Raw genomic sequence first — 110,927 nt, 5'->3', positions numbered from 1 at the left:
CGTCGAATCTCCAGGTCTGGAGCGTCATCGCGGTGCGCGACCCGCAGCGCAAGGCACGCTTGGCCGCGCTCGCGGGCGACCAGGCCCACATCGTGCAGGCGCCGGTGCTGCTGGTCTGGACGGCCGACTTCGCCCGCCTGCGCCAGCTTGCCGAAGACCGGAGCGCGCCGCTGGAGGGCGCGGACTACCTCGAGTCGAGCTACGTCGGCTTCATCGACGCCGCGCTGGCGGCGCAGAACGCGGTCGTGGCGGCGGAATCGCTCGGACTCGGCACCGTCTACATCGGCGCGCTGCGCAACAAGCCGGAAGAAGTCGCCGCCGAGCTGGGCCTGCCGCCGCAGGTCTTCGCCGTCTTCGGCTTGGTGGTCGGCCACCCCGACCCCGCCGAGGACGCGCGGGTGAAACCGCGTCTTCCGCAGGAAGCCGTTCTGCACCGGGAAACCTACGATCTGGCCGCGCAGCGGGCGCACGTGGCCGAGTACGAGACCCGGATCGCGGAATTCTATGCCGAGCAACAGCTCGCGCATTCCTGGACCGAGCGTGTGCTGGCCCGGCTGGCCTCGGCGGCGGCGCTCAACGGCAGGCACCGGCTGCGCGAATCGCTGACCAACCACGGCTTCCGGTTGCACTGACCCGCCTCACGCCGCGACCTTCTCGGTGAGCAGTTCGAACGATCGGGCACGGTCGTCGATGTCGAAGACCAGCGTGTTGATCATCAGCTCGTCGGCCCGCGTGCGCTCGAGCAGGTCCGCGAGCTGGCCGCGCACCGTCTCCGGCGAGCCGAGCACCTGCCCGGCCCGGCGCTGCCTGATGAACGCGCGCTCGTGCTCCGACGGGCGGAACGCGGCCGCTTCCTCCGGCGTGGCCAGCGCCTGCGGCGTGCCGCGCACCAGGTTCAGGAAAGCCAGGTCGCGCGGACCGGCGAGGGCATCGGCGCGCTCGTCGGTATCCGCGCAGATCGCCGCGACCGCCACCATCGCATACGGGCGCTCCAGCTGCTCCGACGGCCGGAAATGCTCGCGGTAGAGCGCGAGCGCGGGCTCGGTGTTGTCGGGGCTGATGTGGTGCGCGAAGGCGAACGGAAGCCCGAGCACCGCGGCGACCTGGGCGCTGTAGCCGCTGGAACCCAGCAGCCAGATCTCCGGTTCCTCGCCGCGACCCGGCGTCGCGGCGATGCCGCCGGGATCGGCGCCGCGGAAGTAGCCCAGCAATGCGGCCAGTTCCTGAGGGAAGGATTCCGCCGACAGTCCGTCCGCGGTCCGTCGCAGCGCGCGGGCGGTCGCCTGGTCGGTGCCGGGCGCACGTCCGATGCCGAGGTCGATCCGGCCGGGATGCAGCGCGTGCAGCGTGCCGAACTGCTCGGCGACCACGAGCGGCGCGTGATTGGGCAGCATCACCCCGCCGGAGCCGACCCGGATGGTCGAGGTGGCCGCGGCCAGGTGGGCCAGCAGCACGCTCGGCGCCGAGCTGGCGATGCCTGGCATGTTGTGGTGTTCGGCGACCCAGAAGCGGTGATAGCCCAAAGCCTCGGTGCGCCTGGCCAATTCGGTGGTCGCGTCCAGCCCCTCACGGACGGTGCGGCCGGACTGCACCGGCGCCAGATCCAGTACGGACAGCGGGACGTCGATCATGGGTCTCCTCCACAGTGGCGATCTCCACTGCCAACGCCGCCCGTCCCCGGTGTATTTCGCCCGGCCGCCTCAGCCGCGTGCGATCGTACGGAAGACCTCGATGGTCTCCTGCTCGTCCTGGGTGGTGCCGTGGTCGCTGAGCTTGACGATGACGGTGCCGCTGGGCGGGTCCACGTAGACGTACTGGCCGTACACGCCGACGGCGGTGAGGTCGGCGCCGTCCCCGCCGGTCGGGTGCCACCATTGCGCGCTGTAGGGCCAAACGCCCACCTGGTGCGGCGCGGGCGTGCGGATGCGGTCGATCCAGGCAGGCGGCACGATCTGCGCGTCGCCTGCCCGCCCGCCGTCCAGCACCAGCCGGCCGATCTTGGCGAAATCGCGGGCGGTCGCGTTCAGGCAGCAGAACGCTTTCTCCTGGCCCCCGGAGCGATCGAGGTTCCACAGCGCGTCGTCCTCGGCGCCGATCGGCCCCCAGATGTCGCGCTCCAGCAATTCGGCCAGCGGCAGGCCTTCGACCCGCGCCAGCGCCATGCCCAGCAATTGGGTGTCCACGCTGCGGTACTCGCCCGCGCTGCCGGGAGCGAACCGCAGACCGTGGTGGTCGCGGACGAATCCGGCCAGATCCTCGGTGAGGTACATCCGGGCGGTGCCCGTCAGCGGCAGATACTTGTTGTAGTTCTCCGATACGTCCACCCCGGAGGCCATGTCCAGCAGGTCGCGGATGGTGACGCTGTCGTACTCGCCGCCGGTGGTCAGCTCGGGCAGGATCCGCACCAAGCGGTCGTCCTCGGTGAGTTTCCCCGCCGCGACGGCTCGGCCGGTCAGCAGCGACACGATGGACTTCACCACCGACCACGAGGACTGGCGGGTGGTCGCGGTGAAGCCGTCGCGATACCACTCGTGTGTCACAGCGCCGTCGCGCAGGATGAGGAACGAATTGGTGTGCGTGGTGCCGAGGAAATCGGCCATCGAGAGGTGCGAGCCCTTCCAGGGCACCTGCTCGGGCAGCGGCCGCGGTGCTCTCGGGAGGGGACGCGGGGCGGGGGAGGCGGCCACCGTCCGGCTCTCGAACAGCGCGCCCTGCGCCGACGGCGGGTCGGTCAGCAGGCGCAGCAGTGTCGGCGGCGACGGGATGTGCAGGACGGTCGTCGTCGCGAACGCCGCGCCGACCAGGACTGCGACGATCACGAACAGGACGACGACGGCGCGCAGCGCGAAACGGCCGGGTCGCCTGCGCCGGGGCGATACTTCGGTCATGACGAAAGCCCATCGGTAGGGGATCCGATGATGGCACGCCCGACGCCGCTCCGGTAGGTCCGCACGGCCGCGGCGGTCGGCCCGGAGACGACGCGCGCGCCGGCCGGGCGGTAGCGTGACCCCCTGGGCCGGACCGTGCGATGATCCGACATCGTGTTCCGGCGTACCGGCAGGCGACCGGCGCCGCTGCCCAGCGAGGGAAGGACCGCAGTATGACAGCCTCCTCCGACCGTCACCTTCAGGACGCGGGACCTTTGGATCCGGCGGACGGCGGGGACTCGGAAGGCTACGCGCGGGGCCTGAGCCCGCGCACCATTCAGATGATCGCCATCGGCGGCGCGATCGGCACGGGCCTGTTCTACGGCGCGGGCGGTGCGATCGAGCAGGCAGGCCCCGGTCTCATCCTCGCCTATCTGGCGGCGGGCCTGGCGATCTTCGTGATCATGCGGGCGCTCGGCGAATTGCTGACCTACCGGCCGATCTCGGGCAGTTTCGCCGAGTACGCGCACGAATTCCTCGGCCGCTTCGCCGGTTTCGTGACCGGCTGGTCGTACTGGGCGGTGTGGGTGGCCACCTGCATGGCCGAGATCACCGTGGCCGGCAAGTACGTGGAGTACTGGTTCGACATCGCGCCGTGGGTCACCGCACTGGTCGTGCTCGCGGTGATGTTCTGCGCCAACTTGATCTCGGTGCGGCTGTTCGGCGAGGGCGAGTTCTGGTTCTCCACCATCAAGGTGACCGCGATCGTCGGCATGATCCTGCTCGGCATCGGCGTGCTGCTGTTCGGTTTCGGTCACGCGCCCGACCCCACCGTCACCAATCTGTGGGCCGACGGGGGCGTGTTCCCCAACGGTCTCGGCCAGTCGCTGCTGGTGTTGCAGATCGTGCTGTTCGCCTACGTCGGTGTGGAGTTGGTCGGCGTCACCGCGGGGGAGGCGCGCGAGCCCCGCAAGACGCTGCGCAAGGCGATCAACACGCTTCCCTTCCGGATCGGCCTGTTCTACGTCGGCGCGCTCGTGGTGATCATGGCGGTGTCCAGCTGGCGCACCTTCCACGCGGGCAAGAGCCCGTTCGTGGAGGTCTTCGAGCAGATCGGCATCCCCGGCGCGGCGGGCATCGTCAACTTCGTGCTGCTCACCGCGGCATTGTCGTCGTGCAACTCGGGGATCTACTCGACCGGCCGGATGCTGCGCACCCTGTCGCTGCGCGGCGAGGCGCCCGCCGGGCTGAGCAAGCTGAGCGCGAACGCGGTGCCCTACGCCGGGATCATCGCGTCCGCGGCGGCGATGGTGATCGGCGTGGTGGTCAACATCATCTCCCCGGACAAGGCGTTCGCCTACATCACCTCGGTGTCGACCATCGGCATCATCTTCGTCTGGGGCGTCATCCTGGTCTGTCACCTGCTCTACCGGGCCAAGGTGGCCCGCGGTGAGCTGCCCGCGAGCGACTACCGGCTGCCCGCCGCGCCCTACACCACCGTGCTGGCGCTGGCGTTCCTCGGACTGGTGGTCGTGCTGCTGCTGTTCACCGACAGCGGGCGCACCGCGATCGTCGTCGGCGTGGTGTGGGCGGCGCTGGTGTCGGCCGGGTACCTCGCGCTGCGCAAGATCGGTAACTCCAGCGCCGCGACCGACCCCGTGCACACCAGCTGACGGGCGGCCATCGCTAGGCGGCCGCGAAGAGCGCGACAGCGCCTGCCGTCTCCACCACGCCGTAGAACCAGGTCGGGTAGAAGGCCGTCCGCTCATCGAGCACGGCGGACGCCACCCGGCCGACGGCCATGCCCGCCAGCGCCGCGCCGACGGCGACCATGATCCCGCCGCGCAGCGTGCCCAGGCCCGCCGCTGCCACCGCGAGCACGGCCGCCATCGCGAGGCCGAAGCCGCCGTAGACGGCGCGCACTTCGTATCGGGCGCTCGCCTCGGTGAGCCGGACGCCGAACGGCCGGATCAGCGCGGCGGGCGCGGCGAGTGCGTACACGCCCATGCCGAGGAAGAAAACACCGATTACTCCGCACACTGCCTGTGCCACTGCGACCTCCAAATTCCGGTTCGGATGGGATGCCCAGCTTGCACCGCTCGCGGCGGCGAACGCTTCCGAAAACCTGCTCTCTCCGGTCGTGCCGTCCGATGTACCGGGTTCGGCCTCACCTGCCGGGCCCCGGCTACGGCTGCATGGCAACGGCCGATGGCATGAACATCGGTGATCGAGCGGACGGCCGACCGCAGCGACGGCTGACATGGCTGCCGAATCCGGCCTGCCCGGGCAGACGCGAGCACCAACCGGCACGGCTCGCGGGAGACGGCGGGCTGAAGGTCCTCCGGTGGCACATCGCCGGAGCCCACCTGCGTTCCCGAGCACCGAGGCGGACCGCGGGTCAGCCGGTCGCCGACCGCCGCGGCATCATGGCCGAAGCGATGAGCATGACGGCGGCCATCGTCGCGATCGTGACGAAGACCAGATGCACCGCCGAGGCCAGTGCGGCGGGCAGCGGGTGATCGGTGTGGCCGACCCGCGAATTCACGATCGCGCCGAACACCGCGACGCCCACCGCGCTGCCGATCGAGCGCGCGAACATGTTGGCGGAGGTCACCACGCCCCGTTCGGTCCATTCGGCGCTGGTCTGCGCCGCGATCAGGGTCGGAGTCGCGACCAGGCCCATGCCGGTGCCGATGACGAAGCACGACGCGGCGACCTGCCACAGCGCCGAGTGCTGGGTGATCAGCAGCGTGCTCGCGGCGCCGAGCGCCGCCAAGCCGCTGCCGATCAGGGCGGTCGCGCGGAAGCCGATGCGCAGGTACACCTTTCCGGCTTGGGACGCGGCCAGCGGCCAGCCAAGGGTGAGCGCGCCGACCGTCAGGCCCGCGACCAGCGCACCCGTGCCGAGCACACCCTGGGTGAAGGTCGGCACGTAGGAGGTGAGTCCGAGCAGGACGGCGCCGATCAGCACCGACACCAGGCTGGAGGCGATCACCACGCGGCGGGTGAACACCCACAGCGGCAGTATCGGATTGCGCGCCCGGCGTTCGACCAGCCCGAACAGCACGAGCAGGAGCACGCCGCCCGCGAAGATGCCGACGCTCACCGGCGATGACCACGCCCACGCCTGGCCGCCCTCGAGCAGTCCGAGGATCAGCGCGCCCGCGCCCACGGCCAGCAGCGCCGCGCCCGGATAGTCGACGCTCTGCCTGCGCCGCGGCGCGCTCTCGGCGAAACTGCGCACCAGCATCCATCCGGCCAGCGCGCAGAGCGGAAGATTGATCAGGAAGATCCAGCGCCAGCTGACGTAGTCGGCGAACAGGCCGCCCAGCAACGGGCCCGCCACGCTCGACATTGCCCACACGCTGGCCAGGTATCCCTGGACCTTGGCGCGCTCCGACAGCGTGTACAAGTCGCCCGCGATCGTCATCGTCATCGGCTGGATCGCTCCGGCGCCGATGCCCTGGACGGCGCGGAAGACGATCAGCCCGAGCATGCTGGTCGCCACGCCACACAGCAGCGAACCCAGTGCGAACATCGCGATCCCGAACAGGATCACGGGTTTACGCCCCACGGTGTCGGCGAGCTTGCCGTAGATCGGCACCGTCACCGCCTGCGCCAGCAGATAGATGGAGAACAACCAGGGGAACTGCGCGAAGCCGCCGAGGCTGTCGGTGATGGTGAGCACCGCCGTGGCGATGACCGTCGAGTCGAGCGCGACCAGCGCGGTCGCCAGCATCAGCGAGCCGAGGATGGCGCCGCGCTCGGATCGGAGCCCTACGGACGCCGTCACAGTCTCGGTCGCCACCGCGGCCCCTCTCGTTCGCCTGCCTAACCACCTCGAACGACCGTATCCGCCCTCCGGCTATTCCCGCATACGGATTTTTCGTGCTCGGAGCGGCCTGCCCACCGCGGCGGCGGGCCGGCGAGGCACCGGCGCGACCGTAATCGTCGGTGGCCGGCGCCCCGGGTCACCGGTGCGGGTCCGCCCCGGTCGGGGGCGGCTGTGCGTCGAGGACGGCGAGTTCCTCGTCGGTGAGCAGTCGCGAGCGGATCAGAAAGCGCACCCCTTCGGGCGCTTCCAGGGAGAATCCGCTGCCCCGGCCCGGCACCACGTCGACTGTGAGATGGGTGTGCCGCCAATACTCGTACTGGTCGGCGCTCATCCAGAACGGGGTGTCCGCCGCCGGATATCCCAGGAGCACGTCCGACGCGCCGACCCGGAATTCGCCGTGCGGGTAGCACATCGGTGCACTGCCGTCACAGCAGCCGCCGGACTGATGGAACATCACCGGGCCGTGCTGCTCGATCAGTCGGCGCAGCATCGCTCGCGCCGGTCCGGTGAACTCCACGCGGCCGACCGGATCCGGCATCAGAAGAATCCGAGCTTGTCCGGCGAGTAGCTGACCAGCAGGTTCTTGGTCTGCTGGTAGTGGTCGAGCATCATGCGGTGGTTCTCGCGCCCGATGCCGGACTTCTTGTAGCCGCCGAAGGCGGCGTGCGCGGGGTAGGCGTGATAGCAGTTGGTCCACACCCGGCCCGCCTTGATCTGGCGGCCGAGGCGGTAGGCGGCGTTGATGTCGCGGGTCCACACTCCCGCGCCGAGTCCGTAGAGAGTGTCGTTGGCGATCTTCAGCGCCTCGTCGACGGAGTCGAATGTGGTCACCGACACGACCGGTCCGAAGATCTCCTCCTGGAAGATCCGCATGTCGTTGCGCCCGGAGAAGATCGTCGGCTCGACGTAGTAACCGCCGGGGAACTCGTCGACCTTGCGCGGGCCGCCGCCGGTGAGCACCTCGGCGCCCTCTTGGCGGCCGATGTCGATGTAGGACAGGATCTTCTCGAACTGGTCGTTGCTGGCCTGCGCGCCGATCATGGTGGCCTCGTCGAGCGGGTTGCCGCTGCGGATGGCTTTGGTGCGTTCGATGCACCGGGCGATGAACTCGTCGTAGATCGAGGAGTGGATCAGCGCGCGGGACGGGCAGGTGCACACTTCGCCCTGGTTGAGCGCGAACATCACGAAGCCCTCCACCGCTTTGTCGAGGAAGGCGTCGTCGGCGGCCATGATGTCGGGCAGGAAGATGTTGGGACTCTTTCCGCCCAGTTCGAGCGTGACCGGGATGATGTTCTCGCTGGCGTACTGCATGATCAGCCTGCCGGTGGTGGTCTCGCCGGTGAAGGCCACCTTGGCCACTCGTGGGCTCGAGGCGAGCGGTTTGCCCGCTTCGACGCCGAAACCGTTGACCACGTTGAGGACTCCCGGCGGCAGCAGATCGGCGATCAGCTCCACGACCTTCAGGATCGAGGCCGGGGTCTGCTCGGCGGGCTTGAGCACCACGGCGTTGCCCGCGGCGAGGGCCGGCGCGAGCTTCCAGGTGGCCATGAGGATCGGGAAGTTCCAGGGGATGATCTGCCCGACCACGCCGAGAGGTTCGTGGAAGTGGTAGGCGATGGTGTCGGCGTCGATCTCGCTGATGCCGCCTTCCTGAGCGCGGACCGCCCCGGCGAAGTAGCGGAAGTGATCGACCGCCAGAGGCAGGTCGGCGGCCAGCGTTTCCCGGACCGGCTTGCCGTTCTCCCAGGTCTCGGCCACTGCCAGGGCCTCGAGGTTGTCCTCGATCCGGTCGGCGATCTTGTTGAGCAGGTTGGCTCGCTCGGTGGTCGACGTGGCGCCCCACGCGTCGGCCGCCCGGTGCGCGGCATCCAAGGCCAGTTCGATATCGGCGGCCGAGGACCGCGCCACCTCGCAGAAGGTTTGGCCGTCCACCGGCGAGGGATTCTCGAAGTAACGGCCTTCCATCGGGGCGGTCCACGCACCGCCGATGAAATTGTCGTAGCGCTTGGCGAATTCGACGACGCTGCCCTCGGTTCCCGGCTTCGCGTAGCTCATGGCGGGTGACTCCTCGCTGGTTGCGGACGTGATGCACACGGCGCGGCGGCCGTGATGCGGGTCACTATGCCTCGCGAGGGTTGACGAAACGTTGAGGCGCGCGAGCTCAGTCGCGCAGCGCGCCGTGCAGCCGGGCGGCCGCCAGAGCACGACGCCCGTCGCCCGCGGGAAGCAGGCGAAGCGCGTGTTCGTGGATCTCGATGTCGTGCGGTGCGCGCTCGCCGTAACGCAGCGCGTGCTCGACGTTTCCGCTGGACAGTACCGCGGTGCGCACGCCGACCGCCAGGTACTCGCGCCACCGCACGATGCCGGGGGTGTCCGAGTCCGGCAGCAGCGGCCCGCGATACAGCTCGACCGCCGTGGCGGTATCGCCCGCTTCGAGCGCGGCGAGCACATCCACGGCGTCACAGGACAGCGGGCTCACCAGGCGGTAGACCCGGCTGGTGATGTCGCCGCCGGTGGCGCGCCGCAGGTAGGACATCTCGGATTTGAGCGTGCTGGCCCCGACCGGCCGGTCGCCGTACACCGCGAAGTGCAGACGTTCGTGGGTGAACCCGTCGGGTTCGAGTGCCAGCAGGGTCAGGATCTCCAGGTGCCTCGGCCGTAGCCGCACGGGGGCGCCGTCACGGATCAGGCGGGCGCCGCCGAGGCAGGTCAGCCGGACTCCGGGCGTGGCCATGCGATGGTGCAGCTTGGTCTCGATGGCGGTGACCAGGGTACGGGCGGTGGACAAGGCCAGCGGGTGCGCACGATCCCAGGTGGTGGACAGGTCCAGCACGCCGAGCTGGCGACCGTCCGCGGCGCGGATCGGCGCGCAGTAGCAGACCCAGCCGTGCAGGGCGGCCACCAAGTGCTCGGCGGAGAACACGGTGTGCGGCCGCGCGGTGCGCAACGCCAGTGACAACGCGTTCGTGCCCATGTGCGCCTCGTCCCATCGACCGCCCGGCGCGAAGTTGACCTGTTCGGCGCGGCGGCGCATCACCGGACCGCCGTGCGACCACAGGATGGTGCCGGTCTCGTCGGTGATCGCCGCGACGTAGCCCGCGCCTTCGGTGATGTCGCGCAACTGGTCGGTCAGCTCGGATACCGGTGTGCGCAGCGGGGACTCGGCCCAGCGGGCGGCCACATCGGCGTCGGCGTGGGGTGCGTTCTCGCACGCCGGATCGACGGTGCGCAACGATCGCAGCCACGATTGCGCGACCTCGCTGCGCAGCGCGGAATCACCCTGCGGTGTCCCGGCGGGTATCCATCGGGACCACTCTTGTTCCAGTGCAGCGCGTCGCTGCGAGAGGGAACTGCGCTGTGCCATCTCCGCGATCCTGTGTCTTCGCTCCGATCGTCTCCGTGCCCTCCCATCATGCCCCAGCACACGGCCGGGCATTCCGTTTCGGCGCGACGTCCACGGGTCTGGACGAACGACGATCGGGCCGCCGCGTTCCCCTCGGCCGACCAGCGCGAAAGTGCGCGGACACCCAGGCGATCCCGGCGGCGCGACCGGCGATCGGTGTGCGGCCGTCTTCCGGCCGCACACCGATTCGGCCGATTACGGCGTGGAGAAACCGATCAGCGCACCGATGCCCGCCCCGATCGGAACGGTGACCAGCGCGCCGACTCCGCCGAGGAAGAAGCCGATCACGGCGCCGATGCCCGCGCCGATGAGGGCGCCGATACCGGCGTTGTACTGCTTGCGCGCGAGGGTGTCGTCCTCACCGACGAACTGGGTGAGGCGCTCGGTGGTCGCGGGCGCGTCGACCGGCGTCACCGTGAGGGTGCGGCCGGCATCGGTGATCGTGGGCGCCAGCCCGTGCGCCGCGCCGGAGGCCTGGAACGCCAAGGGCATGGTCGCGACGACCTGTCCCGTCCCGTTGCGCAGTTCGACGGCGCCCGCGTCGGCCGTCAACGCGAAGGTGCCCGCGTCGAGGGTGGTGACCACCCCCGTGCCGTCGGCGGCGGGAGCCGAGGTGAAACCGATTCCCTGCTCGACGCCGTGCACGCTGACCTGTGCCGGTGCCGCGGGCTGTGCGTGCGCGACACCCGTCGCTATTCCGGTGGCTCCGACCGCCAGCAGGGCGGTTGCGGCGAATCTGTTGACTCTCATCGTTTTTCCCCACATAGTCGTGTCGGCCACGAGTGCCGACGAATCCCCGAGATGCCGGTTCTCGGCCCCACCCATTCTGGCCGTACGGCTTTCGCGAAGCAATCGTTCTGCGAATTTCACGAAAAATCGGTGACGTGCCCGCACCTGTGGCGCTACTGAATTACGCACGGGCAGCGCTCGTTTCGCTGTCCGATTCGGCCGAATTGCAGATTGTGTGCTGATTCGTCTGGCGCGGTGCGAAATTCGCGCAGCCGACGCTGATTTCTCCGGAAAATTCATACGTGGCAACCGGATCGGTACGTGTTCGTCGGCCGAGCGCTGCCGGGGTGCTGGGTTCATCGAGGGTGAACTTCGCCGCTCGGGCGGCCGCTCGGCGCGAGGCCGCGATTCGAGGCCGCTGTGGGGTTGCGGCACTCGATCCGGAGATCGCGTCGGTACGTATGGCTACCGGACTCGGGGAGCGATTTCGCCGGGTGCCAAATGATTCCGGGGCCGCGCCCATGCGGAGCCCGGCCGCGAACAATGCGCCGAGTCGGCGGCGCGGAGCCGGAATCATCTGGCGTGCTGCGGGAGCGTTCCGCTCAGAACGCGCTACCGGTGCCGGGCAGCATCCAGGCGATGCCGGGCCAGATGCCGAACGGGCTGCCGTAGAAGCCGAACGGGTTGCCCCCGTAGCCGTAACCGCCCCAGCCGCCGTAGCCACCCCAGCCGCCGTAACCGCCCCACCCGCCGTGGTGGCCCCAGCCGCCGTGGCGGTGCCAGCCACCGTGGATCTCCTGCGCCTGGCTCGCCTGCGCGACGGTCGGCTGCTGCGCCATCGCGGGCGCGGCGACCGCGGCGACGGGGGTCAGTGCGAGCGCGGCGACCATCGCCACGCGGACAACCGCTCGCCGGGCGCGTCCGGTCTCGACGTCGTGAATCATCGGTACTCCCTCACTTCGGTACGTCTTCGTCCGGTCGGTGACCGATTCGGAGGTCATCGACCCAATCTAACCAATGCGTATCGTACCGTTGAATAACGGTACATTCAATGTGGTTCGATCGTGCGAGAATTTCCTTCCCACGGAGCGTCGCCGGTCGTGACGGGTGGTCGCGCTGGGTACCGTCGGTGGCAGCGGACCACCCGAGAAGGAGTCGATAGATGGCTACCAGTGCCGATGTGCTCACCGACGCCTACGAGCGGATCAAGGAGGTGGTGCACGAAGCGGTGGACGGGCTGGCGGACGACCACCTCGTCCACCAGGTCGATCCGGGCGCCAACTCGATCGCGTGGCTGATCTGGCATCTCACCCGCGTGCAAGACGACCACCTCGCGGAAGTGGCAGGCACCGAGCAGGTCTGGACCGCGCAGGGCTGGTACGACCGCTTCGACCTGCCCATCGACGCGGGAGCGACCGGCTACGGTGACCGCCCGGCCGACGTGGCGGTCATCCGGGCGTCGGCCGAATCGCTCACGGGCTACTACGACGCGGTGCACGAACAGACGCTGCGTTTCGTCCGGGAATTGACCGACAGCGATCTGGACCGCGTCGTCGACGTCCGGTGGGATCCGCCGGTGACGCTGGGTGTGCGGCTGGTCAGCGTGATCTCCGATGACCTCCAGCATGCGGGCCAGGCGGCGTTTCTGCGCGGTGTGCTGGAACGGACGGAGTAACCGGCACCGGGAAGTCGTCGACCCGTGCGCGGCCCTTGTCGTGACGTAGGTTGATGCCGCGCAAGCCGAATGTTCACAGAGAGTGCCGTCGTGGTCGTGAAGAGTGTTCTGGTCGGTGTCGCCGTGCTCGTTGTCGTGGGCGTCGTCGTGCTCACGGTCGTCGGCGCCCACTGGTATGTCTGGCGGCGGCTCGTGCGGGACACGACCGCGGCGGGGTCCCGCGCCCGGCGCGTCGGCACCGCCATCGTGCTGGCCGGGCCATTGCTGCTGTTGGGCGCGACGGTGGCGGAGCTGGCGTCCGCCCCCTTCGCGGTGGTCCGGATCATCGCCTGGCCCGGCTATCTGTGGGGCGCGTTGTTCGTGTACCTGCTGCTGGCGCTGGCGGTCGGCGAGCCGATCCGGATCCTCGCGCTGCGCCGGTTCGATCGAGGCCGGGCGGGACCGAACCGGGAATCTGCTGCGGAGATCGATTCCGTCCCGAAGTCTTCCGGGGGGAGCGGTTCCGAAGAGGCGTCTGCTGTGGGGGCCGGTTCCGCGCCGGAGTCCCTGCCGGACACGGCCGCTCCCGCTGAGTCCCCGAAGACTCGCCTACCGCGCCGCGTCTTCGTCTCGCGGGTGGTGAGCGGCGCCGCGGTCGCCGCCGCGGCGGCCACCGTCGGCATCGGCGCCTACGGCGTCCTGGACGGACCGAGTGTCAAGCGCGTCGCCGTGCCGCTGGCGAAGTTGCCGCGCCGAGCCGACGGGTTCCGCATCGCGGTGGTCAGCGACGTGCATCTCGGTCCGATCCTGGGGCGCGGCTTCGCCCAGCGAGTGGTGCGCAGTGTCAACGACACCCGGCCCGACCTCATCGCGGTCGTCGGCGACCTGGTGGACGGCAGCGTCGAGCACCTGCGGTCGGCGGTCGAGCCGCTGGCCGGACTGCGTGCCCGCCACGGCGCGTTCTTCGTGACCGGAAACCACGAATACTTCTCCGGCGCCGAGCAATGGGTGGAGCACGTTCAGGAACTCGGCATGCACCTGCTCGCGAACGCCCGCACCGAGCTGCCCGGGTTCGACCTGGCCGGGGTGAACGACGTACAGGGCGAACGCATCGGGCAGGGACCGGATTTCGGCAAGGCGCTGGGCGACCGCGACCGGGCGCGCACCGCGGTGCTGCTGGCGCATCAGCCCGTGCTGATCGAGGACGCGGTGGCGCACGGCGTCGATCTGCAGCTGTCCGGCCATACCCACGGCGGCCAGCTCTGGCCCGGCAATTACCTTGCCGGGCTGGCGAATCCGACCGTCGCCGGGCTGGAGCGATACGGCGACACGCAGCTGTACGTCTCCCGGGGAGCCGGGGCGTGGGGCCCGCCGGTGCGGGTGGGCGCGCCGTCGGACATCACCGTCGTGGAACTCGTATCGCTCCAGGCCTGACCGCGACTCTCGCCGTCAGCCGAACAGGCCGCCCAGCACACCGCCGCTCTGGCCGGCCTCCTGTCCGCCGCCGGTGCCTCCGACGAAGCCGCCCGGCGGCAGCTCCGACGGCTGCACGATGACGAAACCGTGTCCGGAGAACGACAGCGTCATCCCCTCGCCGGTGCTGCGGCCCATCAGCCTGCCCAATCCGAACGAATCGTTGCGTTTGATGCCGGTCTGCAGGCTCGACGACCAGGCCACCGCCGCCTGCGGATCGGCGTAGGTCGGCTGGTCGACGTTGAGTACCACCGGCGTGCCGTGGGTGGTGATGGCGATGCGGCCACGTCCGGTGAAGACGCAGTTGAACAACCCGGCGTTGCTGGCGAATCCGGCGGCGCCCTGCACCATCCGGATGTCGTAGCGCAGGGTGGAATCGAAGGCCAGCACGTTGGCGCCGTTGATGGTGAGCCCGTCGGTGCCGTCCAGGTCGATGGTGTGCACGTCGGCGGCGCCGTTGGCGACGAACAGGTCGCCGCGCCCGGATACCTTCATCAGCGGAACGCCCTCGCCGGTCAGCCGCTGCTGGATCGCCCGGCCGATCCCGCCCGCACCCAGCGCCTGGAATTGCAGATCGCCCTGGTAGGCGACCATCGATCCGGCGCGAGCCATGACCTCGCCGTTGACGGCCACCTTGATCATCTTGCCGCCCTGCTTCTGGATGCCCGCGCCGGTGACTTCGGCGTGGCTGGGGGCGAACAGTTCGCTCTGCATCGGCAGCGCTCCTTGCTGAGGTGAGTGCATCGGTGGTGGCGGCACCGCGGCGGCCGGCGCGGAATAGGCCGGTGGCGGTGGGTAGGAAGGCGGTGGCGCGGGCTGGTACGCCGGTGGCGGTGGTTGATTCGCCGGTGGCGGGGGAGGTCGATAGGCGGGCGGGGGAGCGGGCGCCGGGGTCTGCGGGGCCGGTTCGTCGTCGATGCTCACGCCGAAGGCCGTCGCGATTCCGGCCAGTCCGTTGTCGTAACCCTGACCCACCGCGCGCACCTTCCACGCGCCGCCGCGACGGTAGATCTCCACACACACCACGGCGGTCTCGGTGCTCAGCCCCGTCATGGGGAAGGCGAGCGTGCCAGAGGGGGACGCGATGGTCGCGCGCAGCGACCCCGCGGACGCGAAGGTGGGCGGGCCGTTGCCGTCCAGGCTCGCGGTGACGACGACGCGATCCACGTCGCCGGGCAGCGCGCTGGTCTGGATGTCCACCACGTCGCCCGCGCCCCGGCCGTGCCGGTAGGTGACGCCGGGGGCGACCGGTTGATTGAAGAACACGAAATCGGCGTCGGAGCGCACGCGCCCCGCCGAGTTCAGCAACAGCGCCGAGACGTCGACGGGGGCCGAGCAGGTCACGGTCACCGTCAGCCGGTCGCCGGGCGCGGGGCGGTTCTCACCGCGGGCGAGGTCGGTCACGGCAGGCCGTCCGATCCGCGGCGGCGCCGTCGGGTTGACATGCGATTCACGGGCTCCAGTGTGTCGTGCGGGCGGAAAGCGCGCCACAGGCACACCGGGTCGCGCGTCGACCTGGCGCTTCGAGTCGGTGCGCTGGTCGGTCCATCGCCGTCATCGATCACGGGGCGTTCGCCGATCGGAGGACCGATGCCGGCCGGAGGACGCGAGCCGGGACCGGGGCCATTCCGGCGGCGGAACACCGATGGTTGGGCCCGCCTCGGCCGACGTGCACGCGGTCGGGCACTCAACCGCATCCGGCCTGCGGCGGCGAATCCCCGGAACGCGTGAGAGCCCGGCCGTGTCGGCCGGGCTCTCGTCATGGATTCGGGTCAGAGGACTTCGGCGTACATGGTGCCGTCGAGGATGCCGAATTCGACCTGCCCCGGGAACAGGGGCAGGGCGCCGGTGGCGTGCTGGGTGTGGTTGAGCGCGATGGTCTCGGTGGCCCACCGGTGCAACGGCTCGGGTAGACGCAGGACCCGGTGGTCGGTGCAGCGAACATACGGATAGGTGGTCTCGCCGGGCCGGGCGAGCGGGTTGTGGATGTCGAGGGTGGCGATGTCCAGGACCAGGCCGGTGTGCTTGGCGGAGGCGACGGTCGGTGGCTGCAGTTCGATGTCGTCCATGACCGAAGACGGTAGCTCGAAGGATGCCCGAAGCGGGTGATTCCACGCGAATGTCCCTGCGATTTCATGGGAAGCGGCGGGACGGCGAGGTTCATCTAATGGGGTGAACCCCACCGCTACCACCAGCGATCGCGGCAGGCTTGGGCATACCGATGCCGCGCCGGATGTCCCGGAGCCACCGGGACTGTGCCGAGCCTAAGCGACGCTGAACGTTCGCGGGGCGTTTCCGGGGAATCGGCGGACGTTGCCGCCCGGCCCGGATCCCGTGGCGACCGGTGGGTAACCGGCGTCGGAATGTCCGATTCCCGGTGCTGCGGCTTACTATGCCTGCGGCGTCAAAGAAGCTGTGCGCGTTGAGTATCCGGCACGGCGGTGTGCTATTCGATTTTTCCCTGCAGGAGGTTGGAAGACGTGCTCTATGTAGTCATCGCGGCTATTGTCGTCGCGTTGTTGGCCTTGTCGGCCGTGGCGATGGTGTGGGATCCGCGCCGTCGTACGGAGTCGGACGAGTACGACTACGAGTACGGCATGGACGAGGACGGTATAGCGCCGGGCGAATACGCCCGGTCGGGCAGCGTCGAATGGCCGCGCAAAGAGAGTGTCTGACCGGCGGTCAGGGCCGCCCGGCAGGCGGTGACGTAGCTGATGCCCAGCCGAGCGCGGCTGGGCATCAGTTGTTTTCAGCGAAATCCGCGTCGCTCGGCGACGCCGGTCACTCCACCGTGAAGTCGCGCCACGACGCGTGCAGTCCCTGTCCGCGCAGCGACGTGCTGTGTCCGTCTTCGATCGGATGCAAGGTGATGATGCCGAAACCGATCTGCACGGTCTCGGGCAGCTGCGGCGCGCGGGTGGTGTACACCGGGGCGTCGTCGACGTACCAGCCCGCGGTGCCCGCGGCCCGGTCGATCGTGACGCGGTAGCGGTGGAACTCTCCGGGTTTGATGTCGATCCCCGCCAGCGGCGCGTGCACCACGTGGGTGAACGCTTCTTCCGCGGGGACGACGCCCGGCACGAACAGCCGCTCGTGGATGGCGTAGGCGTGCTTGCTGGTCGCGATCAGGTCGAAGACCTGGGCGCTGCTCATATCGAGGACGTTGAACGCGGCGAAGCCGTCCCGGTAGTCCTCGCCGGTGGCACCGATGTTCTCCGCCGCCATCTCCACGGTGAAAGTCCGTGGACCGCCGGTGAGATCGAACGTTTCGGTCGACACCAGCAGATGCTTCGGGTTGTCCAGGATCTGGACGTCGGCGTGCGAGCGGGTGAAGGCGTCGATCCGGACCGACACGGCACCCTCGCCGACCTCGGTGCGGGCGGCCGGGTCGGCGTAGCGCCAGCTCTGCCCGGGCCCGAGCGGGACCTCCAGGTGACGCCACCGGTCATCGCGGAGGTCCGGTCCGTTCAGGTCGTCGTAAGTCATTGCGGCAATTACCTTTCAGCCGTGTGGTCCGGCGGCGGCATCCGATAGGTCGTCCTCGATCGCGCGGCGGCGCAGTGGGGTCACGACGCCGTTCGACGATCCGGACTTGTAGGCGACGCCGCCCAGCAGCAGACGTTCCTCGGTCATGCGCGGGCGTATCGCGGGACCCATCGGCCACCAGTCGTCGAGTTCGACCAGGCCGGGCTCGATCAGTTCCAGATCGCCGAAGTACGAGGCGATCTGCTCGCGGGTGCGGTACCAGCCGGAGCCCAAACCCATTTCGGTGAAACGCCGTTGCAGCTCGATGGCCATCTCGTGCGCCTCGCCGCCGTCGGCCGGATCGTAGAAATGCGTGATCGCGACGTAGGAGCCCGCGGGCAGCGCATCGATGTACTGACGCATGATCCCGGCCGGATCGAGGTCGTCGTCGACGTGATGCAGGATGCCGCACAGGATCAGCGCCAGCGGCCGGGTGAGATCGAGGTGCCGGGTGACGTCGGAGTGCGACAGCAAGGTCTTCGGCACGGTGAGATCCGCGGGCACGAAATGTGTGAACTCGTTGCGCTCGAGCAGGACGCGGCCATGGATGTTGCACACCGGGTCGTTGTCGACGTACACCACGCGCGCCTGGGGATTCTGCTGTTGGGCGATCTCATGGGTATTGCCGACGGTCGGCAGCCCCGCGCCGATGTCGAGGAACTGGTCGATGCCGACGGTCCCGGCCAGATAGCGCACCACGCGGTGCAGCCAGCGGCGATTCATGCGCGCCACTTCGCTCTGCCGCGGCGCGACTTCGGCGACTTTGTCGCGCACGTAGCGGTCGACTTCGTAGTTGTCCTTGCCACCGAGGGTGGCGTCGTAGACGCGGGCGATGCTCGCGCGTGTCGTGTCCACGCCTACCGGCGCGCGAACACCGGTCCGGGGAGCGTGCTCGGACATGGAGACCTCTCTGTAGTTTCCGTCGCCTGGCTCACCAGCCTAGGGTCCGCCGAATCGGCGGGCAATCCGTGCGGATACGTTCGGCGGGTGCTGATTTCGTGGACCGACGGCGGTCTCGCCGACCACGACCGAGCATACGAATCGGTCGATACTCATCGGCCGATCGCGGTGGTGACCGTTGGGGTTTCATGCCACCGAGGACGGCGGCAGGCTCGTCTCGGACGCCCTGCTCGGTGATCTGCACGTCGTTCGAAGTCATATCGGGCTCCGTGGTGGGGAACTGGTTCAAGTCTTGCGGCCGACGCCGCCGAGGATGAGCCGTTCGTCGGGCCACGGCGTGCGCAGCGCGGGGCCGCCGGGCCACCATTCGTGCAGCTCCACCAATCCCGGTGGAACCATTTCCAGTCCGTCGAAGAACGCCTGGATCTCCGCGCGGGTGCGCCACCGGCCGGTGCCGAGACCCCCGTCGTGCAATGCCCGCTCGGCCCGCCTTGCCAGGACGTGCAGATGCTCGTTCTCGTCGGCCGGATCGAAGAAGTGGCTGATCATCACATAGGAGCCGGGTGCGAGCCGATCGATATACCGCCGCATGATGCCCGCGGGGTCCTGGTCGTCGTCGACGTGGTGCAGAGTGCCGCACTGCATCAGCAACATCGGGCGGGACAGGTCGAGGTAACGGTTGACCGCGAGGCTGTCGAACAGATCCGCGGGGCGGGTGAGGTCCGAGTCGAGGAAGTGGGTGCGTTCGTTGGCTTCGAGCACCTCCCGCCCCCGGACGACGCAGGCCGGGTCGTTGTCCACGTAGACCACCGCGACCGCGGCGTCGAGTTCCTGGGCGATCTCGTGGGTGTTCTTCTGCGTGGGCAGTCCGCTGCCCAGGTCGAGGATCTGATCGATGCCCGCCGATCGGGTGACGTACCGGACCACCCGCTCGAGCCAGCGCCGATTCGCGGCGCCGACGTCGTCCTGGTGCGGCACCGCCCGCTTCAGGTGCTGGTATACCTGCCGGTCGGATTCGTACCAGTCCGTCCCGCCGAGGGCGTAGTCGTACACGCGCGCGATGCTGGGCACCGCCGGGTCCACACCCGCTAGGCGGGTCGATCCCTCTGCCGACGTCATGGCGCTCCTCCTCCGCGTGGCCACCGTCGGGGGCGACTCTACGCATACCGCCGCGGGATCGCTCGGATTTGTGGGCAAGATATTGCGTTGGCACTCTTGCGAATACATGTTTGCGCCTCGGGCGTTCCGGGCACGCACTCGCGCCTGGACCGCCGTCCGGGAACGGACTAGTAGGATTTGCAGCCGACGTTCAGACAGCTGTGATGGTGGAGGCACAACGCCCCGCGGTCTAACCCCGATCGGCCGGAGGCATGCATGAGCAACGACGAGGATGCCGGTGACAACGCGGAATTTCCTGCCGCAGAACGTGGTCCGACCGTCCTTCGGATCGCGTTGGGCAGCCGGTTGCGACAGCTGCGCGAGGGCTGCGGAATCAGCAGGGAGGCCGCGGGCGACGCCATCCGCGGATCGCACGCCAAGATCAGCCGACTGGAACTGGGCCGGACCGGTTTCAAAGAACGTGACCTGCGCGACCTGCTGAGCCTCTACGGCGTTGTCGACCCCGCTGAACGCGAAACGTATCTCGAACTGGCTCGCCGGGCCAACGATCCGGGCTGGTGGCAGCACTACAGCGATCTGCTTCCCGCGTGGTTCGAGACCTACATCGGCCTCGAACAGGCCGCCACCACGATCCGCACCTACGAGGCGCAATTCGTGCCCGGGCTGCTGCAAACCGCCGATTACGCGCGCGCGGTGATCCAGCTGGGCAATACCGACGAGACCGAACGCCGCGTCGCCATTCGCATGCGCCGCCAGCAGATCCTCTATCGGGCGGCCGCCCCGACGCTCTGGGCGGTCATCGACGAGGCCGCGCTGCACAGGCCGGTCGGCGGGGTGGAGGTCCTGCTCGAGCAGATCGAACATCTGGTCACGATGGCCGACCGTCCCAGCATCCGGATACAAGTACTGCCGTACTCGGCGGGCGGGCACTCCGCCGCGGGTGGCCCGTTCAGCATCCTTCGATTCCCGGAACCCGAGCTGGCCGACATCGTCTACACCGAGCAGCTCACCAGCTCGTTGTATTTCGACAAGCAGCGTGATGTCGAGCTGTACATGTCGGTCATGAACCGGATCAGCGTGGAGGCGCTGTCTCCGGCCGAGAGCATCGGTTTCCTACGCGAGTTGCTCGGCGGCATGCGCTCGGGCGAATAGGACGCGATCGACGCCGCGGAGCGGGCCGTACTCGCCGCGCGGCTTGCGCGGGGAGTTTGCTCAACGCATCGACCTTCTCCGCGCACGTGGTACTTGCGCACATTCGGAGCGGGGCCATTTCGGCCATTTGAAGACCGGGCGGTTGGATCGATTCAAGGCGTCGCGGTCAATCGTGCAGCACCCGAATCGAATCCTCGCGCTGGGGCGTGAATTCTGTTGTAGTCGGCCATAACTCGTCGAAATGAGACCCCCGAAAGGTAACAGTTCGGCATCGCCGAACCCTTGCCGATGCTCATCCGTTATCGATCGGCGTCTGTCCACCTCGATCTTCGAGTATTTCGAGACCGGTGGCGTCAATGCACATGCACGCGCGCATGTACGTACCGATGGAAGATCACCGATGCGACGCGGCCGCGGTGATGTGGCAGGATTCCAGTCGAGGTCGGGGTCTGAGGAAAGGCTCGGGCAGCGGCTGGTTCGGCCACGGCGACCCCAACGCGAGTTGGGGTCGCCGGCGGAGCCGTTACGAATCGCTCCGACGTCCGGATTGCCGGAAGTTCACGGTGTCAGCACGATTCAGATCGGATTGCCTTCCTTGTTCTCCAACGCCTGTACCGCTTTGTCCGCTTCGGCCAGCGGGAGCACGGCACTCACCGATTCGGCGAAATCGATGAGGTGGACATCCGACAAGCAGACACCGGCGCCGGCGACCTCGATCAACACCTGGCCGGGCCCTGGAGTCGGTTCCGGCACCTCCTCCAGGCGGAACCGCTGCCCGTCGGCGGCGCGCGGGAACAGTCGTCCAGCGAGCATGTCCTCAACTCCTTCTACGGCACTCGCCGGCGCGGTCAGGGCGTCCAGGTGATGCGGCCGCCCTCGAAGTCCTGGGCTTTGCCGTTCTCGAAGTCGTATTCGTCGCTGGTGGGATAGCCGTAGCGTCCGGCTTCGGCCGCCGCGGCCTCCCAGGACTCACGGATGGACCCCCAGACGACGTGGGTGCCGCTGCGCGGGGCCGAATAGATGGCTCCGCCGCCGAAGAGGTTGTAGCGGCCGTTGCCCGAGCGGGCGGGGGATTCGTCGGTGATGGGGAACCCCAACGGGCTGCTCTCCCACCCGAAGGCGCCCCACTTGTCGCGGATCGCGCCGCCGATCTGATGCGCGGCGGTGCCGAGGGACCAGTAGATGGACCCGTTCTGGAAGACGCTGTAGCTGCCCGGTTTCGAGGGTGTCGCCGCTTCCCGCGCCACGGGATAGCCGAGCGCTCCGCCTTCGTAACCGAGATTGCCCCATTTGTCGCGGATTGCCCCGCCGACTTGATGGGCTCCGGTGTCCGGGTGCCAGTAGATGGAGGAGCCGCGCTCGAACGCCTGGTAGCGGCCCCCGCCGACGGCGGGCGAGTCGGGCGTGACCGGGTCGCCGAAGAACGCGGGCCCACCGGCCTCGTCGTATTCGACCTCGATCGCCCCGCCGACGTCGTAGGGGCCGATCGGGCGTGCCGCCGCGTCGGTTCCGATGCCGGTGAGCAGAGTGCCGAGCGCGGCGGCGATGGCGAAAGCGCCGCGGGTGGTCGAGCGGTTCGGGCGACGGTGCCGTGCCAAAGTGAACTCCTGTGCATCTCGGGTGGGTGCGGGATGGAGCTGAAGCTGTGGTCGGCGTAGCGAAGATCAAATTACCTCTCCGCGTCCCGATACGGAGGAATACGAGGTAGTCGACCGATCTGGTGTCGTGCCCGCCCGATACTTGCCGTGAGCGGCCCATCCAAGTCGTCCGGGGCTCCGAACAAACTGGCGGTGCTACCGTGCCCACGGTCGCACCTTCTCGGATACGGCGCCGCCGGGGCAGGGTGCCTGCACCTCTGGCCCGGCGGCGTGTCCAGCCCGAACAGGCTTCCGGGCAAGGGGATCCGTTGCCGTCAGCGCAACGCGCGCGCCGCTTCCGCCGGACACCGTGGCGCTACTCTGCTCCGTCGCCGGTACCTGCCTGAGCCCGGATCACCGGGGGGCGATGCCGACTGGCGTCCTCGGTTCACCGCGTTGAGCTTCGGCGCACGGCTGCTCGGCCCCTTTTCGCTTGGCGGGTGGGGGATACGGGATCGCGGCGATGCGTCTCGGTCTCACGCGGGGATCGCCGCGCGCCGGGGGAGAGCGATCAGAGCCGTGCCTTGATCTTCGCGGCGAACTCGTAGCCGACCTGCCATTCGCTTCCGGACGGGGCGAGGATGACGCGCGCGGCGCCCGCCTCGGCGTAGGCGGCCAGTTGCTCGGCGGCCCGGCCGGGATCGGTCGCCAAGGGGGGCGCCACGATCGTCACTTCGAGCGGTGGGCGGCCGTATTCCTCCGCCAGCGTCGCCAATTCGGCCGCGGCCGCGGCCACCTGAGGCGGCTCGAGTCCGAGGGCGATCCAGCCTTCGGCGTAGGCCGCGGCGCGTCGTCGCGCCCGTTCTCCGTCGCCCGCGATCAGCACCGGCGGCATAGTTGCACCCGGTGCCAAGGTGACCTCGGTGCCATTCGGGAGTACCGCGGGCCGCCCGGCGACCAGATCGGGCAGGACACGCAACGCCTCGTCCGTGCGACGGCCGCGCTCGGCGAAAGGCGCGCCTGCCGCCCGCCATCCGGTGTCCCCGTGCGCCGGGTTGCCGGTGCCGACGCCGAGGATCAACCGGTCGCCGGAGACGTACTGGAGCGCGGCGATCTGCTTCGCGGCCCACGCGACCGGCCGCAACGCGAGCAGCAGCACGCCGTAACCGATGCGGACGCGATCGGTGACGGCGGCGGCGGTGGCCAGCACCACGGTGCTGTCCAGAATCGGCGCGCCGGCCACGAGATGATCGGTGGACCACACCGAGTCCAGGCCGATCTGCTCGGCGAGACGGGCGGCGGCGCGCACGTCGCCCAGGATCGGTCGCGCGGGATCGGGCGTCGAGGTGGGCAGGATCGTGCCGATTTCCAAGGTCATGGTCATGACGCTACGAAGCCGCGGCACTCGCGCCAATGTTCCGCTCGCTCGAGTCGATATCCCGGACGCTCATCTCGAAGCTGCGGCCGGAAGCAGTGCCTCGACCAGGGCGCGGGACCGGGCGGCCGGACCCGTCGAGCCGAACGCCTGTGTCGTGGCGTAGACGCCTTCCATCACCAGCATCAGCTGATCGGCCAGCGCCCGCGGGTCGGCGACCGGCGCGGTCGCCGCGAGTTCACCGACCAGCGTGCCGAACTGTGCCCGCACCCAGCTCTTCATCGCGACGGCGTGTTTGTGGCCGAGCACGTCGCGGTCCGGGAATTCGCCGAGCGCGATGAGAAACGGACACCCGCGACAGGATTCGGGGCGCACCTGCTCGGCCAGCGCCTCGAACAGGGCCAGGATGCGCTCGCGCGGGCCGTCCCCGCTCGCCACCGTGGTGAACCACTCTCGATAGTGGCGGTCCTCGCGCTCCAGGTACGCGGCGACCAGATCGTCCTTGGAACCGAACAGCCGGTACAGGGTGGGCGGCGCGACGTTCGCCTCGGCCGCGACGCGATCCACGCCGGTCGCCCGAATCCCTTGTTCGTAGAACAACTCCCGCGCGACGACCAGGATGTGCTCCCTGGTCTCCGCGGCGGCTCGACGTTTCGGTTCCACGGGAATAGAGTAGCCGCTGTCAACGATGTTAGGGAACGTTACCTAACGACAATGCGGGAGTGCATCATGACTGATCCGAACGGAAAGACCGCCCTGGTGACCGGCGCCTCGCGGGGGATAGGCCGGGCCATCGCCGAGCGGCTGGCCGCCGACGGCGTCGAGGTGGCCGTGCATTACGGCACCAACGAGCAGGCGGCGGAGCAGACGGTGTCGGCGATCCGGCGCGCGGGCGGCCGGGCGTTCCCGGTGCGCGCCGAACTGGGTGTCGACGGCGACATCGACCAGCTGTTCGGCGAACTCACCGCGGGGCTCGGCGACCGGCCGTTGGACATCCTGGTGAACAACGCCGCGATCATCGCCTACGAGGCCACCGTCGAGCAGGCCACGCCCGAGGACTTCGACCGACTGTTCGCGGTCAACGTGCGGGCGCCGCTGTTCATCGTGCAGCGGGCGTTGCCGTTGCTGCGCGACGGCGGGCGCATCGTCAACATCTCCTCCGGCGTCACCTGGTTCGCCACGCCGGAAGTCGTCTACGGGATGACCAAGGGCGCGCTCAACGTGTTCGGCCGCTCGCTGGCCAACACCCTCGGGCCCCGCGGGATCACCGTGAACACGGTCTCGCCCGGCATCACCGACACCGATATGAACTCCTGGCTGCACACCAACGACGGCGCGATCGCGGGCGTCGCGGGCATGACCGCGTTGGAGCGCGTCGGCAGCGGCGCGGACATCGCCGACGCGGTGGCCTTCTTCGCCTCCGAGGACGGGCGCTGGGTCACCGGCCAGACGCTGGAGGTGAACGGTGGCCTGTTCCTGGGGCCGAAAGCGCCGTCCTGGTGATCGCCGGACACGGTCGCGCGCGGGCGCCGGGCGCCCGCGCTTGCGGTTAGGGTGGGCGGATGGTCGAGTCGACGCGAATCGTGCTTGCCTCCCGGCCGGTGGGTGCGCCCACCCCGGAGAATTTCCGGACCGAGACCGCGCAGCTCCCCGCTCCGGCCGAGGGTGAAGTCCTGCTGCGCACCCGGTACCTGTCGCTGGACCCGTATATGCGCGGCCGGATGAGTTCGGCCGAGTCGTATGCCGCGCCGGTGGAGATCGGCGCGGTGATGGTCGGCGCGACCGTGGCCGAAGTACTCGAATCGCGCGACCCGTCGGTGGCGAAAGGCGATGTGGTGCTGGCCTATTCGGGCTGGCAAACCCACGATGTCGCCGCAGCGCGCGATGTCCGCAGGCTCGACCCGGCGAAGGCTCCGGTCTCGACCGCCCTCGGTGTGCTCGGCATGCCGGGATTCACGGCCTACGCGGGACTGCGCAAGATCGGCAAACCGCAGCCGGGTGAGACGCTCGTGGTCGCCGCGGCCACCGGGCCGGTGGGCTCGGCCGTCGGCCAGATCGCCAAGATCGGTGGCGCCCACACGGTGGGCATCGCGGGTGGGCCGCGCAAGGTCGCCTACCTGAACGAACTCGGCTTCGACGTCGCGCTCGACCACCGCGCGGCCGATTTCGCCGAGCAGCTGGCGGCGGCGGTCCCCGACGGCATCGACGTGTATTTCGAGAACGTCGGCGGCGCGGTGGCCGACGCGGTCTATCCGCTGCTGAACACCTACGCGCGCGTGCCCGTCTGCGGGCTGATCGCCAACTACAACGCGGCAGGCGCGCCGGACGGCCCGGACCGGCTGCCCGCCTATTACGGCCGCATCCTGACCAAGAGCCTCACGGTGCGCGGATTCATCCAGACCGAATTCGTCCGCGAGCTGTACCCGGATTTCCTGCGTGAGATGGGTGAGTGGGTCGCCGAGGGGCGCGTGCGCTACCTGGAGGATGTCGTGACCGGCTTGGCCGCCGCTCCCGAGGCGTTCATCGGGATGCTGGAGGGCCGCAACTTCGGCAAGGTGGTCGTGCGGGTCGCCGACTGATCAGCGTGCCGCCGCGCCGCCGCCGATGCTGAGATAGACCAGCATCAGGATGAACAGGAACCAGCCCGCGCCCTGCCAGATGGGCCAGGTCCGGCCGCGGCGCCACTGCACGTAGGTTTCGACGAACGCGCCGATGCCGCCGATCAGCAGGACCACTGCGGGCCCGAGTACCACGGCGACCTGGGCGGTGCTGTCACACAACAGCCGGTCCGCGTCCGCGCACTCGCGCTGGGCGGCCCACAGCAGGCTCAGCAGGAAGACCAGCGCGGCGGTGGCGAGCACCGAGGCGACGTAGGTCGCCGCGCGGCGGAACCCGCGCGGATCGTGCCAGCGCTTCTCGACGTCGTCGACCATGTCCACCACCTCACCCGTCCGCGTCCGCCGGATACCTCCGAGGTGATTGCCGTACGGGGGCGGCTCAAACGCCGCTCAGGGTTTGCGCCCGACGCCCGCCCAGTACCAGGCGGAGCGCGCCCCGGCCGGAACGGCATCCGTGTCCGGTCGCCAGGCGTCGACCGCAACGACGCCCGGCTCGACGAGTGCGGTTCCGGCGAAGAAGGATTCGACCTCGTCGCGGCTGCGCGGGCGGAAGGCGATGCCGGCGTGCTCGGCGGCGGCCGCCGCGCGCGCCATGGCCCGCGGGTCGAAATCACCGGTGGAATGGGTGAGTACCAGATAGCTGCCGGACGGCGCCGCCTCCAGCAGCCGGCCGACGACACCGTGCGGGTCGTCGCTGTCGCGGAAGAACATCATGATCGCGACCAGCAAGATCGCGATGGGCCGGTCCGGGTCGAAGGTGTCGGCCAGGACGGGCGCGTCCAGGACGGCGCTCGGATCGCGCAGATCCGCGTCGAGGAACTCGATCCTGCCCTGCGGTGTGCTCGCCATCAGAGCCCGGGCGTGGGCGAGCACGAGCGGGTCGTTGTCGACGTAGACCACGCGTGCGGCCGGATCGATCCGCTGGGCCACCTCGTGCGTGTTGCCCGCGGTGGGCAGGCCGGTGCCGATGTCGAGGAATTGATCGATGCCCGCCTCGCCGGCCAGATGGCGCACCGCGCGGCCGAGGAACGCGCGATTGGCGCGGGCCATGTCGCGGATGGCCGGGATGTGCGTGGCGATCGTGTCGCCGAGGGCGCGATCGGCGGGGTAGTTGTCCTTGCCGCCGAGCCAGTAGTCGTAGACCCGCGCCTCGTGGGCGAGGCCGGTATCGAGCTTGGGCGACGACCCGGCGCGCACCCGCGCGTGACCGTTCGTCATGCGACTCCTTTCCCAGGCCACGCCGGACAGTGCCCGGCGCGGCACCGCTGTCGCCTCCCGAATGACGACCTCGGGCTATCGATTACGCGTCAACAATAGGGTGGCGCACCTGCGGCAGGCGGATTTTCGACCGGATCGTCCTATTTTCCGGGAACCTGACCGGCGGTGGCGAACCTGGCGGAGATCTCCTGTGCCGTGACCTTCGCGAGCTCGACGAAGAACGGCACGCGTTCGGGGATCATCAGCGTCGTGGGCCCGCGCAGACCGAGCGCGAACCGGCAGTGGCCCGCCGGATCGAGGATGGGCAGGCCGATGGTGCGGAAGCCGGGATCGAGTTCCTCGTCGTTGTAGGCGTATCCGCGCTCCCGCGCGGTGATCAGTTCGTTGCGCAGCTCGTCGGGCCCGGACACCGAGCGCTCGGTTCCCTCGTCGTAGGGAAGCTCGCGCAGCTGGTCGTCGGTGGTTTCCGACCAGGCGAGCAGGGCCTTGCCGAGCGCGCTGGCGTGCAGCGGCAGCCGCACGCCCTGCAGTTCGTGCCCGTCGGTCTCCCGCCACCGGCTGGTGCCGAGCAGCACGGCGTGGATGCCGTGGCGGGTGGCGACCGAGCAACTGGCTCCGGTGGTGCCCGCGAGCTGTTCCAGATACGGCTCGGCGAGATAGATCCGGTGCTGGCGGTAGGCGATCTGTCCCCACTCCGCCAGCGCGCCGCCCATGCGATAGCGGCTGGATTCGGCGTTCTTCTCCAGGAAACCCGCCTGTACGAGCGTGGCCAGCAGCCGGTGCGTGGTGCTGACCGCGAGACCTTGCTGCCGCGCGACTTCCGAGACGCCGCGGTCCCGGCCGTCGCGGAAGCAGTCCAGGACCGAGAGGGCGCGGGCGACGGTCTGCACGCCGGAGGGTTCCACGGTTCCGACGGTAACACAACAGTGCGGGCAAGAAGGGTTGAGCTTTCCGATATTTGGAAAGTTTGACCGAAGTTGTCACGGTCCTCGTCGCAATCAGTCCGCCCGGAGCTGCGTGACATCGGTTTCGAGCCGAAAGTCTAGAGAACGCGATATGTCAAGCTTTCCGATCCTCGGAAAGCATTACCTCGTGAACCGGCGTCGTCGTCCCTACTCTGCGAGAGCACTGATCGATAACTCGGACAAGGAGTCCTCACGATGTGGCGGCAAGCCCTCATGCGCATCGCGCTAGCGATCGTTCCCCTCGTCGCAGGCGTCGCCGCGTGTGGTTCGGACACCGCCGACACCAGCGCAGGCGTCTCCTTCGTGCTCAAAGTCGCCGATCCGGGGAACTCGGGCCCGCTGGCGGTCGGTAAGCGCGACGGCACCTTCGACGCGGCGCTGGCGCCGCTCGGCGCGAAGATCGAGTGGGTCACCATCACCCCCGGCTTCAGCTCCAACCTGAAGTTGTTCAACACCAAGGAACTCGACGTCTCCGGCGCGGCGTTCAGCCCGGTCGTCGGCGCGCTGTCCAAGGACGTCGGCGTGCGGATCGTCGCCGTGCAGGATCCGGCGGGCAAGGACCAGAGCGGCATCATCGTGACCCCGGAGTCCGGCGTGCACTCGGTCGCCGACCTGGTCGGCAGGCGCGTCGCGGTGAATCCCGCGGCCAAGGGTGAATACATCCTGCTCAAGGCGCTGGCACAGGCCGGCGTTCCGGCCGGCGAGGTGACGCGGGTTCCGTTGCAGCAGAAGGACGCCGCCTCGGCGTTCGCGACCGGCAAGGTGGACGGCTGGGCGTCGTTCCTGGTGCCCTACCAGGAGGCGAAGGCCAACGGCGGTGTCGAGATCGCCACGGAGAAGAGCATCGGCTCCAACGACAACACGGTCGTCGTATTCCGCACCGAGGTGCTCGACCAGCGTCCGGACGTGGCGGCGAAGTACCTCGACGTGCTGCAGGACCTCACGGCGAAGCAGCGGGCGAATCCCGCCGACTTCGAGAACGTCTTCGAGAAGACCGGCCCACGGGCACTGTCGGGCGCGCGGCTCACCGACGCCTACCGGGTGGGCGGTGAGGCCACGGTGCCGCACCTGCCGAACGAGGCGGACGCCGCCGCCTTGGCCGACGTGGTGAACACCTTCTTCGGCAACGGCGTGATCAGTCGCAAGATCACCGCCGCCGACATCTTCTACGACCTGAAGTCCAAGCTGACGCCCGAGCAGCTGGCCGCGATCCAGGCGGGCAGCTGAGATGGCGGTGATCGCCGCGGCGGGGCTGGTGCCCACCGAACTCGCCCCGCCCCGTAACCGCGCCGGAAAGCGCAGGCCCGCTTGGCTTTCGGTGCCGTTGCGGTTCCTGCTCCCCGTACTGATCGTCGCAGGCTGGTGGGCCGGCTCCGCGACCGGAGCGCTCTCCGAGCGCGTGCTGGCCGGCCCGCCCGCGGTGTGGACGGCGTTCACCGAACTGCTCGGCACCGGCCAATTGCTCGACTTCGCGATCGCGTCGTTCGTGCGCGCCGCCTTCGGCGTCGGTATCGGTGTGGCCATCGGGCTGGCGCTCGGTCTGCTGTCGGGACTGTCGAGCCTCGGTGAGGAACTGGTCGACTCGACGATGCAGATCCTGCGCGCGGTACCGTTCCTGGCGCTGGTGCCGCTGTTCATCGCCTGGTTCGGCATCGACGAGCTGTACAAGGTGCTGCTCATCGCCGTCGCGACGGTGGCCCCGATGTACGCCTACACCTATCTCGGCGTGCGCAACGTCGATCGCAAGATGGTCGAGGCGGCTCGGAGTTTCGGGCTGACCGGCCCGCGGCTGGTGCTCGAGGTCGTTCTGCCGTCGGCCCTGCCCGGCGTGCTGATGGCGCTGCGGGTGTGCCTGTCGATCAGCATCACCGGTCTCATCGCGGCCGAGCAGGTCGGCACCAGGGAAGGCGTGGGCTATCTGGTCACCCTGGCCCAGGAGTACAACCGCACCGACTACATGGTGCTGTGCGTCGTGTTGTACGCGTTGCTGGGCTTGGTCTTCGACGGGCTGGTGCGGGTGGCCGAGCGCTTCGCGATGCCCTGGCGCGGACAGGTGGCGATCCGATGACCGCCGTTACCGAACGCGGGGCCGAGGTGAATACCGCGCCCGCGATGGCCGAACCGGTCGCCGTCTCGATCACCGGCCTGCGCAAGTCGTTCGGCCACAAGACGGTGCTCGACGGCGTCGACCTGACCATCCGGCGCGGCGAGTTCGTCGTCTTGCTCGGACCCAGCGGCACCGGTAAGACCACGCTGCTGCGCCTGCTCACCGGGCTGGAAGCGCCCGATGCGGGGGAGGTGCTCGTTCCCGGACGGCGCACCACCGTCTACCAGGAGCCGCGGCTGATCCCCTCGAAACGGGTACTGGCGAACGTCGTCGTCGGGCAGCGCCGGTCCCGGCGCAACCGCGAAGCCGGACTGCGTGCCCTGGCGGAGGTCAACCTCGACGGCAAAGCACGGCAGTGGCCCGCCACGCTCTCCGGTGGCGAGGCGCAGCGCGCGGCGCTGGCCCGCGCCCTCGTGCGCGAACCCGAACTGCTGCTGCTCGACGAGCCTTTCGCGGCGCTGGACGCGCTGACCCGCCTGCAAATGCAGGACCTGGTCGGCGACCTGGTCGCTCGGCACCGTCCCGCGGTGCTCATGGTGACCCACGACGTCGACGAGGCGATCCGCCTGGCCGACCGCGTGCTGATCCTGGACAAGGGGCGCTTCGCCCTGGACGTCGGCATCCACGTGGCCCGCCCGCGCGACCGCGCCGACCCCGAAATCTTGCGTTATCAATCCCTTTTCCTCAGTCAGCTCGGCGTGGACCGCCCCACGCCCGCTCCAAGGAGTGCCTCATGACCGACACCCTCTGGTACACCCGCTGCCCGGTACCCACCGCGAGCGGGCTCGCGCACAGCCTCGGCTGGCTCGGCGACGCCGCGGCGCGAGCCGGGCTGGAGTTCGGCGTCCTCCAGGACGCGGGGCCGGAACTGGCCGGACACCACTTCCTGCACGACCTGTCGGGGCTGATCCGGGAGGGCGGCAACGTTCCGGCCCTGGCGGCACGCGCCCACGGCTCGCCGACCCGCTTGATCGGATTGACCTGGATCGACGAGGCGCAAGCCATTCTGGTCGGCCCGGAGTCCACCGTCGGCGGCGCCGCGGAGCTGGCCGGTCTGCGCATCGGCGTCCCGGCGTGGGCACAGGACCAGCCGCGCAGCTTCCCCCGCGCGATGGCCTTACACGGCTTCGCGAACGCACTGCGGCTCGGCGGTCACACCCTCGCCGACGTGCGCGTCGTCGAGATCGGCGTGGAGCGCAACCCACAGGTGCGCACGGAGATCCAGGCGAATCGCCGGGTGGTCACCTGGGGCGTCGAGGAGTTGCTGCGCGGCGAGGTGGACGCCATCTACGTCAAGGGCGCCCGCGCCCAGGAAGTCGCGCGCGAGCACGGCCTGCGCGTCGCGGTGGACCTGGACGCGACCGAGGCCAGACGCTTCCGGGTAAACAACGGCACGCCACGCCCGATCACCGTGCACTCCGACCTGCTCCAGGCGCGTCCGGAGGTGGTCGTGGAATTCCTCGCACAGAGCCTGCGTGCGGCGGATTGGGCCGCGGGCAACCTGCACGGGGTCCGGGACGTGCTCCAGCGGGAGACCCTGTCCGGGCCGGAGGGTGTCGTCGCGGCGTACGGCGAGACTTTCCACCGGGACCTGCACCCCTCGTTGTCGGACGAACGCCTCGAGCTGATCGGCGTGCAGAAGCAATTCCTCTACACCCACGGTTTCCTCGCCGCCGACTTCGACCTGGACTCCTGGGTCGCGCACGAGCCGCTGGCCCAGGCCAGGCAACTCGTCGAAGCCGGGAAGGTCCCCGCATGACGGAGTTCCTGTGGCGCTTGCCCTCCCGGGGCGACGGCCGTCACGCTCGACCCGGACAGCGCAATCGCGGCGGATTCGGCGGCGCGCCGGTGACCCCGGCGACCGACCTTCGGCCGGGACGCTTCGGCCCGTTCGACGATCTGGCCCAGATCATCGATGCCGCCGAACTGGCCGGACTGGACGGGGTGCTCGCGCCCTACGACCCGGACGGCGAGGAATCCTGGATCGTGGCGGGCGGCGCGCTGCGCGGCACCCGCCACTCCCGCGTCGTGGTCGAATTCCAGCCCGCGTTCGGCACTCCGGTCTACGCGGCGAAGATCTCCGCCACTCTGCAACGCATTTCGGGCGGCCGACTGGCCTGGCGACTGGCGGTGGACAGCGACCCCGCCGACGCGCGGGCGCGCGGGGATCGCGTCACCGGAGACGACCGCTACGCCAGAGCCGCGGAGTTCCTCACCGTGGCCCGTGGCGTCTGGAACGAGGCCGCCGTCCCCTCGGCGGGCTTCGCGGGCACCGGGTTCCATTACGCAGGCACGCATTACGACGTGATCGACGGCGGCTTCCGCGGCATCCTGTCCGGACTGCCGTTCCCGGCGGTCTACCTGACCGGCGATTGCGCCGCCGCGCTCGAGCTGTCGGCCGAGCATGGGGACGTGCACGTCTTCACCGAGACCGAGGCGGGTGTCGGTACGGCGATCGCCGCCTTGCGCGAGCGCGCGACGGCGGCGGGACGGACGGTGCGCGCGGGGCTGGAGCTGCCGGTCATCGCGCGGGAAACCGAAGACGAGGCATGGGCTCGCGCCGAACGCCTGTGGCGTGAGGTGCGCCCGGACGGGCCGGACGCACGGGAACACGATCTCGGCGGCGGCCGCTGGGCGGGGTTCGCCGACCTGGGATACCCCGCGACCATCGGGCTCGTCGGCAGTTACACACAAGTCGCGCAGCGTCTTTCGTCCTATGCCGAGGCGGGCGTCGACAGCGTGGTGCTCGCCGGGCACCCGCACATCGAGGAGCTGCATCGCGCGGGCGAGCACCTGTTGTTCCTCGCCGACCCGGTCGGCCGCACCCTGACCGCGCAGGAGGCAATCGCATGACCATCGACATCTACTGGCGCATCGGCATGGAGGGCGACCACGCGTCGCTGCGCACGCCGCGCCGCTACAACCGCGGCCACGCCAACGGATACGGGCCGGGCAATATCGCACCCGCCATCCGAGGCGGCGAACTCGACGGCTACGGCTACATCGACCACATGGCGGCGGTGGCGAAGGCCTCCGAATCGGCCGGATTCCTCGGCGGCCTGCTGCCGTCGTTCCCGGTGACCGACGACCCGTGGGCGGTCGCGGCGGCCCTGGCCGGGGAGACCACCACCTACCGCTTCATGGTCGCTTTCCAGCCCGGCTTCCTGCACCCGGTGCAGGCGGCGCGGATGTCGGCGAGCCTGCAGCGCGCGACCGGCGGCAGGCTGGTCTACAACATCATCAGCGGGGGCGGCGGGCCCGCCCAGCTGTGGTGGGGCGACAAGGTCTCGCACGACGATCGCTACGCCCGCACCAGCGAGTTCCTCGACGTGTTGCGTGGCGTGTGGGACGGTGATCCCTACGATCACGACGGACGGTTCTTCCGGACCGAGGGCGCCGCACTCGCGCCGGGCATCGCCGGACAGCCGTTTCCGGAGGTGTACTTCTCCGGATCCTCGCCCGCCGCGGTGCGGGCCGCGGGCAGGCACGCCGACTACTACCTGTCCTGGCTGGAGCCGTTCGCCGACCTGCGCGCCAAGTTCGACGGTGTGCGCGCGCACGCCGGAACCGTCGGACGCGCGCCGAGATTCGCCGTCCGCATCGACATCCTGGCCAGGCACACCGAGGAGGCGGCCTGGGCGGAGATCGAGAAGGGCTGGGCCTTCGTCGACCGGGGCGCGGCCGAGCGGGCCGCCAGAGGCGACTCGGTCGGCGCCGCCCGCATCCAGGGGTGGGTGCCGGAGACCATCACCGGCTACCGCGACCTGGAAGTACAGCCCAACGTCTGGTGCGGATTCAGCCTGATCCGCGGCGGCCCCGCGTTCGGCCTGGTCGGCAGCTACGAGCAGGTGGCGCAGCGGCTCGACGAGCTGATCGATCTCGGCGTCGACGCGTTCATTCTCGCGGGCAACCCGCACCTGGAGGAGGCCTATCGCGTCGGCGAAGAGGTGCTCCCACTGCTCGGCCGATCCCGGCTCACCGCGCCCGCCGCCGAGTCCGCCCTTTCCCCCGCTCGATGATTCAGGAGAAATGATGACAACCACCGAGACCCGGTTGCCGGAGTCCGTCACCGCCTTCGTCGCCGCCGCGACCCGCGACGCCGACAAGGCGTTCCGGGTGTTCCGGGAGACCGGGACCGTTTCCGGTAACGGCACCGTCAATTTCGTGGAGCGCGTGCCCGGTGAGGAGATCGCCGTCGCCCTGAACGAACCGGGGCCGTGGGCCGACGACCGTGCCATCGCGCCGGTGGTCGCCACCTTCGACGGCGAGGTGCTGTCGGGGACAGGTTCGGCCGGATTCGTCACCGGCTACGCGAAGGTGTTCCGCGCGCACCCGGAGATCACCTCGGTGGTGCACATCCACACCCCCTGGCTGGGCGGGTGGGCGCAGACCCATCGCACACTGCCGATCCGCTACGCGGCCTCCCAGCGGCTCACCCTGTCCAGGGCCATCCCGCCGCACATCGACCGCAGCGTCGCCGCGGGCGATTTCATCCTCTCCAAGCTAATCGACGACCCGGACCTGGTCGCGATCTTCGAGGCCAACGGCGGAGCGAACGTCATCGGCCGCTCGGGACTGCTGGAGCTGGCGAAGTTCGTCGTGCTGCTCGAGGAGGGCGCGCAATACCAGGCGATCGCCGAATCCCTCGGCGGCTCGGCCGAATTCGATCCGTCCAATCTCGCGGTGCAGTGGAGCCGCACCGGCCTCGCCGACGAGGCCCGCCGCCGCGGCCTGATCTGACCGCCGCCACCGCGAAAACGAGGAGCGATCAATGACCATTCGTGTCGGCTACTTCCCGCACAACAACTCCCTGTTCGTCCTGCGCCACCGTGGCATCCTGGAGAATCTGCTGCCCGAGGTGGAATGGGTCGACCTGCGCGACCTGCCGCGCCCCGCGCCGGTGGACCCGAGGACAGGGCTGCCGTCGCTGCATTCCGATCATTTGTTCGACGGCGGCTACGACTTCATCGGCACCGGCTTCACGCCCCCGCTGACCGCGCTCGCCAACGGACGCGACATCGTCTACGTCGGCATCTCCGGACCCAGGGTGGAGAACGGCCGCTTGGTCACCAAGGCCGATTCCGGTATCGAGACGGTGCTGGATCTGAAGGGCAAGCGGGTCGGCATCGCGCACGGTTCCTGGCAGACCACCCTCGCGCTGCTCGCGCTGGACCGCGCGGGCCTGGCATGGAGGGACATCGAACCGGTGGACATCGACGTGCACGACGGCGGCGCGGCACTGTTACGCGGTGACCTGGACGCCTGGGTCGGCGCGTATCCGGGTCTCGCCGCGATCGAGGCGGCCGTCGACCTGCGCACGCTGGTGGACACCGAGTCGCTGTTCAGCCACCCCTCACTGTGGTTCACCCGGCGGGACTTCGCCGAAGGCAACCGCGCGGCGCTGACGGCGATCATCACCGCCTTGCAGCAGTCGGACGCGTGGATCCGGGAGAACCCGCGCGCGGCCGCCCAGTACTTCGTGGACGACGTGGTGGCCCGCGGTGGGACGGCGAGCCCGGACGCGTGGGAAGCCGCCCTGCGCGGCAGGCCCTTCGGTGTCCAGCCCGTTTCCGAGGAATTCCTGGACGAACAGCAGCACGCGGCCGATCTGCTGGCCGCCAACGGCCTGCTGCCGAGTACCGTCCGGGTCCGGGACGCCGTCCTGCCGTGGATCGGCGAGACGGTGATCGCGAAATCCGGCATAACGGTCTGATCGGACGAAACGGCGGGCCGGGGGTCGGAGAAAACCCCGGCCCGTTCGTCGTGTCGGAGAAATGTCAGCGCGGCGAGATATTCGGCCGCCCGCCGTGTCTTTCGGTGGAGCGCAGCTCGAACCAATAGGCTGCGACAACGGTGGCGTAACCGGCGACGACGGCCGTCGCGGTGACGATCAACAGCGTGATGAGCAGTGGAATCAAGAAAGCGGTGTGCATTGTGCCCTCCCCGCGGTCACGGTGATCTCAGCGGAAGGTTCGGCGCCGCACTGCACCGACATCATGTCAGCCCCTGCACTCAGTGAAATCGTAGAGGTCGCAGCGTCGTCCGGCACGGCAGGAGGCTGTGAGTTGAATCATGCGGACGCCGGTGTGTCGCGGGGAATACGCCTTCGCCATACGATCTAATCGATCTTGTCACGAGTTTCCCGGCGAACCACCGGAAAACAGGACACGACCACGACACGGGACCGCCGGATCGGCGGCCGTGAGCGTCGCAGTGCCCGTGGCTCGCCGAATTCCTCGGTAGCGCAGCTCTTTCTCTCGAATCTGTCTCCGGCATCACCTCGGCATGCGAAAAGGAGCACGAACGTGAGCATGATTCTGGCCGCGCTGCACGACACCGTGATCGCGCAGCAGTTCGAAAATCCGACCGCGGAAGAGCCGCCGCTCGCGGACAAACTCATGCAGATGGGCCGCTATTTCACCTGGCTGGTCCAGCTGTCCGGGATCACGGCGATCACCTACGGCGGCGGCCGGTTCGCCTGGGAGAAATGGAACGGCGGCAGCCTCCAGTCGCCGAAGATGGTCGCCAGCGCGATGGCCGGGGGCGCGGTGGCCACCAGCGCGGGCACGATCATGAACTCGATCATCGGCTGACACGGGCCTGGACTCGTGACGCGCCGGCCCGACATCGACCGTCGGGCCGGCGCTCGCATTTCGGTGGCGAAGATCGGCCCGCTCGGCGGACGAGGCCGTCGATGCCGCACTCGATCAGCCGGGGTGGTGGAACCATGCGCATTGCGCGCGGCGCGAGCCGAGACGCCGTCGGTGCGGTAGAAAGCAACCGCGAACCGGGTCCGTCTCGAAGGTGACGGCCCGACCGTAGGCAAACCCGTAATGCGGAGCCCGGCCGTGACGTTCTCGACAGCGGCACCGGCCGCGCCCGGCGACGACGGCCGCACTGGAGAAAAGGAAACACCATGGGCACCATCGCAGTTCACGAGTTCATCGCACTCGACGGGGTGTACGAGGATCCGTCTTGGACCTTCGAGTACGGGTTCGACCCGAAGATGGGGGAGACCCTCGGCGCGATCACCTCGGCATCCAAGGCGATCCTGCTGGGCCGCACCACGTTCGAGATGTTCGCCCCGGCCTGGTCGACCCGCACCGTCGAGGACGATCCGGGCGCGCTGTTCTTCAACGACACGACGAAGTACGTCGTCGGGGCGCGGGAGCCGCAAGCGGAATGGGCCAACAGCATCCGCCTCGGCGCCTACGACCCCGAGGTCATCCGCAACCTCAAGAACGAGGTCGACGGCAGCATCTACGTCAGCGGCAGCGGCACGCTGGTGCGGGCGCTGCTCGCGGACGGGCTGGTCGACGACCTGCACCTGTTCGTCTATCCGATCGCGCTCGGCAAGGGCAAGCGCCTGTGGGGCGATGGTGTCGACGCGACCGAACTGGCACTCGAAGAGCACGAGGTCTACGCCAATGGCGTCGTCCACCTCGGATACGGCCCCGCCGAGGCCTGATGAAACGCGGAAGGGCGGCCCTTGCGGGCCGCCCGGGCGATCCGGCTCGCCGCCGGGTGTGGCGAGCGGAGCCGGATATGTCAGCGCCCTCCGGTGCAGTAACCCTCGGGGGTGTACTGGCACGGGCGCTCGTTGCGTCCCTGGTATCCACCGTGGTTGCTGCTGCGGGCGCGCTCACCCACCCCGGAACCGCGCTTGTCGGCCGGGTTGTGCGAATACCGATCCGCTGTGGTGGTCACCGAGGACTCGGGCGAAGCGACTGCCGCCGCCGTGATGACCGCCCCGCCGATCAGCGCCGAGGCCACCACTCGACGCACTGTCACGCGCTTGCTCGTGTTGTGCATAAGATTCATCCCGTCGATTAACGTGCCGTCATATAACGATACATTGATCGGTGGACCACCGGCGAGTCTTTTCCCCATGGCTGGGAAGCTTCGCCCCGGGCGGGTGTGGTTTTCGGGGTGTGACCAGGGGTGATGGCCATTGGTTAGGCGACTTGACCTGAGCATCGTGCCGTTCATCAGGTCTTCGGGCGCTACTGCGCCTGCTGCGGGGCCGCCGAAGCTATGCGTATACGACGGAGGTTCTGCCGCGCTCTATTGATCGGCGCGAAGTCCTCTGACCGGGTCGCGAGGCCTACCGACGCGCGGAACGCGCGCCACTGCCGACGGATCGGTTGGGTGTGACGGTCCCATCGCGCACCTTGCGCGGCAGGCGGTCACGATGGTGAACCGTCCATGCCGTGCGCCCGGCGCTCGTGCTGCCAGCGCTCCGGGTCGGTCTCCAGGGCGGCGCGGTCCCAATGGCCGAGGTCGGCGGCGGCGGCGTACGTCGTGTCGAGGAACTCGAGCAGCGCTCGCTCCGGCGCTTCGGCCGTGCGCACTGCCTCGTACGGCAGGAGGAATTGGCGATAATCCTGGCTGTAGAAGGCCTCTCGTGGACCGACCCGGTAGTCGGCGAACCCCTCGGGCTCCGGGTACGCGTAGGCGTAGAAGGCGCCTTCCGCGCCGCCGCCCGGCCAGAAGCCGCAACTGCTCAGCTCGTGCGAGTAGCCCTCGACCATGACCCAGTCGCCGCAGTTGGGAGCGCCACCCGGATGCCGCGGAGCGGATCGGCCGGAGAATCTGGTGCACGCCAGATCCATCGCGCCCCAGAAGAAGTGCACCGGGCTCACCTTGCCGATGAAGCGGGAGCGGAACTTGTGCATGACGCGATCGGCGGCGAGCAATTGCCGCCAGAACAAGGTGGCGGCCGCGGCGTCGTAGGAGCGATGCTCGTAGTCCTCGGCGAACGGGATGGCCGGCTCGACCTCGTTCGGCTTGGCTTGGATTCGTACCGGAATGCCGAGTTCGCCGAGCGCGGTGACGATTTCGCCGTAGAACGCCGCCACCGGCTTCGGTTCGAGCGCGATCTGCCGGGTTCGGCCGTCACTGGACCGGATGTGCAGCCGATGATCGAGGAAGTCGAATTCGATATCGAAACACCCTGTCGGGTGCGGCACGGCGGAGGTGGTCAGCCCCCTCGGGCTGAGGTAGAAGGTGACCTGCCACCAGTGGTTGACCAGCGGAGCGTGCGAGAGCCTGATCTTGCCGACGATCTGCGTCCACATGTGCAGCGTCTCGCGCGTGGGCGTCCAATCCTCGACGCGCAACATCGGCCACGGCCCAGGGGTGGTCTCGGAGCCTGTCACTGCCACACCTCCGTCTTTTCGGGATTCTCGGTGCCAGTGCCGTGCGCGGACGCCCGTGCAGGCGCGGCGCAGCGTTTTGATCGTCACCGTACCTGCTGGTAACGCACCGGGAAGCCCGACATGCGCTGCGGTTGGCAACTGTCTGGCGACGTTCGGGGTGTGACTGCGAGCTCGATGACTCGGAGCGAGGAGCGGCTCCGCGGCCGACGGCTGCGCCTCAAGATCGGCGGGGCCAACTGCCGTGCGGTGATGGCATGCTCGCCACCGGCAGCGCGGCACCCTTTCCGGTTGCCCGGGCTCGCCGGCGGGAATTCGGATCCCACACCATCGCCGCGGCCGCACCGCCGAGAAGAATCACGACGATGGCGACGATCGCCACCCACAGCAGTACCAACGCTATTTCTCCAGTCATCCCCGTCCGCTCCATAGGGCACGTTATGCGAAGGCGGACAATTGATTTCGCAATAGTGAGCATTCTTCCCGCCCGGGGCGAACGGTGCGAATCGGCGCGCGGATTCTGTGGTGGGACAGCACCACTGTCACCGAGGTTTGGGATATGTCTAGTAACGCATAATGTCGCGGACAGGAAGCTCGGATGTCCATGCGCGAAAACGGGGATCTCGAGGGATCGGTGCGGGTGCCGCACGCGGGACGGAACTCGTTGTCCTGGTGTGATTCCTCAGAGCTCGAGCAGATCGGCGGTCTCCTCGGTCGCGCGCGGTCGCCCCGCGCGGTTCGAGTTCTCGCTCCAGGTGGGCGACCTCGTGCCCGCGGCGGACCGCGGCCATCGCGTGCGCGTTGCCGAGGATGCCACCGCCGATGATCACCAATCGCATGACTCGAGGATGGCAAACGTCCGGACGGCTCGCCGAACTCGCCGTCACCCCGGACAGCGACAAGCTCGCACCGGAACTGTTGCGGCCCGACGCCTGGGTGCCACGCACACCGCCCGACTTCGCGGTACGGACGCTGTTGCATCACCGAACCCGTGAGCTGCTGCGGATCCCGTTGCGGCCCACCGACCGCGCCGCGACCGCCGCCTACGCGAACGTCGTGAAGACGGGCATGCGCGCGTTGACCTCACGAGCCCGACTGGTACCCGCGGCACGCGCCTGACATCTGCTCCCCGCGTTCAATTCGCCTCGAACGCGGTGGCGACGATCGGGCGCACCTGGTCCATGGTGGCCGTCCCGGATTCGCGTGCCACGGAGGTCATGTCGACGTCGGGGAGTCCGCAGGCAACCGCCCAGTGCCAGGGTTCGAGGTCACCGTTCACGTTGAGCGCGAAGCCGTGACTGGTGATCCCGCGGCTCTGGCGCATGCCGATGGAGACGATCTTGCGGCCGGTGTGCCTGGTCCACACACCCGTGAGCAGTTCGGAGCCGGGTGGGGTATCGCGGCGTTCCGCGGCGATGCCCAGCCGGCCGAGTGCCTCGATCAGGCGGAACTCGACCTCGCGGATGTAATCGACCACTCCTTCGCCGGGATCGAGCCGGACGATGAGATAGCCGACCAGCTGGCCGGGGCCGTGATAGGTGAGCTGGCCCCCGCGCGTGGTCTGCACGACCGGGATGTCATGGGCCGGGTCCGGCAGGTGGTCCTGCGGCGTTCTGCGTCCGATGGTGTAGACCGGCGGGTGGCTCAGCAGCCACAAGGTATCCGGCCGCGCGCCGCTGTGGCGTTGGTCGACCAGTTCACCCATGCGTTCCATGGCCTTGTCGTAGTCGACGAGGTCGTCCTGGATCAACGTCAGCGGCCTGGATCGCATGCTCCGACGATAACGCTCTCCCGTGCAGGGGGAGTTCGCCGCCTTCGGATGTCCCTCTCGGCGGCCCGCACCGCAACCTGCGTCACAGTGCCGGCGGCAGACCGAAGGGCCGGAACAATTCCTCGCCGAGGAAGACGGTGATGCGTTCGATGGCGGTCTCGGTCGTGGTGAGAACGTGGATGGAGTGCGCGCGGTGGGTCCCGTCCGCGTCGCGCAGGTAGTAGGCGACGGCGGGCTGGGTGTTGGCGGCGGTCGGCACGGCCCGCCAGGTGTCGCCGTCCTGATTCGCCTTGTGCGCGAAGAACGCGACCACGTGGGCGCGGCCGGCGAACCAGACCAGGGCGGGTGGCATCTCGAGCACCACGTCGTCGCGCAGGAGCTTGCTGAGTTCGTCCATATCGCCGTTGCCGAAGGCGGTGACGTAGCGATCGATCATCGCGCGCTCGCCGGGGCTCAGGGATTCGGACATCCGATCGATCATGGGGGCGGCCTTGTCGAGCTGGGCGCGGGCGCGTTGCAGGGCGCTGTTGACCGCGGCGGGGGAGGTGTCGAGCAGATCGGCGACCTCCGCGGCGGACCAGGCGAGCACGTCGCGCAAGAGGAGCACCGCGCGCTGGCGGGCGGGCAGGTATTGCAGCGCGGCGATGAAGGCGAGGCGGATGCCGCTGCGCGCGGCCACCACGGTCGCCGGGTCATCGGCCGAGTTGCCGAGCAGGGCGTCGGGAATCGGTTCCAGCCAGGAGATTTCGGGATGCCGGGGCGGCCGGGGCCGGACGGTCGCGGCCGGTCCGTTCAGGTCGGTGGGCAAGGCCCGCCTGCCGCGCTGTTCGAGCGCGGTCAGGCAGGCGTTGGTGGCGATGCGGTACAGCCACGTGCGCAGCGAAGCGCGCCGCTCGTCGAACCGGTCGGCGGCCCGCCAGGCCCGCAACAGCGTTTCCTGCACCAGGTCCTCGGCGTCGTGGACGGACCCGAGCATGCGATAGCAGTGTGCGAGCAGCTCCGGCCGGTAGGTCATGGTCTCGGCCGCGAAATCGGCGCCGATGGTCATCGTCGCAACCTACCGAGCCGCGACCGGCTGCGCGTCGGCAGGCGCGGCGACGGGCGCGCCGGCCGGTAGCAGGAGGCCGAGCGCGGCGCCGGTCAGCGCCAGCAGTGCCGCCGTGCCGATGGCGGCGGCGAATCCGGTGCTGAAGGCACCCGCGGATCCGAGACCGCCGACCGAGGCGAAAACCGCCGCGGGTAGCGCGATTCCGAACGCGCCCCCGAGTTGACGCAAGGTGTTGAACGTGCCCGACGCCGCACCCACCGCCGACAGCGGCACCGAACGCAGCACGGCGCTCTGTGCCGCGGGAATGGCCATCGAGACGCCGACGCCGCTGAGCACGAAGGGCGCGATCATGGCCGGGTAGGACAGCTGCGGCCCGGCCATGATCGCGAGGCAGCCGTAGCCCCCGGCCTGCATGAGCAGTCCCGCGACCACGAGCGGTCGTTCACCGAAACGGTTGACCTGCCTGCCCGCTACCGGCGCGACGAGGAACAGGGTGATCGTCCACGGCGCCAGCCGCACCCCCGCGCCGAGCGGACCGTGGTGCTGGACCGTCTGCAGGAACTGCGCGAAGAAGAACGCCCCGCTGAAAATGGAACCGAACAGCAGGAACCCCACCGCGTTGCCGATCGAGAAGCCGCGCGCGGCGAACAGCCGCATCGGGATCAGTGGCGCGGTGGCCCGCCGTTCCCAGCGCACCAACGCGACCAGCGCGACCGCCCCGAGCGCGAACGCCGCGAGAACTTCCGCACTGCCCCAGCCCGATTCGTTGCCGCGCAGCAGACCCCACACCGATCCCAGCGCGGCGGCGCCGGCCAGCCCGATACCCGGGTAGTCCAGTGCGCGTGCCTCGCCTCGGCTCTCCGGCAACCGGGTCAGCATCAGCGGCACGAGCAGTGCGGCGATCGGCAGATTCAGCCAGAAGATCCACTGCCATGTCGCCCCCTCCACCACCGCGCCGCCGACCAGGGGACCGCCGAGCGTAGCCAGTCCGGTCACCGCCGCGAACAGCCCGAGCGCGCGGGTGCGCTGTTCGGGCGGGAAGGCGGCCGACAACAGTGCCATGCCCACCGGCATGACGGCCGCCGATCCCACGCCCTGCACCGCGCGGGCGGCGATCAGCCAGCCCAGGCTCGGAGCCAGCGCGCACGCCGCCGACGCCGCCGAGAACAGCAGCACCCCGGCGACCAGCACGCGGCGCCGTCCGTATCGCTCGCCCAGCGCCGCACCCGCCATCAGCAACACCGCGAAGCTGAGGGTGTAGGCGTTGACGGTCCACTCGAGTTCGGCGATCGAGGCGTGCAGGTCGAGCTGGATCGCGTGCAGCGCGGTGGTGACGACCAGTGCGTCCAGCGAGATCAGTAGCGCGGCCACCGATGTCAGCGCGAGTATCCAGCGCTGTCCCGTGGTCATATTCATGGGCGAAAGTCCTCCTCCGATAGGTTCGCCAGTACCTACCGGCGCCACGGCCGTGATTCATCGCGGGTGCGGAAATTCGCCGCGAACTCGTCCCGTGATCCTCAGCCCGGCTGCGCGGCCCGGCGGGCGCTGCGCCGCCGGACGGAATACGGACCTACCAGCATGTACAGGCCGGAGAACAGGAGCAGGGCGAGCGGGAGCAGCGGCAGGTAGGACACCCAGACGACCGGCTGCTCCTGGGCCAAGGCGACGAAGGTGGCGAGGACCGTCGCGACGAAGACAATGCCCGATCCACGGTGCAGCTGCCGGACCCGTGGTGCGGAACTGCGGGAAGCCCCGGCCTGCGGAATGTTCGCGGCTCGGCTTCGTCGCGTAGCGGCATACGACAACACGAAGATGCCGAGACCGGACAAGAGCAGCAAGGCGAGTGGTGCCAGCGGCACGTAGGACACCCAGACCGGACCCTTCAGCGCCAAGGTGACGACGGTGGCCACGATCGTCACCGTGAAGACGATGGCAAGCCACCGGTGTGTCCGTCGAACCCGCTCGTTCCAAGTCATGCGTCCTCCTCTGCCTGCGATCCATACCGCGTCCCGGCGATGCGCCGGGCGGACCTCCGTGCTGATGACGGTAGTTCCGGCTCGGTGACCAGCGCTTCTCGAATCCTGATCGTTCGCGGAACTTCTGTCGGTTGAGCTCTGTCGGCACGGGTATGCATGAGTCATGCATGATCAGCGTTTGGCGAATCTGCTGGGGGCGGCGGCGCTCGCGATCAACGACGTGATGCTCGCCGAGGTGCACAGCACCGGTGCGGTGAGCGCGAGCGGCGCGAGCGCGCTGGTGACGCTCGCGCAGTCGCCGGGTCTCGGCGTGACCGATCTGGGTAGACGAGTGGGCCTGAGTCAGTCCGCGACCACCCGCATGGTCGATGCGATGGAGGCCGCCGGACTGATCCGCCGCGCTCCCGGCACCGGTCGGCTGGTCGGCGTGAGCCTGACGCCGTCGGGCCGCGAAACCGCAGGCCGGATCCTCGCCGCTCGCGCCGGACGGCTGACCGAGCTGATCTCCGACCTCGACGCCCCCGAGCGGGAAGCGTTGACGGAGTTGCTGGTGAAGCTGCTCGCCCGGCTGTACGGGGAGATCGGCAGTGCGGATCTGTTGTGCCGGTTGTGCGACCGCGGCTGCTGCACTCGATCGGCGGTGTGTCCGGTGGGCCAGGCCGAGCGGGACCGGGAGGCCTGATCATGGGCACGCTTCTGGCACTGGTTTCCGCATCGAGTTACGGCCTGTCGGATTTCGTGGGTGGCGTCGCGTCCCGGCGCGTCGGGTTCGTGCGCGTCGCCTTGCTCGGGCAACTCGGCGGGCTTGCCGTCACCATCCTCGCCGGCCTGTTGGCTCGCCGCCTCGTGCCGCATCCGGCCGATCTCGGGTGGGGAGCGCTGTCCGGCGTGGGTACCGGTATCGCGATGACATTCCTGTTCCGGGGCATCAGCCGTGGAGCGATGTCGGTGGTGGTACCGGTCAGCGCCGTGGGTGGCGTCGCGTTGCCGGTCCTCGTCGGCACCGCCGTCCTCGGGGAACATCCGGCGCCCTCGGCATGGGCCGGGATCGCGGTAGCCGTGCCGGCTCTCTGGCTCGTCGCGGACGGCACCACCGGTACCGCCGCGAATGCCCGCGCCGCCATCGGCGACGGACTGATCGCCGGCGCCGGGATCGGCGTGCAGTACCTCGCCTTGGCCCAGGCCACACCGGTCTCCGGTATCTGGCCGGTGACCGCGGGCCGGGCAGCGGCGGTCGTTCTCGTCGCCCTGTCGGCGTGGAAGATCGCGTCCGGAGCCGGCGACGCAGCGACGGCCCGGCCGCATCGGGCCGACTTCGCCGCCGTGTGCTCCGGCGTCCTGGCCGCCGCCGCACTGGTGTCCTACCTCTTCGCCACCCGGACCGAGTACCTGGCCGTGGCAGTCGTGCTGTCTTCGCTCTACCCGATCGTCCCCGTGGTACTGGGCGTGTCGGCGCTGAAGGAGCGATTGCGCCGGAGCCAGTTCATCGGGCTGGCCGCCGCGTTGGTGGCGAGCACTGTCATCGCCACCTCCTGAGACCTCGTCGGTGCGCTTGCGCCCTCTGCTGTGCGGCGCCTGCCTTCGTGACCGATCCGATCACCACGGAAGGGTGCCTTCGGCGTCGAAGTAGCCCCCGGTGGGCCCGTCCGGACCCACCTGCGCCATCCGCACGATGATCTCCGCGCCGCGCTCCACTGTCTGGTGGCCGGTTCCCCCGTTCAGGTCGGTTTTGGTGAACCCGGGCTCCACCGCGTTGATCCGCATTTCCGGAAACGCCTTCGCGTACTGCACGGTGATGACGTTGACCGCGGTTTTCGATGCCGGATAGGCGATGCCCGTGTAGGCATATGCCGGGGTGCCCGGGGTGGTGACCTTGCTCAGCGAGGCCAGGCCGCTGCTGACATTGACCACGACCGGGGCCGTGGAACGCCGCAACAGCGGCAGGAACGCGTGCAGGACGCGCACCGTGCCGAAGACGTTCGTCTCGAATGTCTGCCGCATCAATTCGGCGGTGAGGTCCGCCGCGCCGGTCACGGTGTCGGTGGCGCTCCATTCCGGTGCGATGCCGGCGTTGTTGACCAGTACATCCAGGCCTCCAGCTGCCTCGATGGTCGCGACGGCGGCAGCCACGGACGCGTCGTCGGTGACGTCCAGCCGCACCGGCCGCGCGCCCAACTGTTCGGCGGCCCGGCGCCCGCGCTCGGCGTCGCGGCTGCCGAGGTAGACGGTGTGGCCCGCGGCGAGCAGTCCGCGAGCGGACTCGAAACCGAGCCCCTTGTTCGCTCCGGTGATCAGTGTTGTCGTCATGATCACCGACGCTAAGAGCTGGAGCGCGCTCGAAGTCAAGCCGCATGCCGACCTCGAACATGACCCTGCCCTAGTGGTCGAGCTGGGACAGCGCGAAGGCGGTGAGGAAACCCGCCACCGTGATCAACCCGACCCACAGGTGGGCGTCCTCGAACGCCTCCGGAATCATGGTGTCGGTGATCATGGCCAGGATCGCGCCCGCGGCCAGTGCGGTGATCGCCGCGAGCACGGCGGGCGCGGCGTCGCCGAGCAATCCGTAACCCGCCATGGCGGACACGCCGCTGATCACCGCTATCCCGCCCCACAAGCCGAACACGTAACGCGGATGGCGGTGGGCGCGGCGCATACCGGCCGCGCTGGACAGGCCCTCGGGGATATTGCTGATGAACACCGCGGCCACGGTGACGGCGCTGACGGTCTTGCCGCCGAGCAAGCTGGTCCCGATGACGATGGACTCGGGCACACCGTCCAGTAGCGCGCCCAACGCGATGGCCGTGCCGGAGCCGGACTGTTCGGCTTCGCTGGGTTGCTGGTCTCCCGAACGCTTGCGGTGGCGAGCTCCGCGACGGGCCAGAGCGAGGTTGGCCAGGGTATAGATCACCGCACCGGACACGGCGCCGAGCGCGGTGGGCGGCAATCCGGCGCGTTCGTGCGCGTCGGCGATCAACTCGAACGACACCGCCGACAGCAGCACCCCGCTGCCGAACCCCATCACGCTGGCCACGATCTTCGTCGGGACGCGCGCCAAGAATCCCACCAAAGCCCCTATCAGCAGGGCGGATCCGGCCAGCAACCCCCACCCGCCCGCAACCCACAACCCAGACACCCGACCGTCTCCTCACTGCTCGAACCCGCGGAAACCAGCGCGGATCATCGCCGGCTTCTCGTCCGAGCTACCCGTACTGCCGGGGTCGGAAACGAGGCGCCGCCGGTGCACGGCATTCTGTTCTCGCGAGGGTTGAGCTGTTCTGTGCTTGACTTGCGATCGAACACCAATGGTCGGATGAGCTCCGGCGGACAACGGCGAGAGCAGGACGGTAGGCGGCCCGTGGTGATGGAAAGTGCTGTGTCGGCGCGCGGCAGTGAGTACGCGGTGTTGCTGCGCCGGGTGCGGGGCGCGGGACTGCTGAGCAGGCGGCGGCGGTATTACCTCTGGAAGAGTGCGCTCACAGCTGTGGCGTTCGCGGCCGGGTGGACGGCGTTCGTGGTGGTCGGCCACTCGTGGTGGCAGCTGGGCGTCGCCGCGTTCCTGGCCGCGGTGTTCGCCCAGATCGCCTTCCTCGGCCACGATGCCGGACACCGGCAGATCTTCGGCACCCGGCGCGCCGACTACCTGTACGGCGTGCTCTTCGGCAACCTCGGTATCGGGGTGAGCATCGGCTGGTGGACCAGCAATCACAACCGGCACCACGCACACCCGAACACCGAGGGCGCCGACCCCGACGTCATGGGTGTGCTGGCGCATTCCGGCGATCGAGCACACGCGGCCCGGGGCCTGCGGCGGCTGATTTTCCGGCACCAGGCCTGGCTGTTCTTTCCGATGCTGCTGCTGGAGGGCTGGAGCCTGCACTTCGCGAGCGCCCGTGCGGTGCTGCGGTGGGACATCCCGCACCGCGCCTGGGAGGGACTGTTGCTCGCCGCGCACGCCACCGGGTACCTCTGCGCGGTGTTCCTGGTCCTGTCCCCGGCCGAGGCCGTGGGTTTCATCCTCGTGCACCAGGGCCTGTTCGGGCTCTACATGGGCTGCACCTTCGCGCCCAACCACAAGGGGATGGAGGTGCTGACGGCCGACGACTCGAAGGACTTTCTGCGACGTCAAGTGCTCACCTCCCGCAACGTCCGCGGCAGCCTGCTCATCGATACGGCGTTGGGCGGCCTGAACTATCAGATCGAGCATCACCTGTTCCCGTCCATGCCCCGGCCAAACCTGCGCCGAGCCCAGCCGCTGGTCGCGGAGTTCTGCGCCGAGCGCGGGCTGCCCTATTGCCAGACCGGCCTCCTGGACTCCTATATCCACGCGCTGCGCCACCTGCACAGTGTCGGTCGACTCGCTCGGCCGCTCGCCCCTGTCGGTCCGATCGAGCCCTCGGCGGGCGCGGCGACCGATCGGGTCGGGTGAACCCCGCGCCGCACCGGCGTTTTCGCCGTGGCGGTGGTGGTATGCCCAGCCGGTGAGGACCTCGTCCGAATACGACAGCCGCCTGCGGAGTCCGGCCGCCGAGATCACGTTGTTCTACCGTCCCGAGGATCTGAGCCTGCAGAAGTTCCTCACCGCGACGACGGCCCCCGAGGACACCATCGCCGAAGTGGCACACGCGAGGTTGTCAGCTCTGCGATCTGGCGATGAGCACGGGCACCGAGGCCCCGTGCAGCACCGCCTGACTCACCGAGCCGAGGGTCATTCCGGCGAAACCGCCGCGCCCGTGGCTGCCCACGACGATCAGCCGCGCGTTCGCGCCCACCTCGAGCAGTCGTCTGGCGGGGCGGTCTTCGACCACCACTCGCCGCACCGTCACCTGCGGATAGCACTCGCCGTACCCGGCCAGGCTCTCGGCGAGCAATTCCTCCCCCTCCTGCTGCATCTCGGCGCGCGAGTCGTAGCGGAAGAATTCCGACCAGGTGTGTACCGCGACCAGTTCGGCGCCACGATGGGCGGCTTCCTCGAAGGCGATCTCGACGGCGCGCGCACCGCACGGCGAGCCGTCCACGCCCACTATCACCGGGCCGTCCGCATGCTCGACATCGACGGGAACCACGGCGACCGGGCATGCGGCGTGCCTGGCCAGCGCGGTGCTCACCGAACCGAGAATGCTGCGGCTGAAGACGCCCAGCCCATGGGTGCCGACCACGAGCAGTCGCGCGTTCTCGGATCGGTCGCGTAAGAGCGGGATCGGTGGTGCTTCGGCCAATTCGGTGGTGATGTCGAGTTCGCCGATCGGGGCGGCCGCTGTCGCGGCGGCTTCCCGCGCGGCCTCGAGTGCCGCGGTCGCCTGCGTGCGGTAACTGTCGAAGTCGATCCGTTCGAGGGCGACGCCCGGTCCGAAATCGGAGGGTGCGGGAATCGAGTCGATGATGCGCAGCGGTGCGTGGCGGCGGGCCGCGGCGGCCGCGGCGAAGCGCACGGCGGCCAGCGCGGACTCCGACCCGTCGACGCCGACGAGGACGGGGGAATTCTCGGGGTCGGCAGACATGACTTTCGCTTTCTGAACCTGGTGGGCGGCCATGACCGGGCAGTGGGCATGTCGTGTACTCGAAGAGTAGGGATCGGCGAGGTCGCCCACGCCTGGCGTTGGTCCCGGATGCGAAGGGCTTTCGGCAGCAGGACCGGGCCGGGGAAGCACCGGTATCCGGCGCTGCCGACCTACCGCAAGAACCGTGCTCCAGGGTCCGAGGTCCCTTCCGGGGAAGGACCTTCGTCTCTGCCGATGACCCGCCCGAGACTCGATGCTCGAAGTGGCCGCAGTGCACGCGGAGTGGAAAGGAAGACGGCATGGACATCGACAAGGTCTCGCGCGCAACACAATCGAACTCTCCGATCCTGGCGGCGGTGGACGGGTCGGCCAGTTCGTATCAAGCGGTGGCCTGGTCGGCAGCCGAAGCGGCGCTGCATCGTTGCGCGCTGCACATCGTCACGTCCATGGCCATACCCACCGGTTTCGGGCCGGGTATCTCGCTGGGGGAGGCCGACCTGGAGTGGCTGCGCCGCGACGGCGACCGAATCCTCGCCGAGGCCGCGCGGGTGGCGCGGACAGCCGCACCCGGCGACGAACCCGCGATCACCACCGAGGTGAGCTTCGAGCCGGCCATCCCGCTGCTCATCGACCGGTCCGCGCGAGCGCGGATGCTGGTGGTCGGCAGCCGCGGGCTCGGTGCGTTCCAGCGTGGCCTGCTCGGTTCGGTGAGTACCGCGACCACCCACCACGCGCACTGCCCGGTCGCGGTGATCCATGGCATCTCCGCGATCGATGCGGTGTCGGCCCGCCAACCGGTGCTCGTCGGCGTCGACGGCACCGGCAACAGCGTGCCCGCGGTCGAACTCGCCTTCGAGGAGGCATCCCGGCGGAAGGTCGACCTCGTCGCGCTGCACGCATGGAGCGATACCAGCGGTCTGGACATGCCTGCCCGAGGGTGGGACGCAGCCCGCGAATCGGCGGAGGCGGTCTTGGCCGAGAGCCTGGTGGGGTGGGGGGAGCGCTATCCGGATGTCACCGTGCGACGCGTCGTCACGGCGGATCGGCCGGTGCGGTCCCTGCTGGAGCAGTCGGCGGATACGCAATTGGTGATCGTGGGTACGCGCGGTCGAGGCGGATTCGCGAGCACCGTGCTGGGGTCGACCAGCAACGCGCTGCTGCACTCGGTAGAGGTGCCGATGATCGTCGTTCGTTCCCGGTGAGGTGGGACGGCCGACGTTCGGGCAGACCAGCATTTGCGCGCGCGACCAGGCGTGCGCCGGGGAACGAGCTACGCGCCGTCGTTGCCATCGCGCAGGGAATGGATCATGCTCCGCAGGATCCGGGACGCGCTCGACTGCTCGGTCTCGCTCAGGCCGGCCAGCATTCTGACCTCGACGGACCGGACCGCTACGGTCGCCTTCTCGAGACTCCGCCGTCCGCGAGGCGTGAGCCGCGTAGGAAGAACCTTTCCGACGGGTGCCTCCGCGGGCCTGGTCACGTAGCCGTCTCGTTCCAGGGTTTGGAGTAGCACGTTCATCGACTGCCGTGTCACGAACGCGCCCCGCGCGAGCTCGGAGTTCGACAGGCCCGGTCGTTGAGCCAGCAACTCCAGACAGGAGTAGTGCGTCACGCTCATCCCGAGTGGCCGCAGCACCTCCTCCATGGCCACGCGAAGGGCGCTCGAGGCCTCCTTCAGCAGGTAGCCCAGTGACGTCTCCAGGTCGACGCCCGCACCGTCTTGACTCATGTCAGCATTCTGACATAGATTCATCGGTGTCAGAAAACTGACACAGATTGAGGAGCATCATCATGCCCGTCACCGGCCCCGACTTCATCTCGCTCCAAGCGCGCGACCTCGCCGCTTCGCAGGCGTTCTACGAGCAGTACCTCGGCCTCGTCCGCTCGCAGGCCGGACCTCCGCACGCCGTCGTCTTCGAGACGGAACCGATCGCGTTCGCACTCCGCGACGTCGTTCCCGGCACCGATCTCGCCTCCGTTGCTCGGCCCGGCATCGGTGCCGCGATCTGGCTGCACGCCACGGACGTCCAGGCCATTCACGATGCTCTCGTCGCCGACGGCCACACCATCGTCTCCGCGCCGATCGACGGCCCCTTCGGTCGGACCTTCACCTTCGCCGACCCCGACGGCTACCAGGTCACTCTCCACGACCGCGTCTGATCGGCCCGACGCCTCCGGACGGATCCATGTCATATCCGCGGGAGTCGCCTCATCCGGCGCCGATTCGCACCGGCTCGGCTGCCGCGACGTACAGCCGCGGAACCGGGTTACGCGTCGAGCACGCGTGGCCGGCGTTGCACTACCGGCGGTTCGGTGGACCACGGGAAATTGATCCACCGGTCGGTGCGCCGCCACACGTACTCGCTGTCGACCTTCGACCACGGCTTCTGGTAGATCACCGCGCAGCGCACCTCGGCGACTTTGCCGGAGCAGAAGTCGCGAACCAGTTTCAGGGTGGCGCCGGTGTCGGCGACGTCGTCGGCGACCAGCACCGTGGCGCCGGCCAGATCCACGGTCTGCGGCACCGGCGGCAGCATCACCGGCAGTTCCAGGCGCTGGTCGATACCGGTGTAGAACTCCACGTTCATCACGTGCAGGTTCTTCACGTCCAAGGCGTAGCCGAGGGCGCCCGCCACGAACAGCCCGCCCCGGGCGATCGACAGGATCAGATCGGGCTCGAAGCCGTCCGCCGCGATGGCCGTGGCGAGTTCCCGGCTCGCGGAACCGAACGAGTCCCAGGTCAGTACTTCGCGATCCGTCACAGGCTCTCCCTCTCGCTGGACGCGACGCAGTGAGCATACGAGGGCCGCCGGGGTTTCCCGGCGGGTTGCTCGGCGCGGTGGGAAGGGGAAGGGGAAGATGGCCGGAAATCTCGATATCCCGTCCGTATCTCTCGTCCGGCCTGCGTGTTTGCCGCCATACGCTCGAGTGCATGGACAGCCACTACGACGTGCTCGTCATCGGTTCCGGCTTCGGCGGCAGCGTGGCCGCACTGCGAGCGACCGAGAAGGGATACCGGGTCGGCGTGCTCGAGGCGGGCAGGCGGTTCGCCGACGACGAGTACGCGAAGAACTCCTGGCATCTCCGCGAGTACCTGTGGGCGCCGAAACTCGGCTGCTACGGCATCCAGCGGATGACCTTGCTCAACGACACCTTCATCATGAGCGGAACGGGAGTCGGGGGCGGGTCGCTGGTGTACGCCAACACGCTGTACGAGCCGCCGGAGAAGTTCTACCGCGACAAACAGTGGGCGCACATCACCGATTGGCGCGACGAGCTGACGCCGTATTACGACCAGGCCAAACGCATGCTCGGCGTCACCCAGAATCCGGCGACCACACCTACCGACCGGATTCTGCGCGAAGTCGCGGAGGAGATGGGCATCGGCGACACCTATCGCCGCACACCGGTCGGAGTGTTGTTCGCGGACAACGATTCCCGTCCGGGTCAGCAGGTCGCCGACCCGTTCTTCGGCGGCGTCGGACCGGCGCGCTCGACCTGCACGCACTGCGGCGAGTGCATGACCGGCTGCCGGCACGGGGCGAAGAACACCCTGGTGAAGAACTACCTCTACCTGGCCGAAAAGGCCGGGGCGACAGTGCATCCGCTCACCACCGTGACCGACGTGCGCCCACGGCCGGAGGGTGGTTACGAGGTGCGGACGGTGCGCACCGGACGGTGGGTGCGCAAGGAGAGGCGGACCTTCACCGCCGATCAGGTGATCTTCGCGGCCGCCGCGCTCGGCACCCAGAAGCTGCTGCACCGGTTGCGCGAGAACGGCAGTCTGCCGCATGTCTCGCCGCGGCTGGGCCATCTGGCCCGGACCAACTCCGAAGCGGTGCTCGCGGCGCGCTCCCTGCGCAAGGACTCCGACTTCACCAAGGGCGTCGCGATCACCTCGTCCATCCACCCCAACGAGTACACCCACATCGAGCCGGTCCGCTACGGCAAGGACAGCAATGCGATGAGTTTGCTGACCACCGTGCTCGTGGACGGCCAGGAAGGCAGGGCCCGCTGGCGGCTGGGGGTGCGGGAACTCATCGCGCAGCGCCGTCACCTGCATCGGCTGCACAATCCCCGGCGCTGGTCGGAGCGCATCATCGGCGTGCTCGTCATGCAGAACATCGACAACTCGATCGTGACCTACACCAAGCGCGGCTTGTTCGGCAGGCGGATGACGACCAAGCCGGGCGACGGCACCGCGCCGCCGACCTGGATTCCGGAGGGCCACGAAGTGACCAGGCGGATCGCCGAGAAGATCGGCGGCCTGCCGCAGGGGGCGTGGACCGACCTGATGAACATTCCGATCACCGGCCACTTCATCGGCGGCTGCGCCATCGGCGACTCGCGCGAGACCGGCGTCGTCGACCCGTACCACCGGGTCTACGGCTATCCCGGCCTGCACATCACCGACGGGTCGACCATTTCGGCGAACCTGGGCGTGAATCCCTCGCTGACCATCACCGCCCAAGCCGAACGCGCCATGGCGCTGTGGCCGAACAAGGGCGAGGACGACCCGCGCCCGCCCCTCGGGACCGCCTACCGCAGGCTCGCTGCGATCGAACCGAAGAACCCGGTGGTCCCCGTCGCCGCGCCGGGCGCGCTGCGGCTGCCGATCACTCCGGTCTGAGCGGGCGGAAATACGGTCGCGCGTCGTCGGCTCCGGTGACAGGATCGGCGCTGTGCCCGTCCATGTCACCCTGGAACCGCTCGACGAGCGATGCCTCACCGATCTGCTGCGCGCGGCCGTGGCGGACGCGGAGCCGGGCGAGGTGATGCCGGTCGAGGAGCCGGGTGACGGCTGGGATGCCGACCGGACAGCGGGCTTCCTGGCGTTCCACCGAGGCCGGGCGCTGGCGAGTCCGCCGGTCGAGTCGACCTACGGCATCCGAGTGGACGGCGAGGTGGTCGGGGCGGCGCGCCTGTGTCCGCTGCCCGACGCGCCGGGAGCCGCCGAGGCCGGGGTATGGATCGGCCGTTCCCGCAGGGGAGCGGGCATCGGGACCGCGGTGCTCGGCGGACTGCTCGAGCGGGCGAGAGCGGAGGGTTACGCGAAACTCTTCGTGAGCACGACGGCGGACAACGCGGCCGTGTTGCGCATGCTGGCCGCCCGCGGAATCGGCTACACGGTGGACGACAACGCGGTCAGCGCTTGGGTGAGCTGCGGTTGACCCGCTTGAACACGCAGCACCGCAGGCGCTGCACAATGAACACCGTGCGCATCTTCCTGGCCGGGGCTACCGGCGTGATCGGCGTCCGCCTGCTTCCGCTGCTGGTCGCGGCGGGACACGAGGTGGCGGGGATGACCCGGTCGGCGGCGAAAGCCGACCGGTTGCGGGCGGCCGGCGCCGAGCCGGTGGTATGCGACGTCTACGACGTGGATGCTCTGACCGCCGCCGTGGTCGGGTTCGGCTCCGACATGGTGATGCATCAGCTCACCGACCTGCCGGACGACGTGGCGCTGCTGCCGGAGCGGGCCGAGGCCAACTCGCGCATCCGCACCGAGGGAACCCGCAACTTGATCGCCGCCGCGCGGGCGGCCGGTGCGAAACGCTTTCTCGCGCAGAGCATCGCGTGGGAGCTGCCGCCCGGACGGGGCGCGGCGATCCAGGAGCACGAAGCCGCCGTGCTGGACTTCGACGGTGTGGTGGTGAAGTACGGCCAGTTCTACGGTCCGGGCACCTATTACGAAACCGAACTGCCCACGCACCCGCGCGTGCACGTCGACGACGCCGCGGAGCGCACGATTCCGCTGCTGGACGCCTCGAGCGGAGTGGTGATCGTCGCCGACGCGTCCTGAAACCGGTCAGGAGGCGCAGGGGCCGGTGTCGACCGGCCGGTCGGATCGCCATGCGTGGTCGAGCCGATCGAGGACCTCCGGCAGGCTCGTGGCGAACCCGACGTTGCTGTTGTTCTCGTCGACACCGAACACGATGCCCAGCACGCGGCCGGCGCGGTCGACCAGCGGTCCGCCCGAATTGCCGTGCTGGATCGACCCGTCCACGGTGTAGATCTCGCGTTCGCCGAGACCGGTGCGGTAGATGTCGCGGACCTGACGCGCGGCCCGGCTGCGCACCCGGGTGGCGGACGCGGTGTAGGACCCGCCCCGCGGATAGCCGAGCGCGATGGCGTCGGCGCCGGGACCGGCGGGTTGGGGCGCGACGGTGAGGGCGGGCGCGGTGAGACCGGGGACGGCGAGCACCGCGATGTCCATGGTCGGATCGAACTGCACGACGTCTGCGGTGAGCGATCCGGCCGGGGCGTCGACGGAGACCTTGCTGGATCCGGCGACGACGTGCGCGTTGGTCAGCACCCGCTCCGGCGCGATGACGAATCCGGAGCCGGATTGGCGCACACCGCAGGTCGGTGCGAGATCCTGGATCCGCAGCACGCTCGCCCGCAGTTCGTCGGGCATCGGCCCGTCGAGGATGCCGGGATCGGGCGGCGCGAGCGGGAGGCCGAGCCCGGCCTCCCTGATCGGTCCGGTGAGCACCTCGGACAGCCCGGACAGCCAGAACGGCGCGACGTCGTCCACAGTCCGCACGGTGGTCGAATCACGCACCAGGGCTGCGGATTCCACCGGCGCGGCGAACAGCCACACCACGAGCGGGACCGCGAGCACATGCACGAGGCAGCCGCAGAGGGCGTCGACGCGGCGCGTGAGGGGATCGGAAACCGCCGCGCGCGCGGCTTGTCCGGCCCGGTGCCCGGCGACCGCGCCGAACGCGACCAACCCGACGATCACCATCAGCACTAGGAGGAGCCGCACGGCGCCCGGAGCGAGCTGACCGAGCACCGCCGCCGACAGCGCCGCGCCGAGGATCGCCCCCGCCAATCCACCCGCGAAGCCGGGCAGCCCCACGATCGCGCCGCGGCGCCAGCCGAGCACCGCCGCGACCGCGAGGATGCCGACCACGGCCAGATCCAGCCAGTTCGGCACGGTCAACGCCACACTCCCGTCGCTGCTGATGGACAACGGCGCGGACTCGTCGTCGGCCGCCCCGTCACCACCCGGCTATACCCTGGTTAGCGCGTCGGCAACGGTCGAGCCGCTAATTTAATCAGCGATTCGAGCTGCGGCAACCATGGTGCCCCATGCCGTGGGCTGGGTGGCCAGCGCCCGCCGGGCATACGCGCGCACGTCGGCATCGGTGTCGTCGATCGCGGCGCGCAGCGCGTCGTGCGCGGCGGGCAGGTGCGGCCACGCCGAGAGCGACAGCACCGCCGCCTTGCGGACGTCGAGATGCGGATCGTGCAGGGCGGCGGCCAGAATCGGCACCGCGAGGTCCGGGTCGGCGCCTGCGAGCCCGCGCGCCGCACCTTGACGGATCTGCCAGGCCGAATGGCGCAGGGCGGTGTCCAGTGCGGTGACGTCCGCGGGTTCGCCACCCAGCTGGGCGAACGCGGTGAGCGCCGCGGCGCGCACCAGCGGGTCGTGGTCGTCGCCGAGGCGACGGATCACCTCGAGCCCGCCGTCGCCGATGGCGGCGAGACCGTGGGCGACGGCGATCCGCACTTCCCGGTTGTCGTCGGCGGCCAGGGTGGCGACGCCGTCGCGATCGTTCAGCGACACCAGTGCGCGGACCGCTTCGATGCGGACGCGATGATCCCCGTCCGCCAAGGCGGCGCGATACTGCGCGGCCTCGCCCGCCCGCAGCGCGCGCAGCAGATCGATCACGGTGGACCGCACGACGGGATCGGCCGAACCGAGCCGGTCGGCGAGCCCTTCCGCGGAGGGCAGCACTTCGACGAGCTCGCGCAGACCGGCCGCGGCCGCACGCCGGACCGAGGCCGCTTCGTCGTCCAAGGCATCGCCGAGGGCGATCGAGAAGCCCTCCGGGGTGTGCTCGCTCAGCACCGAGATCGCCGCGGCCCGGACGCCCGCGTCGGGATCGGTCAGATACGCCGACAATTGCTCCACGCTGGGCTCGTCGAGCGCGAGCAACGCGACGATCCGGGGTGACGGGGGAGTGGCGGACTGCGAAGCAGCGGCTCCGGCCCGCTCCTGCTCACCGCCGGCGCCGGTATGCGGCGCACGGCCCGCGATCCGGTGCGGCTGGTGCACCGGCACCGCCTCGGCATCGGCCGAGGGCAGGTCGTCGAGCCCGGGCACGGGCACCAGGTACGGCGCCACCGGACGCTTCAGGAACGCCATGGTTCCGTCGGGGTTCTTGCGCAGGTTGAGGTGGTATCGCCATTCGACATCGTCGCGTTCGGGTAGATCGGCGCGCTCGTGATAGAGGCCCCAACGGGATTCGGTCCTGGTCAGCGAGCTGCGGGCGGCCATTTCGGCGCAATCGCGGATGAACGACACCTCCACCGCGCGCATCAGCTCGTGCGGGGTGCGCGCGCCGATGCCCTCGACCTCCGCGCGCATCCGGTCGAAAGTCTCCACCGCGATGCTCAGCTTGGCCGCGGTCTTGGGCGGGGCGACATAGTCGTTCACGAAACGCCGCAGCTTGTATTCGACCTGCGGTTGCGGCGGCCCGTCCGGCTGACGCAACGGCCGGTAGATCAGCTCGTGGGCCGCGGCAAGCTGGTCCTCGGGCAGCTCGGCGGGCGCGGGCACCTCGGCTACGGTGGACGCGGCGTGCGCGCCGGCGAGATCGCCGAAGACGAACGCGCCGATCATGTAATTGTGCGGCACGCACGCCAGATCGCCCGCCGCGTACAAGCCGGGCACCGTGGTGCGCGCGTGCTCGTCGACCCACACGCCGGAGGCGGAATGCCCGCTGCACAGGCCTATCTCGGAGATGTGCATCTCGATGTCGTGGGTACGGTAGTCGTGGCCGCGGTTGGCGTGGAAGGTGCCGCGGGTGGGGCGCTCGGTGGTGTGCAGGATGCCTTCCAGCGTGCTCAGCGTCTCGTCGGGCAGGTGCGACACCTTGAGATAGATAGGGCCGCGCGCGGATTCGATCTCCCGCTTGACCTCGGCCATCATCTGGCCCGACCAATAGTCGGAGTCGACGAAGCGTTCGCCGTCGGCGTTGACCTGGTAGCCGCCGAACGGATTGGCGACATAGGCGCATGCCGGGCCGTTGTAGTCCTTGATCAGCGGGTTGATCTGGAAGCATTCGATGCCGCTGAGTTCGGCGCCCGCGTGGTAGGCCATCGAGTAGCCGTCGCCGGCGTTCGTCGGATTCTCGTAGGTGCCGTACAGGTATCCGCTGGAGGGCAGCCCGAGCCTGCCGCACGGCCCGGTGGCCAGGATCACCGCTTTCGCTGCGACGGCGACGAATTCGCCGGTGCGGGTGTGCAGGGCGGCGGCGCCGACGGCGCGCCCGCCCTCGGTGAGCACGCGCACCGGCATCAGCCGGTTCTCGATGCGGATCCGCTCGCGCATCTTGCGTTGGCGCAGGACGCGATACAGCGCTTTCTTGATGTCCTTGCCCTCGGGCATCGGCAGGACGTACGAGCCGGAGCGGTGCACCCGGCGCACCGCGTACTCGCCGTACTCGTCCTTCTCGAACTTCACGCCGTAGCGCTCCAGCCGTTGCACCATGGCGAAGCCGCGCGTCGCCGTCTGATAGATGGTGCGCTGGTCGACGATCCCGTCGTTGGCCCGGGTGATCTCGGCGACGTAGTCCTCCGGTTCGGCCTTGCCCGGGATCACGGCGTTGTTCACGCCGTCCATGCCCATGGCCAGCGCACCGGAGTGCCGCACGTGCGCCTTCTCCAGCAGCAGCACGTTCGCGCCCTGCTCGGCGGCGGTGAGCGCGGCCATCGTGCCCGCCGTGCCGCCCCCGATGACGAGCACGTCGCAGTCCAGCCGGATCCGTTCCGACAGCGGCGGAATGTTCACAGTTTCTCCAGGATCTCGGCCTTCGTCGCGGCCCGGTCGATCGCCTCGCGCGGCCCGGGCACCGGCACCAGCGCCCGCAGCGTGCCGCCGCCGAGCACGGCGATGCGGTCGCCGAGTTGCAAGGCCTCGTCGAGGTCGTGGGTGACGAAGACGATGGTGGTGGGATGGGCGCGCCAGGTCTGGATGAGCAGGCGCTGCATGGTTTCCCTGGTCTGGGTGTCCAGCGCGCCGAACGGCTCGTCCATCAGCACGGCGCGCGGCGCGGCGGCCAGGCTGCGCGCCAGCTGGACGCGCTGGCGCATGCCGCCGGACAGGTCGCGCGGCAGATAGTCGGCGTACCCGGTGAGCCCGACTTCGTCCACCCAGTGCAGCGCGGTGGCTCTGCGCTCGGCCCGGGGCGTGCCGCGCAGGCGCAGGGCGAGTTCGATGTTCTGCCGCACGGTGCGCCAGGGCAGTAGCGCGTCGTCCTGGAACACGAGGGCGCGGTCGGCCGCGGGGCCGCTCACGCGGTCGCCGTCGGCCAGGATGGCTCCGCCCTCCGGGGCGCGCAGTCCGGCGATCGCGCGCAGCAAGGTCGACTTGCCGCAGCCGGATTTGCCGACCACGACCAGGATCTCGCCCGGCGCGATCGCCAAGTCGAGCCCGTCGAGCACCGGTTCGCCCCCGTAGGCGATCCGGACGCCGGTGAGGCTCAGGCGCATTCCGGTCGATGCCGGTGCGTCGATCACTGTGGTCATGCTTCGACCTCTCTGGGCAGCCAGCGGGTGATGCGGCGGCCGGCCAGCTCGACCAGCCCCGATGTCGCGAAACCGAGGACGCCGATGGTGATCATGCCGACGAACACCGCCGGATAGTCCACGATGGTGTAGGCCTGCCAGGTGCGGTAGCCGACGCCGAGACGTCCGGAGATCATCTCCGCGGAGATGAGGCAGATCCATGCCACGCCGACGCCGACCGACAGTCCGCTGAAGACGCCGGGCAGGATGCCGGGGAACACCACGCGCGCGAGCACGTCCAGCCGGGACGCGCCGAGGGTGCGCACCGCGTCCTCCCAGATCGTGGGCAGTGCGCGCACCGCGTGCCTGGTGCTGACCAGCACGGGGAACAGCGACGCGGTGAAGGTGATGAACACGATGCCGGATTCGTCGCTGGGGAACAGCAGGATCGCGACCGGGACCAGGGCGATGGCCGGGATCGGCCGGACCAGTTCGGCCAGCGGGCCGAAGGTATCGGCGAGCAGCCGCGAGCGGCCGAGGCCGATGCCCGCGATCACGCCGACCACCGCGGCCAGCCCGAAGCCGGTGACGATCCGGATCAGCGACTGCGCGATGTCCAGGTAGTACTGGTCGGCGCGCAACTGGGTGCCGAATTCGGCGACGATCTCGGTGACGGTCGGCAACGTGTCGAAACGCAGGCCCGCCCGCACGTTGTTGACCGTGAGCAGCTGCCACAGGCCGACCGCGACGGCGACCGAGCCGACGCGCAGCAGGCGCGAGCGCCAAGCCGATCGCGACGCCGGGGCGGTCTCCGAGCCGACCGCGGTGGTTTCCGCCCTGGCCAGCACCGCGCGGGCGGCGAGTTCGCTGGTCATCCGCGTACTTCCGTGACGGCTCGGTCGTAGGGGACCGGGGTGGCGGACGGATGTGCCTGCCGGTAGCGCTGCGCGGCGGCGGCGGTGGTGAAGGGCAGGTAGCCGTCCCCGTCGCGCAGCCAGATCGACTTGTCGGCGAACCAGCGGGTGCCGAGTTCGGTATCCGGGATGTAGGCGGCGCGGATCGTCTTGCCCTGCGCCTTCGCGACCTGGACCGCGCGCAGCAGGCAGGTCGGGTCCGCGGCCGGTTGCGGCTTCGGCGCGCCGTCCAGCCACAACTCGCCGGCCAGCGCGGGGTTCTCCGCCGCTTTGCCGCAGACGGGATCGGCGCCGGTGACGCGGGTCGGGTTGGCGGTGTCGGTGAGTTCGCGGTCGTAGTCGCGGCCGGTCTCCGCGAACGCCTTGCGCAGCGGCGCGTCGTCGATGAACCGGTCGATGTCCAGGTCGGTGAAATCGCCGATCGACTTCAGGTACGCCACATCGTCTTTGAGCGCCGCGATCAGGCTGGGCTCGAGCGTGGTGTCGAAACTGGTTCCGCCGGGGCCGTTGTAGAGGTACACCACCTCCTGGGGCAGCCCGGACCCGTCGGCGACGATCTTCGCGGCCTCGAACGGCTGGTCCCGCAGGAACTGGGTGGCGTCCAGTTGCGCGGCCAGGAACGCCTGGAGCACCTCCGGGTGATCGGCGGCGTAGGCGCGCCGGGCCACCACGCCGTGGAAGGTCGGCACGCCGAGTTCGGCGCCGTCGTAGAGCAGCTTGGCCTTGTTCTGGAAGACGACCAGGCCGGGCCACGCGACGAACTGGGACAGCGCGCCCACCTGACGGGACTCCAGGGCGGTCGCGCCGACCTGCGGCTGCTGGTTGAGCACCTCCACGCCCTTGGCCGGGTCGATGCCGGCCCGCGTCAGCGCCTGCACCAGCGTGCCGTGCCCGGCCGAACCCACGCTGGTCGAGATCTTCTGCCCGGCCAGATCGCCGATGCCGGTGGCCGCCGAGTCGTTCGGCACCACCACCATGTTCAGCGCGCCCTTGGGGTTGTACCCGGTGACCGACACCAGTTCGGTGCGTGAGCGCTCGCCCGCCTGGGTGCGGGAGCCGTTGATCAGCAACGGGTAATCACCCATCGACCCGATGTCGATCTTCTCGGCCACCATCTGCGCGGTGATCGGCGCGCCGGTGTCGTAGTCCTGCCACTCGACCTGGTACTTGGCTCCGCCGTTGTCGGTGATCTTCTGTAGCCGCCGCTCGAGGTAGCCCTGCGCGCGCAGCAAGGTGCCCGCGGTGACGGTGTTGATGGTCTTCGATTGGTAGCCGACGACCACCTTCACGGTGCCCGCGGGAGTGTCGTCGGTCTGCTCCAGCGAGCACCCGGTCAGCGCGAGCGCGGCGGCGAGCAGGATGGGGGCGAGTTTTGCTTTCATCGGTCTTCCAGATCAGCGGAGCAGATAGGGCATGTTGACGGTGACGGCGCCGGTGGGGCAGCGGGCCGCGCAGGGACCGCAGTACCAGCACTCGTCCACGTGCATGAAGGCCTTGCCGTTGTCGGGGTTGATGGCCAGGGAGTCGAGCGGGCAGATCTCGACGCACAGCGTGCAGCCCTGGATGCACAGCGACTCGTCGATGGTGACGGGGATGTCGGCGCGCTGGTTTACGAGTGCCATCTAGAGGACCTTCCATTCGGGGGTGCTGCGGGTCAGGCTGCCGCGCATGGTGATGCGGTCGCCGCGCATGCGGATGTACTCCAGATCGACCGGGCGGCCGTCGTCCAGCCGGGTCAGCCGTTCCAGCATCAGCAGCGGCGCGCCGCCGGGTACGTCGAGGGTGGATGCGGTGTGCGGGTCGGCGGGCACCGCTTCCAGGGCGAGATCGGCCGAGCCGAGCGAGCGGCCGCTGATGCGTTCCAGCAGCACGAAGACGTCGGTGTGCTCGAGATCGTGGCCGAGCACCTCGGTGCCGATATCGGGCACGAGGTAGGTGAGGTCCAGGCTCAACGGCAGATCCGCGAGGTAGCGCAGCCGCTCGAGATAGACCACCCGCTCGCCCGGCGCCAGGTCGAGCCTGCGCGCGACAGCGGGCGGCGCGGCGACGTGCATCGCCGCGCGCACCTCGTTGCGTACGGTGCCGTGGCCTTTGAAGGTCTCCTGCAATCCGAGCAGGGCGTCGAGCCCGTGGTCGTACTTGCGGGTGGCCACGCGGGTGCCCACCTTGGGCGCCCGGTCGATCAAGCCCTCGTCCTTCAACAGCGCCAAGGCGTCGCGGACGGTATTGCGCGAGGCGCCGTACTCGGCGGCCAGGTCCTGTTCGCTCGGCAGCGCGCCGTCGAACGCGCCGGCGTGCAGTTGGTGGCGCAGGATGTCGGCCACCCGCCGCGCCTGATCGGCGCGCAACTGCCGCACCGGCGTGGGTTCCGCTGCCACCGTTTCCGCCTTTCCATCGCTGACCTGCACGAATAGCGACGATAACGGGGTCGCGGCGGCGTATTCGCCTACGTCGACGCCGACGGAAATCAGGGGATGTTATTGCGCCGGGCGCACTGCGGCCCGACCTGGCGATATGCGCGGCGGCCCGGCCAATACGCCACGTCGGCCGCCGTCGGCCGGATTTCGATCACAGCGATTCGAAAGTGGGGACGAGTGGGTCCCGCCGGGCGAATCTACGGTCGTGGACCGTAAATATCGAGTAGCAGCACCGGTCTTGCGCCGAGCACCCCACGCCGTCCAGCAGCTCGTGCGCGCGCAGGATCCCGGCGATCTCGCTGTTGGGGTCGCCGCCGCGGAAACGGATGCGTGCGGCGATGAGAACAGTCTCCGGGCGGCCTGCGCGCAGGGCGGCCCTCCACGGCGGGACGTCGGGTTGCCGTAGCCAGGTGGTGATGTCCTCGGGCCGAGCTCGTAGCGGTGTCCGGGCATCGGAGCGGTGCCGAGGCGGACGAGCGGCAACGTGTCGACCGCCCCGGCAGCGCGCGTCCGGCAGCGCTCCGGTTACGGCGCGATCGCCTCGGGGATGCCGAGCAGCGCCGCCTGCACCTCGTGCAACCGGTCCACGTCACCGCGGATACCGGCGACGTTGTCGTTGTAGAGGAACGCCTCGCCGAGCCGGACCAGGGCGTAGGCCAGCAGCGTCGGTTCCAGCGGCGGTTGGTATCCGTCCTCTTCGGTGGCGCGGAGGATCAGTTCCTGGACGGTGCCCACGACCAGCGGTTGTACCGGCCCGTCGCTCGCGGTGAGGATGCGCAGCCCGGACAGCGGCTCGTTCTCGAAGTAGCGCCGGAACGGTTCGTTGTCGGTCATCCACCGGTTGACCCGGTAGAGCACGTCCAGGATGCGCCGCGCTCCGGTGGAGCGGCGGCGGGCGTCCGCCCGGCTGAGCAGCGCCTCGAACTCCCCGGCCAGGACCGCACCGAGCACCCCGTCGCGAGAGCCGAACCAGCGGTAGACCGACGCGCGGCTGAGCCCGAGCTGTCCGGCGATCGCCTGGATGTCCACGCGCTCACCGGACAGGAACGCCCGGCGAGCATGCTCGATGACCTGTTCCCTGGTCGCGGAGGCCGGTCGGCCGGGAGGGCGGGTGGTCCGCTGACTGGAATCGATCACCGCGGAATGATACATCTTCTGTGAATTGTATCGAAACGGGCGGTGTTCAGAACCAGGCGTCGCGCATCCGCAGAGTAGTCGTGTCCAGGCTGGCGAGCAGATCCAGTGCCGGTGCGGTCTTGGGCAATTCGAAACGATAGAAGAACCGGGCCGCGTGCCGCTTGCCATCGTAGAAATCGCCTGCACGGTCCGCGGTGGCGAGGAACTGCTCGAGCCAGATCCAGGCCAGCACGGTGTGCCCGAAGGCCTCCAGGTACACCGAGCTGTTGGCCAGCGCGGCCTCGAAATCGCCGGAGGCGAACAGCCCCGCGGTGACCTCGACCAGCCGCCGCCACGCCGAGTCCAGTTGTGCGGCCAGCTCGGCCGCCTCGCCGCCCGACGCGCGAGCGGCGGTGATCGTCGCATCGATCCGGGACCCGAGGGCGAGCAGGCTCGCGCCGCCCTGCTGGGTCACTTTGCGTCCGAGCAGGTCCAGGCCCTGGATACCGTGCGTGCCCTCGTGGATCGGGTTGAGCCGGTTGTCCCGATAGTGCTGCTCGACGTTGTATTCGCGGGTGTAGCCGTAGCCGCCGAGCACCTGGATGGCGAGGCTGTTGGCCTCCAGGCACCACTGCGAGGGCCAGCTCTTCGCGATCGGAGTCAGGATGTCCAGCAGCTGGGTGACCGCGCGGCGGTCGTCGTCGGACTCGGCGGTGCGCTGCTCGTCGACCAGCTGCGCGCAGTAGAGCACCAGCGCCAGCGCCCCTTCGGCGTACGCCTTCTGCGCCAGCAGCATTCGCTTCACGTCGGCGTGCTCGATGATCGGCCGCTGCGGCGCGGACGGGTCGGTGGGAAGCTTGGCCCGGCCCTGCGTGCGGGTGCGGGCGTAGTCCAGCGACTCGAGGTATCCCGTGTAGCCGAGCGCGGTGGCGACCAGGCCGACGCCGATGCGCGCCTCGTTCATCATGTGGAACATGTAGGTCAAGCCGCGATGCGGTTCCCCGACCAGGTAGCCGACCGCGCCCGGCGCGCCGCCCGGCGTCCAGCGGCCCTCGCCGAAATTCAGCACGGTGTTCACCGTGCCGCGGAAGCCCATCTTGTGGTTGAGCCCGGCCAGGGCGACGTCGTTGCGTTCGCCGATCGCGCCGTCGTCACCGACCAGGAAGCGGGGCACCACGAACAGCGAGATGCCCTTGGTGCCCGCGGGCCCACCGGGGATCTTGGCCAGCACCAGGTGCACGATGTTCTCGCCGAGTTCGTGGTCGCCGCCCGAGATCCACATCTTCGTGCCGAACAGGCGATAGCTGCCGTCGTCCTGCGGTTCGGCGCGGGTGACGATGTCGGCCAGCGACGAGCCTGCCTGCGGCTCCGACAGGCACATGGTGCCGAAGAAGCGGCCCGCGAGCATGGGCTTGACGAACTTCTCGACGTGCTCCGGGCCGTGGGCGAGGAGCAGATTCGCATTGGCCACTGTGAGGAACGGGTAGCCCGCGGTCCCCGGGTTGGCCGCCTGGAACCAGGCGTAGCTCGCCTGTGCGACGGTCGCGGGCAGCTGTGCGCCACCGAGTTCGTAATCCATTGCCGCCGAAGGCAATCCGGCCTTGGCGAAGGCTTCCAGCGCCTGCCCGACCTCCGGGATGATGGTCACGCGCTCGCCGTCGAAGGTGGGTTCGTTGGCATCGTTGAGCTTGTTGTGCGGCGCGAAGTATTTGGTCGCGAGCTGCTCGCTGAGGTCGAGCACGGCGTCGAAGGTCTCGCGCGAGTGCTCGGCGTACCGCTCGCGTTTGGTGAGCCGCTCCACGTCCAGCCACTCGTAGAGCAGGAAATCCAGATCGCGCCGGGACAGCAAGGTCGACCGCATCAGCCCGTCCTTTCGAGACATGTTCGACGTACTGTATCTTACGGGTCGGTGGTCCGGTATTCGCGGCCATCGCACCGATCGGCCGCTGAGGAATATGCCTGGTGGGTCGCGTCCGTTCTCCACACGCGGCGGATCGCGCCGCCCGCCCGTGGTCGGTCATCCGTCGGAGACGAGCAATCCGCGTTTCCGCGCCGTCGCGGCCGCTTCGGTGCGGCTGGACGCGCCGAGCTTGGCGAGGATCCGCGAGACGTGCACACCGGCGGTGTTGGCGCTGATGAAAAGCTCGGCCGCGATCTGACGGTTGCTCGCTCCCGTCGCCACCAGACGCAGCACATCGAGTTCCCGTGGAGTCAGGCCCGCCGTGTCCGCCCGTGATGTCGTGGCAGGCCGGTTGCCGGAATGGGCGAGATCGATCCCGGCGCGGTCGGCCAGCTGCCGGGCTTGCTCGGCGAGTGGCTCGGCCGCCAACTCGTTCGCCAGCTCCAGAACGGAACGCAGTGCGCTGCGCGCTGCCGCGCGGTCACCCGCTGCCAATTCCGCATCGCCGGATTCGAGCAGGCTGCGCGCCAGCTCGTACGGTCGACCGAGGGCTCGCCAGGAGGACACCGCCGCGCCCCAATCGGCGGGACGGCCACTGCGCACGGCGTGGCAGGAATTCCGATACGCGGTGTCGACGGCGGACGTCACCGGCAACTTCGCCGTGACGGAGTCGAGAACCAGTGGGGCGCGGCGAGTTCGGGCGATCGCCTCGGCCAGTGCCCACGCCTCGTGGTGGTGCGCGGCCAGGTCGTCCGCGCTCAAGGTTGCGGCGCCGATCTCGGCGGCGCGCTGCGGGTTGCCCGCCGCGTGCGCGATCTCGGTCCGCACGGTGTGCAGCTGGACCTGGTACTGCCTGGCCCAGCGGCGGTCCCCGAGCAAGGGCTGCGCGCTCGTCGCGCTCGCCGCCGCGGCCTTCTCGTCGCCACGCGCCAGCATGATCCGCGCGTGACACAGCAGCAGCGCGGCGGTGCTCAACGGGGTCAGCTGCTCGGTGAGCGATTCGTCGATCAGCTCGAGCGCTTCGTTCCAGCGACCCAGCGCGGTGAGCGCCTGTGCCCATTTGACCAGCAGGATCGGTGCCGCCTCCGCGAATCGGTAGGTCTCGTGCGCGGCGCGCAGCCCCTGCTGGATCGCGGCGATGGCAGCCTCGTCGGCGGCCGCCGACACCAGCAGTGCCGATTCCCACAGCACCACCGTGAGCAATGTGCCCGGATCTTCCGCGGCCTTCGCGATCGCATGCGCCTGTTCGAAGTGGGCCACGGCGGCCTCCGGACGGTCCGCGGTTGCCAGCCCGAGATAGGCGTAGGCGCGCGCGGCCAGTGCCCCGGCGCGCCGGTCGTCGCGTAAGACGCTCGAACGCGGCCATGCGAACGCGGCATCCGCGGCCTCCTCGGGCGCATGCGCCGCAGCCATGACCGGCGATGTGTCGTCGGCGTTCGGCGTACTGCGTAACCGTTCGGCCACCTCGACGGCGGCACGTGCGTCGTTCTCGGCCGCGGCCGCCGCACCGCTGAACACCCGCGCCGCGGCGAGTTCGGCGAGCACTTCGCCGCGCAGCAGGGTCGGCCGGTCCGAAGGAAGATAGGCCAGCGCCGCGAGCAGGTCGTCTTCACCGCCGCCGCTGCTCTGATTGCGCAGTCCCGCGCGGTAGTGGTGCAGCCGGGCGGCGCGCTCCGGGTCGCTCCCCGCATCGATGACGGCCAGCGCCTCGTCGGCCGCCGCGATCCCGCGCTCGACGACACCGCCCCGATAGCAGGCGGCCACGACCGCTTCCACCACATCGATCCGGTCGGCGTCCACCCGGCTCGCCGCTTCCGGCACCCGCTCCCACGATTCGAGTACCTGGTCCAGATAGCGCACGCGGACACGATGCGCCCCAACGTTTTCCGCTTCGGCCGCGGCTTCCCAGGCGGCCGCGAGTGCCAGCGGCAACTCTCCGGCGGCATGCGCGTGGTAGGCCAGCTCGCCGGAGGGGCACTTGTCCGGTTCCTGCTTGCGGAGCGCGGCCAGTGCACGAGAAAGCCTGCTGTGCAGCCCTTTTCGCTGGGCTGGTAGGAGATCGTCGTAGACGGCGTCGCGGATGAGCACATGGCGGAACTGATAGCCGGTGTCGGTGGGCACCAAGAACTGCTGGTCGATCAGCTGATGCAAAGCCGCGGTGAGGGCGTCCTCGGCGAGATCGGAGGCGGCCGCCAGCAGGGTGTGCCGGACCGGTGACCCGGCCGCCGCCGCGAGCCGCAGTACCGACGCGGTTCGATCGGGCAGGTCGGACAGGTGGCCGAGCAACAGCTCCGACAGCTCGGCGGGCGTATCCTCGGGTGCGGGACCGAGCGCCTCGACGAACAACGGGATTCCCTTGCTGCGCTCGAAGATTCGCCCGATCGTCCCTGGCTCCGGCTCCCGGCCGCGCAGGGCCGCCAGTTGTCTGCCCACCTCGTGCCTGGTCAGTGGCGCCGGAGAAAGCAGGCGGACACCCGGGTCGCGGCGCAAGCCCCCGACCAGCTTGCGCAACGGTCCGGAATCGGCGGGCCGGTAGGTGCCGACCAAGAACAGATCGCCTTCGGCGATGTTGGCCACCAGGAAGGCGAGCAATTCCAGGCCGGCCTCGTCGGCCCAGTGCAGATCCTCCAGCACCACTACCAGCGGTCTGTTCATCGAGCACTGTTCCAGCACGGTCAGGATCTCGCCGAACAACCGGATCCGATCGGTGTCGATCTCCGCCGCGCCGGACCGCGCCGCCAGTTCCGGAAGCCAGCGCGCCAGCGCGGGTTTCGCCGGGAGCAGCGCCGCGAGAGCCTCCGCGCCCTGGTCGCGCAGCAGTGCGCGCATGACCGCGACGAACGGAGTGAACGGCACCCCTTTCGCGCCGAACTCCGGACACCGCCCGGACAGCACCGCCGTGCGGGCCCCGAGCCGCGTCCCGAACTCCGCGACCAGCCGCGACTTGCCGATCCCCGCTTCGCCCCCGACCAGCACGGTATGCACCGTCGGCTCCCCATGGGCATCCTGCAATGCCGCAAGCTCAGCGGCCCGCCCCACGAAGGCGCCGCATACCGGAAGGCTGACCACGGCGCGATCATGCCCCTACCGCGAGGTCGGCGCCAATCGCGGGAGCCGCGGCGGACGGCGCTTCCAGCAAGAGCGCCCACGTCTGAGGTCTTCTCGGCCGATGCCGCAATGGGTGCCACTCGCGGATAAGAGCGGTGGGGGTTGGTGGCGAGGCATCGGCCGGGCCAGTTGGGACGCGCTCGTCGGTGATGGCGGCCGAGGGTAGTGCGGCCGAATTCGGCGTCGTTCGTTACTCGTCGGCGGGCTGGGGAGTACGGGAAATAATGAATTCTCGTGATTCGGCGGGCCCCTCGTTACCCGAAGTATCAATGGCATGACGAACACCGAGATCCGCCCCTTCCGCATCGACATCCCGCAGGCCGACCTGGACGACCTTCGCTCGCGCGTGGCCCGCACCCGCTGGATCGACGACCTGCCCGGCGTCGGCTGGGAGCGCGGTGTGCCGACCGCCTACCTGAAGGAACTGGCCGGGTACTGGGCCGAGAAGTTCGACTGGCGTGCCGCCGAGGCGGAGTTGAACGCCTACCCGCAATTCACCACCATCGTCTCCGGACAGAACGTGCACTTCCTGCATGTGCGCTCCGCCCGAGCGGAGGCCACCCCGCTGCTGTTGCTGCACGGGTGGCCGAGTTCGGTGGCCGACTTCCGCGACATGATCGGCCCGCTCACCGACCCCGCCGCGCACGGCGCCCCGGACGCTCCCGCCTTCCACCTGGTCATACCGTCACTGCCCGGCCACGGCTTCTCCGGGCCGCTCACCGAGCCGGGCTGGAACGACGGCCGGATCGCGGCGGCGCTCGCCGAACTCATGGCCCGCCTCGGCTACGGCCGCTACGGCGTGCAGGGCGGCGACCACGGCGCCTTCATCGCCCCGGCACTGGGGCGGATCGATGCCGAGCATGTCCTCGGCGTGCACGTCAACGCGTTGGTGACCTTCCCGACCGGCGACCCCGCCGACATGGCCGCGCTCACCGAGGCGGAGAAGGCGCGACTGGGCGCGATGAAGAAGTTCCAGGACGACGGTTCCGCCTACATGAACCTGAAGGGCTCCCGCCCGAACACCATCGCCCAGTTGCTCGCCGATTCCCCGACCGGCCAGCTCGGCTGGATCGTGGAGAAGTACCGCGAGTGGACCGACCGATCCCACGACCTGCCCGAACAGGCCGTCGACCTCGATCGCCTGCTGACCACGGTGAGCATCTACTGGTTCACCGACACCGCCCGCAGCGTCGCGAACCTCTACTACGAGCGCTTCCACGACGCCACCATGTTCGCCCCGAAACCGAAGGGCACCGTGCCCACCGGTGTCGCGGTATTCAAGGACGGCGACTACGCCATCCGCCGCTTCGCCGAGCACACCCACAACATCACCCATTGGTCGGAGTTCTACTCCGGCGGGCATTTCCCCGCACTCGAGGTGCCGGAGCTGCTGATCGGCGACGTGCGCGAGTTCTTCCGGTCGCTGGGCTGATTCGACGGAGTCGGAGCGGGCAGGCAGTGGCGACCGCCTGCCCCACGACGTGGGCGAGAAGGATCGTCCGCGACCTGGTAGCACGAGCACTCTGGAACGGCGACGACGCGCTGCGTACAAGCCTCATTTGTCTAGCGTCGGTAGCTCGCGCTATCTGAGTTCACGAATCAAGACATCGAATGTCGGTGCGTCCGGCCAACTCGGTTTCGTCACACCGACTCGGGACCATCCCCAGCGCAAGTACGCCCCATAAGCGTGCTGGTTCTCCGGCTCGACCAGTAGCGTCGCACGCCGTTCCGCCCGGCTGCTCAACAGCGTATCGTGCAGCTTCCGCGCCAAGCCGCGACCGGTGTATTCGGCGCACACCATGATCTCCGACAGCGCGAAGGTCCGGGCGCCATCCTCGGCGGTAAATGTATCGCGGTCGCCGAACTCATCGTCCGGCTGAAAGTTCGTCCACCACGCGGCATTCGGACGCAGCGTCCACCCCCACGTCTGCCCCGCGGGCGTCCCGCCGACATACGCCATGACCATCGCGAACACACTGCCGCCTGCGGGGTCGGTGTAGTTGGCGAATCGACGCATGAACTGATCAGGCGCATCGAACGGATCACCGGAGGCGATCGCGTCGACGTAAGACCGGCGGTAGATGTCTTCGACCGTGGGCCGGAGTGCGCACGCCTCTACAGCGTCGAGATGTTCGAAATCCGGAAGATTCACCACCGTAATCCCTGCCTGTGACGCCAGCGAAGCGGATGCAGAACTCTCGATGTCCAGCAAGCAGGTACGGCGAAAGGTATCGCTGCTCCTTCGGAAAGGTTACCTAGTCGCGGGTGCACGGTCGCTCGGGCTCGACCGAACCTGATCAGCCGCGATCGATTCCGCACCACGCGGCGAAACCCCGCACACTCTCGTTGCTTCGTGCGTCGTCGCGGGCGAGGATACGGATCGTCTCATGGACCATCGGGTGGTAGCGGGCCTGTGTCGGCGCGATCTCCTTGGCTGTACGCAGGGAGTTGAGTGCCTTTGTGCGGTCGCCGTGAAGCAGGTATCCACGGGCCAGGTCGATGTAGTGGTGGCCCGCGCGCTCACGTGGCGTCGTAGCCGGGAGACGCACACGTTCGGCGCGCTTCACCGCTTCGGTGCCGTCCATCATTTCGACGGCCAGCCCGACCGACCAGATATCGACGTTCGTGACGCCGAAGCACAATCGGTAGTCGTCCCGGTCGTCACCGATGCGGTCGGCGGTCTCCCGCGCTTCGGCGAGGTGATCGTCGGCGACATCCCGCCGTCCCGCGCGGGCTGCGGCGAGACCCGATTTCAGGTGGAGGTTGCCCCACATGCTGAGAACAGCGGGGTCGCCGCCGCCGATGTCGGATTCTATTGCCGCGCGACTGGATTCGAGGAAGCGCAGGGCAGTCGACCAGTCGGCCGTGCAGATCAGCTCGCCCGCGCGCTGATAATCACCCGCGAGCACGGCCAGTTTGTCGTCGGTTTGCGCGGCTGCCCATTCGTACCGCTCGACGCACAACGAGGAAAGGTCGATATAGCCGAGCTTGTACACGAGCTGTCCGGTCGCGGCGAACGTTTCGGCGAGAAGACCGAAGATGCGCTTGCGCTCGGCTCCGGTCGCGCAATGCCATGCCACACGGAGGTCGGCTAACAGGCCCGGCAGGAGCGTGCCGAGGTCACCGAGGTTGACCGAGTGCCGCAGTTTGGATGCCTTCGCGACGTCAGCGGCGAGTTCGCGCTCGGGCCGTGCGTTCGTGGTGCCGTCCGGCTCGATCTTGTACGCGGCCAGTTCGCGTCGGATTCCGGCTACGCCGGCATGCACTTGCTGTTCGTCGCGAGTCTGGCGCGGATAGGGCTGCTCGAGCAGGTCGGCTGGGTTCACGCGCAGAGCACGTGCGCATGCCGCGACGAACGCCGGGGACGCGGGCGCGCGGCCGCGCTCCACCTTCCGGACCAGACTCGCCGAGAAGTTGGCTTCCCGCGCGAGTTTCTCCTGGCTCCAGCCTGCCAGCTTCCTGGCTACGCGTACTTTGTCGCCGACACCGGACTCCTGGGTCATCGTCATCACGCATTCCATTCCACAGACTTCTTCATCACCAGAGTGGCAAAACTTTTGCCGCTTCGCTGTGTTGTCGTTCCGTCACAGTCTTTTCCGGCCCCGGCGCCGGGCGAGCACATCCCTCGTCGACAGCGCCGATCGCGTTGCCATCGTCCGGGATCCCCGGCGCCGGGTGCCACACCACATCGACGGAAGAGGGGCGGACATGGCGGAAATCGCGCTCGGCTACATCCGGCTGGATCAGTCCGGCAGTGATCACGCGGGTGAGGAGCGCGCGATTCGGGCGCTAGCCGAGCGGCGAGGCTATCGCGAGCCGGAAGTGCTCGTGGTGGATCGGGATGCGCTGATGCCGACGCTGCTGCTCGTGCAGACGATCCGCCGGGTGGGCGCTTCGGTCGTCATCGCCCCGACCCGGGAGCACATCTGGACCGCCAGGCGCGGCCTGACGGAAGAAGTGACGGTGATTGTCGTCGCGCCCGAGCAGGTGTGGGAGCGGGGACATCGGTGGGCGCCGTTCGGCTCATCGGAGAGCGGGGTGGGGTCGTGATGTCCGGCTGGTCCGAGGTCGGCACAGCGCTGGTGGTGGGAACCGCGGTGGTCGCGGTGCTGCTGACGGTCTTCTTCGCCGCGAGTAGATGGTGGCGCAGGCCGTTGCGGGGTCCGAGCGTCTACCACATCGCCGAACGGGTCGGCCATGAACAATTGTGCCTGTTGGGCTGGCCGCCGTTGGGCTGGCCTGCGGTAGAACCGACAGACGGCCCGGAATTCGGCCCCGGCGACGCGCACGCGCTCATGCAGGTGCATCTCGAGTGCGACGCGGACGAATGCTCGTGGAAATGCGCGGCGGTGGAGACCTTACGGACCACCGGCCGCATGCGGCCGAGTAAGTCTCCGCGCCGGCCGAATCCGTTCCGCCCGCGCGGGAGCGAAGCGCTGTCATAGAACGGTGAGGGCAGGCGGATCGACTACCGCCTGCCCCCTCGCGCAGGCATACCGAAGACCTTACCGGCGGCGACGCGTCCCGATACGACCCATGAGCCACCGCGCAGTACCGAACGCGCCTCCATGTCGATACGCCTTTGTGCAGGTCCGCGATCGGTTGCGCGGATCAGCTTCCGCAGCGATCCGATCCGACCGCCGGTGGTCTCTATGGTGCGGGTGACCGTGCGCGTCACCTCCGTGCGATCAGCGAGGACGATTGACGGCGACCGGCACCCTCCGCCGGGACAGCAGCGATTGCAGCACGACCAGCCCGCCGAGGATGAGCACGGTCACGCCGATCGCCCGCAGGCCCATCTGCGTGCCCGAGACGAACGCGGTGACGACCTCGTGGGCGCGGTCGGGTGTGGTCGCGGCGAGCGCCTGGGCCATGGTGTGCGGATCGTGGTCGGCGCGGATGTCCGGTGGCAGCGCGGCGACGAACCGTGCGGTGAGCACCGTGCCGATGACCGCGACACCCAGGGCGCTGCCGAATTCGCGTGTGGTGGCCTGCAATCCGGCTGCGACTCCGGCCTGCTCCGGCGGTAGCGAACCGGCGATGGCGCCGGACAGCGTCGGAAGCGCCAGCGTCACGCCGACTCCGGTCACGACCAGCCACGCGGCGTAGACGAGGTAGGGCGTCCGCGCGTCACCGGTGGACAGCCCGAGCAATCCGCAGCCGACGAACCCGAACGCGAGCGCGGTGGTGGCGTCGAGGCCGATGCGCTGCGACAGGCGTCCGACGTGTCGTGCGCCGAGGATGATCGGCATGGTCAGCGGGACGATCCCCAGCCCGGTTCGCAGAACGCCGAATCCTTTGCCGTACTGGAGCAACGACGCGTTGACATAGAACAGCGCGAACATGCCGAAGAAGACCGTGGTCATGCCGAGGCAGGCGCTGCGCAGGGCGGGCAGGCGGAACAACCGTGGATCGAGCAGCGGATGCTCGACCTTCAGTTCGACAATCGTCCACACGGTGAACAGCGCCGCGGCGCAGACGAACCCGGCGATGACGACCACGCTGTCCCAGCCCGCCTCCGGCCCTTGGACGATGCCGAGCAGCAGCGCGACCGACGCACCGACGAGCAGCACCGCGCCGAGCGGATCGAGGCGGCGATCATGGCGCGCAGACACCGGCGCGATACGTCCCACGAGCGCGGCGAGAACCAGCGAGATCGGCACGGCGGCGGCGAACAACCAGCGCCACGAGCCGCCCGACAGGATCGACCCGCCGCCGACGTTACCGACGACTCCGCCGATGCCCGTCATCGACGCCCAGGTGGCGATCGTCGCGCCCTTGCGTTCGGCGGGTACGGCGTGCAGCAGGACCGACAGCGTGTTGGGTAGCACGGCGGCGGCTCCGACACCCGTGATCGCACGGCCCGCCAGAAGCAGGGCCAGGCCGGGTGCCGTTGCCGAGATCAGCGCGCCCACCGCGAACAGCGCCAGGCCCGTGAGCAGCACTCCTTTGCGCCCGAAGCGGTCCCCGGCGGCTCCACCCGGGATGACGAGGCAGGCGAACACGATCACATAGGTGTCGACGATCCACGCCAGCGCTGACGCGGACGGATGCAGCGTGCTCGAGGCAAGCATCGGGACGGCGAGGTTGATCGCGGCGACCATCCCGACGACGAGGACTACGCAGGCGCACATGATCGCGAGCAGACTGCGCTGCGCGGCGGGACGGGACGGGTGTCGCGACGACGCGGCGCGATCCCGGAGCATGGCATTGAACGGCATGTCCCCGACGGTAGGGAGCACGATGAACTTCGTGCCACGCAACTTCGGCAATAGATACTTGCGTAGGATGCAACTATGCCCGAGCAGCTGGATCTCAACCTCCTGCGGGTGTTCGACGCCCTGCTCCGGGAAGGCGGGGTCACGGCGGCTTCCGAGCGCTTGCATCTGTCCATCCCCGCGACCAGCCGGGCGCTGGGCCGGTTACGACGGGCGATGAACGATCCGATCCTGGTGCGCGCCGGGCGTGGGATGGCTCCGACACCGTTCGCATTGCGCACCGCGCCGCGGGTGCGGTCACTGCTCGACGAAGCGTCCGCGTTGATCAGCGCCGATCGCGAGATCGCGATCGGCGAACTCGAGCGCACTTTCACCATTCGCATCAATGACGGCGTCGCCGCGACCTTGGCGACGACGGCGGTCGAAGCCACGGCCGCGCTCGCCCCCGGCGTGGTCCTTCGTTTCGTCACGGAGGGCAGCGAGAGCGCCGAGGCCCTGCGTGACGGTTCAGTCGATCTCGACATCGGCGTCGGTGACGCCGCGGCTCCCGACATCCGCACCGCCGTGCTGTACCGGGAACGAATGGTCGGCATCGTCCGCGCCGACAGTCCGCTGGGCAGGCGCCGTCGCCCGACGTTGCGGCAACTGTGCGGGCATCCCCACGTCTCGGCCTCCCGCCGTGGACGCGCTCGCGGACCGCTCGACGATGCGCTCGACGCGGCGGGCCTGCAACGCCACGTCGCCGCCGTCGTCCCGACCTTCGCTGTCGCCGCGCTCCTGGTCTCCTCGAGCCGTTACGTCGGACTCGTCCCGCAGCGCCTCGCCGAACAGTACGGCCGGACTCTCGGCATTCGCTGGTTTCCCCTCGCCGCGGACCTGCCGGAAGTCGAAGTGCGCCTGCTCTGGCATGCCCGGCTCGACGCCGATCCGGCCCAGCGCTGGCTGCGCGACACCATTCGCGACGCGTTGTGCGAGCCCGGCGGCGCGAAATCGGCGGAGTCCGTTCGCACGCCCGGGTGACATCGTGTCGCCTCCGAGCAGGTGCGGCCGATGCACGACCTCCGAATCGATGCGAATGCGGGGCGTGCCAGCGGGATTCGAATCAATGCCGTCCGGTCGCGGCGGTGGTACCTTGAACGCCGAACCGGCCGGGCACGGGGGTTTGTGACCACGATGGTCGATCAGGCGCGGCGCTCGGCATCGTTTTCGTACCGTTCGACGGACCGGTTACCGAGAGTCGGGCGGTGGGGCGGGCTGCGGGGTGTGAGGTCTGTTGAGTTCCGTATGGCGCGGGCGCATGAGACGCTCGGCGGGTGACACGGCGGGTTCCGCCGACAGCGCGCGGGACGGAAACTCTCGCTTCGTCCTGAGTCCCGCGCGGGTTCGCGAAGTCGAGCATCGCACCCGCCTGCTGCTCCAGCGCATGAAGGTGCGTGAATTGCTGACCATGCGCCAGCTGATCGAGCGCTATTGCGAATTCACCGGCGCGACGGTGCTCCTACAGGAGAAGTTGCTGCCGGTCGATTGCTTCTTCGCGATCACGTTGAAGCTTTCGGCGCCGCCCGACACCTACGTCATCGCGTATCAGAAGGCGACACCCGCCTGGCATCAGGACCACGGGATCGGGCACGAGTTCGGGCACATCATCGCCGGGCACTACGAGACCGGGAACGTGCACCGCCATTCGGCGATGTCTCCGGAGCGGGAATGGGAGGCGGAATACACGGCGAACCTGCTCGCGCGGTGGGGGTACGAGGTGGGCAGGGTGCTCGATCGGCAGCGCGCGCTGCGGCCCTTACAGCGGACCGAAGACCTGTCACTGCCGTTGCAGGAGAGAATGGGCTGGCTGTGATCTACATACCGCACGGGTGGCTCATCGCGGCGTTCGCCGCCGCCATGATCTGGAAGTCGAGTCAATACCGCCGCAACAAGGACGTGGCTCTTCTCGCGGTCGTGGGGGCCTTCTTCTTCCTCGCGTCCGGGTATGCCTTCGGCGAGTACGTCCAGAACCGCCCGGACCCGTGGTTGCTGAGCGCGATGGGTTACGAATTCGTCGGGACCGTCCTGCTGGTGGGAGCCAAGGCCTGCATCGTCGCGTTCTTCGTGCTGGCCTCCCGGCACACCGCCCAGACGAAGAAAATACTGGTCGGGCTCGGTATCCCGCTTGCCGCGTCGATCATCGTCATGGCCGTGTGCGCGGCCGTCGCGGGCCCCGGCGCGAAACCCTACGGATTCGCCGACCCCGCCGTGGTCGGCTTCAATCTCGGGGAGAAGGTGAGCACGTTGCCGATCGGGATGTTGATCGTCTTCTACTGCTTCGCCTATCTGCGTCTGCTCTCGGGGACGCCGGCCCACGGAATCGTGCTCGCCGCGATAGGTGCGGTGTCGATGCTCGCCGCCACGGTGACTTTCACCGTCCAGCTCGGGTACTACGCGGCATCGGAACGGCCACCGCGAGCGCTCGTCGCGCTGGGGCGGTGGGAGGTCTATCTGGGGCAGCTCGTATTCCTTCTGGGTGTGTCCTGGTATGGCTTGGTGATGCGGATACGAGCTGTGGTCGTCGGCCTCGCGGCATTGCGTGACGTTCTGTTGCTGTGGCGGCTGTGGCGTTTCGCGGTCGGCGTGATCACCCGGTTTCTTCCGGAACGGCGGATGCCCGCCTTCCGCGTCCGGCAGCCCTTGGCGGCCGTCATGGAATGGCGGCAGGCGATGATGGTCGACATTCGTGATGCGCTGATGCTGCTCAGCCCCCAGATCGATCCGACGTCGACCGCCACCGTCTCCGGCTACGCGCGCGAACTCCAGCGCGTCGCCGCGGCCAATCACGAGCGGCCGGTGCTGTACGGCGAACCGCACCGCGCGGCCGTGGACCAGGCTGATACGTTCGATGCCGACCGCAAACTGCTCGTGGCCTTGGCGGCCGGCCTGGGGGAGAACATGGTTCGGGTGCGTCGGCAATGGGCTCGGCCCACGGCGAAGGTGTGACCGGATGTTTCGAGCGGAGATCATCGGCTGCGGTGTCGGAGGGGCGTGCGCGGCCCTGGCGATGGCGAAAGTCGGTGCGCGGGTGCAGATCTATGAGACCGCGACGCGCACTGCCGAGGTGGGCGGGTGGGTCACCCTCGGCCCCGCGGCGTCGACCGCGCTCGATCAGATCGGCCTGGGCGAAAAGGTCAGAGCGGCCGGATTCCCGGTCGTCGGCGTCAGCACCGTCGACACGCTCACCGGGCGAACGAATTCCTTCGCCCGGACCGAGCCCGGTCATCGCTGGTCCAGCACCCACATCTGGCGCAAGGATCTCCTGGCCTTGTTGCGAGAAGGGTTGGAAGAAGTGGACATCCCGTGCGAATACGGAACGCGGGTCGATCCCGGCTCGCGCACGGGTGATCTGCTGGTCGGCGCGGACGGTGCTCGTTCGGCCACGCGGCGCATGCTCGGCGATCCCAGAGAGCCCACCTACACCGGCCAATCGATCCGCTACGGTCATTGCCGGGCCGTGGTGCCCGGGCTCCCGACGCACGTCCTGCACTTCTGGTCGCACCCCGAAGGTGTAGCAGGCTATGTGGGGGACGACCGCGATGGATCATTCTGGTTCAGCAGGCGGAGCGTCGCGTCCGGCGCGGCGGTCGACCCGGAGGTGTTCCTCGACGCACTGCGGGCCACCCCGGTGATGCGGGTGCTGGAGCGTTCCGAGGTGAGCGCTCCCATCGCACTGTACGAACTCGAACCCGAGGGCAGCTGGCACAACGCCGACACCGTACTGATCGGCGATGCGGCGCATGCCGTTTCGCCTGCGGCGGGGCGTGGCGCGACCTCCGCCATCGAGGATGCGATCGTCTTGGCGAAGACCCTGCGCAGCGCGGACTCCATTGCCGCCGCGCTGGAGTCCTATACGGAAGTTCGCCGCCCGATCGCGCAGGCGACCTATCGGCCGGGCCCCGCTCCGAAAGTCTCGGCGGAGGATCTGCGGCTCTGACACGAGCGATAGCCGATCACTCAGCCCTCGGTTTTCTCGTCGTCCTCCGCGGCGGCCGGTCGGCGATAGAGTTCGTGCTGCTGGAGATCGCGCAGGATGTTGCCGACTATGGCGCCGAACGTCGATCTGCCGAGTTCGTTCAAGGTGCCGAGTTCGGACAGGCGGAAACCGATCGCCTCCACGCCCGCCTCGGAGAGTTCCGCGGCCAGCCGCGATTCGACGTCGGCTTGCTGCGCGGCCGCGCCGTCGAGGAATTCCCGAACGTCGACGCCCAGTGCCACGGAAATCCCCTCGACCGTGCGAAAACTGGGGTTGCGGACTCGTCCGAGCCGGATGTGCGAGACCTGGGCCGGGCTCAGCGGATAGCCGAGCGCGGTCGAGCGCTCGGCGATGTCTTTGTTGGAGTAGCTGCGTGAATCCCGCTGCTGCGCAGCGGCGATCACCCGATTCAGGTGCCGCGCGATGGGGCCGGCGTCCTCCGTCGGCTCCTCGCTGATCTCATCTCCCTCGCCGGACACGACCTGTGCCACCAACCTCCCGATTCGGCCCGTCACCGTGCGAACATGGTATCCGCCGGTAAAGGATCAGAGCGCAGCGGCTAGGCGCTTAGCGCTTTACAATCAGATCCTATCGCTCTACGCTCGTATCCGAACCGATTACGGAGATGTCACCGGAAGCCGGCTTCGTGTATCGACTGTGGAGGGGATAGCCGATCCACGAAGCCGGCGTTGGCATTTCAGCTGCGGACAGTAGCCGCGACTGGTGGTGACGCTCGCTGCGGCGGAGCTCGAGGGCATACTGACGGAATGGCCGTTATCTGGGGGAAAGCCGTCCGATGGGTGTCGGACACTCAGCCGGGTGTCATCGAAGTCGAGTTCACGGATGCCGACGGTGTCACGCACAGCTTGATCGACAAGCTGCCGATCTTCGGCGCACCCGACGACCTGGGGCCGGATTCGGCGTATCCGGTGCCGGTGGAGATCGGCGTTAATCTCGTCGAACAGGTCGGTGACGCAACGATCGTCGACCTCGGAACGGAGGCACACAACACCGACCGCGTCCGCTACGTCGTTCCGAGCGCGGACATAGTCCCCTGAATCAGCGGACGACATGTGACGTCCCGCGAACGTGCCCTCGCTACCCGGCGCTGAGGCCTGATCAGTCCAACCGACTCAGCCGGGCGATGATCGTCGCCGCCATCGAGGCCGGGTCACCGTGGTCGGGCCGTAGGACGATCTCGGCTTCGGTCGGTGCTTCGTAGGGGTCGTCGATGCCGGTGAATCCGCGGATCTCGCCCGCGCGGGCCTTGGCGTACATGCCTTTGGGGTCGCGGGCTTCGCAGACGGCCAGTGGCGTGTCGACGAACACTTCCAGGAAGGAGATGTCCGCCGCTTCGTGGGCGGCGCGGACGCGGTCGCGGTCGGCGCGGTAGGGGCTGATCAGTGAAACCACTGCGACCACACCGGCTTCGGCGAACAGTTTCGCCACTTCGCCGACGCGGCGGACGTTTTCCTCCCGGTCGGCCGTGCTGAAGCCGAGATCCGAGTTGAGGCCGTGGCGCAGGTTGTCGCCGTCCAGGAGGAACGCCGGGCGGCCCGCGGCGACCAACCTGCGCTCCAGTTCCACGGCGACGGTGGACTTTCCGGACCCGGACAAGCCGGTCAGCCAGACCGTCAGACCGCGGGTGGCGCGCTCGTCGCGCTCGACGGCCGTGGAGTGCCAGACCACTCGGGTGGAGGGCAGGCTCGGGCCGGTGATCATGCCCGCGGCGACGGTGTTGTTGGTGGTGTCGTCGACGAGGATGAAGCTGCCGGTAGCGCGGTTGCGGCGGTACGGGTCGAACAGCAACGGTTGCCGGGTGCGCAGCTGGACGCGGCCGATCTCGTTGAGCGACAACGACTCCGCGTGCTCGTCGCGATGCAGCGTGTTGACGTCCAGCCGGTAGTCCAGCGAGCGCACCTCGGCGGTCGCCGCGCGGGTGCTGTGCCGGATGGTGTAGGTAGCGCCGGGTGTCAGCTGGGCGTCCTCGGCGAACCAGCACACCATCGCGTCGAGATCACGGCCCGCGGTCGGGCGGTTGTTCGGACGGCAGATCAGATCGCCGCGGGAGATATCCAGCTCGTCGGCTAGCTGGATGGTGACCGCCTGCGGCGGAAAGGCTTCCGCGACCGGCGCGCCGCCCGGCCCCCAGATCGCCTCGACCGTGGTGGTGAAACCGGACGGCAGCACCGCCACTTCGTCGCCGGGCTTGAAGACTCCGCCCGCCACGGTGCCCGCGTATCCGCGGAAATCCTGGCCGTGGCTGCGGGTGACGTACTGCACCGGGAAGCGCGCATCGATCAGGTTGCGGTCCGAGGCGATATGCACCTCTTCCAGATGGTGCAGCAGGGGAGTGCCCTCATACCACGGCATGCTCGCGCCACGGTGCACGATGTTGTCGCCGTGCAGCGCCGACACCGGCACGAAGGTCAGGTCGGAGACGTCCAGTTTGGACGCGAATCGCGCGAACTCCTCGCGGATCTCCTCGAACCGTTCCTGCGACCAGTCCACCAGGTCCATCTTGTTCACGCACAGCACCAGGTGCGGGATGCCGAGCAGGCTGGCCAGGAACGCGTGCCTGCGCGTCTGCTCCACCACGCCCTTGCGGGCGTCGACCAGGATCAGCGCCAGGTCGGCGGTGGAAGCGCCGGTCACCATATTGCGGGTGTACTGCACGTGCCCCGGAGTGTCTGCGATGATGAATTTTCTTCTCGGCGTGGCGAAATAGCGATGCGCCACGTCGATCGTGATCCCCTGTTCACGTTCGGCGCGCAGGCCGTCGGTGAGCAGGGCGAGGTTGGGATAGTCGTCGCCGCGGTCGCGGCTGGTGCGCTCCACCGCGGCGAGCTGATCGGTGAACAGCGTCTTGGAGTCGAACAGCAGCCTGCCGATCAGCGTGGACTTGCCGTCGTCGACGCTGCCCGCGGTGGCCAGACGCAACAATGTGGTCGTCATCAGAAGTAGCCTTCGCGTTTGCGGTCTTCCATGCCTGCCTCGGAGATGCGGTCGTCGGCGCGGGTGGCGCCGCGCTCGGTGACCCGCGCCGCGGCGACCTCGGCGACCACCTCCGCGGGTGTGGCCGCGGTGGATTCGACGCAGCCGGTGCAGGTCGCGTCGCCGACGGTGCGGAACCGTATGGTGGACTCGTAGGGCTCCTCGCCGTCGAGCAGTTCGAGAAAGCGGGTGTGCGCCAACAGCATTCCGTCGCGCTGTACCACCGGCCTGCGGTGCGCGTAATAGAGCGGGGGCAGCTCGATGCCTTCGGCGGCGATGTAACTCCAGATGTCCAGCTCGGTCCAGTTCGACAGCGGGAACACCCGGATGTGCTCGCCTGCGCGGTGCCTGCCGTTGTAGAGGTTCCACAGCTCGGGGCGCTGCCTGCGCGGATCCCACTGGCCGTACTCGTCGCGGAAGCTGAATACCCGCTCCTTGGCGCGGGCCTTCTCCTCGTCGCGGCGCGCGCCGCCGAAGACCGCGTCGAACGCTCCTTCCTGGATCGAGCGCAGCAGCGTCGTCGTCTGCAACCGGTTGCGGGAGGCGCGCGGCCCGGTCTCCTCGACCACGCGCCCCGCGTCGATGTCGTCCTGCACTCGCCCGACCACCAGGCGCAGGCCCAGCCGCGCCACCGTCTGGTCGCGGTAGGCGATCACCTCGTCGAAATTGTGCCCGGTGTCGATGTGCAGCACCGGAAACGGCAGCGGCGCCGGCCAGAAGGCCTTCGCCGCCAGGTGCAGCATCACCACCGAGTCCTTGCCGCCGGAGAACAGCAACACCGGGCGCTCGAATGTCGCTGCCACTTCACGGAATATGTGCGCCGACTCGGCCTCGAGCGCGTCCAGATGGGGCAGCTCGTAGGTGCTCGCCGTCGACTTCGCGTACTGGCTCACACCGCAAAACTAGAACACGTTTCGGTTATCGGTCAATGGTTTGCGCCCGCCCGAATTCGCCGTCACCGCGTCGGCGGCCGCCACCAGGGCCGCGCCACGGCGCGCGATCTCGGCCCCGGTGATGGAGCGGCCGACGTACATCGTGAGCACCATGTTCTGCCTGCCGTCACCGTCGTAGGTCGGCGCGGCGAGCAGGCTCACCGCGTGTTCTTTGCGTGGTCGCAGATCCGAGCCGAGATACACCCGCTCGCCCAGGCTGGTCACCAGCTCGCCGACCAGTTCGCGCAGCTCGGGCGGCAGATCGCGGTCGGCGACACCGGCCAGCAGCGAGTACAGCCGCCGCCCTGCCGTGGTCGTGCTCTCCACCAGGAATCCGCGCTCGCGGCATTCGGCGACGACCTGGCGCAGTCGCTCCTCGTCCTGTCGCAGCGGCACCGCCGGGGGCTTGGCCAGCCAGGCGTCGAACGCCGCGTCGGTGTCCCAGAGTACGTACATCAGGCCGACCGGCGGCGCGAAATGGTAGGCCGCGCCCACCTTCACCAGGCCGGGGCCGGTGCTCTCCAGCACCATGATCTGCTCGCCGACCACCGCCGACGCGGTGCAGGTGGTGTGGTAGCGCGCGGAGAGTTCCTCCAGCTCGACGCGGGCGAGCGCGGAGATCGCGAAACTGTCCTGCGCCACCCGGCCCGCGGCGATCAGCGCCGGTCCGAGCCCGTAGGTGACCGTGCCTGCGTCGCGCACCAGGTAGCCGCCCGAGGTCAGCTCGGTGAGGATGCCCAGGCAGGTCGGCTTGGCCAGGTCGAGCTCGCGGGCGAGCTCGGAGAGCCCGAAGCGTTTCCCGCGCTGTTCGACGAAGAAATCCAGGACCTGAACCACGCGTGCGGTGGGTGCGGACCGTCGGCCGACCATTGACCACTCCTAGAACACGTTCTAATCTTGCCTCTATCGAAATGTACCAGAGTGGTACATATTTGGAACACCGGAGAAGCCTCTTGCTGACACAGCCGTTCGCGGACGCCATCGCCGCCGCCGAGCAGATCATCACCGGAGCCGCGCACATCCGCACCGAACAGGACCTCGTCGAGGGCTACGACTATCTGGCGGGCAGCATCCGCGCGTCGTTGCAGATGGCCTGGGCCTACGAGCTGGACTTCCCGTTCTTCGTGATGTCCACCGGCCCCTACACCAAGATGGGCCTGGACAACCCCGACACCCTCTACTACCACTCCTATCTGCGGCCGAACGCGGAATACGTGGTGACCGGCACCCGCGGTACCACCCGCGACCTGAGCTTCCAGGTGCTCAACGGCAACTACTCGCCGGTGGACGTACCCGACAGCCTCACCGCCTTCGACGACCGTGAACTCGACATCCGCCCCGACGGGTCCTACGAGATCCGGTTCGGACCCGGTGCAGCCGGACCCGGCTACGTGCACCTGGGCGCCGACGCGGCGATGCTCGTGGTGCGGGAGGTGCACAGCGATTGGGCGACCGAGAAGGCGGGCACGATCCGCATCCATCGGGTGGACCGGATCGGTGACGCGCCGCCGCCGTTGACCAAGGACGTGATGACCAAGCGGTACGGCGTGGCGGGCAAGATGCTGGTGTCGCGGTTGAAGACCTTCCTCGCCTTCCCGGAGTGGTTCTATCTGAACCTGCCGGTCAACACGCTGACCGAGCCCAGGCAGACCCCGGGCGGGCTGAGCACGCAGTTCTCGTCGGTCGGTCACTACGACCTGGACGACGACCACGCCATGATCATCACGGTGCCGAAGTCCGACGCGCCCTACCAGGGCTTCCAGCTGGGCAGCATGTGGTACCTGTCGCTGGACTACATCAACCACCAGACCAGCCTCACCGCCGACCAGGCGCACGTGGACCCGGACGGGATGATCCGGCTGGTGGTGAGCGAGCGCGACCCGGGCGTGGCGAACTGGATCGAGCGTACCGGGCACGCCAGGGGATATCTACAGTTCCGCTGGCAGCGGTTGTCGCGGGAGATGAAACCCGACGACGGGCCGACCGTGGAGCTGGTGCCGGTCGCCGACCTGACCGCCCGCTTGCCGTTCTACGAGCAGGCGCGCGTCTCGCCGGAGCAGTGGCGGGCCCGGATCGCGGCGCGTCAGGTCGCCGTCGCGGAGAGGATGCTCGGCTGATGTTGTTGCAGGACAAAGTGGTCGTCGTCTCCGGCGTGGGGCCGGGACTGGGGCGCGCGATCGCCGTGCAGAGCGCGAAAGCGGGCGCGGACGTCGTGCTCGCGTCCCGGACCGAGTCACGGCTGACGGAGGTGGCCAAGGAGATCACCGAACTGGGCAGGCGCGCGGTGGTGGTGCCGACCGATATCAACGACGAGGCGGCGGCGGCCCACCTGGTGGAGGCCGCGCACAGCGCTTTCGGCAGGGTCGACACGCTGGTGAACAATGCCTTCGCGATCCCCCCCATCGTCGACCTCGCGGACGTCGACCTGGATCAGGTGCGCGCGGGCTTCGAGACGAACGTGCTCGCCGCGCTGCGACTGACCAGGCTGTTCGTGCCCGCTCTCGCGGAGACCAAGGGTTCGGTCGTGATGATCAACTCGGCGGTGCTGCGCCACTCGCGCCGGACCTTCGGGCCCTACAAGATGGCCAAGGCCAGCCTGCTCGCGCTGGCCCAGAGCCTGGCCACCGAACTCGGGCCGAAGGGCATCCGGGTGAATTCCGTCGCGCCGGGCTACATCTGGGCCGACAACCTGAAGTGGTATTTCAACTATCTCGCGCAGCAGCGCGGGATCACTTCCGAGGAGGTCTACGCCGAGACCGCGAAGACCACCGACCTGCGCAAGCTGCCCGAACCCGACGAGATCGCCGACGCGGTCGTGTTCTTCGCCTCCGCCATGGCGCGCGCGATCACCGGCGCGTGCCTGGACGTCAACGCCGGCGAATACCACCACTAGGAGATGACCGTGATCGGTAGGGACGACGTCGGAACCATCGACGATCTGCACGCCTCGGCGACGAAGGTGGTCGGGCTGGAGGATTTCGGCACCGACGACTACCGCGAGGGACTCGGGGTGCTGCTCGAGTCCTATGCCCGAGACGCCGAACTCACCCCCTTCGGCAACAAGGTCAACCGTGCCTTCCTGCGCGGCGCCTTGATCGCCCGGCTGCTCAGCGAGGCCGCCTGGAAGCAGCACCCGCAGCACGCCGACGTGGCGATCGAACGGCCGGTCTTCGTGACCGGCCTGCCGCGTTCCGGAACGACGGCGGTGCACCGCCTGCTCAACGCCGACCCGGGCCACCAAGGCCTGGAGATGTGGCTGACCGAGATGCCGCAGCCGCGCCCGCCGCGGGAGACCTGGGCGAGCAATCCCGTGTACCAGCGTCTCGCGGCCGCCTACGACAAGCACCACGTGGAGCATCCGGAATTCATGGGCGTGCACCACATCTCGGCAGACCAGGTGGAGGAGTGCTGGCAGCTGCTGCGGCAGTCGGCCATGTCGGTGTCCTACGAATGCCTGGCCTACCTGCCCACCTATTCCGAGTGGTTGCGTGACCGTGATTGGACGCCCGCCTACCGCAGGCACCGGCGCAATCTCCAGCTGATCGGGCTGCCGGATGCCGGAAAACGATGGGTGTTGAAGAACCCGAGCCACCTGTTCGCGCTGGACGCCATCTTCGAGGTCTATCCGGACGCATTGATCATCCAGATGCATCGCGATCCGCGCACCATCATCGCGTCGGTGTGCAGCTTGAACGAGCAGGCGACGGCGGGCTGGTCGGAGAAGTTCCGGGGTCCGGTGGTCGGCGCGACGCAGCTGGATCTGTGGGCGCGCGGCGCGGAGCGGTTCCTCGTCGACCGCAAGCGCCACGACGCGGCGCAGTTCTGCGACGTCGACTACGACGCGTTCGTCGCCGACCCGATCGGCACCGTCGAGTCGATCTACCGGCATTTCGGGCTGCCGCTGACCGACGAGGCGCGCGCGGCGATGGCCGCGTTGCATTCGGAGAGCACATCTGGCGCCGCTCGTCCGGCGCACCGCTACACCCTGGATGATTTCGGGCTCACTTCCGAGCAGGTGGACGCCCGGTTCGGCGCGTATCGGGAGGCCCATTTCCCGGGGCGGTGACCCGCTCGGCCACCGGCGTCGCCGTCACGACCCGCACGAGGGAGTGCGCGGTCGTGACGGCGACGCGCCTACCGGCGCACGGCGCCGTCGATCATGGGCAGGCGCAGCCCGGCGAGTCGGCGCGCGGCGGCCGTTGGTCGTCGGGATTGTCCGGATCGGGGTCGCCGAACCACCGCGACGGCGTGTGCCTGCCGTAGGTGTCGTGCCAGTCCCACCATTCGTAGGGCGGGGTCTGCGGGTAGCCCTCCGGTGAGTCCTCCCAGCGCTCCTGGCGTCCCAGCGCGGTCATGTCGAGGTAGCTCCACGTGGTGCCCAGCGCCTCGTCGCCGCGGTTGTTGACGAAGTAGGTGCGGAACACGCTGTCGCCGTCGTGGATGAACGCGTTCGTGCCGTGCCATTCGTCCACGCCGAAGTCGGCGTCGAAGTCGTCGGTGATGGTGTACCACGGCATCTGCCAGCCCATCCGGGCCCGCACGCGCTCGATGTCGGCCTGCGGCGCGCGAGAGGCGTACACGAGGGTGGTGTCGCGGGCGTTCAGGTGGGCCAGGTGGGGGAGATGATCGGCCATCATCGAGCAGCCACGGCAGGCATGGTCGGGCCAGCCGCTCACGCCGGGCTCGAAGAAGGCGCGGTAGACGATCAGCTGCCGCCTGCCCTGGAACAGGTCGAGCAGGCTCGCCTTGCCGTCGGGTCCTTCGAACGCGTACTCCTTGTCCACGGCCTGCCACGGCATCCGCCGCCGCGAGGCGGCCAGTGCGTCACGGGCGCGGGTCAACTCCTTCTCTTTCACCAGCAGCCGCTGCCACGCTGCCTCCCACTCCTGTGCCGAGACGATCGACGGTGTATTCATCGTGATGGGCTTCCTTTCGATTGCGTGGTTCAGGCCAGCGGTGATATGCCCGCGGCGGTGAGCGTGTTCGCGTGGTGGACCGGGTGCGCGGCGGTCGCGATCTCGAGAACCGACTTGCCCACCTGCTCCGGGGTGAGGGCGGGTCCCATGGACCGCACGAACGTGTCGGCGTCGACGCCTTGCCGTTCGGCATAGGCCGCCACCGCAGCGGCCCCCAGTTCGGTGGCCGGTGTCAACTGCGGGAGAACGGAGACGAACCTGATCCCCAGCTCTGCCCGTTCCGACTCGACGGCGGCATAGCTCGTGATGAGCCGCACGGTGGCCTTCGCCCCCGCGTAGCCGCCGCTCAGCGGCGACCCGTTGATCGCGGCCCCGCTGGAGATCGCGATCACCGAGCTGCCCGGCGCCAGTGGCCGGCGCAGCGCTTCGCGAATCCAGTGGAACGCTTGGGCCACGTCGACATTCCAGTTCTCGCTGAAGGTCTCCCACGTCTGTTCCTGCACGGGGCTCATGCGCGGAGCGGCGCCCGCGCACAGGACCACCGTGCGCGGGCGATACTCGTGGAGGAGCCGGCTTGCGGTCGCGGGATCGGCGGCGTCCGCTGCCACGGCGGTGAAGCGGCCGCCGATTTCCTCGCGCACCGCATCGAGCTGCGCGCCGGTGCGGGCCACGCCGACGACATGCGTGCCGCCAGCCGCCAGCGCCCTGGCGATACCTCGGCCGAATCCACGGCCTGCTCCGGTCACGATCGACGTGGTGCCCGCTAGATCGCCGGGTTTGGTTGTTTCGTTCATGGTCGTCTCCACTTCTGTCGGTGATGTGCTCGTGGTCCTCACCAATTCAGATACGTGGAGCCGCCGCGATTCATCGGTGCGGCGCCGACCGATCGGTCTCCCGTCTACGACGCGGCCCGCTCTCCCGGGGTAATCGGTGACGAGCCGACCGATGAATTTCCGCCGCCGGACGTATCAGTACTGGTAGGGGTGCCCATCCCCGCCACGTCGAGACCTAGGAGTACGACCGTGCCGGTCCAGGAGGATTTCATCGAGCAGGCGGCGCCGTTGCGCGCCGAACTGATCGCGCACTGCTATCGCATGCTCGGTTCGGTGCACGACGCCGAGGATCTCGTCCAGGAGACGTACCTACGCGGCTGGCGCGGCTATGCCGCGTTCGAGGAGCGGGCGGCGCTGCGCACGTGGTTGTACCGCATCGCGACGACCGCGTGCCTGCGCGCACTGGAGAACCGTGCGCGGCGGGTCCTGCCCGCCGGTCTGGGCGCCGGCTCGGCCGACCCCGACGCGGGTCTCGACCGCGATGCCGGGACATATGAATGGATGCAACCACTGCCGGACGCGTTGACACCCGAAACGGCATTCGTCACCAGGGAAAGCATCCGGCTGGCCGTGGTGACGGCCATGCAGGAGTTGCCCGCGCGTCAGCGGGCCGTGCTGATCCTGCGCGACGTCGCACAGTTCAGTGCCGCCGAAGTAGCGGAGCTGCTCGAAACGACGCAGGCCGCGGTGAACAGCGCCCTGCAGCGGGCCAGGGCACGTCTCGCCGAGGTCGCCCCCAACGGCGACAACGCGACCGAACCGGAGGACACCGAACGCCGCGAACTGCTCGACCGTTACTGCGCGGCCTTCGAGAACGCCGACCTCGCCGCGCTCACCGAGCTACTGGCCGCCGACGTCCGGCTCGAAATGCCGCCGGTGCCACTGTGGTTCACCGGGCGCGAGGCGGTGACCCGGTTCCTGGCCAAGCGGGCCTTCGCCCGGCCCGGCGATCTCGTGCTGATCCCGACGGCCGCGAACGGACAACCCGCTGTGGCGGAATACCGTCGCGGAGCGGGCGGCCTCCTGGAAGCCCATTCGATCCACGTGATCACCACCGGCGCAGACGGGATCGCCGCGATCACCGTCTTTCTCGAACCAACGCTGTTCGACGCTTTCGGCATGCCGCCGACCCGCCTCGCGGAGCGCTCGGGCGACTGACCCGGCGGAGCGCGAGCCTCAGGGCTGGCCGGGCTCGAGCACGATGAACAGCCCGTTCGCCTCCGCGCACAGCCGGTCACCGTCGTGCAGGGTGGCCCGCACGTAGACCTTGCGGCCCTCCTGCCGTTCGGCCCACGCGCGCACCTTCAGTTCGGTGTTCAGCGGAGTGATGGAGCGGTAGTCGACGGTGAGCGACGCCGTCCTTGTCACCGCGCCCGAATGCACGGCCGCCGCCATGCCGAGCAGGTCGTCGAAGGCGATGGCGATCTGTCCACCGTGGGCGGCGCTGTTGCCGCCGAGATGGAAGGTGCGGAAGGTGAGCCGCGCGTCGACGCCCTGCTGGGGGTGGACGTGGTCGATGAAGAACGGCGGCAGGGTGATGTTGCCGCGGGCGGGCAGGTCGAAGCGGGTCCAGTTGGGCGTCGACCACTCGTCCACCGCGGCGGCGTCGAGCTTGTCGTTCAGCTCCTTGAGGATGCCGATCGCCTCCACCGCCAGTTCGTCGGAGGGCGAGGCCAGCCGGACACGGTCCATCAGGCCGCGCACCTGTTCGATGAACTGCCCGAAGTGCGGCCCGCCGCGGGAGATATCGTCCTTGGCGGCCTCATGGGCGGCGATCAGCTCGGTCATCGGCCGGAACCCGCCCTCGTGGTGCTCCTTGCTCGGCAGCGAGTCGCCGGCCTGCGGTTCGTTCATGAGAACAAGTTATCGGTTGCCCGGGGAATGCTCGCCGGGCGGGTGCGGTGTCCGCCGCCGCGAGCCGTCACCGCCTAGGCTGGTGCGCGACCGGATATCGCCGCTACCCCGGTGATACCGGCACGGTTCCCCGCGGCCGGAGACGCGATCCGGCCGCGCTCGATCTGTGACCGCTTCGGCTGGCGAAAGGCATTGTGCGCATGGGTATCACCGCGGTGGTGTTCGACATGGACGGCGTCCTGATCGACTCCGAGCCGGTCTGGGAGCTGGTGCGGCGCGGCTATGTCGCGGAGAAGGGCGGGCGGTGGCTGCCCGACACCCAGCAGCGGCTGATGGGAATGAGCACCGGTGAGTGGTCGGCCTACCTGAGCGGTGAGCTGGGTGTGGACGAGCCGCCGGAGACCGTCGCGCGGGAGGTCATCGAGCGGATGGCCGAGCGCTACGACGAGGCCGTGCCGGTGCTGCCCGGCGCGGTCGAGGCCGTGCAGCGGATCAGTGAGCACTGGCCGCTGGGGCTGGCCAGCTCCTCGCCACGCGCGCTCATCGACGCGGTGCTGGGCCGGACCGGTCTGATCGAGTACTTCTCCGTGACCTTCTCCACCGAGGAGGTCGACCGCGGCAAACCCGCCCCGGACGTGTACGTGACCGTCGCGACGTTCCTTCGTCAGCGGCCTATCGACTGTGTGGCCGTGGAGGATTCGAGCAACGGCCTGCGCTCGGCCCACGCGGCGGGGATGCGGGTGATCGCGGCGCCACGCCCGGAATACCCGCCCGCCTCCGATGCGCTGGCCATGGCCGCCAAGGTGATCTCCGGCCTCGACGAACTCACTCCGGCGCTGATCACCGGCTGAGGCCGGCTGTTCAGGGGCGGTAGGAGGTCAGCAGGGTGCGGGCGGCGGCGGTCAGGTCGTCCTCGAGCCAAGCGGGCAGGACCGCGGCGTGGGCGTGGCGGCGCAGCGCCGCGTAGGGGAGATCCACGACCGCTCGCGAGACCGCGTCGATCTCGCGTTCGCCGTCCCGGCCGAACACGCCGTCGGCGATGCGGCGCAGGTGCTCGATCAACGGCGCGTTCATGCCGGCCAGGGTGGTGCGGAACTCGGCGTCCGGCCCGCCGTCGAGAAGATCGCTGGGGCGCAGCTCGAGCAGGAGCTTGGCGTCCTCGGGTAGTTCGCGCCCGAACCGCAGGGCGGCTCGCACCATCTCGACCCCCGCCTCCACCGGGTCCGGCCGGTCGGCGGCGGCGAGGGTGCCGTCCTGGAAGCGGCGCAGCGCCCGCAGCCACGCGGCGGCGAGCACTCCGTTGCGGTTGCCGAAGCGGTGATACAAGGTCCCGACCGGGGCTCCGCTGGCCTCGGCGATGGCCGACACGCTGGCCGCCCGAGGTCCCTCGGCGAGCACCAGGGTGCGGGCTGCGTCGAGGATCACGTCGGTGTCGTGCTTGCGGGGTGGCGCCATGTACTAGTACGGTCCTTCTATATGGAGCGTTTGTCCTATATAGATGAGCATGCCAGATCGGTCGAGGCGAATCGCGAGCGGGCGTGGAAAGCGGTGCTGAAAGTCGTGTGCCACGACCCGAACGAGCCGTCGCCGCCGACCGGGTTCGTTGTCGATTCCCTCGCGGAACCGCACCGTTTGGCGCTGCGCGGACAGCACTGGTTCTCGAAGTACGCGCTGATCTTCGAATTGGACGAGGAGGGGCCGAGCCGGACCCGCGTCCGCGCCCGCAGTTACGGCGACTTTCCCGGTCTGCACGGCCGGATCTACCGTGCGCTGGTGGTAGGGACGGGCGGTCACCGCCTGGTGGTGCGTCAGATGTTGCGCCGGATCGCGGCGACGGCATGATCCCCGGGACGGTGTGGGGCGCCACCGAGGCCGAGCGCGAAGCGCCCCTGCCGTGCGACGACCGGCTACCCGGCGGCTTCCGGGCCGACCGGGCGATCAGCGTCGACGCGCCGCCCGCGCTCGTCTACGCCTGGCTGTGCCAGCTGCGGATCGCTCCCTACAGCTACGACCTGCTGGACAATTTCGGCACACGCAGCCCGCGCCTGCGTGACCCGGCGCTCACCGAACTGGCGGTGGGGCAGCGGTTCATGTCCCAGTTCGAACTCGTCTTCTTCGTCCCGGGCGAGCACATCACTCTGGTCGCGGGCAAGGTGTGCGTCTCCTACGCGGTGCGGCCGGAAGGCGCGGGAACCCGGCTCGTGGTCCGGATCCGCTGTAGCGCACCGAAATTCGTCGCTATGGTGCTCGCCCTCGGCGACCTGCTCATGATGCGCGAGCAACTGCTGACGCTGAAGGAACTCGCCGAAGCCGAACACCGCACCGCCTCGACGGCCTAGTTCTCGTTGGCCGCGCACTCCGCGCTCAGCGGTGGTGCGGGCCGATCGACCTGCACCTGAGGTGGGCGCCGTGATGACGCCGGTCATCGCGACGCCGTCGCCACGATTCGCACCGCCGCGGTCATCGGCGCCTTCCGCCCACGCCGCTGCCCGGCAACGACCGTGGTCGCCGGGCCGGAGTTCGTCCCCGCGGGCGTCGAGCGGCGATAGCGCTCAGGGGAGGCGTTCGACCAGGTCGAACTTTCGTTGTTCGAAGCCCTTCGGCACGGTGTCGCGCACCGAGATCAGGGCGTGTGCCCAGGAGCCGAGGAGAGTGTGGTCGCCCACCGTGCGGCCGGGATCCGGTGTGGGGTCGGCGGTGAGCAAAGGCAACGGGTGGATGCGGTGCCGGGCCTCGTTCTCCAGCACTGTCGCTTTGTCCACGAAGATCCGCATGTCGTGATTGAGCAGGTACCGGCCCACCGCCCCGTGTTCCGGGGGCAGCAGGGCGGCGACCGAATCGACTGTGTGATAGAGGTTTTCGGTCTTCGGCGACCCTGGCGCACTCCGTCCCGCCCAGGTGACCCTGGCCGGTTCGGCGAGCAGTCGCTCGATTCCTTGGACCAGGTGGTGGCCGATCCTCACGTGTTCCATGAGCCTGGCGCCCACGTCCACATAGCCGAGCACCCGGTGGTCGTCGGTGCGGAAAACCGCTCGATACAGCTGCCACACGTAGCCGTATTCCCTTCGGTGGTAGACGATTTCGTTGCATGCTCACACGCGATTGCGGTGTGGCGATTACAGCGGCGTTACCACCGTGGTGCGGCCCGAGGGCCTCCTCTGGACGGGCGAGTTGTCTATGGGGCTAGCGCGACGGCCATGCGGTGGGTTTGCGTGCCGCCCGCGCGGTCCAGCGGCCGTCGTCGTGGCGGACTTCGACCGGGTGCGCGAACGCCGCGGTGACGTTCTCGGTGGTGATCGTTCGCAGGGCCGGACCCGACGCGACGGCGTGACCGTCGGCGATGAGCAGTGCGTGGGTCGTCGTGCTGGGAAGTTCCTCCAGGTGGTGGGTGACCAGGATGGAGGCGACGTCGGGGTGTGTCCGGTCCAGGGTGTCGAGGGTGTCCAGGAGTTGTTCGCGTGCGGCGACATCCAATCCGGTGGACGGTTCGTCGAACAGCAGCAGCCGCGGCTGCGCGATCAGCGCTCGGGCGATGAGCGTGCGGCCGCGCTCACCCTGGCTCAGCGTGGGCCAGAGTTCGTCCGCCTTTCCGGTCAGTCCGACCGTCTCGATCATCGTGTCGGCCCGGTCGCGCTGGTCGGCTGTCGGCGTCCAGCGCATGGGGGTGTCGATGGTAGCGGTCAAGCCGGTCAGCACGACCTCGCGGATGGTCAGCGCGGAGCGCAGCGGGTGGCGCGGGTTCACCTGACCGATGCCCCGGCGCAGGCGCTGCAATTCGACGCGCCCGAGTTCCGCGCCGAGCACACGGACCGACCCCGAGGTGGGAAAGGTGACCGCGCCGCAGAAGCCGAGCAGCGTGCTCTTGCCCGCGCCGTTGGGGCCGAGCAGTGCCCAGCGTTCGCCCGCGCGCACGGTCAGCGAGATCCCGTTGATGATCTTCTTACCGTCGCGGCGGAAGGTCACGTCGGTCAGTTCGAGCACCGGTTCGGTCACGTGAAAGCCTCTTTCAAGGTGGTCAGGTGGGCGCGGCTGTACTCAGCGGCGGCGGCGGGATCGCGGGCGGCGATCGCGTCGGCGAGCCGTTCGTGCGCGGCGTGATCGGCCGGTTCCGATGGCACCGGGCGGATCTTCAGCATGTCGATCATCGCCAGGCGCAGCCGCGGCAGGAAGCTGTCGAACAACTGGGTCAGCACATCGTTGTGGGCGGCCACGAGCACCGCCCGGTGGAACGCCATATCGGCGTCGACGTGCTCGGCCACCGGCTCGCCGTGCGCCTCGCGCGCGGCCAGCGCACGGCGAATGGTCCGCAGGTCGGCGGGGGTCCGCCGCTGGGCGGCTAAGGCGGCGGCCTCGGCCTCGATGGCGATGCGCGCTTCGATCACCGAGGCGATGGTGGCGCGGCGCAGCACCGTGTCCCACTCCTCGGTCGCATGCAGGGCGGTCACGAAGACGCCCGCGCCCTGGCGGCTGTCCAGCACGCCTTTCCCGGCGAGTTCGCGAATGGCCTCCCGCAGCGTCGAGCGGCCGACGCCGAGCTGTGCGGCCAGCGTGGTCTCACCGGGCAGGCGGTGACCCAGCGGCCATTCGCCCGCCTGGATGCGGGCCAGGAGTACCTCGGCCGCCTGCGCGGCCAGCGGATGACGCCGTACCTGCGAGATCATCGGTACCTCTCTACTTGTCTGAGGAGTGGTGTACAGTCTAGCCATCATGCGCACCATGCTTCTGCTCAGCCGCCACGGCGGGGCCTGAACGACCGGCCGCCCGCCGTGGGGCTTCGTCGTGGCCGGTCACCTCTCGTCGTGACGGCCGCAACGGCCAGGAAGCAGACCCATGACCAGCGCTTTCCCCACCATCGATACCCCCTCGGGCGACATACCGGATCGGGCCCCGGCGTGGAATCGCCAGCGGCACTCCCGAATGCCCTCGCACAGCTACCGCGACATCTACCAGCGCGTCGAGGTCCCGCTCACCCGGCGGCAGTGGCCCGACGCCAGGATCACCCGAGCCCCGCTGTGGGTGCCGGTCGACCTGCGCGACGGCAACCAGGCACTCGCCGAGCCGATGGACCCGGCGCGCAAGCGGCGCTTCTTCGAACTCCTGATCGCCATGGGCTACAAGGAGATCGAGGTCGGCTACCCGTCGGCGTCGCAGACCGACTTCGACTTCGTCCGGCTCATCGCCGAGGACGATCTCGCGCCCGAGGACGTCACCATCGTCGTCTTCACCCCCGCCCGCCGCGATCTCATCGAGCGCACCGTCGCCTCGATCCGCGGGATCCCCAACGACGTGGTGATCCACCTGTACACCGCCACCGCTCCCGCTTGGCGTGACGTCGTGCTCGGCAAGGACCGTGCCGCGCTGCGCGAGCTGATCCTCGACGGCGGCCGCGCCGTGCTGGACTGCGCCGGGGACCTGCCGAACGTCCGGTTCGAGTTCTCACCCGAGGTGTTCAACCTGACCGAGCCCGACTACGTGCTCGACATCTGCGACCGGATGACGACGTTGTGGGACGCCACCGCGCGCAGGCCGGTCATCCTGAACCTGCCCGCCACCGTCGAGGTCGCCACCCCGAACGTGTACGCCGACCAGATCGAGTACATGCATCGCAATCTGGCCCGCCGCGACAGCGTCATCCTCTCGGTGCACCCGCACAACGATCGCGGTACCGGCGTGGCGTGCGCCGAGCTGGCGGTGCTCGCGGGCGCGCAACGCGTCGAGGGCTGCGTCTTCGGCAACGGCGAGCGCACCGGCAATGTCGACATCGCCACGCTGGCGCTGAACCTGCACGCGCAAGGCGTCGATCCGATGATCGACTTCTCCGACATCGACGAGATCCGGCGCACCGTCGAATACTGCACGCGCATGCCGATCCACGAGCGCCACCCGTACGTCGGCGACCTGGTGCACACCGCGTTCTCCGGCACCCATCAGGACGCGATCAAGAAGGGAATGGCCGAGCATCGCGCCCGTTCCGCCGCGACGGGCATCGCGGAGCGCGCGCTGGACTGGCAGGTGCCCTATCTGCCCATTGATCCCGCCGACCTCGGCCGCAGCTACGACGCGGTGATCCGGGTCAATTCGCAGTCCGGTAAGGGCGGCATCGCCTACCTGCTGCACACCGAGTACGGCATGGACCTGCCGCGGCGCCTGCAGATCGATTTCGCCCGGCGCGTCCAATCGCTCGCCGACGACACCGGCGCCGAGGTCACCGCCGCCGAACTGCTCGATCTGTTCGAGGCGAGCTATCTCGACGACCCGTCGTGGCTGGGGTTGAAGGACTGGCGCGGCACCGTCGACGGCGCGGAGACGAGCACCGAGATCACGCTGACCGTCGGCGGTGTCACCCACCGCACACGGCGTCCGGGCGACCCGCTCGCGGTGCTGACCGAGGCGCTGGCCGACGCCGGATGCCCGATCGAGGTACTGGGTCTGACTCAGCAGTCGATCGAGCGAGACGACGACAAATCCGCGATCGCCTACCTGGAGTACCGCAGCGGCGAACACACCGGATGGTCCTGCGGCCGAGCCGAGTCCGCCCTGGCGGCAGCACTGGCAGCGGTCGTGCGGGCCGCGGGACGCTCGGCGCGAGAATGATCGTCCCGCGTCCGGAAGTCATCGGTCACCGGCGAAATCGTCGATCCGTTCGCCCAGCAGATCCGTGTGACCGTTGTGCCGAGAGTATCGGCCGAGCACCCGAGTTCCCGCCGTTCAGAACATGCCGTGCGGTATCTGCGCGGGTTCGGGGACCGCCTGCACGACATCCCAGTGCTCCACGATCTTCCCCTCGACGAGCCGCCAGATGTCCACAACCGCCTCGCCGCGGTCCTCGTAGCCCGGCGGGTCCATGCGGTAGTGCACGGCCACGTACTCGTCGTCGGCGATCACCCGCGCCAGCTCCAGTTTCGATCCGGCTACGGGCGCCTGTGCGATGAACTCGATGAAAGCGTCCTTACCCGACGGGTTTCCGGGGCTGTGCTCGAGGAAGTCGTCGTGCAGCAGCGTGTGCAACACGTCGATGTTGCCCGCCGCGAATTCCGCGAAGCCCTTCAGGACCACGACCGGCCGGCGAGCTGCTGCGGGAACGAGGTCGCCGTCGAGGCGTACTTTCCAGCCGACGACGAAACCGCTTCCTACTTGCGCGGACTGGCCGCACCGGGCCGGTGAGCGCCGTGCCGGGATCAGCCGGGCGCGGTGAACCGCTCGGCGGGTTCGCCCCGCAGGTATCCGGCGGGCAGCTTGCGCCCGCACAATACGAGCAGCAGGTCCTGGGCGCGGCCCGACAGCACCGTGCCAGAGCCGTAGCGGAAGTCCAGGTCGTCGGCGCGCAGTTCGATGCCGCCGAGCTTGGCGCCGAACAGCTTGGCGGTCCTGGGCTCGATCGTGTCCAGCACCATGCGCATCCGGTCCTCGGGCACCCGGCGGTCCAGCCCCAGCGCCACGGTGATGTCCAGCCCGTGGATCACATCGTGGCTCAACGCGTTGGAAAGCCCGCCGCCCGGCGGCCGCCAGGGGTGATCGACGTTGTCCCACAGCGATTTCAGCAGGTCCGCCGTGCTGAGCGTGGCGGCGTCCTCCCGGGCGGTGCGGTCGGCCATGCGGTTGAAGTTGCCGAACGCCGCGAGCATCCCCAGTGTGAACCGCGCGCTCGACAGGCGATACGGCATGGTGATGTGCGCGACTACTTCGCGTACCCGCCAGCCCGCGCACAGGGTCGGCGCATCCCAGCTCGCGGCATCCAGCCCGGCCAAGAGTTCGGCGAGTTCCGTCCGTTCCGCCGTCACCGCCCTTCGCACCTGGGTCTCGGTCATTCGTCCACCTCTCTTCGACGAGGGTGATCAAACCCCGCACGCCGTCGAGGCGCCACTCAGCGACGAAAATCGGCGGCCCGAGAACCGGGGCACGCGAGGTTCCCGGATCGAGGGCAGACGAGTCCGGCGGACTGGTTTCGCGACGAAGACCGTGGTCAGCCGTAGAGTGCCCGGCGTGCCCGCCGGTACTCGGCGCGAATCTCCCGCCCGGTCGCGGCGTCGGCCGGCGCCGGAATCTCCGCGACCGAGCGCGCAGGCCAGGACGGCGGCCGGGACGCGCCGCTCAGCGCCCATGCCGCTTGCCGGGCCGCGCCGAGCGCGACGTACTCGGCCGGTTCCGGGATCGTCACCGTGACGCCGAAGACCTGCGCGGCGATCAGCGCGATCAGTCGTGAGCGCGCGCCGCCGCCGATGAGCAGCACGCGCCGCGGCGTCACCCCGATACCGGTGAGATGGTCGAGCGCGTCGGCGAGATGACACAGCACACCCTCGAAGGCGGCCCGGGCCACCGTGGCGGGGCGCATGGCCTCCGGCCGTAAACCGTGCAGGCTGCCCGCGGCGCGCGGAAGGTTGGGTGTGCGTTCACCGGCGAGATAAGGCAGCAGGACCACGCCGTCCGCGCCCGCGGGCGCCCGCGCGGCGAGTGATTCGAGTGTGGGCAGGTCCACGCCGAGCAGATCGGCGGTCGAGGTCAGCACGCGCGCGGCGTTGAGCGTGCACACCAGCGGCAGGAACGCGCCGGTGGCGTCCGCGAAGCCGGCGACAGCGCCGCCGGGGTCGGCGGCGGGGCGGCCCGCGCGAGCGAAGACCGTCCCGCTGGTGCCGAGCGAGGCCACCACGTCGCCTTCCGCGATGCCCAACCCCAGCGCGGCCCCGGCGTTGTCGCCCGTTCCGGCGGCGACGAGTGTGCCCGACGGCGTCCGTCCGGCGGACTCGTCCGGGCCGAGGACCCGGGGCAGGGCCGGACGGCGACCGCGCGAGGCCAGGGTGAGCAGATCCTCCCGGTATCTGCCGAAGGCGGGTGACCAGTAGCCGGTGCCGGATGCGTCGCCCCGGTCGGTGGTCGGCGCGGGTATGCGTCCTCGCCCGCCGCCGCGCAGCCGCCAGGTCAAGTAGTCGTGGGGCAACAGGATGTGCGCGGTGCGGTCGGCGAGTTCCGGCTCGTGGTCGGCCAGCCAGCGCAGTTTGGCGACGGTCAAGGCCGCCACCGGCACGCTGCCCACCGCATCGGCCCAGGCTTGCGGCCCGCCGAGGTCGGCGATCAATTCCTCCGCCGCGCCTGCGGAGCGAACGTCGTTCCACAGCAACGCGTCCCGCACCGGAACGCCTGCGGCGTCCAAGGCGACCAAGCCGTGCTGCTGCCCCGCGACGGCGATCGCGTCGACATGATCGAGCAGTCCCGCGCTCGCCGCGCACAGCGCGTCCCACCAGGCGTCCGGGGCGACCTCGGTCCCTTCCGGGTGCGGCGCCTGCCCCCGCCCGAGAATCTCGCCGCTGTCCGCGTCGCAGACGACGACCTTGCACGACTGGGTGGAACTGTCGACTCCCGCGACCGTCGTCATCCGGCCTCGATCGTCTCGCGCACTCCCATACCGACCACCTTGCACCCGATCCGTCCCGCACCGGCGCATTTCGGGTATTCGGCCGCGGGATCGGGCAGACTGTCGCGGTGAGCATCGACCCCACCGACGTGCGCATCCGCACGGGAGACGGGACGCACCTGCCGGAATTGACCGAGGACGCGCTCAGCGACCTGCTCGACGAACCGGCCGGGCCGGAACACGCGATCCTCGAGCTCAGCCGCGCCGACCAGCACGAGATCCGCGCCGAGTTGCTGCCCGACGGCGTCTACGAACTCGAGCACCGGGCTGGTTCGGCGACGGAGTCCTTCCAGATGTACACCTCCGACCCGGTGCTGGTCCGCGATGTGCTGTGGTCTTGGCTGTCCGACGATCCGTGGTGGCACGAGTCCGTCGCCTGGTTCCCGATCGATCCGGCGATCGCGGAACTGCGCGCCGTGCAGGACGAACTCGCCGGATTGCTCGACGGCCTGAGCGTGATGGACGATCTCACCGCGGGCATGGACGCGGCGCTGGCACGCGCCGATGAACTCCTCGCGCTGGACTTCCCCTCGAATCCGGACAACCCCGATCAGGCCTGATACCACCAAGCGGTGGTCGCCACCTCGGCGTCCTCCAACGGAAGATAGGTCTGCGCGTCCTGCCATCCGAGGGCCTGCACGGTGACGCGCAGTTCGCGTTCGAAACAGATCGGATCGCGCACGTGCCAGCGGTACATGCCGAACCGCTGATCGGGTCGATAGATCTGCTCCGGCGGCAGCACCTGGTGCAGGCCGAGATACGGCGTGGAATACGTCCGATACATCCCGTCGAGGTCGAAGTTCCAGGCGCCGCCGAAATAGTCCTCGGTGCCCGTTCCGCAAATCGTGGGATGCTCGGCGTCCCCGTCGAGGAAGAACTTGACTTCGCCCTCGCCCCACCATCCCGGCGCGCCCGGGCGGATGGCGAGGTAGGTGCCGACGTAGCGGCCGGGCCCGGGCGCCGTGTCGAGAATCGTGTGCACGGCCGGACTGCCCAAGCCGGTCGTTCGCGTCCACCGCGTGTGCAGATACCCCGCGTCGTCCGGCACGTCCTCTTCGGTGAAGGTCGCCTGGTAGTACACCGGAACCTCACGGCCGCAACGATTCTCCAGCGTGATGCGCGCTCGGTGCCGGAACGGCATGGGCCAGTAGCTGTTCAGGCCGCCCGCGGGCGCGACCACCACCATCTCCGAACTCAGCAGGGCCGTCTCGCCCCATCCGTTGCAGAAGAAGTCGCCGAGCGGCGCCTCGATCGCGGGCCGCGGCGCGTCGTCCCAGGTCATCCGCAGTGTCAGTGCGCGAAGGACGGAACGTTCGGTGGTCAGCCAGAAATGCCTGAACACGCCGGGGCCGGAAACGTCGGCCAGCGTGGCGGTCTCCCCGTGGGCGAGCGCGATCGAAGGCGAGATCTTCCATCCCGGGCCCAGCAGCCGGGCAGCGTGTGCTCCGGTGCCGTCGGTCGCCCGCGCGCCCGCGCCGGGCGCTCCCGTCGGGTTCTCGGCGCTGACCGACCGCGTTCGCGTGCCGTCCAGCCGCCACAGTTCTCCGCCCGGCGCGGTCACAATCCCGGCCACCAATCCACGAGCACGATGGAATGTGATGCGACGACGGAGTCGAAATTGTCCTGGGTCAGAGTGATCGTGGGCATGAAATCCTCGTATCGTTCCGCGAACCGGCTCCGCATCGTCGCACGGGCGTTCAAGAAGACGCACCCGCACGGCGCTGTTCGGCAGCGAGGAAATGCGCGATATTCGTCGTGCGATCGTAGAGATCCCGGTAGTGCCGGTAGTACTCCTCGTATTTCGCGACGCGTTCGGGACGTGGCAGCACGGTGTCGACGACCGGATTCCACGCGGAGGTGTCGACTCCGGCGGCCTCGGCGGCGAGCAGAGCGTCACCGAGGCTCGCGCCGACGGTCTCGGCGGGCAACTGCTGGGGCAGCCCGGTGACATCGGAGACGATCCGGGTCCACAGCCCGCCTTTGGTGCCACCACCCACGGCGACCAAGCGCGCCGCCAGCCCACCGGCTTCGGTCATGGCCTCGAGATTGTGCCGCACGCCGTAGGCGATGCCCTCCAGTACCGCGCGATAGAGCTCGGCCCGACCGTGCCCGAGGGTGAGTCCCGCGACGATGCCACGCGCGTCCGGGTCGAACAGGGGAGTGCGCTCACCGGCGAAATAGGGCAGCGCGAGCAGCCCTCTGCTGCCCGCCGGCACGTCCGCGGCCGCGACGACCAGGTCGGCGAACTCGCCGCCCACGAGTTTGCGCAGCCAGTCGGTGACCGCGCCGGAGGTGGCCATACCCGCGGCGAGGGTGTACGTGTCCGGCCAGGTGCCGCAGGTGCCCCAGAGACCGGGATGCGGACGCGGGTCGGTGAGCACCTGCACCAGGAACATCGTGGTGCCGTACATGATCATCGCGTCGCCCGGGGCGCGGACGCCGACGCTGGCCGCCTCGGCCCAGGCGTCGATGGTGCCGGTGGTGACCGGCAGCCCGGCCGGAAGGCCCGTGGCGGCCGCCGCGTCCGCGCTCACCCGGCCCACGATCTCGGTGGGCCAGGCCAGCTCCGGCAGCGTCCAGCCCGGCACGATCCGCTCGGCCCAGTCCGTCGCCCACGCGCGTTCGCGCAGGTCGTACAGCGGTACGCACTGACTGGCCGATTGGTGGTCCAGAACGTACCGGCCGGTGAGCCGGTACACCAGGAAAGAACTCGCCATCAGCAGCAGCTCGGTGCGTGCGGCGACGTCCGGCTCGTGCCGGGCCAGCCACCGCGCCTTCGGGCCGACGGCCTGGCTGGTCAGTGGCGATCCGGCGCGGTCGAGCACGGCCCGCGCGCCGAATTCCTCGTTCAGCTCGTTGATCTCGGCCCCGGCCCTGGTGTCGACACCGTAGAGGATGGCGGGGCGCAGCGGCCTGCCCCGGGCGTCGGCGGGCAGCAGGCACGGACCGATGCCGGATACCGCCAGACCGTCGAGCGTGGCGCCGTCGGCCGCCGCCACCAGGTCGCGGGCGAGTGCGACGAAGTCGGACCACCACACCGTCTCCGCGTCGTGCTCGACCCATCCGGGGTGCGGCATGGAAACCTCGTGCGCCCGCTCGGACCTGGCGAGAATCGTGCCGCGGGCATCGGTGAGCACGCCTTTGGAACTCGCGGTCCCGATGTCGATGCCGAGGAACATCGTCACCGCGTGAACTCGTCCACCGTGACGTCGAGCAATTCGCACGTCGCGCGGACGGCCGCCCGGTGGTCGCCGGGCACCGCGTGGATGTGGTTGGCGCCGAAGCGGTTCAGGAAGTCCTCGGCGCGCGCGTCCAGCCGGGCGAACGCGTGCGGCCACTCCCGGGTCGACTGGTTCATCAGCGCCTCGTTGGTCTGCTGGTCGTAGTGCTCGAACTCGCCGAGCATCAGCTGCATGCGGTAGTCGCCGTCGAGACGGGTCAGCCGCGCGAGGGTCATCCGGCCCGGGGCGGCCAGATGGTGCACCGAGGCGCCGCCGGCGGGAAAGAAGAAGACCTCCGGATACAGGTGCACCTTCGCCAGGTTCTCGGCGGGATCGGCGCTGCGCGCGGCGAACCAGGTGGCGTGCTGGCCGGAATTGCAGAGGTCCCAGATGTCGCGATCGGCGTGATAGTGCCGGACGTCGGCGAACAGCACCGGGGTGCCCGCGATCCGCTTGAGCAGTTGCATGGTCAGCGCACCGTCCATGTCCGCCTCGGTGGCGCAGACGTGCGGTTCCTTCGGGCCATTCCAGTCGTAGGGATCGTTGAGGAACGCCTCGGTGACGTCCATGGTGGCGAAATACTGGGTGAGTTCGGGCTGCCCCTTGATTCCCGAGAAGTCCAGCCGCCATTCGGCGATCAATTCGCGTACCGCCAGATAGGACCGGATCTGGCGTTCCAGTAGTTGCGGGGTGAGCTTCGCCCCGTCGTAGTGCACGCCCGCGGTGTGCCGCTCCAGCCACTCGCGTGCGGCCCGCGCCTCGCCCGCGTCGGCCAGTTCGGCGCGCCGCACGATCTCCCACTGATCGATTTCCTCGACGTCGATGCCGAACTGCCGCTGCCACTGATCGGTATTGGCGACCGCGGTGTTCATGCCCATCGGCCGCCCGCCGAAGCGCCCGAATGTCGAACCGCGCAAGCCGGATACGGCGGCCGCGGCCCGCGCCCGCACGCCGATGGCCTCGACGAGCTCGGGATCGGACGGATCACCCCACAGCCTGCTGTGCCTGCGCCCGATCTGATCCAGTGCGCCGCCCGCGGCGAGCATGCCGACCATCCCGGGCTGCACCGGATCGATATTCGACAGCAGCAGCAGCGGCCCGGGGATGGCGCCCGCCGCGAGCATGGTGAAATGCGGGAACGCCCAGACGGCATAGTGCAGGACGGTCAGATCGACGCCCGCCGCCGCGACAGTGCGCGCCACCGACGTAGCCAGCGCGTTGTCGCTGATCGGCGCCGCGCCGCGGACCACATCGTGTCCGGCCGCCGCCAGCGCGGCCACCAGCCGGTCCTCGGTGGAGGCGATGAAATCGGCGATGCCCGCATGCACATAGTCGCGGCCATCGGAAACACTGATAACGCCGATACGGGCCATGCCGGTCCCTCCCGTAGGTGGGGTGATCGGAGAGTTCGACTCGATCAACAGATACCAGCCGCGACCGAGCCCGGAGACGCCTTTCGCCGAATTCGCGCTCGGCCCCGTGCTTCGGACCGCTTAGCGCGGAACCGTTTTGACCACGCGCGACTGCGGAAAGTCGAGCGGCGCCAGATGGACGCCGCCCCGGCCCCAGCCCGCACTGGTGACCCACCAGCGGCCGTCCGCGCCGATCACTTCGGCGGCGTGCGCCGCGATGTGGCCGACCTTGTCTCCGATGCGGAAGCGGAAAGGACTGTCACTGCGGAAGACGTCGGTGCCGACGTAACGCGGGCGCGGGCCGATGAACAGGTACCACCATCCGTCGTGCCGCAGGATGTAAGGCGATTCGGTGTTGCCCGCCTCGGTGCCTTTGGTCGGGTCCGTGTACGCGATGTGGCGCTCACCCCAGTGCACGAGGTCGGTACTTGTGCGATAGGCGACGACGTGGTGACCGCCCGCCGGGGCGCTGGTCGCGCAGTAATACATCACCCATTGGTCGCCCACACGCACCACCATCGGGTCGCGAGCGTCGTATCCGTCGCGGAACAGCGGGCCCGCGGGCGAGCGGGTCCATCGGAAGAGATCGCGCGACGTCGCCAGGTTCATCGCCGCGGCGGTGCGGTCGGCTCCGCCCGCCGCGTAGAACATGTAGTACCGCTCGTGGGCGCCGACCACGTAAGGCGCCCACAGATGCGTTTCGCCGTAGTTCCGATCCACCAGCAACGCACGGTCGCGCGTGGTCCAGGGCCCGTGCAGCCGGTCCGCGGTGGCGTGGGCGAACTCGGTCTCGTCGAACGGGTCGGCGGGCTCCGGGTGGGTGATGCCGAAGAGGTGCCAGCGCCCGGCGTCGTCGCGGACGATCGTGTGATCGTTGATGTACCAGGCTTCCGATTCGCCGACGCCCGGGTCGTAGATCCGCGCGAAAGCTCCCGCCCGGACCACCTCCCGTGTCGCCATAGGTTCATGATGCCGCCGCGGTAGACGTCCCTGTGCGGTATCGGTCCAATGGAACTCGGCTGCTCGATGCATCGGCAGCCGAGGTCCGTGCGATGACGCTATGACTTTCCCGCGGGGCGGTCAGGCGCGGACGCCGACGCTTCGCCGCAGGTACTCCGCGGTCAGCGACCGGTCGTCCGCCAGCAGAGCCGCCGGGGTCCCGGCGAAAACGATTTCGCCGCCGTGCTTTCCGCCGTCCGGTCCGAGATCGATCACCCAGTCGGCCCGGGCGACGACGTCGAGATCGTGTTCGATGACGATCACCGTGTTGCCCGCGTCGACCAGCCGGTCCAGCAGTCCGACCAGCGTGTCGACGTCGGCCATGTGCAGTCCGGTGGTCGGCTCGTCGAGCACATAGATACCGGATCCGGTGCGCCGCTGGAGATGATCGGCCAGCTTGATGCGCTGGCGCTCGCCGCCGGACAGCGACGTGAGCGCGCGGCCGAGGGTGAGATAGCCGAGACCGACGTCGAGCAGCGCCCGCAACGGCGTGAGCACGCGCCGGTCTCCGTCTCCGGCCCAGAACTCCAGCGCTTCCTCGGCGGGCATCTCCAGGACGTCGGCGATCGACGCCCCGCTAATCTCGTAAGCGAGCGCTTCCGCGCGATACCTGCGTCCGTGGCAGGCCCGGCACACCGTGGTGACCGGATCCATGTACGCCAGGTCGGTGAAGATCACCCCCGCGCCATCGCATTCGCCGCAGGCGCCGTCGGAGTTGAAACTGAACAAGCCCGGCCGCACACCGTGCCGCTTGGCGAACAGCTGACGCAGCGGGTCCATGATGCCCAGATAGGTGGCCGGGCTGGAACGCCGGGAGGCGGCGATCGCCGCTTGGTCGACCGCGATCACCTGCGGATGCGCGGCGACGAACGCGCCGGAAACCAGCGTGCTCTTCCCGGAACCCGCCACGCCGGTCACCGCCGTGAGCACGCCCGTCGGAAACCGCGCGGTGAGGCTCTTCAGGTTGTAGGCGTCGGCATCGGTGACCGTCAGCCATCCCGTCGGTTCGCGGACGTCGTCTTTCACCCGCCGCGCCCGGCGCAATCCCGCACCGGTCGCCGTCGGCGCGGTCCGGAGCTGATCGACCGTGCCCTGGAACACGACCCGCCCGCCGCGCGAACCGGCCCCCGGCCCCATGTCGACCACATGGTCGGCGACGTCGATGACATCGGGGGAGTGCTCCACCACCAGGACGGTGTTCCCCTTGTCGCGCAGCCGGCGCAGCAGAGTGTTCAGCCGCCCCACGTCGCGCGGATGCATGCCGACGCTGGGCTCGTCGAAGATGTAGGTCATACCGGTGAGGCTGGAGCCCAGATGCCGGACCACCTTCAGGCGCTGCGCCTCGCCGCCGGAGAGGGTCGCGGTTTCCCGATCGAGCGACAGGTAGCCGAGCCCGACCTCCTCGATCCTGCGCAACCGCCCGATGGCCGCCCGCGCGATCGGCCGAGCCACCGGATCGTCCAGCCGCGCGAGCACCTCGATGAGATCGGTGATCTCCAGCCTGCCGTAGTCGGCGATGCCGAGGCCATCGATCCGGCTCGCCAGCGCGTCGGCGTTGAGCCGGGCGCCCCCGCAGTCCGGGCAGATCTCCTCGGTGACCACGGCGCGGGCGGCCGCGCGATTCCTGTCCGACAGCGCGGTGAGATCGCGCTTGACGTAGAGGCGGTCGAACCGCTCCAGCAGACCCTCGTAGGCGTTGTTCCCCGCAGATCCGTTCCGGTTCTTGCGCGGCACCCGGAACCCCTTGCCGTGCAGGAACAACTGCCACTCCTGCGTGGTGAAGTCCCGCAGTGGCTTGTCCGGGTCGAACAGTCCCGACTCGGCGTAGAGCTGCCATTGGAAGGTTCCGACCGCGAACGGACCGAAGGTGATGGCTCCCTCGTTCAGCGACTTGCCGGTATCGATGAGCTTGCCCAGATCCGGGCGCACCACATGACCCAGACCGCCGCACGCGGGGCACATGCCCAGCGGGTCGTTGAACGAATAGCGCGTCGCCTCGCCCGCGCTCGGCACGCTGTGCCGGGAGAACAGCACGCGGATGATCGACTGGATATCCGTCATGGTCCCCACGGTGGAACGGGAATTGCCGCCGATCGGCTTCTGATCGACGACTACGGCGGGCGCGAGATTGTCGATCGCGTCGGCCTCGGGCCGCTCGTACTTGGGCAGCCGGTTGCGAATGAACCAGGTGAAGGTCTCGTTGAGCTGCCGCTGCGATTCGACCGCCACGGTCCCGAAGACGATCGACGACTTACCCGAACCGGAGACGCCGGTGAAGACCACGATCTTGCCCTTGGGGATCGTCAGCGACACGTCCCGGAGGTTGTTCTCCCTGGCCCCGACGATGCTGATGGTGTCTCGATGAGCATGCACGAGCCTCACGCTAGAAGCCGATGAGGTCAGGTTCTGTCCTCCTTCTCGGCCATACTGGAACCCGTGACACAGACCGCCGCGCGCCTGCTCCAGCTGCTGTCGCTGCTGCAAACCCGCCGCGAATGGAGCGGTCCGGAGCTGGCCGCGCGGCTCGGGGTCACCGTGCGGACGGTGCGCCGGGATGTGGAGCGCCTGCGCGAGCTGGAATATCCCGTGGTCGCCTGCCTCGGCGCGATAGGCGGATACCGCCTGGAAGCGGGCGCCGCGCTGCCGCCGCTGCTGCTCGACGACGAGGAGGCGGTCGCGATCACCCTCGGGCTGCGTGGCGCGGCGCAGGGCGCGATCGCGGGTATCGAGGAATCGGCTGCCCGCGCCCTGGTGAAACTGCAGCAGGTGCTGCCGTCGCGATTGCGCCGCCGGGTCGACGCGATAGACACCACCACCGTCTCGCTCGGCGGGCCCCCGGCCGGTCCGATGGTCGATCCGGAGGTGCTCGTCGCCTTGGCCGCCGCCGCGCGGGACGGCGAACGGATCCGCTTTCGCTACCGGGACAAGACCGACGCGGAGACCGGCCGCCTCACCGAACCGCACAGTCTGGTCTCCGCCGGTCGCCGCTGGTACCTGGTCGCATGGGACGTCGATCGCGCGGATTGGCGCACCTTCCGGGTGGATCGGCTGACGTCTCCGCAGCCCACCGGAATACGGTGCGCTGCCCGAGCACTGCCCGCCGAGGACGCGGCGACCTTCGTCACCAGCCAATTGGCCCGCACCAGGCCGGTCCGCCGAGTGGTCCTGCGCGTGCACGCGGGCGCCGAGACCCTCGCCGACGCGTTCCGCGTGCGCGCGGAGGAGATCGAACCGCTGGATGCGCACACCTGCCTGCTGCGCACCTCGGCCGATTCCCTGGAGTGGACCGCACTGCGCATCGCCCACCTGGACCTGGACTTCGACGTCGTCGAACCCCCCGAGATGAGAGATCTCCTCGCCGGCCTCGGCGCGAAATTGCTTCGTGCGGCTGCCGTCCCGCGATGAGTGTCGGCACGCCCGCCGGACGAATAATCACCTGACCTGCGTCGAGAGCGGCACTACGGTGCTGCGCATGACGCTATCGATCGACGACCGCTTCGAGATCAACGACCTCATCGCCAAGCACGGTCACCTCATGGACGCCGGGGAACTCGATCGGATGGACGAGGTGTTCACTCCGGACGTCGTCTACGACCTCACCGAGCTGGGATTCGGTGAACTGCGCGGCGTCACCGCCCTCCGCGAAGCGGCGCTCGCGCTCGGCGACGCGAATCCGGTCGGACACCACGTCACCAATGTCCTCATCACCCGGAACGATGGGGGCATCGTCTCGGTGCGGTCCAAGGGCATCGGCATCAACGCCGACGGACGTTGCGGGAGCGTGACATACGAAGACGTCGTGGTGCGGGAATCCGCCGGATGGCGGATCTCCTACCGCAAGGTCGTGCCGCGTCGAGCTCCATTGGGCGGCTGATCGGGGATTGCCGTACGAGCATCGAAACGATCTTGTCGTGGCCTGAATCACATTTGTGTCATTCCGCCCGGTGCACGGATGCCGGCGCACCTCTGACCTGCGAAAAGACGCGCTGGACAGGCGATTTGACGTAGCGTTTTCCGCCGCGTAACTTTATCCAAGTCAGAGCGACACGGACACCGACCCGGAGCCGAGAAGCGAGGCGGAGACGCCGAGCGGATGGACCGGGAAACGAGGTAGGACGAGGAGCGCCTGGCCATCACATGGCTCGAACGGGAGCCCGATTTTGATCGGGTGAACGAATGAGCTAAG

At 69.1% G+C, this 110,927-nt stretch carries 112 protein-coding genes and 1 pseudogene (1 of these 113 running past the window's edge); 46 read left to right on the top strand and 67 right to left on the bottom strand.

Annotation, left to right across the window (positions count from 1 at the left end):
- On the top strand, positions 1-632 hold the 3' portion of the coding sequence (locus NG1_RS15510; RefSeq protein ID WP_084498947.1) for an NADPH-dependent oxidoreductase. Its footprint begins 196 nt before the window's first position; only the last 632 of its 828 coding nucleotides appear in the window; its start codon lies off the left edge, out of view; its stop codon occupies positions 630-632.
- Positions 633-638: 6 nt separating this feature from the next.
- On the opposite strand, the gene NG1_RS15505 is transcribed toward NG1_RS15510, so the two are convergent.
- Both NG1_RS15505 and NG1_RS15500 read right to left on the bottom strand, forming a co-directional pair.
- On the bottom strand, positions 639-1,631 hold the full coding sequence (locus NG1_RS15505) for an LLM class flavin-dependent oxidoreductase (RefSeq protein ID WP_062971397.1): 993 nt from the start codon (positions 1,629-1,631) through the stop codon (positions 639-641).
- A 69-nt stretch (positions 1,632-1,700) separates the two neighbouring features.
- Positions 1,701-2,888 (bottom strand): serine hydrolase domain-containing protein, encoded by a 1,188-nt coding sequence (locus NG1_RS15500; RefSeq protein ID WP_062971395.1) that lies wholly within the window; start codon positions 2,886-2,888, stop codon positions 1,701-1,703.
- Positions 2,889-3,100: 212 nt separating this feature from the next.
- On the opposite strand from NG1_RS15500, the gene NG1_RS15495 reads away from it, so the two are divergent.
- On the top strand, positions 3,101-4,540 hold the full coding sequence (locus NG1_RS15495) for an amino acid permease (RefSeq protein WP_084498938.1): 1,440 nt from the start codon (positions 3,101-3,103) through the stop codon (positions 4,538-4,540).
- Between the two features lie 13 nt (positions 4,541-4,553).
- Here NG1_RS15495 and NG1_RS38300 read toward each other — a convergent pair whose 3' ends face one another.
- The 7 genes from NG1_RS38300 to NG1_RS15460 all read right to left on the bottom strand — a co-directional run bounded on the left by NG1_RS38300 (position 4,554) and on the right by NG1_RS15460 (position 11,778).
- Positions 4,554-4,919 (bottom strand): DUF4345 family protein, encoded by a 366-nt coding sequence (locus NG1_RS38300; protein WP_245659912.1) that lies wholly within the window; start codon positions 4,917-4,919, stop codon positions 4,554-4,556.
- 346 nt (positions 4,920-5,265) lie between these two features.
- Entirely contained in the window at positions 5,266-6,675 is a 1,410-nt protein-coding gene (locus NG1_RS15485; RefSeq protein ID WP_062971389.1) for an MDR family MFS transporter, read from the bottom strand.
- Between the two features lie 163 nt (positions 6,676-6,838).
- The gene (locus NG1_RS15480) at positions 6,839-7,240 is read right to left on the bottom strand and encodes a DUF779 domain-containing protein (RefSeq protein WP_062971387.1); all 402 of its coding nucleotides are present in this window, start codon (positions 7,238-7,240) and stop codon (positions 6,839-6,841) included.
- Entirely contained in the window at positions 7,240-8,757 is a 1,518-nt protein-coding gene (gene exaC / locus NG1_RS15475; protein ID WP_062971385.1) for an acetaldehyde dehydrogenase ExaC, read from the bottom strand. Before exaC ends, NG1_RS15480 begins: the two co-directional genes overlap by 1 nt.
- 106 nt (positions 8,758-8,863) lie before the next feature.
- Entirely contained in the window at positions 8,864-10,066 is a 1,203-nt protein-coding gene (locus tag NG1_RS15470) for a helix-turn-helix domain-containing protein (protein ID WP_084498936.1), read from the bottom strand.
- Between the two features lie 234 nt (positions 10,067-10,300).
- Positions 10,301-10,855 (bottom strand): DUF8020 domain-containing protein, encoded by a 555-nt coding sequence (locus NG1_RS15465; protein ID WP_062971500.1) that lies wholly within the window; start codon positions 10,853-10,855, stop codon positions 10,301-10,303.
- Positions 10,856-11,436: 581 nt separating this feature from the next.
- Entirely contained in the window at positions 11,437-11,778 is a 342-nt protein-coding gene (locus NG1_RS15460) for a hypothetical protein (RefSeq protein WP_157114067.1), read from the bottom strand.
- 218 nt (positions 11,779-11,996) lie between these two features.
- Here NG1_RS15460 and NG1_RS15455 point away from each other — a divergent pair, with 218 nt between their 5' ends.
- Both NG1_RS15455 and NG1_RS15450 read left to right on the top strand, forming a co-directional pair.
- The gene (locus tag NG1_RS15455) at positions 11,997-12,509 is read left to right on the top strand and encodes a mycothiol transferase (RefSeq protein WP_062971381.1); all 513 of its coding nucleotides are present in this window, start codon (positions 11,997-11,999) and stop codon (positions 12,507-12,509) included.
- 90 nt (positions 12,510-12,599) lie between these two features.
- Positions 12,600-13,922 (top strand): metallophosphoesterase, encoded by a 1,323-nt coding sequence (locus NG1_RS15450; RefSeq protein WP_062971498.1) that lies wholly within the window; start codon positions 12,600-12,602, stop codon positions 13,920-13,922.
- Positions 13,923-13,937: 15 nt separating this feature from the next.
- Here NG1_RS15450 and NG1_RS15445 read toward each other — a convergent pair whose 3' ends face one another.
- Positions 13,938-15,365, bottom strand: a complete 1,428-nt coding sequence (locus NG1_RS15445) for an AIM24 family protein (protein WP_062971379.1) — start codon at positions 15,363-15,365, stop codon at positions 13,938-13,940.
- 368 nt (positions 15,366-15,733) lie between these two features.
- Positions 15,734-16,030 carry a hypothetical protein gene (locus NG1_RS15440; protein ID WP_062971377.1) on the bottom strand — a complete coding sequence of 99 codons (297 nt, stop codon included), beginning with the start codon at positions 16,028-16,030 and terminating at the stop codon, positions 15,734-15,736.
- Between the two features lie 411 nt (positions 16,031-16,441).
- On the opposite strand from NG1_RS15440, the gene NG1_RS15435 reads away from it, so the two are divergent.
- Positions 16,442-16,636, top strand: coding sequence for a hypothetical protein (locus tag NG1_RS15435; RefSeq protein WP_157114066.1), 195 nt, complete (start codon positions 16,442-16,444; stop codon positions 16,634-16,636).
- Positions 16,637-16,742: 106 nt separating this feature from the next.
- On the opposite strand, the gene NG1_RS15430 is transcribed toward NG1_RS15435, so the two are convergent.
- The 3 genes from NG1_RS15430 to NG1_RS15420 all read right to left on the bottom strand — a co-directional run bounded on the left by NG1_RS15430 (position 16,743) and on the right by NG1_RS15420 (position 19,505).
- Positions 16,743-17,447, bottom strand: coding sequence for a DUF6081 family protein (locus tag NG1_RS15430; protein ID WP_062971373.1), 705 nt, complete (start codon positions 17,445-17,447; stop codon positions 16,743-16,745).
- Positions 17,448-17,462: 15 nt separating this feature from the next.
- Complete coding sequence (locus tag NG1_RS15425) at positions 17,463-18,386, bottom strand: SAM-dependent methyltransferase (protein WP_084498935.1); 924 nt, start codon at positions 18,384-18,386, stop codon at positions 17,463-17,465.
- 285 nt (positions 18,387-18,671) lie between these two features.
- A complete protein-coding gene (locus tag NG1_RS15420) occupies positions 18,672-19,505 on the bottom strand; it encodes an SAM-dependent methyltransferase (RefSeq protein ID WP_062971371.1) in 834 nt (277 codons plus the stop codon).
- Positions 19,506-19,760: 255 nt separating this feature from the next.
- Between NG1_RS15420 and NG1_RS15415 the strand changes: the two genes are divergently transcribed.
- Positions 19,761-20,657, top strand: a complete 897-nt coding sequence (locus NG1_RS15415; protein ID WP_062971369.1) for a Sco1979 family transcriptional regulator — start codon at positions 19,761-19,763, stop codon at positions 20,655-20,657.
- A 576-nt stretch (positions 20,658-21,233) separates the two neighbouring features.
- On the opposite strand, the gene NG1_RS37855 is transcribed toward NG1_RS15415, so the two are convergent.
- The 4 genes from NG1_RS37855 to NG1_RS15395 form a co-directional block, all read right to left on the bottom strand.
- Positions 21,234-21,470, bottom strand: coding sequence for a hypothetical protein (locus NG1_RS37855; RefSeq protein ID WP_062971367.1), 237 nt, complete (start codon positions 21,468-21,470; stop codon positions 21,234-21,236).
- Positions 21,471-21,505: 35 nt separating this feature from the next.
- On the bottom strand, positions 21,506-22,255 hold the full coding sequence (locus tag NG1_RS15405) for an LGFP repeat-containing protein (protein WP_084498934.1): 750 nt from the start codon (positions 22,253-22,255) through the stop codon (positions 21,506-21,508).
- Positions 22,256-22,805: 550 nt separating this feature from the next.
- Positions 22,806-23,612, bottom strand: coding sequence for an LLM class flavin-dependent oxidoreductase (locus NG1_RS15400; RefSeq protein WP_062971494.1), 807 nt, complete (start codon positions 23,610-23,612; stop codon positions 22,806-22,808).
- A 69-nt stretch (positions 23,613-23,681) separates the two neighbouring features.
- Complete coding sequence (locus NG1_RS15395; RefSeq protein ID WP_062971365.1) at positions 23,682-24,272, bottom strand: TetR/AcrR family transcriptional regulator; 591 nt, start codon at positions 24,270-24,272, stop codon at positions 23,682-23,684.
- 66 nt (positions 24,273-24,338) lie between these two features.
- On the opposite strand from NG1_RS15395, the gene NG1_RS15390 reads away from it, so the two are divergent.
- Both NG1_RS15390 and curA read left to right on the top strand, forming a co-directional pair.
- Complete coding sequence (locus NG1_RS15390; protein ID WP_062971493.1) at positions 24,339-25,112, top strand: SDR family oxidoreductase; 774 nt, start codon at positions 24,339-24,341, stop codon at positions 25,110-25,112.
- Between the two features lie 59 nt (positions 25,113-25,171).
- Entirely contained in the window at positions 25,172-26,188 is a 1,017-nt protein-coding gene (gene curA / locus NG1_RS15385; protein ID WP_062971363.1) for an NADPH-dependent curcumin/dihydrocurcumin reductase, read from the top strand.
- On the opposite strand, the gene NG1_RS15380 is transcribed toward curA, so the two are convergent.
- From NG1_RS15380 to NG1_RS15370, 3 genes are all read right to left on the bottom strand, one after another.
- Positions 26,189-26,542 (bottom strand): hypothetical protein, encoded by a 354-nt coding sequence (locus tag NG1_RS15380; protein WP_062971491.1) that lies wholly within the window; start codon positions 26,540-26,542, stop codon positions 26,189-26,191.
- Between the two features lie 75 nt (positions 26,543-26,617).
- Positions 26,618-27,445 carry an SAM-dependent methyltransferase gene (locus NG1_RS15375; protein ID WP_062971361.1) on the bottom strand — a complete coding sequence of 276 codons (828 nt, stop codon included), beginning with the start codon at positions 27,443-27,445 and terminating at the stop codon, positions 26,618-26,620.
- A gap of 140 nt (positions 27,446-27,585) precedes the next feature.
- The gene (locus NG1_RS15370) at positions 27,586-28,350 is read right to left on the bottom strand and encodes an IclR family transcriptional regulator (protein ID WP_062971359.1); all 765 of its coding nucleotides are present in this window, start codon (positions 28,348-28,350) and stop codon (positions 27,586-27,588) included.
- Positions 28,351-28,605: 255 nt separating this feature from the next.
- On the opposite strand from NG1_RS15370, the gene NG1_RS15365 reads away from it, so the two are divergent.
- Genes NG1_RS15365 through NG1_RS15330 form a run of 8 tightly spaced genes read left to right on the top strand, consistent with a single transcriptional unit; the run spans position 28,606 to position 36,230 of the window.
- Complete coding sequence (locus tag NG1_RS15365; protein WP_062971357.1) at positions 28,606-29,637, top strand: NrtA/SsuA/CpmA family ABC transporter substrate-binding protein; 1,032 nt, start codon at positions 28,606-28,608, stop codon at positions 29,635-29,637.
- Between the two features lies 1 nt (position 29,638).
- The gene (locus NG1_RS15360) at positions 29,639-30,478 is read left to right on the top strand and encodes an ABC transporter permease (RefSeq protein ID WP_062971355.1); all 840 of its coding nucleotides are present in this window, start codon (positions 29,639-29,641) and stop codon (positions 30,476-30,478) included.
- Positions 30,475-31,254 (top strand): ABC transporter ATP-binding protein, encoded by a 780-nt coding sequence (locus tag NG1_RS15355; protein ID WP_062971353.1) that lies wholly within the window; start codon positions 30,475-30,477, stop codon positions 31,252-31,254. The genes NG1_RS15360 and NG1_RS15355 overlap by 4 nt, the downstream gene beginning before the upstream one ends.
- Positions 31,251-32,276: an ABC transporter substrate-binding protein gene (locus NG1_RS15350; RefSeq protein WP_062971351.1), complete on the top strand. Its 1,026-nt coding sequence runs from the start codon at positions 31,251-31,253 to the stop codon at positions 32,274-32,276. The genes NG1_RS15355 and NG1_RS15350 overlap by 4 nt, the downstream gene beginning before the upstream one ends.
- Positions 32,273-33,370, top strand: coding sequence for an LLM class flavin-dependent oxidoreductase (locus tag NG1_RS15345; RefSeq protein ID WP_062971349.1), 1,098 nt, complete (start codon positions 32,273-32,275; stop codon positions 33,368-33,370). Before NG1_RS15350 ends, NG1_RS15345 begins: the two co-directional genes overlap by 4 nt.
- Positions 33,367-34,536 carry an LLM class flavin-dependent oxidoreductase gene (locus NG1_RS15340; RefSeq protein WP_062971347.1) on the top strand — a complete coding sequence of 390 codons (1,170 nt, stop codon included), beginning with the start codon at positions 33,367-33,369 and terminating at the stop codon, positions 34,534-34,536. Before NG1_RS15345 ends, NG1_RS15340 begins: the two co-directional genes overlap by 4 nt.
- A 13-nt stretch (positions 34,537-34,549) precedes the next feature.
- Positions 34,550-35,257 (top strand): class II aldolase/adducin family protein, encoded by a 708-nt coding sequence (locus tag NG1_RS15335; protein ID WP_062971489.1) that lies wholly within the window; start codon positions 34,550-34,552, stop codon positions 35,255-35,257.
- A gap of 31 nt (positions 35,258-35,288) precedes the next feature.
- A complete protein-coding gene (locus NG1_RS15330; protein WP_062971345.1) occupies positions 35,289-36,230 on the top strand; it encodes an ABC transporter substrate-binding protein in 942 nt (313 codons plus the stop codon).
- A 64-nt stretch (positions 36,231-36,294) separates the two neighbouring features.
- On the opposite strand, the gene NG1_RS36710 is transcribed toward NG1_RS15330, so the two are convergent.
- Positions 36,295-36,450, bottom strand: a complete 156-nt coding sequence (locus tag NG1_RS36710; protein ID WP_157114065.1) for a hypothetical protein — start codon at positions 36,448-36,450, stop codon at positions 36,295-36,297.
- A gap of 378 nt (positions 36,451-36,828) precedes the next feature.
- Between NG1_RS36710 and NG1_RS15325 the strand changes: the two genes are divergently transcribed.
- Both NG1_RS15325 and NG1_RS15320 read left to right on the top strand, forming a co-directional pair.
- On the top strand, positions 36,829-37,110 hold the full coding sequence (locus NG1_RS15325; protein ID WP_040866379.1) for a hypothetical protein: 282 nt from the start codon (positions 36,829-36,831) through the stop codon (positions 37,108-37,110).
- A gap of 323 nt (positions 37,111-37,433) precedes the next feature.
- Positions 37,434-37,985 carry a dihydrofolate reductase family protein gene (locus NG1_RS15320; protein ID WP_062971343.1) on the top strand — a complete coding sequence of 184 codons (552 nt, stop codon included), beginning with the start codon at positions 37,434-37,436 and terminating at the stop codon, positions 37,983-37,985.
- Between the two features lie 80 nt (positions 37,986-38,065).
- On the opposite strand, the gene NG1_RS15315 is transcribed toward NG1_RS15320, so the two are convergent.
- The 4 genes and pseudogenes from NG1_RS15315 to NG1_RS38295 all read right to left on the bottom strand — a co-directional run.
- On the bottom strand, positions 38,066-38,308 hold the full coding sequence (locus NG1_RS15315) for a hypothetical protein (RefSeq protein WP_157114064.1): 243 nt from the start codon (positions 38,306-38,308) through the stop codon (positions 38,066-38,068).
- A gap of 395 nt (positions 38,309-38,703) precedes the next feature.
- Positions 38,704-39,639: a DUF5996 family protein gene (locus NG1_RS15310; protein WP_062971341.1), complete on the bottom strand. Its 936-nt coding sequence runs from the start codon at positions 39,637-39,639 to the stop codon at positions 38,704-38,706.
- 253 nt (positions 39,640-39,892) lie between these two features.
- Positions 39,893-40,087, bottom strand: a complete 195-nt coding sequence (locus NG1_RS36705; RefSeq protein WP_157114063.1) for a hypothetical protein — start codon at positions 40,085-40,087, stop codon at positions 39,893-39,895.
- 292 nt (positions 40,088-40,379) lie between these two features.
- A pseudogene (locus tag NG1_RS38295) lies at positions 40,380-40,511 on the bottom strand (FAD-dependent oxidoreductase); the annotation flags it as partial.
- On the opposite strand from NG1_RS38295, the gene NG1_RS15305 reads away from it, so the two are divergent.
- Positions 40,495-40,791 carry a hypothetical protein gene (locus tag NG1_RS15305; RefSeq protein ID WP_062971339.1) on the top strand — a complete coding sequence of 99 codons (297 nt, stop codon included), beginning with the start codon at positions 40,495-40,497 and terminating at the stop codon, positions 40,789-40,791. The pseudogene NG1_RS38295 and the gene NG1_RS15305 sit on opposite strands and share 17 nt — an antisense overlap.
- Before the next feature lie 16 nt (positions 40,792-40,807).
- Here the strand turns inward: NG1_RS15305 and lipB are convergent, their stop codons facing one another.
- The 4 genes from lipB to NG1_RS38290 form a co-directional block, all read right to left on the bottom strand.
- Entirely contained in the window at positions 40,808-41,443 is a 636-nt protein-coding gene (lipB, locus tag NG1_RS15300) for a lipoyl(octanoyl) transferase LipB (protein ID WP_062971337.1), read from the bottom strand.
- An 82-nt stretch (positions 41,444-41,525) separates the two neighbouring features.
- The gene (locus NG1_RS15295) at positions 41,526-42,491 is read right to left on the bottom strand and encodes a sigma-70 family RNA polymerase sigma factor (RefSeq protein ID WP_062971335.1); all 966 of its coding nucleotides are present in this window, start codon (positions 42,489-42,491) and stop codon (positions 41,526-41,528) included.
- 9 nt (positions 42,492-42,500) lie between these two features.
- The gene (locus tag NG1_RS15290) at positions 42,501-43,907 is read right to left on the bottom strand and encodes an MFS transporter (RefSeq protein ID WP_062971333.1); all 1,407 of its coding nucleotides are present in this window, start codon (positions 43,905-43,907) and stop codon (positions 42,501-42,503) included.
- A 101-nt stretch (positions 43,908-44,008) separates the two neighbouring features.
- Entirely contained in the window at positions 44,009-44,467 is a 459-nt protein-coding gene (locus NG1_RS38290) for a hypothetical protein (RefSeq protein ID WP_174315508.1), read from the bottom strand.
- 163 nt (positions 44,468-44,630) lie between these two features.
- Here NG1_RS38290 and NG1_RS15280 point away from each other — a divergent pair, with 163 nt between their 5' ends.
- Both NG1_RS15280 and NG1_RS15275 read left to right on the top strand, forming a co-directional pair.
- A complete protein-coding gene (locus NG1_RS15280) occupies positions 44,631-45,149 on the top strand; it encodes a MarR family winged helix-turn-helix transcriptional regulator (protein WP_062971331.1) in 519 nt (172 codons plus the stop codon).
- A gap of 2 nt (positions 45,150-45,151) precedes the next feature.
- Positions 45,152-46,003 (top strand): EamA family transporter, encoded by an 852-nt coding sequence (locus NG1_RS15275; protein WP_063910351.1) that lies wholly within the window; start codon positions 45,152-45,154, stop codon positions 46,001-46,003.
- Positions 46,004-46,063: 60 nt separating this feature from the next.
- Here the strand turns inward: NG1_RS15275 and NG1_RS15270 are convergent, their stop codons facing one another.
- On the bottom strand, positions 46,064-46,774 hold the full coding sequence (locus NG1_RS15270; protein ID WP_062971483.1) for an SDR family NAD(P)-dependent oxidoreductase: 711 nt from the start codon (positions 46,772-46,774) through the stop codon (positions 46,064-46,066).
- A 70-nt stretch (positions 46,775-46,844) separates the two neighbouring features.
- A complete protein-coding gene (locus NG1_RS15265; RefSeq protein WP_174315507.1) occupies positions 46,845-47,600 on the bottom strand; it encodes a ZIP family metal transporter in 756 nt (251 codons plus the stop codon).
- A 228-nt stretch (positions 47,601-47,828) separates the two neighbouring features.
- On the opposite strand from NG1_RS15265, the gene NG1_RS15260 reads away from it, so the two are divergent.
- A complete protein-coding gene (locus NG1_RS15260; RefSeq protein ID WP_084498946.1) occupies positions 47,829-48,893 on the top strand; it encodes a fatty acid desaturase family protein in 1,065 nt (354 codons plus the stop codon).
- 205 nt (positions 48,894-49,098) lie between these two features.
- Here the strand turns inward: NG1_RS15260 and NG1_RS15255 are convergent, their stop codons facing one another.
- Complete coding sequence (locus NG1_RS15255) at positions 49,099-49,965, bottom strand: universal stress protein (RefSeq protein ID WP_062971481.1); 867 nt, start codon at positions 49,963-49,965, stop codon at positions 49,099-49,101.
- A gap of 299 nt (positions 49,966-50,264) precedes the next feature.
- Here NG1_RS15255 and NG1_RS15250 point away from each other — a divergent pair, with 299 nt between their 5' ends.
- A complete protein-coding gene (locus NG1_RS15250; RefSeq protein WP_062971327.1) occupies positions 50,265-51,167 on the top strand; it encodes a universal stress protein in 903 nt (300 codons plus the stop codon).
- Between the two features lie 68 nt (positions 51,168-51,235).
- Here NG1_RS15250 and NG1_RS15245 read toward each other — a convergent pair whose 3' ends face one another.
- Positions 51,236-51,694: a MarR family winged helix-turn-helix transcriptional regulator gene (locus NG1_RS15245; protein ID WP_062971325.1), complete on the bottom strand. Its 459-nt coding sequence runs from the start codon at positions 51,692-51,694 to the stop codon at positions 51,236-51,238.
- A 62-nt stretch (positions 51,695-51,756) separates the two neighbouring features.
- Here NG1_RS15245 and NG1_RS15240 point away from each other — a divergent pair, with 62 nt between their 5' ends.
- The gene (locus tag NG1_RS15240; protein ID WP_062971323.1) at positions 51,757-52,125 is read left to right on the top strand and encodes a VOC family protein; all 369 of its coding nucleotides are present in this window, start codon (positions 51,757-51,759) and stop codon (positions 52,123-52,125) included.
- A gap of 107 nt (positions 52,126-52,232) precedes the next feature.
- Here NG1_RS15240 and NG1_RS15235 read toward each other — a convergent pair whose 3' ends face one another.
- The gene (locus NG1_RS15235) at positions 52,233-52,727 is read right to left on the bottom strand and encodes a phosphoribosyltransferase (RefSeq protein WP_062971321.1); all 495 of its coding nucleotides are present in this window, start codon (positions 52,725-52,727) and stop codon (positions 52,233-52,235) included.
- A gap of 170 nt (positions 52,728-52,897) precedes the next feature.
- On the opposite strand from NG1_RS15235, the gene NG1_RS15230 reads away from it, so the two are divergent.
- From NG1_RS15230 to NG1_RS15220, 3 genes are read left to right on the top strand one after another with little or no spacing between them, the layout of a single operon-like run.
- The gene (locus NG1_RS15230; RefSeq protein WP_062971319.1) at positions 52,898-54,595 is read left to right on the top strand and encodes an FAD-dependent oxidoreductase; all 1,698 of its coding nucleotides are present in this window, start codon (positions 52,898-52,900) and stop codon (positions 54,593-54,595) included.
- A 52-nt stretch (positions 54,596-54,647) separates the two neighbouring features.
- Positions 54,648-55,136 (top strand): GNAT family N-acetyltransferase, encoded by a 489-nt coding sequence (locus NG1_RS15225; RefSeq protein WP_245659911.1) that lies wholly within the window; start codon positions 54,648-54,650, stop codon positions 55,134-55,136.
- Between the two features lie 35 nt (positions 55,137-55,171).
- Positions 55,172-55,765: an NAD-dependent epimerase/dehydratase family protein gene (locus NG1_RS15220; RefSeq protein ID WP_062971315.1), complete on the top strand. Its 594-nt coding sequence runs from the start codon at positions 55,172-55,174 to the stop codon at positions 55,763-55,765.
- A 6-nt stretch (positions 55,766-55,771) separates the two neighbouring features.
- Here NG1_RS15220 and NG1_RS15215 read toward each other — a convergent pair whose 3' ends face one another.
- The 10 genes from NG1_RS15215 to NG1_RS15170 form a co-directional block, all read right to left on the bottom strand.
- Positions 55,772-56,941: a MarP family serine protease gene (locus tag NG1_RS15215; RefSeq protein ID WP_062971313.1), complete on the bottom strand. Its 1,170-nt coding sequence runs from the start codon at positions 56,939-56,941 to the stop codon at positions 55,772-55,774.
- An 81-nt stretch (positions 56,942-57,022) separates the two neighbouring features.
- Positions 57,023-59,767, bottom strand: coding sequence for a fumarate reductase/succinate dehydrogenase flavoprotein subunit (locus NG1_RS15210; protein WP_062971311.1), 2,745 nt, complete (start codon positions 59,765-59,767; stop codon positions 57,023-57,025).
- Positions 59,764-60,504 carry an ABC transporter ATP-binding protein gene (locus NG1_RS15205; RefSeq protein WP_062971309.1) on the bottom strand — a complete coding sequence of 247 codons (741 nt, stop codon included), beginning with the start codon at positions 60,502-60,504 and terminating at the stop codon, positions 59,764-59,766. Before NG1_RS15205 ends, NG1_RS15210 begins: the two co-directional genes overlap by 4 nt.
- On the bottom strand, positions 60,501-61,358 hold the full coding sequence (locus tag NG1_RS15200; protein ID WP_062971307.1) for an ABC transporter permease: 858 nt from the start codon (positions 61,356-61,358) through the stop codon (positions 60,501-60,503). The genes NG1_RS15205 and NG1_RS15200 overlap by 4 nt, the downstream gene beginning before the upstream one ends.
- A complete protein-coding gene (locus tag NG1_RS15195; protein ID WP_062971305.1) occupies positions 61,355-62,779 on the bottom strand; it encodes an ABC transporter substrate-binding protein in 1,425 nt (474 codons plus the stop codon). The genes NG1_RS15200 and NG1_RS15195 overlap by 4 nt, the downstream gene beginning before the upstream one ends.
- 12 nt (positions 62,780-62,791) lie before the next feature.
- Positions 62,792-63,019: a 4Fe-4S dicluster domain-containing protein gene (locus NG1_RS15190; protein ID WP_043690033.1), complete on the bottom strand. Its 228-nt coding sequence runs from the start codon at positions 63,017-63,019 to the stop codon at positions 62,792-62,794.
- Positions 63,020-63,775 (bottom strand): GntR family transcriptional regulator, encoded by a 756-nt coding sequence (locus NG1_RS15185; protein ID WP_062971478.1) that lies wholly within the window; start codon positions 63,773-63,775, stop codon positions 63,020-63,022. It lies immediately after the preceding gene.
- 564 nt (positions 63,776-64,339) lie between these two features.
- Entirely contained in the window at positions 64,340-64,951 is a 612-nt protein-coding gene (locus NG1_RS15180) for a QsdR family transcriptional regulator (protein ID WP_245659910.1), read from the bottom strand.
- A 46-nt stretch (positions 64,952-64,997) separates the two neighbouring features.
- Positions 64,998-66,791 (bottom strand): acyl-CoA dehydrogenase, encoded by a 1,794-nt coding sequence (locus tag NG1_RS15175; RefSeq protein WP_062971302.1) that lies wholly within the window; start codon positions 66,789-66,791, stop codon positions 64,998-65,000.
- A gap of 156 nt (positions 66,792-66,947) precedes the next feature.
- A complete protein-coding gene (locus tag NG1_RS15170; protein ID WP_281218205.1) occupies positions 66,948-69,869 on the bottom strand; it encodes an ATP-binding protein in 2,922 nt (973 codons plus the stop codon).
- 343 nt (positions 69,870-70,212) lie between these two features.
- Here NG1_RS15170 and NG1_RS15165 point away from each other — a divergent pair, with 343 nt between their 5' ends.
- The gene (locus tag NG1_RS15165) at positions 70,213-71,370 is read left to right on the top strand and encodes an epoxide hydrolase family protein (protein ID WP_062971298.1); all 1,158 of its coding nucleotides are present in this window, start codon (positions 70,213-70,215) and stop codon (positions 71,368-71,370) included.
- Between the two features lie 150 nt (positions 71,371-71,520).
- Here the strand turns inward: NG1_RS15165 and NG1_RS15160 are convergent, their stop codons facing one another.
- Together NG1_RS15160 and NG1_RS15155 are read right to left on the bottom strand one after the other, a co-directional pair.
- Entirely contained in the window at positions 71,521-72,090 is a 570-nt protein-coding gene (locus NG1_RS15160) for a GNAT family N-acetyltransferase (RefSeq protein WP_245659909.1), read from the bottom strand.
- Positions 72,091-72,235: 145 nt separating this feature from the next.
- Positions 72,236-73,447 (bottom strand): helix-turn-helix domain-containing protein, encoded by a 1,212-nt coding sequence (locus tag NG1_RS15155; protein WP_063910353.1) that lies wholly within the window; start codon positions 73,445-73,447, stop codon positions 72,236-72,238.
- A gap of 199 nt (positions 73,448-73,646) precedes the next feature.
- On the opposite strand from NG1_RS15155, the gene NG1_RS15150 reads away from it, so the two are divergent.
- Positions 73,647-73,988: a hypothetical protein gene (locus NG1_RS15150; protein WP_062971296.1), complete on the top strand. Its 342-nt coding sequence runs from the start codon at positions 73,647-73,649 to the stop codon at positions 73,986-73,988.
- On the top strand, positions 73,988-74,383 hold the full coding sequence (locus NG1_RS15145) for a hypothetical protein (protein WP_062971294.1): 396 nt from the start codon (positions 73,988-73,990) through the stop codon (positions 74,381-74,383). Before NG1_RS15150 ends, NG1_RS15145 begins: the two co-directional genes overlap by 1 nt.
- Before the next feature lie 243 nt (positions 74,384-74,626).
- On the opposite strand, the gene NG1_RS15140 is transcribed toward NG1_RS15145, so the two are convergent.
- Complete coding sequence (locus tag NG1_RS15140) at positions 74,627-76,159, bottom strand: MFS transporter (RefSeq protein WP_062971472.1); 1,533 nt, start codon at positions 76,157-76,159, stop codon at positions 74,627-74,629.
- A 75-nt stretch (positions 76,160-76,234) separates the two neighbouring features.
- On the opposite strand from NG1_RS15140, the gene NG1_RS15135 reads away from it, so the two are divergent.
- The 4 genes from NG1_RS15135 (at position 76,235) to NG1_RS15120 (ending at position 80,132) form a co-directional block, all read left to right on the top strand.
- Positions 76,235-77,176: a LysR family transcriptional regulator gene (locus tag NG1_RS15135; RefSeq protein WP_062971292.1), complete on the top strand. Its 942-nt coding sequence runs from the start codon at positions 76,235-76,237 to the stop codon at positions 77,174-77,176.
- A 277-nt stretch (positions 77,177-77,453) separates the two neighbouring features.
- Positions 77,454-78,008, top strand: a complete 555-nt coding sequence (locus tag NG1_RS15130; protein ID WP_062971290.1) for a M48 family metalloprotease — start codon at positions 77,454-77,456, stop codon at positions 78,006-78,008.
- A complete protein-coding gene (locus tag NG1_RS15125) occupies positions 78,005-79,141 on the top strand; it encodes a hypothetical protein (protein ID WP_062971288.1) in 1,137 nt (378 codons plus the stop codon). Before NG1_RS15130 ends, NG1_RS15125 begins: the two co-directional genes overlap by 4 nt.
- Before the next feature lie 4 nt (positions 79,142-79,145).
- Entirely contained in the window at positions 79,146-80,132 is a 987-nt protein-coding gene (locus tag NG1_RS15120) for an FAD-dependent monooxygenase (RefSeq protein WP_062971286.1), read from the top strand.
- Between the two features lie 20 nt (positions 80,133-80,152).
- Here the strand turns inward: NG1_RS15120 and NG1_RS15115 are convergent, their stop codons facing one another.
- Complete coding sequence (locus NG1_RS15115) at positions 80,153-80,662, bottom strand: helix-turn-helix domain-containing protein (protein ID WP_062971284.1); 510 nt, start codon at positions 80,660-80,662, stop codon at positions 80,153-80,155.
- A 276-nt stretch (positions 80,663-80,938) separates the two neighbouring features.
- Between NG1_RS15115 and NG1_RS15110 the strand changes: the two genes are divergently transcribed.
- Complete coding sequence (locus tag NG1_RS15110; protein WP_157114062.1) at positions 80,939-81,229, top strand: hypothetical protein; 291 nt, start codon at positions 80,939-80,941, stop codon at positions 81,227-81,229.
- A 61-nt stretch (positions 81,230-81,290) separates the two neighbouring features.
- Here the strand turns inward: NG1_RS15110 and cysC are convergent, their stop codons facing one another.
- Genes cysC through NG1_RS15095 form a run of 3 tightly spaced genes read right to left on the bottom strand, consistent with a single transcriptional unit; the run spans position 81,291 to position 84,967 of the window.
- A complete protein-coding gene (gene cysC, locus NG1_RS15105; protein WP_062971277.1) occupies positions 81,291-83,126 on the bottom strand; it encodes an adenylyl-sulfate kinase in 1,836 nt (611 codons plus the stop codon).
- Positions 83,126-84,058, bottom strand: a complete 933-nt coding sequence (gene cysD / locus NG1_RS15100) for a sulfate adenylyltransferase subunit CysD (protein ID WP_062971275.1) — start codon at positions 84,056-84,058, stop codon at positions 83,126-83,128. The genes cysC and cysD overlap by 1 nt, the downstream gene beginning before the upstream one ends.
- 9 nt (positions 84,059-84,067) lie before the next feature.
- Positions 84,068-84,967 carry a helix-turn-helix domain-containing protein gene (locus tag NG1_RS15095; RefSeq protein WP_062971273.1) on the bottom strand — a complete coding sequence of 300 codons (900 nt, stop codon included), beginning with the start codon at positions 84,965-84,967 and terminating at the stop codon, positions 84,068-84,070.
- Positions 84,968-85,050: 83 nt separating this feature from the next.
- Between NG1_RS15095 and NG1_RS15090 the strand changes: the two genes are divergently transcribed.
- The 3 genes from NG1_RS15090 to NG1_RS15080 are packed head-to-tail and all read left to right on the top strand — an operon-like array spanning position 85,051 to position 88,163.
- Positions 85,051-86,214 carry a hypothetical protein gene (locus NG1_RS15090; RefSeq protein WP_062971470.1) on the top strand — a complete coding sequence of 388 codons (1,164 nt, stop codon included), beginning with the start codon at positions 85,051-85,053 and terminating at the stop codon, positions 86,212-86,214.
- A complete protein-coding gene (locus NG1_RS15085; protein WP_062971271.1) occupies positions 86,214-86,990 on the top strand; it encodes an SDR family oxidoreductase in 777 nt (258 codons plus the stop codon). The genes NG1_RS15090 and NG1_RS15085 overlap by 1 nt, the downstream gene beginning before the upstream one ends.
- Positions 86,991-86,999: 9 nt before the next feature.
- Entirely contained in the window at positions 87,000-88,163 is a 1,164-nt protein-coding gene (locus NG1_RS15080; protein ID WP_245659908.1) for a sulfotransferase family protein, read from the top strand.
- A gap of 91 nt (positions 88,164-88,254) precedes the next feature.
- On the opposite strand, the gene NG1_RS15075 is transcribed toward NG1_RS15080, so the two are convergent.
- Both NG1_RS15075 and NG1_RS15070 read right to left on the bottom strand, forming a co-directional pair.
- Complete coding sequence (locus NG1_RS15075) at positions 88,255-89,013, bottom strand: DUF899 domain-containing protein (protein ID WP_062971267.1); 759 nt, start codon at positions 89,011-89,013, stop codon at positions 88,255-88,257.
- A 29-nt stretch (positions 89,014-89,042) separates the two neighbouring features.
- Positions 89,043-89,807: an SDR family NAD(P)-dependent oxidoreductase gene (locus NG1_RS15070; RefSeq protein ID WP_062971468.1), complete on the bottom strand. Its 765-nt coding sequence runs from the start codon at positions 89,805-89,807 to the stop codon at positions 89,043-89,045.
- Positions 89,808-90,035: 228 nt separating this feature from the next.
- Between NG1_RS15070 and NG1_RS15065 the strand changes: the two genes are divergently transcribed.
- Entirely contained in the window at positions 90,036-91,004 is a 969-nt protein-coding gene (locus tag NG1_RS15065; protein ID WP_062971265.1) for an RNA polymerase subunit sigma-70, read from the top strand.
- A gap of 18 nt (positions 91,005-91,022) precedes the next feature.
- Here NG1_RS15065 and NG1_RS15060 read toward each other — a convergent pair whose 3' ends face one another.
- Positions 91,023-91,700, bottom strand: a complete 678-nt coding sequence (locus tag NG1_RS15060) for a PaaI family thioesterase (RefSeq protein WP_062971263.1) — start codon at positions 91,698-91,700, stop codon at positions 91,023-91,025.
- Between the two features lie 200 nt (positions 91,701-91,900).
- On the opposite strand from NG1_RS15060, the gene NG1_RS15055 reads away from it, so the two are divergent.
- Positions 91,901-92,551, top strand: coding sequence for an HAD family hydrolase (locus NG1_RS15055; protein WP_062971261.1), 651 nt, complete (start codon positions 91,901-91,903; stop codon positions 92,549-92,551).
- A 10-nt stretch (positions 92,552-92,561) separates the two neighbouring features.
- On the opposite strand, the gene NG1_RS15050 is transcribed toward NG1_RS15055, so the two are convergent.
- On the bottom strand, positions 92,562-93,155 hold the full coding sequence (locus tag NG1_RS15050; protein WP_062971259.1) for a TetR/AcrR family transcriptional regulator: 594 nt from the start codon (positions 93,153-93,155) through the stop codon (positions 92,562-92,564).
- A 21-nt stretch (positions 93,156-93,176) separates the two neighbouring features.
- Here NG1_RS15050 and NG1_RS15045 point away from each other — a divergent pair, with 21 nt between their 5' ends.
- Together NG1_RS15045 and NG1_RS15040 are read left to right on the top strand one after the other, a co-directional pair.
- Positions 93,177-93,542: a hypothetical protein gene (locus NG1_RS15045; RefSeq protein WP_062971257.1), complete on the top strand. Its 366-nt coding sequence runs from the start codon at positions 93,177-93,179 to the stop codon at positions 93,540-93,542.
- Positions 93,539-94,039, top strand: a complete 501-nt coding sequence (locus NG1_RS15040; protein ID WP_062971255.1) for an SRPBCC family protein — start codon at positions 93,539-93,541, stop codon at positions 94,037-94,039. The genes NG1_RS15045 and NG1_RS15040 overlap by 4 nt, the downstream gene beginning before the upstream one ends.
- A gap of 213 nt (positions 94,040-94,252) precedes the next feature.
- Here the strand turns inward: NG1_RS15040 and NG1_RS15035 are convergent, their stop codons facing one another.
- The 3 genes from NG1_RS15035 to NG1_RS15025 form a co-directional block, all read right to left on the bottom strand.
- A complete protein-coding gene (locus NG1_RS15035; RefSeq protein WP_062971253.1) occupies positions 94,253-94,750 on the bottom strand; it encodes a hypothetical protein in 498 nt (165 codons plus the stop codon).
- A gap of 133 nt (positions 94,751-94,883) precedes the next feature.
- Entirely contained in the window at positions 94,884-95,693 is an 810-nt protein-coding gene (locus tag NG1_RS15030; RefSeq protein WP_062971251.1) for an ABC transporter ATP-binding protein, read from the bottom strand.
- On the bottom strand, positions 95,690-96,361 hold the full coding sequence (locus tag NG1_RS15025) for a FadR/GntR family transcriptional regulator (protein ID WP_062971249.1): 672 nt from the start codon (positions 96,359-96,361) through the stop codon (positions 95,690-95,692). The genes NG1_RS15030 and NG1_RS15025 overlap by 4 nt, the downstream gene beginning before the upstream one ends.
- A 256-nt stretch (positions 96,362-96,617) precedes the next feature.
- On the opposite strand from NG1_RS15025, the gene NG1_RS15020 reads away from it, so the two are divergent.
- Positions 96,618-98,294, top strand: coding sequence for a 2-isopropylmalate synthase (locus NG1_RS15020; protein WP_062971247.1), 1,677 nt, complete (start codon positions 96,618-96,620; stop codon positions 98,292-98,294).
- A 114-nt stretch (positions 98,295-98,408) separates the two neighbouring features.
- Here NG1_RS15020 and NG1_RS37445 read toward each other — a convergent pair whose 3' ends face one another.
- The 3 genes from NG1_RS37445 to xylB form a co-directional block, all read right to left on the bottom strand.
- Positions 98,409-98,756 carry a nuclear transport factor 2 family protein gene (locus tag NG1_RS37445; RefSeq protein WP_062971245.1) on the bottom strand — a complete coding sequence of 116 codons (348 nt, stop codon included), beginning with the start codon at positions 98,754-98,756 and terminating at the stop codon, positions 98,409-98,411.
- A gap of 122 nt (positions 98,757-98,878) precedes the next feature.
- The gene (locus NG1_RS15010) at positions 98,879-99,508 is read right to left on the bottom strand and encodes a maleylpyruvate isomerase family mycothiol-dependent enzyme (RefSeq protein ID WP_062971243.1); all 630 of its coding nucleotides are present in this window, start codon (positions 99,506-99,508) and stop codon (positions 98,879-98,881) included.
- A 155-nt stretch (positions 99,509-99,663) separates the two neighbouring features.
- Positions 99,664-101,070, bottom strand: coding sequence for a xylulokinase (gene xylB, locus NG1_RS15005; RefSeq protein WP_062971241.1), 1,407 nt, complete (start codon positions 101,068-101,070; stop codon positions 99,664-99,666).
- Positions 101,071-101,177: 107 nt separating this feature from the next.
- Between xylB and NG1_RS15000 the strand changes: the two genes are divergently transcribed.
- The gene (locus tag NG1_RS15000) at positions 101,178-101,669 is read left to right on the top strand and encodes a hypothetical protein (RefSeq protein WP_062971239.1); all 492 of its coding nucleotides are present in this window, start codon (positions 101,178-101,180) and stop codon (positions 101,667-101,669) included.
- Here NG1_RS15000 and NG1_RS14995 read toward each other — a convergent pair.
- The 5 genes from NG1_RS14995 to NG1_RS14975 form a co-directional block, all read right to left on the bottom strand.
- Positions 101,660-102,682: a glycoside hydrolase family 172 protein gene (locus tag NG1_RS14995; RefSeq protein WP_245659907.1), complete on the bottom strand. Its 1,023-nt coding sequence runs from the start codon at positions 102,680-102,682 to the stop codon at positions 101,660-101,662. The genes NG1_RS15000 and NG1_RS14995 overlap by 10 nt on opposite strands.
- A 124-nt stretch (positions 102,683-102,806) precedes the next feature.
- A complete protein-coding gene (locus NG1_RS14990) occupies positions 102,807-104,288 on the bottom strand; it encodes an FGGY-family carbohydrate kinase (protein WP_062971235.1) in 1,482 nt (493 codons plus the stop codon).
- A 2-nt stretch (positions 104,289-104,290) separates the two neighbouring features.
- Positions 104,291-105,703: an L-fucose/L-arabinose isomerase family protein gene (locus tag NG1_RS14985; protein ID WP_062971233.1), complete on the bottom strand. Its 1,413-nt coding sequence runs from the start codon at positions 105,701-105,703 to the stop codon at positions 104,291-104,293.
- A 120-nt stretch (positions 105,704-105,823) separates the two neighbouring features.
- Positions 105,824-106,702: a glycoside hydrolase family 32 protein gene (locus NG1_RS14980; protein WP_062971231.1), complete on the bottom strand. Its 879-nt coding sequence runs from the start codon at positions 106,700-106,702 to the stop codon at positions 105,824-105,826.
- 120 nt (positions 106,703-106,822) lie between these two features.
- Complete coding sequence (locus tag NG1_RS14975) at positions 106,823-109,114, bottom strand: excinuclease ABC subunit UvrA (RefSeq protein WP_062971229.1); 2,292 nt, start codon at positions 109,112-109,114, stop codon at positions 106,823-106,825.
- Positions 109,115-109,177: 63 nt separating this feature from the next.
- On the opposite strand from NG1_RS14975, the gene NG1_RS14970 reads away from it, so the two are divergent.
- Both NG1_RS14970 and NG1_RS14965 read left to right on the top strand, forming a co-directional pair.
- Positions 109,178-110,146: a helix-turn-helix transcriptional regulator gene (locus NG1_RS14970; protein ID WP_062971227.1), complete on the top strand. Its 969-nt coding sequence runs from the start codon at positions 109,178-109,180 to the stop codon at positions 110,144-110,146.
- 67 nt (positions 110,147-110,213) lie between these two features.
- A complete protein-coding gene (locus NG1_RS14965) occupies positions 110,214-110,615 on the top strand; it encodes a nuclear transport factor 2 family protein (protein ID WP_062971466.1) in 402 nt (133 codons plus the stop codon).
- Positions 110,616-110,927: the final 312 nt, after the last annotated feature.

The organism is Nocardia gamkensis NBRC 108242, from assembly GCF_001612985.1.
In the GTDB taxonomy this organism is placed as follows: domain Bacteria; phylum Actinomycetota; class Actinomycetes; order Mycobacteriales; family Mycobacteriaceae; genus Nocardia; species Nocardia gamkensis.
Note: the sequence above shows the minus strand (reverse complement) of the source record. Positions and strands in the feature narration are given on the sequence as shown.

What these genes read in the sequence shown, in the direction of transcription:
- NG1_RS15045 (WP_062971257.1), top strand. Translation starts at nt 93,177, where the DNA reads ATGGAGCGTTTGTCCTATATAGATGAGCATGCCAGATCGGTCGAGGCG.
- NG1_RS15465 (WP_062971500.1), bottom strand. Translation starts at nt 10,855, where the DNA reads ATGAGAGTCAACAGATTCGCCGCAACCGCCCTGCTGGCGGTCGGAGCC.
- NG1_RS15335 (WP_062971489.1), top strand. Translation starts at nt 34,550, where the DNA reads ATGACAACCACCGAGACCCGGTTGCCGGAGTCCGTCACCGCCTTCGTC.
- NG1_RS15165 (WP_062971298.1), top strand. Translation starts at nt 70,213, where the DNA reads ATGACGAACACCGAGATCCGCCCCTTCCGCATCGACATCCCGCAGGCC.
- NG1_RS15150 (WP_062971296.1), top strand. Translation starts at nt 73,647, where the DNA reads ATGGCGGAAATCGCGCTCGGCTACATCCGGCTGGATCAGTCCGGCAGT.
- NG1_RS36710 (WP_157114065.1), bottom strand. Translation starts at nt 36,450, where the DNA reads ATGCACACCGCTTTCTTGATTCCACTGCTCATCACGCTGTTGATCGTC.
- NG1_RS15130 (WP_062971290.1), top strand. Translation starts at nt 77,454, where the DNA reads ATGAGACGCTCGGCGGGTGACACGGCGGGTTCCGCCGACAGCGCGCGG.
- NG1_RS15025 (WP_062971249.1), bottom strand. Translation starts at nt 96,361, where the DNA reads ATGATCTCGCAGGTACGGCGTCATCCGCTGGCCGCGCAGGCGGCCGAG.
- NG1_RS15390 (WP_062971493.1), top strand. Translation starts at nt 24,339, where the DNA reads ATGACTGATCCGAACGGAAAGACCGCCCTGGTGACCGGCGCCTCGCGG.
- NG1_RS15305 (WP_062971339.1), top strand. Translation starts at nt 40,495, where the DNA reads ATGATCACCAATCGCATGACTCGAGGATGGCAAACGTCCGGACGGCTC.
- NG1_RS15500 (WP_062971395.1), bottom strand. Translation starts at nt 2,888, where the DNA reads ATGACCGAAGTATCGCCCCGGCGCAGGCGACCCGGCCGTTTCGCGCTG.
- NG1_RS37855 (WP_062971367.1), bottom strand. Translation starts at nt 21,470, where the DNA reads ATGCTCGCTGGACGACTGTTCCCGCGCGCCGCCGACGGGCAGCGGTTC.
- NG1_RS15240 (WP_062971323.1), top strand. Translation starts at nt 51,757, where the DNA reads ATGCCCGTCACCGGCCCCGACTTCATCTCGCTCCAAGCGCGCGACCTC.
- NG1_RS15230 (WP_062971319.1), top strand. Translation starts at nt 52,898, where the DNA reads ATGGACAGCCACTACGACGTGCTCGTCATCGGTTCCGGCTTCGGCGGC.
- NG1_RS15295 (WP_062971335.1), bottom strand. Translation starts at nt 42,491, where the DNA reads ATGACCATCGGCGCCGATTTCGCGGCCGAGACCATGACCTACCGGCCG.
- cysC (WP_062971277.1), bottom strand. Translation starts at nt 83,126, where the DNA reads ATGACGACCACATTGTTGCGTCTGGCCACCGCGGGCAGCGTCGACGAC.
- exaC (WP_062971385.1), bottom strand. Translation starts at nt 8,757, where the DNA reads ATGAGCTACGCGAAGCCGGGAACCGAGGGCAGCGTCGTCGAATTCGCC.
- NG1_RS15275 (WP_063910351.1), top strand. Translation starts at nt 45,152, where the DNA reads ATGGGCACGCTTCTGGCACTGGTTTCCGCATCGAGTTACGGCCTGTCG.
- NG1_RS15110 (WP_157114062.1), top strand. Translation starts at nt 80,939, where the DNA reads ATGGCCGTTATCTGGGGGAAAGCCGTCCGATGGGTGTCGGACACTCAG.
- NG1_RS15070 (WP_062971468.1), bottom strand. Translation starts at nt 89,807, where the DNA reads ATGAACGAAACAACCAAACCCGGCGATCTAGCGGGCACCACGTCGATC.
- NG1_RS15200 (WP_062971307.1), bottom strand. Translation starts at nt 61,358, where the DNA reads ATGACCAGCGAACTCGCCGCCCGCGCGGTGCTGGCCAGGGCGGAAACC.
- NG1_RS15470 (WP_084498936.1), bottom strand. Translation starts at nt 10,066, where the DNA reads ATGGCACAGCGCAGTTCCCTCTCGCAGCGACGCGCTGCACTGGAACAA.
- NG1_RS15350 (WP_062971351.1), top strand. Translation starts at nt 31,251, where the DNA reads ATGACCGACACCCTCTGGTACACCCGCTGCCCGGTACCCACCGCGAGC.
- NG1_RS15270 (WP_062971483.1), bottom strand. Translation starts at nt 46,774, where the DNA reads ATGACGACAACACTGATCACCGGAGCGAACAAGGGGCTCGGTTTCGAG.
- NG1_RS15190 (WP_043690033.1), bottom strand. Translation starts at nt 63,019, where the DNA reads ATGGCACTCGTAAACCAGCGCGCCGACATCCCCGTCACCATCGACGAG.
- NG1_RS15375 (WP_062971361.1), bottom strand. Translation starts at nt 27,445, where the DNA reads ATGACGAACGGTCACGCGCGGGTGCGCGCCGGGTCGTCGCCCAAGCTC.
- NG1_RS15195 (WP_062971305.1), bottom strand. Translation starts at nt 62,779, where the DNA reads ATGAAAGCAAAACTCGCCCCCATCCTGCTCGCCGCCGCGCTCGCGCTG.
- NG1_RS15050 (WP_062971259.1), bottom strand. Translation starts at nt 93,155, where the DNA reads ATGGCGCCACCCCGCAAGCACGACACCGACGTGATCCTCGACGCAGCC.
- NG1_RS15340 (WP_062971347.1), top strand. Translation starts at nt 33,367, where the DNA reads ATGACCATCGACATCTACTGGCGCATCGGCATGGAGGGCGACCACGCG.
- NG1_RS15245 (WP_062971325.1), bottom strand. Translation starts at nt 51,694, where the DNA reads ATGAGTCAAGACGGTGCGGGCGTCGACCTGGAGACGTCACTGGGCTAC.
- NG1_RS15255 (WP_062971481.1), bottom strand. Translation starts at nt 49,965, where the DNA reads ATGTCTGCCGACCCCGAGAATTCCCCCGTCCTCGTCGGCGTCGACGGG.
- NG1_RS15020 (WP_062971247.1), top strand. Translation starts at nt 96,618, where the DNA reads ATGCCCTCGCACAGCTACCGCGACATCTACCAGCGCGTCGAGGTCCCG.
- NG1_RS15415 (WP_062971369.1), top strand. Translation starts at nt 19,761, where the DNA reads ATGAGCAACGACGAGGATGCCGGTGACAACGCGGAATTTCCTGCCGCA.
- lipB (WP_062971337.1), bottom strand. Translation starts at nt 41,443, where the DNA reads ATGCGATCCAGGCCGCTGACGTTGATCCAGGACGACCTCGTCGACTAC.
- NG1_RS14985 (WP_062971233.1), bottom strand. Translation starts at nt 105,703, where the DNA reads ATGGCCCGTATCGGCGTTATCAGTGTTTCCGATGGCCGCGACTATGTG.
- NG1_RS15260 (WP_084498946.1), top strand. Translation starts at nt 47,829, where the DNA reads ATGGAAAGTGCTGTGTCGGCGCGCGGCAGTGAGTACGCGGTGTTGCTG.
- NG1_RS15480 (WP_062971387.1), bottom strand. Translation starts at nt 7,240, where the DNA reads ATGCCGGATCCGGTCGGCCGCGTGGAGTTCACCGGACCGGCGCGAGCG.
- NG1_RS15495 (WP_084498938.1), top strand. Translation starts at nt 3,101, where the DNA reads ATGACAGCCTCCTCCGACCGTCACCTTCAGGACGCGGGACCTTTGGAT.
- NG1_RS15290 (WP_062971333.1), bottom strand. Translation starts at nt 43,907, where the DNA reads ATGAATATGACCACGGGACAGCGCTGGATACTCGCGCTGACATCGGTG.
- NG1_RS15505 (WP_062971397.1), bottom strand. Translation starts at nt 1,631, where the DNA reads ATGATCGACGTCCCGCTGTCCGTACTGGATCTGGCGCCGGTGCAGTCC.
- NG1_RS15310 (WP_062971341.1), bottom strand. Translation starts at nt 39,639, where the DNA reads ATGTTGCGCGTCGAGGATTGGACGCCCACGCGCGAGACGCTGCACATG.
- NG1_RS15345 (WP_062971349.1), top strand. Translation starts at nt 32,273, where the DNA reads ATGACGGAGTTCCTGTGGCGCTTGCCCTCCCGGGGCGACGGCCGTCAC.
- NG1_RS15145 (WP_062971294.1), top strand. Translation starts at nt 73,988, where the DNA reads ATGTCCGGCTGGTCCGAGGTCGGCACAGCGCTGGTGGTGGGAACCGCG.
- NG1_RS15075 (WP_062971267.1), bottom strand. Translation starts at nt 89,013, where the DNA reads ATGAATACACCGTCGATCGTCTCGGCACAGGAGTGGGAGGCAGCGTGG.
- NG1_RS15400 (WP_062971494.1), bottom strand. Translation starts at nt 23,612, where the DNA reads ATGACCTTGGAAATCGGCACGATCCTGCCCACCTCGACGCCCGATCCC.
- NG1_RS15460 (WP_157114067.1), bottom strand. Translation starts at nt 11,778, where the DNA reads ATGATTCACGACGTCGAGACCGGACGCGCCCGGCGAGCGGTTGTCCGC.
- NG1_RS15205 (WP_062971309.1), bottom strand. Translation starts at nt 60,504, where the DNA reads ATGACCACAGTGATCGACGCACCGGCATCGACCGGAATGCGCCTGAGC.
- NG1_RS15095 (WP_062971273.1), bottom strand. Translation starts at nt 84,967, where the DNA reads ATGGTCGGCCGACGGTCCGCACCCACCGCACGCGTGGTTCAGGTCCTG.
- NG1_RS15355 (WP_062971353.1), top strand. Translation starts at nt 30,475, where the DNA reads ATGACCGCCGTTACCGAACGCGGGGCCGAGGTGAATACCGCGCCCGCG.
- NG1_RS14990 (WP_062971235.1), bottom strand. Translation starts at nt 104,288, where the DNA reads ATGTTCCTCGGCATCGACATCGGGACCGCGAGTTCCAAAGGCGTGCTC.
- NG1_RS15055 (WP_062971261.1), top strand. Translation starts at nt 91,901, where the DNA reads ATGGGTATCACCGCGGTGGTGTTCGACATGGACGGCGTCCTGATCGAC.
- NG1_RS15440 (WP_062971377.1), bottom strand. Translation starts at nt 16,030, where the DNA reads ATGGACGACATCGAACTGCAGCCACCGACCGTCGCCTCCGCCAAGCAC.
- NG1_RS15155 (WP_063910353.1), bottom strand. Translation starts at nt 73,447, where the DNA reads ATGACGATGACCCAGGAGTCCGGTGTCGGCGACAAAGTACGCGTAGCC.
- curA (WP_062971363.1), top strand. Translation starts at nt 25,172, where the DNA reads ATGGTCGAGTCGACGCGAATCGTGCTTGCCTCCCGGCCGGTGGGTGCG.
- NG1_RS15175 (WP_062971302.1), bottom strand. Translation starts at nt 66,791, where the DNA reads ATGCGGTCGACCTTGCTGTCCCGGCGCGATCTGGATTTCCTGCTCTAC.
- NG1_RS36705 (WP_157114063.1), bottom strand. Translation starts at nt 40,087, where the DNA reads ATGACTGGAGAAATAGCGTTGGTACTGCTGTGGGTGGCGATCGTCGCC.
- NG1_RS15420 (WP_062971371.1), bottom strand. Translation starts at nt 19,505, where the DNA reads ATGACGTCGGCAGAGGGATCGACCCGCCTAGCGGGTGTGGACCCGGCG.
- NG1_RS15010 (WP_062971243.1), bottom strand. Translation starts at nt 99,508, where the DNA reads ATGACCGAGACCCAGGTGCGAAGGGCGGTGACGGCGGAACGGACGGAA.
- NG1_RS15060 (WP_062971263.1), bottom strand. Translation starts at nt 91,700, where the DNA reads ATGAACGAACCGCAGGCCGGCGACTCGCTGCCGAGCAAGGAGCACCAC.
- NG1_RS15135 (WP_062971292.1), top strand. Translation starts at nt 76,235, where the DNA reads ATGCCCGAGCAGCTGGATCTCAACCTCCTGCGGGTGTTCGACGCCCTG.
- NG1_RS15325 (WP_040866379.1), top strand. Translation starts at nt 36,829, where the DNA reads ATGATTCTGGCCGCGCTGCACGACACCGTGATCGCGCAGCAGTTCGAA.
- NG1_RS15085 (WP_062971271.1), top strand. Translation starts at nt 86,214, where the DNA reads ATGTTGTTGCAGGACAAAGTGGTCGTCGTCTCCGGCGTGGGGCCGGGA.
- NG1_RS15280 (WP_062971331.1), top strand. Translation starts at nt 44,631, where the DNA reads ATGCATGATCAGCGTTTGGCGAATCTGCTGGGGGCGGCGGCGCTCGCG.
- NG1_RS15250 (WP_062971327.1), top strand. Translation starts at nt 50,265, where the DNA reads ATGGACATCGACAAGGTCTCGCGCGCAACACAATCGAACTCTCCGATC.
- NG1_RS15430 (WP_062971373.1), bottom strand. Translation starts at nt 17,447, where the DNA reads ATGACTTACGACGACCTGAACGGACCGGACCTCCGCGATGACCGGTGG.
- NG1_RS15140 (WP_062971472.1), bottom strand. Translation starts at nt 76,159, where the DNA reads ATGCCGTTCAATGCCATGCTCCGGGATCGCGCCGCGTCGTCGCGACAC.
- NG1_RS15120 (WP_062971286.1), top strand. Translation starts at nt 79,146, where the DNA reads ATGTTTCGAGCGGAGATCATCGGCTGCGGTGTCGGAGGGGCGTGCGCG.
- NG1_RS15330 (WP_062971345.1), top strand. Translation starts at nt 35,289, where the DNA reads ATGACCATTCGTGTCGGCTACTTCCCGCACAACAACTCCCTGTTCGTC.
- NG1_RS15360 (WP_062971355.1), top strand. Translation starts at nt 29,639, where the DNA reads ATGGCGGTGATCGCCGCGGCGGGGCTGGTGCCCACCGAACTCGCCCCG.
- NG1_RS15425 (WP_084498935.1), bottom strand. Translation starts at nt 18,386, where the DNA reads ATGTCCGAGCACGCTCCCCGGACCGGTGTTCGCGCGCCGGTAGGCGTG.
- NG1_RS15040 (WP_062971255.1), top strand. Translation starts at nt 93,539, where the DNA reads ATGATCCCCGGGACGGTGTGGGGCGCCACCGAGGCCGAGCGCGAAGCG.
- NG1_RS38290 (WP_174315508.1), bottom strand. Translation starts at nt 44,467, where the DNA reads ATGACTTGGAACGAGCGGGTTCGACGGACACACCGGTGGCTTGCCATC.
- xylB (WP_062971241.1), bottom strand. Translation starts at nt 101,070, where the DNA reads ATGACGACGGTCGCGGGAGTCGACAGTTCCACCCAGTCGTGCAAGGTC.
- NG1_RS14980 (WP_062971231.1), bottom strand. Translation starts at nt 106,702, where the DNA reads ATGGCGACACGGGAGGTGGTCCGGGCGGGAGCTTTCGCGCGGATCTAC.
- NG1_RS15320 (WP_062971343.1), top strand. Translation starts at nt 37,434, where the DNA reads ATGGGCACCATCGCAGTTCACGAGTTCATCGCACTCGACGGGGTGTAC.
- NG1_RS15365 (WP_062971357.1), top strand. Translation starts at nt 28,606, where the DNA reads ATGTGGCGGCAAGCCCTCATGCGCATCGCGCTAGCGATCGTTCCCCTC.
- NG1_RS15220 (WP_062971315.1), top strand. Translation starts at nt 55,172, where the DNA reads ATGAACACCGTGCGCATCTTCCTGGCCGGGGCTACCGGCGTGATCGGC.
- NG1_RS15380 (WP_062971491.1), bottom strand. Translation starts at nt 26,542, where the DNA reads ATGGTCGACGACGTCGAGAAGCGCTGGCACGATCCGCGCGGGTTCCGC.
- NG1_RS14965 (WP_062971466.1), top strand. Translation starts at nt 110,214, where the DNA reads ATGACGCTATCGATCGACGACCGCTTCGAGATCAACGACCTCATCGCC.
- NG1_RS15455 (WP_062971381.1), top strand. Translation starts at nt 11,997, where the DNA reads ATGGCTACCAGTGCCGATGTGCTCACCGACGCCTACGAGCGGATCAAG.